Source organism: Streptomyces sp. NPDC052299 (genome assembly GCF_040679335.1).
Lineage (GTDB): Bacteria > Actinomycetota > Actinomycetes > Streptomycetales > Streptomycetaceae > Streptomyces.
This window is the reverse complement of the sequence record NZ_JBFAUP010000018.1, coordinates 1-113,369: the sequence shown is the minus strand read 5'-3', so window position 1 is coordinate 113,369 and position 113,369 is coordinate 1. Positions and strand designations below refer to the sequence as shown.

The 113,369-nt window shown below is 72.1% G+C and carries 105 protein-coding genes, 5 tRNA genes, 1 pseudogene and 1 riboswitch (1 of these 112 running past the window's edge); of the genes and pseudogenes, 30 read left to right on the top strand and 81 right to left on the bottom strand.

Annotation, left to right across the window (positions count from 1 at the left end):
* The 11 genes from AB0L33_RS27400 to AB0L33_RS27350 all read right to left on the bottom strand — a co-directional run.
* On the bottom strand, positions 1–649 hold the start of the coding sequence (locus AB0L33_RS27400) for a proline--tRNA ligase (protein WP_365685670.1). 1,055 nt of this gene lie to the left of the window's left edge; the window shows 649 of its 1,704 coding nt (coding positions 1–649); it begins with the start codon at positions 647–649; its stop codon lies beyond the left edge, outside the window.
* 73 nt (positions 650–722) lie between these two features.
* Entirely contained in the window at positions 723–1,289 is a 567-nt protein-coding gene (locus tag AB0L33_RS27395; RefSeq protein WP_365685668.1) for a GNAT family N-acetyltransferase, read from the bottom strand.
* A gap of 40 nt (positions 1,290–1,329) precedes the next feature.
* Positions 1,330–2,175: a GNAT family N-acetyltransferase gene (locus AB0L33_RS27390; RefSeq protein ID WP_365685666.1), complete on the bottom strand. Its 846-nt coding sequence runs from the start codon at positions 2,173–2,175 to the stop codon at positions 1,330–1,332.
* Positions 2,176–2,339: 164 nt separating this feature from the next.
* Entirely contained in the window at positions 2,340–3,494 is a 1,155-nt protein-coding gene (gene ispG / locus AB0L33_RS27385) for a flavodoxin-dependent (E)-4-hydroxy-3-methylbut-2-enyl-diphosphate synthase (RefSeq protein ID WP_365685664.1), read from the bottom strand.
* Positions 3,495–3,680: 186 nt separating this feature from the next.
* On the bottom strand, positions 3,681–4,991 hold the full coding sequence (locus AB0L33_RS27380) for a site-2 protease family protein (protein WP_365685663.1): 1,311 nt from the start codon (positions 4,989–4,991) through the stop codon (positions 3,681–3,683).
* Positions 4,988–6,250 (bottom strand): 1-deoxy-D-xylulose-5-phosphate reductoisomerase, encoded by a 1,263-nt coding sequence (dxr, locus tag AB0L33_RS27375; RefSeq protein ID WP_365685662.1) that lies wholly within the window; start codon positions 6,248–6,250, stop codon positions 4,988–4,990. The genes AB0L33_RS27380 and dxr overlap by 4 nt, the downstream gene beginning before the upstream one ends.
* Before the next feature lie 75 nt (positions 6,251–6,325).
* The gene (aroA, locus tag AB0L33_RS27370) at positions 6,326–7,561 is read right to left on the bottom strand and encodes a 3-phosphoshikimate 1-carboxyvinyltransferase (RefSeq protein WP_365685661.1); all 1,236 of its coding nucleotides are present in this window, start codon (positions 7,559–7,561) and stop codon (positions 6,326–6,328) included.
* A gap of 85 nt (positions 7,562–7,646) precedes the next feature.
* Positions 7,647–9,593, bottom strand: a complete 1,947-nt coding sequence (locus AB0L33_RS27365) for an acyl-CoA dehydrogenase family protein (protein ID WP_365685659.1) — start codon at positions 9,591–9,593, stop codon at positions 7,647–7,649.
* 203 nt (positions 9,594–9,796) lie between these two features.
* Positions 9,797–11,242, bottom strand: a complete 1,446-nt coding sequence (locus tag AB0L33_RS27360; RefSeq protein WP_365685657.1) for an aldehyde dehydrogenase family protein — start codon at positions 11,240–11,242, stop codon at positions 9,797–9,799.
* 106 nt (positions 11,243–11,348) lie between these two features.
* The gene (locus tag AB0L33_RS27355; RefSeq protein WP_365685655.1) at positions 11,349–12,920 is read right to left on the bottom strand and encodes a PucR family transcriptional regulator; all 1,572 of its coding nucleotides are present in this window, start codon (positions 12,918–12,920) and stop codon (positions 11,349–11,351) included.
* Between the two features lie 138 nt (positions 12,921–13,058).
* Positions 13,059–15,503: an ATP/GTP-binding protein gene (locus AB0L33_RS27350; protein WP_365685653.1), complete on the bottom strand. Its 2,445-nt coding sequence runs from the start codon at positions 15,501–15,503 to the stop codon at positions 13,059–13,061.
* A 248-nt stretch (positions 15,504–15,751) separates the two neighbouring features.
* On the opposite strand from AB0L33_RS27350, the gene gabT reads away from it, so the two are divergent.
* Both gabT and AB0L33_RS27340 read left to right on the top strand, forming a co-directional pair.
* Positions 15,752–17,092 (top strand): 4-aminobutyrate--2-oxoglutarate transaminase, encoded by a 1,341-nt coding sequence (gabT, locus tag AB0L33_RS27345; RefSeq protein ID WP_365685651.1) that lies wholly within the window; start codon positions 15,752–15,754, stop codon positions 17,090–17,092.
* 102 nt (positions 17,093–17,194) lie between these two features.
* Positions 17,195–18,013, top strand: coding sequence for a phosphatase PAP2 family protein (locus AB0L33_RS27340; RefSeq protein WP_365685648.1), 819 nt, complete (start codon positions 17,195–17,197; stop codon positions 18,011–18,013).
* On the opposite strand, the gene AB0L33_RS27335 is transcribed toward AB0L33_RS27340, so the two are convergent.
* Together AB0L33_RS27335 and AB0L33_RS27330 are read right to left on the bottom strand one after the other, a co-directional pair.
* Positions 17,967–19,790 (bottom strand): glycoside hydrolase family 18 protein, encoded by a 1,824-nt coding sequence (locus AB0L33_RS27335; RefSeq protein ID WP_365685646.1) that lies wholly within the window; start codon positions 19,788–19,790, stop codon positions 17,967–17,969. The genes AB0L33_RS27340 and AB0L33_RS27335 overlap by 47 nt on opposite strands.
* 100 nt (positions 19,791–19,890) lie before the next feature.
* Positions 19,891–20,349 carry a hypothetical protein gene (locus tag AB0L33_RS27330; protein WP_365685644.1) on the bottom strand — a complete coding sequence of 153 codons (459 nt, stop codon included), beginning with the start codon at positions 20,347–20,349 and terminating at the stop codon, positions 19,891–19,893.
* Positions 20,350–20,516: 167 nt separating this feature from the next.
* Between AB0L33_RS27330 and AB0L33_RS27325 the strand changes: the two genes are divergently transcribed.
* The gene (locus tag AB0L33_RS27325; RefSeq protein ID WP_365685713.1) at positions 20,517–21,080 is read left to right on the top strand and encodes an NADAR family protein; all 564 of its coding nucleotides are present in this window, start codon (positions 20,517–20,519) and stop codon (positions 21,078–21,080) included.
* Positions 21,081–21,141: 61 nt separating this feature from the next.
* Here AB0L33_RS27325 and AB0L33_RS27320 read toward each other — a convergent pair whose 3' ends face one another.
* Positions 21,142–21,972 (bottom strand): DUF4190 domain-containing protein, encoded by an 831-nt coding sequence (locus AB0L33_RS27320; RefSeq protein WP_365685712.1) that lies wholly within the window; start codon positions 21,970–21,972, stop codon positions 21,142–21,144.
* Positions 21,973–22,269: 297 nt separating this feature from the next.
* Between AB0L33_RS27320 and AB0L33_RS27315 the strand changes: the two genes are divergently transcribed.
* Both AB0L33_RS27315 and AB0L33_RS27310 read left to right on the top strand, forming a co-directional pair.
* Entirely contained in the window at positions 22,270–23,304 is a 1,035-nt protein-coding gene (locus AB0L33_RS27315; RefSeq protein ID WP_365685643.1) for an adenosine deaminase, read from the top strand.
* 24 nt (positions 23,305–23,328) lie between these two features.
* A complete protein-coding gene (locus AB0L33_RS27310) occupies positions 23,329–24,030 on the top strand; it encodes a glycerophosphodiester phosphodiesterase (protein WP_365685642.1) in 702 nt (233 codons plus the stop codon).
* Here AB0L33_RS27310 and AB0L33_RS27305 read toward each other — a convergent pair.
* Positions 24,015–24,587: a hypothetical protein gene (locus tag AB0L33_RS27305; RefSeq protein WP_365685640.1), complete on the bottom strand. Its 573-nt coding sequence runs from the start codon at positions 24,585–24,587 to the stop codon at positions 24,015–24,017. The genes AB0L33_RS27310 and AB0L33_RS27305 overlap by 16 nt on opposite strands.
* A gap of 113 nt (positions 24,588–24,700) precedes the next feature.
* Positions 24,701–26,140 (bottom strand): gamma-aminobutyraldehyde dehydrogenase, encoded by a 1,440-nt coding sequence (locus AB0L33_RS27300; protein WP_365685639.1) that lies wholly within the window; start codon positions 26,138–26,140, stop codon positions 24,701–24,703.
* A 256-nt stretch (positions 26,141–26,396) separates the two neighbouring features.
* Here AB0L33_RS27300 and AB0L33_RS27295 point away from each other — a divergent pair, with 256 nt between their 5' ends.
* From AB0L33_RS27295 to AB0L33_RS27275, 5 genes are all read left to right on the top strand, one after another.
* On the top strand, positions 26,397–27,134 hold the full coding sequence (locus AB0L33_RS27295; protein WP_365685637.1) for an ATP-binding cassette domain-containing protein: 738 nt from the start codon (positions 26,397–26,399) through the stop codon (positions 27,132–27,134).
* On the top strand, positions 27,116–28,297 hold the full coding sequence (locus tag AB0L33_RS27290) for a hypothetical protein (protein WP_365685635.1): 1,182 nt from the start codon (positions 27,116–27,118) through the stop codon (positions 28,295–28,297). Before AB0L33_RS27295 ends, AB0L33_RS27290 begins: the two co-directional genes overlap by 19 nt.
* A gap of 98 nt (positions 28,298–28,395) precedes the next feature.
* Positions 28,396–29,526 carry an LOG family protein gene (locus AB0L33_RS27285; protein ID WP_365685633.1) on the top strand — a complete coding sequence of 377 codons (1,131 nt, stop codon included), beginning with the start codon at positions 28,396–28,398 and terminating at the stop codon, positions 29,524–29,526.
* Positions 29,527–29,593: 67 nt separating this feature from the next.
* Positions 29,594–30,328 (top strand): MerR family transcriptional regulator, encoded by a 735-nt coding sequence (locus tag AB0L33_RS27280; RefSeq protein ID WP_365685632.1) that lies wholly within the window; start codon positions 29,594–29,596, stop codon positions 30,326–30,328.
* Positions 30,325–31,152 (top strand): hypothetical protein, encoded by an 828-nt coding sequence (locus AB0L33_RS27275; RefSeq protein ID WP_365685631.1) that lies wholly within the window; start codon positions 30,325–30,327, stop codon positions 31,150–31,152. Before AB0L33_RS27280 ends, AB0L33_RS27275 begins: the two co-directional genes overlap by 4 nt.
* Positions 31,153–31,154: 2 nt before the next feature.
* On the opposite strand, the gene AB0L33_RS27270 is transcribed toward AB0L33_RS27275, so the two are convergent.
* The 9 genes from AB0L33_RS27270 to rpsB form a co-directional block, all read right to left on the bottom strand.
* Positions 31,155–32,180 carry an ABC transporter ATP-binding protein gene (locus tag AB0L33_RS27270; RefSeq protein ID WP_365685629.1) on the bottom strand — a complete coding sequence of 342 codons (1,026 nt, stop codon included), beginning with the start codon at positions 32,178–32,180 and terminating at the stop codon, positions 31,155–31,157.
* 3 nt (positions 32,181–32,183) lie between these two features.
* Positions 32,184–33,788, bottom strand: coding sequence for an iron ABC transporter permease (locus AB0L33_RS27265; RefSeq protein ID WP_365685711.1), 1,605 nt, complete (start codon positions 33,786–33,788; stop codon positions 32,184–32,186).
* An 86-nt stretch (positions 33,789–33,874) separates the two neighbouring features.
* Positions 33,875–34,978: a thiamine ABC transporter substrate-binding protein gene (locus tag AB0L33_RS27260; RefSeq protein WP_365685627.1), complete on the bottom strand. Its 1,104-nt coding sequence runs from the start codon at positions 34,976–34,978 to the stop codon at positions 33,875–33,877.
* A gap of 84 nt (positions 34,979–35,062) precedes the next feature.
* Positions 35,063–35,179, bottom strand: a riboswitch (TPP riboswitch).
* A gap of 71 nt (positions 35,180–35,250) precedes the next feature.
* Positions 35,251–36,357, bottom strand: coding sequence for a 23S rRNA (adenine(2503)-C(2))-methyltransferase RlmN (rlmN, locus tag AB0L33_RS27255; protein WP_143625978.1), 1,107 nt, complete (start codon positions 36,355–36,357; stop codon positions 35,251–35,253).
* Between the two features lie 89 nt (positions 36,358–36,446).
* Positions 36,447–37,544, bottom strand: coding sequence for a phosphatidate cytidylyltransferase (locus AB0L33_RS27250; RefSeq protein WP_365685625.1), 1,098 nt, complete (start codon positions 37,542–37,544; stop codon positions 36,447–36,449).
* Entirely contained in the window at positions 37,544–38,101 is a 558-nt protein-coding gene (gene frr / locus AB0L33_RS27245; protein WP_018102371.1) for a ribosome recycling factor, read from the bottom strand. Before frr ends, AB0L33_RS27250 begins: the two co-directional genes overlap by 1 nt.
* 157 nt (positions 38,102–38,258) lie before the next feature.
* Entirely contained in the window at positions 38,259–39,035 is a 777-nt protein-coding gene (gene pyrH, locus AB0L33_RS27240) for a UMP kinase (protein WP_018102372.1), read from the bottom strand.
* Positions 39,036–39,191: 156 nt separating this feature from the next.
* Positions 39,192–40,028: a translation elongation factor Ts gene (tsf, locus tag AB0L33_RS27235; protein ID WP_143625982.1), complete on the bottom strand. Its 837-nt coding sequence runs from the start codon at positions 40,026–40,028 to the stop codon at positions 39,192–39,194.
* Positions 40,029–40,125: 97 nt separating this feature from the next.
* Positions 40,126–41,028: a 30S ribosomal protein S2 gene (gene rpsB / locus AB0L33_RS27230; protein WP_365685624.1), complete on the bottom strand. Its 903-nt coding sequence runs from the start codon at positions 41,026–41,028 to the stop codon at positions 40,126–40,128.
* Between the two features lie 418 nt (positions 41,029–41,446).
* On the opposite strand from rpsB, the pseudogene AB0L33_RS27225 reads away from it, so the two are divergent.
* Positions 41,447–41,893 (top strand): annotated as a pseudogene (locus tag AB0L33_RS27225) (M23 family metallopeptidase); the annotation flags it as partial.
* Positions 41,894–41,997: 104 nt separating this feature from the next.
* Here the strand turns inward: AB0L33_RS27225 and AB0L33_RS27220 are convergent.
* From AB0L33_RS27220 to AB0L33_RS27135, 18 genes are all read right to left on the bottom strand, one after another.
* Positions 41,998–42,570, bottom strand: a complete 573-nt coding sequence (locus AB0L33_RS27220; RefSeq protein WP_365685710.1) for a helix-turn-helix domain-containing protein — start codon at positions 42,568–42,570, stop codon at positions 41,998–42,000.
* Between the two features lie 102 nt (positions 42,571–42,672).
* The gene (whiG, locus tag AB0L33_RS27215) at positions 42,673–43,509 is read right to left on the bottom strand and encodes an RNA polymerase sigma factor WhiG (protein ID WP_365685622.1); all 837 of its coding nucleotides are present in this window, start codon (positions 43,507–43,509) and stop codon (positions 42,673–42,675) included.
* Positions 43,510–43,704: 195 nt separating this feature from the next.
* Positions 43,705–44,883 carry a DNA-processing protein DprA gene (dprA, locus tag AB0L33_RS27210; protein WP_365685620.1) on the bottom strand — a complete coding sequence of 393 codons (1,179 nt, stop codon included), beginning with the start codon at positions 44,881–44,883 and terminating at the stop codon, positions 43,705–43,707.
* 68 nt (positions 44,884–44,951) lie between these two features.
* Positions 44,952–46,577 carry a YifB family Mg chelatase-like AAA ATPase gene (locus AB0L33_RS27205; RefSeq protein ID WP_365685619.1) on the bottom strand — a complete coding sequence of 542 codons (1,626 nt, stop codon included), beginning with the start codon at positions 46,575–46,577 and terminating at the stop codon, positions 44,952–44,954.
* Position 46,578: 1 nt separating this feature from the next.
* Positions 46,579–46,938: a YraN family protein gene (locus AB0L33_RS27200; protein ID WP_365685618.1), complete on the bottom strand. Its 360-nt coding sequence runs from the start codon at positions 46,936–46,938 to the stop codon at positions 46,579–46,581.
* Positions 46,939–47,022: 84 nt separating this feature from the next.
* Entirely contained in the window at positions 47,023–47,331 is a 309-nt protein-coding gene (locus AB0L33_RS27195; protein WP_043444228.1) for a DUF2469 domain-containing protein, read from the bottom strand.
* Positions 47,332–47,394: 63 nt separating this feature from the next.
* Entirely contained in the window at positions 47,395–47,883 is a 489-nt protein-coding gene (locus AB0L33_RS27190; protein ID WP_365685616.1) for an NUDIX hydrolase, read from the bottom strand.
* On the bottom strand, positions 47,873–48,622 hold the full coding sequence (lepB, locus tag AB0L33_RS27185) for a signal peptidase I (RefSeq protein ID WP_365685614.1): 750 nt from the start codon (positions 48,620–48,622) through the stop codon (positions 47,873–47,875). The genes AB0L33_RS27190 and lepB (AB0L33_RS27185) overlap by 11 nt, the downstream gene beginning before the upstream one ends.
* Before the next feature lie 49 nt (positions 48,623–48,671).
* Positions 48,672–49,583, bottom strand: coding sequence for a signal peptidase I (gene lepB, locus AB0L33_RS27180; RefSeq protein WP_365685612.1), 912 nt, complete (start codon positions 49,581–49,583; stop codon positions 48,672–48,674).
* Positions 49,580–50,506, bottom strand: a complete 927-nt coding sequence (gene lepB, locus AB0L33_RS27175; RefSeq protein ID WP_365685709.1) for a signal peptidase I — start codon at positions 50,504–50,506, stop codon at positions 49,580–49,582. Before lepB (AB0L33_RS27175) ends, lepB (AB0L33_RS27180) begins: the two co-directional genes overlap by 4 nt.
* Complete coding sequence (lepB, locus tag AB0L33_RS27170) at positions 50,388–51,449, bottom strand: signal peptidase I (protein WP_365685610.1); 1,062 nt, start codon at positions 51,447–51,449, stop codon at positions 50,388–50,390. Before lepB (AB0L33_RS27170) ends, lepB (AB0L33_RS27175) begins: the two co-directional genes overlap by 119 nt.
* Entirely contained in the window at positions 51,442–52,212 is a 771-nt protein-coding gene (gene lepB, locus AB0L33_RS27165) for a signal peptidase I (RefSeq protein WP_365685609.1), read from the bottom strand. The genes lepB (AB0L33_RS27170) and lepB (AB0L33_RS27165) overlap by 8 nt, the downstream gene beginning before the upstream one ends.
* 45 nt (positions 52,213–52,257) lie before the next feature.
* Positions 52,258–52,608, bottom strand: coding sequence for a 50S ribosomal protein L19 (gene rplS / locus AB0L33_RS27160; protein ID WP_073963715.1), 351 nt, complete (start codon positions 52,606–52,608; stop codon positions 52,258–52,260).
* 128 nt (positions 52,609–52,736) lie between these two features.
* Positions 52,737–53,558, bottom strand: coding sequence for a tRNA (guanosine(37)-N1)-methyltransferase TrmD (gene trmD, locus AB0L33_RS27155; RefSeq protein ID WP_365685607.1), 822 nt, complete (start codon positions 53,556–53,558; stop codon positions 52,737–52,739).
* Positions 53,558–54,130 (bottom strand): ribosome maturation factor RimM, encoded by a 573-nt coding sequence (gene rimM, locus AB0L33_RS27150; protein ID WP_365685605.1) that lies wholly within the window; start codon positions 54,128–54,130, stop codon positions 53,558–53,560. Before rimM ends, trmD begins: the two co-directional genes overlap by 1 nt.
* Before the next feature lie 80 nt (positions 54,131–54,210).
* On the bottom strand, positions 54,211–54,450 hold the full coding sequence (locus AB0L33_RS27145; protein ID WP_005311361.1) for an RNA-binding protein: 240 nt from the start codon (positions 54,448–54,450) through the stop codon (positions 54,211–54,213).
* A 2-nt stretch (positions 54,451–54,452) separates the two neighbouring features.
* Entirely contained in the window at positions 54,453–54,887 is a 435-nt protein-coding gene (gene rpsP, locus AB0L33_RS27140; protein WP_365685604.1) for a 30S ribosomal protein S16, read from the bottom strand.
* 157 nt (positions 54,888–55,044) lie between these two features.
* Positions 55,045–55,638 carry a hypothetical protein gene (locus AB0L33_RS27135; RefSeq protein WP_018521397.1) on the bottom strand — a complete coding sequence of 198 codons (594 nt, stop codon included), beginning with the start codon at positions 55,636–55,638 and terminating at the stop codon, positions 55,045–55,047.
* 517 nt (positions 55,639–56,155) lie between these two features.
* On the opposite strand from AB0L33_RS27135, the gene AB0L33_RS27130 reads away from it, so the two are divergent.
* A complete protein-coding gene (locus tag AB0L33_RS27130; protein WP_365685602.1) occupies positions 56,156–57,001 on the top strand; it encodes an SAM-dependent methyltransferase in 846 nt (281 codons plus the stop codon).
* 62 nt (positions 57,002–57,063) lie between these two features.
* Here AB0L33_RS27130 and ffh read toward each other — a convergent pair whose 3' ends face one another.
* The 5 genes from ffh to AB0L33_RS27105 form a co-directional block, all read right to left on the bottom strand.
* On the bottom strand, positions 57,064–58,614 hold the full coding sequence (ffh, locus tag AB0L33_RS27125; protein WP_365685600.1) for a signal recognition particle protein: 1,551 nt from the start codon (positions 58,612–58,614) through the stop codon (positions 57,064–57,066).
* Between the two features lie 98 nt (positions 58,615–58,712).
* A complete protein-coding gene (locus tag AB0L33_RS27120; protein WP_365685599.1) occupies positions 58,713–61,166 on the bottom strand; it encodes a [protein-PII] uridylyltransferase in 2,454 nt (817 codons plus the stop codon).
* Positions 61,167–61,218: 52 nt separating this feature from the next.
* A complete protein-coding gene (locus AB0L33_RS27115; RefSeq protein ID WP_018102395.1) occupies positions 61,219–61,557 on the bottom strand; it encodes a P-II family nitrogen regulator in 339 nt (112 codons plus the stop codon).
* On the bottom strand, positions 61,554–62,903 hold the full coding sequence (locus AB0L33_RS27110; protein WP_365685597.1) for an ammonium transporter: 1,350 nt from the start codon (positions 62,901–62,903) through the stop codon (positions 61,554–61,556). The genes AB0L33_RS27115 and AB0L33_RS27110 overlap by 4 nt, the downstream gene beginning before the upstream one ends.
* A gap of 376 nt (positions 62,904–63,279) precedes the next feature.
* Positions 63,280–64,752, bottom strand: a complete 1,473-nt coding sequence (locus AB0L33_RS27105) for a hypothetical protein (RefSeq protein WP_365685595.1) — start codon at positions 64,750–64,752, stop codon at positions 63,280–63,282.
* 361 nt (positions 64,753–65,113) lie between these two features.
* On the opposite strand from AB0L33_RS27105, the gene AB0L33_RS27100 reads away from it, so the two are divergent.
* On the top strand, positions 65,114–65,773 hold the full coding sequence (locus AB0L33_RS27100; RefSeq protein ID WP_365685593.1) for a bifunctional DNA primase/polymerase: 660 nt from the start codon (positions 65,114–65,116) through the stop codon (positions 65,771–65,773).
* Positions 65,774–65,845: 72 nt separating this feature from the next.
* Here the strand turns inward: AB0L33_RS27100 and ftsY are convergent, their stop codons facing one another.
* Entirely contained in the window at positions 65,846–67,045 is a 1,200-nt protein-coding gene (gene ftsY, locus AB0L33_RS27095; protein ID WP_365685592.1) for a signal recognition particle-docking protein FtsY, read from the bottom strand.
* A gap of 124 nt (positions 67,046–67,169) precedes the next feature.
* Here ftsY and AB0L33_RS27090 point away from each other — a divergent pair, with 124 nt between their 5' ends.
* Positions 67,170–68,549 (top strand): cytosine permease, encoded by a 1,380-nt coding sequence (locus AB0L33_RS27090; RefSeq protein WP_365685591.1) that lies wholly within the window; start codon positions 67,170–67,172, stop codon positions 68,547–68,549.
* Here AB0L33_RS27090 and AB0L33_RS27085 read toward each other — a convergent pair.
* From AB0L33_RS27085 to AB0L33_RS27070, 4 genes are all read right to left on the bottom strand, one after another.
* Positions 68,546–69,970, bottom strand: coding sequence for a sugar porter family MFS transporter (locus tag AB0L33_RS27085; RefSeq protein WP_365685590.1), 1,425 nt, complete (start codon positions 69,968–69,970; stop codon positions 68,546–68,548). The genes AB0L33_RS27090 and AB0L33_RS27085 overlap by 4 nt on opposite strands.
* Positions 69,971–70,070: 100 nt before the next feature.
* The gene (locus AB0L33_RS27080) at positions 70,071–73,805 is read right to left on the bottom strand and encodes an AAA family ATPase (RefSeq protein WP_365685588.1); all 3,735 of its coding nucleotides are present in this window, start codon (positions 73,803–73,805) and stop codon (positions 70,071–70,073) included.
* A 226-nt stretch (positions 73,806–74,031) separates the two neighbouring features.
* Positions 74,032–74,241 (bottom strand): hypothetical protein, encoded by a 210-nt coding sequence (locus tag AB0L33_RS27075; protein WP_018102403.1) that lies wholly within the window; start codon positions 74,239–74,241, stop codon positions 74,032–74,034.
* Positions 74,242–74,676: 435 nt separating this feature from the next.
* Positions 74,677–74,958, bottom strand: a complete 282-nt coding sequence (locus AB0L33_RS27070) for an acylphosphatase (protein WP_051093064.1) — start codon at positions 74,956–74,958, stop codon at positions 74,677–74,679.
* 142 nt (positions 74,959–75,100) lie between these two features.
* Between AB0L33_RS27070 and AB0L33_RS27065 the strand changes: the two genes are divergently transcribed.
* Complete coding sequence (locus tag AB0L33_RS27065) at positions 75,101–76,114, top strand: CAP domain-containing protein (RefSeq protein ID WP_365685586.1); 1,014 nt, start codon at positions 75,101–75,103, stop codon at positions 76,112–76,114.
* 98 nt (positions 76,115–76,212) lie between these two features.
* On the top strand, positions 76,213–76,617 hold the full coding sequence (locus AB0L33_RS27060) for a helix-turn-helix domain-containing protein (RefSeq protein ID WP_365685584.1): 405 nt from the start codon (positions 76,213–76,215) through the stop codon (positions 76,615–76,617).
* Here AB0L33_RS27060 and mutM read toward each other — a convergent pair.
* From mutM to AB0L33_RS27015, 9 genes are all read right to left on the bottom strand, one after another.
* Positions 76,614–77,474, bottom strand: a complete 861-nt coding sequence (gene mutM, locus AB0L33_RS27055) for a bifunctional DNA-formamidopyrimidine glycosylase/DNA-(apurinic or apyrimidinic site) lyase (protein WP_365685583.1) — start codon at positions 77,472–77,474, stop codon at positions 76,614–76,616. The two genes, AB0L33_RS27060 and mutM, sit on opposite strands and share 4 nt — an antisense overlap.
* 81 nt (positions 77,475–77,555) lie before the next feature.
* The gene (gene rnc, locus AB0L33_RS27050; RefSeq protein WP_026171428.1) at positions 77,556–78,380 is read right to left on the bottom strand and encodes a ribonuclease III; all 825 of its coding nucleotides are present in this window, start codon (positions 78,378–78,380) and stop codon (positions 77,556–77,558) included.
* Positions 78,381–78,399: 19 nt separating this feature from the next.
* A complete protein-coding gene (gene rpmF / locus AB0L33_RS27045) occupies positions 78,400–78,573 on the bottom strand; it encodes a 50S ribosomal protein L32 (RefSeq protein ID WP_003965982.1) in 174 nt (57 codons plus the stop codon).
* Between the two features lie 2 nt (positions 78,574–78,575).
* Positions 78,576–79,184 (bottom strand): DUF177 domain-containing protein, encoded by a 609-nt coding sequence (locus AB0L33_RS27040; protein ID WP_365685708.1) that lies wholly within the window; start codon positions 79,182–79,184, stop codon positions 78,576–78,578.
* Between the two features lie 202 nt (positions 79,185–79,386).
* Entirely contained in the window at positions 79,387–80,436 is a 1,050-nt protein-coding gene (locus AB0L33_RS27035; RefSeq protein ID WP_365685581.1) for a cell division initiation protein, read from the bottom strand.
* A 110-nt stretch (positions 80,437–80,546) separates the two neighbouring features.
* Positions 80,547–81,026: a pantetheine-phosphate adenylyltransferase gene (gene coaD / locus AB0L33_RS27030; protein WP_328904471.1), complete on the bottom strand. Its 480-nt coding sequence runs from the start codon at positions 81,024–81,026 to the stop codon at positions 80,547–80,549.
* 26 nt (positions 81,027–81,052) lie between these two features.
* A complete protein-coding gene (gene rsmD / locus AB0L33_RS27025) occupies positions 81,053–81,637 on the bottom strand; it encodes a 16S rRNA (guanine(966)-N(2))-methyltransferase RsmD (RefSeq protein ID WP_365685579.1) in 585 nt (194 codons plus the stop codon).
* Positions 81,638–81,740: 103 nt separating this feature from the next.
* Positions 81,741–83,951: an ATP-dependent DNA helicase RecG gene (gene recG, locus AB0L33_RS27020; protein ID WP_365685578.1), complete on the bottom strand. Its 2,211-nt coding sequence runs from the start codon at positions 83,949–83,951 to the stop codon at positions 81,741–81,743.
* Between the two features lie 63 nt (positions 83,952–84,014).
* On the bottom strand, positions 84,015–85,652 hold the full coding sequence (locus AB0L33_RS27015; RefSeq protein WP_365685576.1) for a DAK2 domain-containing protein: 1,638 nt from the start codon (positions 85,650–85,652) through the stop codon (positions 84,015–84,017).
* Positions 85,653–85,932: 280 nt separating this feature from the next.
* Between AB0L33_RS27015 and rpmB the strand changes: the two genes are divergently transcribed.
* Positions 85,933–86,118, top strand: coding sequence for a 50S ribosomal protein L28 (rpmB, locus tag AB0L33_RS27010; protein ID WP_026171429.1), 186 nt, complete (start codon positions 85,933–85,935; stop codon positions 86,116–86,118).
* Positions 86,119–86,200: 82 nt separating this feature from the next.
* Here rpmB and thiD read toward each other — a convergent pair whose 3' ends face one another.
* Positions 86,201–87,010, bottom strand: a complete 810-nt coding sequence (gene thiD, locus AB0L33_RS27005; RefSeq protein ID WP_365685574.1) for a bifunctional hydroxymethylpyrimidine kinase/phosphomethylpyrimidine kinase — start codon at positions 87,008–87,010, stop codon at positions 86,201–86,203.
* Positions 87,011–87,020: 10 nt separating this feature from the next.
* Positions 87,021–87,992, bottom strand: a complete 972-nt coding sequence (locus tag AB0L33_RS27000) for a thiamine-phosphate kinase (protein ID WP_365685572.1) — start codon at positions 87,990–87,992, stop codon at positions 87,021–87,023.
* Positions 87,993–88,232: 240 nt separating this feature from the next.
* On the opposite strand from AB0L33_RS27000, the gene AB0L33_RS26995 reads away from it, so the two are divergent.
* Both AB0L33_RS26995 and AB0L33_RS26990 read left to right on the top strand, forming a co-directional pair.
* Positions 88,233–88,466 carry an Lrp/AsnC ligand binding domain-containing protein gene (locus AB0L33_RS26995; RefSeq protein ID WP_361029000.1) on the top strand — a complete coding sequence of 78 codons (234 nt, stop codon included), beginning with the start codon at positions 88,233–88,235 and terminating at the stop codon, positions 88,464–88,466.
* An 80-nt stretch (positions 88,467–88,546) separates the two neighbouring features.
* Positions 88,547–88,972 carry a DUF3515 domain-containing protein gene (locus AB0L33_RS26990; RefSeq protein WP_365685707.1) on the top strand — a complete coding sequence of 142 codons (426 nt, stop codon included), beginning with the start codon at positions 88,547–88,549 and terminating at the stop codon, positions 88,970–88,972.
* 225 nt (positions 88,973–89,197) lie between these two features.
* On the opposite strand, the gene AB0L33_RS26985 is transcribed toward AB0L33_RS26990, so the two are convergent.
* From AB0L33_RS26985 to AB0L33_RS26975, 3 genes are all read right to left on the bottom strand, one after another.
* A complete protein-coding gene (locus AB0L33_RS26985) occupies positions 89,198–90,355 on the bottom strand; it encodes a D-alanine--D-alanine ligase family protein (protein WP_365685571.1) in 1,158 nt (385 codons plus the stop codon).
* Between the two features lie 79 nt (positions 90,356–90,434).
* Complete coding sequence (locus AB0L33_RS26980) at positions 90,435–91,445, bottom strand: NAD(P)H-dependent glycerol-3-phosphate dehydrogenase (RefSeq protein ID WP_365685569.1); 1,011 nt, start codon at positions 91,443–91,445, stop codon at positions 90,435–90,437.
* Complete coding sequence (locus AB0L33_RS26975; protein WP_365685567.1) at positions 91,442–92,194, bottom strand: lysophospholipid acyltransferase family protein; 753 nt, start codon at positions 92,192–92,194, stop codon at positions 91,442–91,444. The genes AB0L33_RS26980 and AB0L33_RS26975 overlap by 4 nt, the downstream gene beginning before the upstream one ends.
* Before the next feature lie 162 nt (positions 92,195–92,356).
* Between AB0L33_RS26975 and cofC the strand changes: the two genes are divergently transcribed.
* Both cofC and AB0L33_RS26965 read left to right on the top strand, forming a co-directional pair.
* Complete coding sequence (gene cofC / locus AB0L33_RS26970) at positions 92,357–93,040, top strand: 2-phospho-L-lactate guanylyltransferase (RefSeq protein WP_365685566.1); 684 nt, start codon at positions 92,357–92,359, stop codon at positions 93,038–93,040.
* A gap of 9 nt (positions 93,041–93,049) precedes the next feature.
* Positions 93,050–93,253: a hypothetical protein gene (locus AB0L33_RS26965; RefSeq protein ID WP_018102423.1), complete on the top strand. Its 204-nt coding sequence runs from the start codon at positions 93,050–93,052 to the stop codon at positions 93,251–93,253.
* Between the two features lie 105 nt (positions 93,254–93,358).
* On the opposite strand, the gene AB0L33_RS26960 is transcribed toward AB0L33_RS26965, so the two are convergent.
* The 4 genes from AB0L33_RS26960 to leuC form a co-directional block, all read right to left on the bottom strand.
* Positions 93,359–94,024: an HU family DNA-binding protein gene (locus AB0L33_RS26960; protein WP_365685564.1), complete on the bottom strand. Its 666-nt coding sequence runs from the start codon at positions 94,022–94,024 to the stop codon at positions 93,359–93,361.
* 142 nt (positions 94,025–94,166) lie between these two features.
* Positions 94,167–94,394, bottom strand: a complete 228-nt coding sequence (locus AB0L33_RS26955) for a hypothetical protein (RefSeq protein ID WP_018102425.1) — start codon at positions 94,392–94,394, stop codon at positions 94,167–94,169.
* Positions 94,395–94,498: 104 nt separating this feature from the next.
* Positions 94,499–95,092, bottom strand: a complete 594-nt coding sequence (leuD, locus tag AB0L33_RS26950; protein WP_365685706.1) for a 3-isopropylmalate dehydratase small subunit — start codon at positions 95,090–95,092, stop codon at positions 94,499–94,501.
* Between the two features lie 2 nt (positions 95,093–95,094).
* A complete protein-coding gene (leuC, locus tag AB0L33_RS26945) occupies positions 95,095–96,522 on the bottom strand; it encodes a 3-isopropylmalate dehydratase large subunit (RefSeq protein WP_365685562.1) in 1,428 nt (475 codons plus the stop codon).
* Between the two features lie 174 nt (positions 96,523–96,696).
* Between leuC and ndgR the strand changes: the two genes are divergently transcribed.
* Positions 96,697–97,413: an IclR family transcriptional regulator NdgR gene (gene ndgR / locus AB0L33_RS26940; protein WP_365685560.1), complete on the top strand. Its 717-nt coding sequence runs from the start codon at positions 96,697–96,699 to the stop codon at positions 97,411–97,413.
* A 176-nt stretch (positions 97,414–97,589) separates the two neighbouring features.
* Here the strand turns inward: ndgR and AB0L33_RS26935 are convergent.
* The 9 genes from AB0L33_RS26935 to AB0L33_RS26895 all read right to left on the bottom strand — a co-directional run bounded on the left by AB0L33_RS26935 (position 97,590) and on the right by AB0L33_RS26895 (position 101,494).
* Positions 97,590–97,662, bottom strand: a tRNA-Glu gene (locus AB0L33_RS26935).
* 27 nt (positions 97,663–97,689) lie between these two features.
* Positions 97,690–97,761: transfer RNA gene (locus tag AB0L33_RS26930), tRNA-Gln, on the bottom strand.
* Positions 97,762–97,773: 12 nt separating this feature from the next.
* A tRNA-Glu gene (locus AB0L33_RS26925) sits at positions 97,774–97,846 on the bottom strand.
* Between the two features lie 60 nt (positions 97,847–97,906).
* Positions 97,907–97,979 (bottom strand) — tRNA-Glu (locus AB0L33_RS26920).
* 27 nt (positions 97,980–98,006) lie between these two features.
* A tRNA-Gln gene (locus AB0L33_RS26915) sits at positions 98,007–98,078 on the bottom strand.
* 85 nt (positions 98,079–98,163) lie between these two features.
* The gene (locus AB0L33_RS26910; RefSeq protein ID WP_365685559.1) at positions 98,164–98,883 is read right to left on the bottom strand and encodes an HAD family hydrolase; all 720 of its coding nucleotides are present in this window, start codon (positions 98,881–98,883) and stop codon (positions 98,164–98,166) included.
* A gap of 91 nt (positions 98,884–98,974) precedes the next feature.
* Positions 98,975–100,447, bottom strand: a complete 1,473-nt coding sequence (gltX, locus tag AB0L33_RS26905) for a glutamate--tRNA ligase (RefSeq protein ID WP_365685557.1) — start codon at positions 100,445–100,447, stop codon at positions 98,975–98,977.
* The gene (locus AB0L33_RS26900) at positions 100,440–101,216 is read right to left on the bottom strand and encodes a fumarylacetoacetate hydrolase family protein (protein ID WP_365685554.1); all 777 of its coding nucleotides are present in this window, start codon (positions 101,214–101,216) and stop codon (positions 100,440–100,442) included. Before AB0L33_RS26900 ends, gltX begins: the two co-directional genes overlap by 8 nt.
* A gap of 89 nt (positions 101,217–101,305) precedes the next feature.
* Positions 101,306–101,494: a hypothetical protein gene (locus tag AB0L33_RS26895; RefSeq protein WP_365685552.1), complete on the bottom strand. Its 189-nt coding sequence runs from the start codon at positions 101,492–101,494 to the stop codon at positions 101,306–101,308.
* Between the two features lie 584 nt (positions 101,495–102,078).
* Between AB0L33_RS26895 and AB0L33_RS26890 the strand changes: the two genes are divergently transcribed.
* The 8 genes from AB0L33_RS26890 to AB0L33_RS26855 all read left to right on the top strand — a co-directional run bounded on the left by AB0L33_RS26890 (position 102,079) and on the right by AB0L33_RS26855 (position 112,861).
* A complete protein-coding gene (locus AB0L33_RS26890) occupies positions 102,079–105,846 on the top strand; it encodes a nitrate- and nitrite sensing domain-containing protein (protein WP_365685550.1) in 3,768 nt (1,255 codons plus the stop codon).
* Between the two features lie 9 nt (positions 105,847–105,855).
* Positions 105,856–106,269 carry a roadblock/LC7 domain-containing protein gene (locus tag AB0L33_RS26885; protein ID WP_365685549.1) on the top strand — a complete coding sequence of 138 codons (414 nt, stop codon included), beginning with the start codon at positions 105,856–105,858 and terminating at the stop codon, positions 106,267–106,269.
* Between the two features lie 127 nt (positions 106,270–106,396).
* On the top strand, positions 106,397–106,804 hold the full coding sequence (locus AB0L33_RS26880; RefSeq protein WP_018521347.1) for a DUF742 domain-containing protein: 408 nt from the start codon (positions 106,397–106,399) through the stop codon (positions 106,802–106,804).
* Positions 106,785–107,369: an ATP/GTP-binding protein gene (locus AB0L33_RS26875; RefSeq protein ID WP_028444348.1), complete on the top strand. Its 585-nt coding sequence runs from the start codon at positions 106,785–106,787 to the stop codon at positions 107,367–107,369. The genes AB0L33_RS26880 and AB0L33_RS26875 overlap by 20 nt, the downstream gene beginning before the upstream one ends.
* Positions 107,370–107,878: 509 nt before the next feature.
* Positions 107,879–111,094, top strand: coding sequence for a nitrate- and nitrite sensing domain-containing protein (locus AB0L33_RS26870; RefSeq protein WP_365685546.1), 3,216 nt, complete (start codon positions 107,879–107,881; stop codon positions 111,092–111,094).
* A 10-nt stretch (positions 111,095–111,104) separates the two neighbouring features.
* Positions 111,105–111,518 carry a roadblock/LC7 domain-containing protein gene (locus AB0L33_RS26865; RefSeq protein WP_018102439.1) on the top strand — a complete coding sequence of 138 codons (414 nt, stop codon included), beginning with the start codon at positions 111,105–111,107 and terminating at the stop codon, positions 111,516–111,518.
* A gap of 97 nt (positions 111,519–111,615) precedes the next feature.
* Positions 111,616–112,299, top strand: a complete 684-nt coding sequence (locus AB0L33_RS26860; protein WP_365685545.1) for a DUF742 domain-containing protein — start codon at positions 111,616–111,618, stop codon at positions 112,297–112,299.
* Positions 112,280–112,861 (top strand): ATP/GTP-binding protein, encoded by a 582-nt coding sequence (locus tag AB0L33_RS26855; protein WP_014048542.1) that lies wholly within the window; start codon positions 112,280–112,282, stop codon positions 112,859–112,861. Before AB0L33_RS26860 ends, AB0L33_RS26855 begins: the two co-directional genes overlap by 20 nt.
* Positions 112,862–113,053: 192 nt before the next feature.
* Here AB0L33_RS26855 and AB0L33_RS26850 read toward each other — a convergent pair whose 3' ends face one another.
* Positions 113,054–113,257 (bottom strand): acyl-CoA carboxylase subunit epsilon, encoded by a 204-nt coding sequence (locus tag AB0L33_RS26850; protein WP_365685543.1) that lies wholly within the window; start codon positions 113,255–113,257, stop codon positions 113,054–113,056.
* Between the last annotated feature and the right edge of the window lie 112 nt (positions 113,258–113,369).

The window sequence follows — 113,369 nt, the reverse complement described above, 5'->3', positions numbered from 1 at the left end:
GGGCCAGGAACTCCTCGGAAGCGGAGCCGCCCATGGCGCCGGAGACGGCGGAGACGATGCGGTGGTCCAGGCCGAGCCGCTCGAAGATGCGGATGTACGCGGCGCGGTGCAGCTGGTACGCCTCGGCCAGGCCCTCGTCGCTGGTGTCGAAGGAGTACGAGTCCTTCATCTGGAACTCGCGGCCGCGCAGCACACCGGCGCGGGGGCGGGCCTCGTCGCGGTACTTCGTCTGGATCTGGTACAGGATGACCGGAAGGTCCTTGTAGGACGAGCACATGTCCTTGACGACCTGGGTGAAGATCTCCTCGTGCGTGGGGCCGAGGAGGTAGTCGGAGCCCTTGCGGTCCTGGAGCCGGAACAGCAGGTCGCCGTACTCGTCGTACCGGCCGCTCGCCTCGTAGGGCTCCTTGGGCAGCAGCGCGGGGAGCAGGACCTCCTGGCCGCCGATGGCGTCCATCTCCTCGCGCACGACGCGGGTGATGTTCTCCAGGACCTTCTTGCCGAGCGGCAGCCAGGACCAGATTCCGGCAGCGGTGCGTCGTACGTAGCCGGCTCGGACGAGGAGCTTGTGGTTGAGCGTCTCGGCGTCCGCCGGGTCGTCGCGCAGTGTCTTGATCATCAATCGGGACATGCGCTGGACCTGGGCCATGGTGAACTCCTGCTCGGAAGGGTGATGGGCCCGAGGTTAGCGGGGCGGCCCGTGCGGGCGGAAATCCATTCCCTCACGTACGGCGCAGTGGCAGGGGCGCTCCCATCACCGCGTACGGCTTGGGGGCGCTGGGGAAGAGCACCTGGCGGGCGAGGTCCTGGTAGCCGAGGGAGCGGTAGAGGCCGCGGGCCGGGCTCTCGGTGTCGATCGCGGAGAGGATCGAGCGGGGCTGGGCGACGGCGTCGGTGACGGTGGTGATCAGGGTGCGGCCGATGCCCCGGTTCTGGAAGTCCGGGTGGACGTGGAGCTCGGTGATCACGAAGGCGTCGTCCAGCCAGTGGGCGCTGCCGGTGGCGCGGAGGTAGGGCTCGACCACGGTGGACCACCAGTGGCCGCGGTCGTTGGGCATGCCGTAGACGAAGCCGACGAGCCGGCCCTCGGGCGTCAGGGCGCCGAGCGCGCGGGCGTGCGGGTGGTCGAGGTGGCGGAGGACGATGTGCCGGCGGACCTCGACCTCCGCGGTGCTGAGGCCGAAGGCGACGGCCTGGACGGCCAGCGCCTCGTCGACGCGGGCCGCGAGGTCGATCGGCCCGACCCGGACGCCGGTGGTGCGGGGGCCGCCCCCGGAATCTGCTGCCATGGGCCGACCCTACTGTCCGGGCGGCCGGGGCGTGGCCCGGTCAGAAGAGCACGCTCATGAAGGCGCCGGTCTCCCGGAAGCCGATGCGGCGGTACGCCTTGCGCGCGGGGGTGTTGTAGTCGTTCACGTACAGGCTGACGACCGGGGCGACATCGGCCAGCGCGTACCGCAGCACGGCGGCCATGCCGGTCTCGGAGAGGCCGCGGCCGCGGTACTCGGGGGCGACCCACACGCCCTGGATCTGGCACGCCTGCGGGGTGGTGGCGCCGATCTCCGCCTTGAAGACGACCTTGCCGTCGTCGATCCGGGCGAAGGAGCGGCCGGCGCCGATGAGTTCGGCGACGCGGGCCTGGTAGAGGAGTCCGCCGTCGCCGGCCAGCGGGGAGACGCCGACCTCCTCGGTGAACATGTCCACGCAGGCGGGCATCAGGATGTCCATCTCGTCCTTGCGGACGCGGCGGACGAGCGGGTCGGGCTCCACCTCGGCGGACGGGCTCTCGGTGACCATGAGGGGCTGGTTGGCCCGGACCTCGCGGGCGGGGCCCCAGCCCGGTTCGAGGAGGCGCCACAGCTCGGCGGTGGGCTCGGCGGGGCCGACGATCGAGGAGCAGCGGCGGCCGGCCCGGCGGGCGCGGTCGGCGAAGGCGCGGACGGCTTCGGGGCCGGCGCAGATGGGGACGAGGTTGGCGCCGGAGTAGCACAGGGAGCGGAGCCGGCCGTCGGCGTACCAGCCCCACATCTCGCCGCCGAGGCGCCAGGGATCGAGTCCGGCGATCTGCACGCGGGACGTCACGAAGGCGTTGGCCACGGGCTCGCTCTCCAGGACGGCGAGCGCGGCGCCGAGGTCGCTGGGTTCGAGGACCCGGGTAGTGGTGTGCGTCAACACGAGGGGGCCTCACCATGCGGTCTGCTGATTTCCGCACTGTAACCGAAGAGCCTGAGTGACGCCGCCCGTGCCCGGGAACAGCTGTGCGGCACCCGCCGGGGGCCCGCACGCGGCAGCGCCCCGCCGAGGGGTTCCTCGCGGGGCGCTGCCGGGGCCGGGGCGGGTCAGCTGACGGAGACCTCGGGCTCGCCGGAGGCGATGCCGTCCTTCTCCATCTGCTCGGCGATCTTCATGGCTTCCTCGATGAGGGTCTCCACGATCTTCGACTCGGGCACGGTCTTGATGACCTCGCCCTTGACGAAGATCTGGCCCTTGCCGTTGCCGGAGGCGACGCCGAGGTCGGCCTCGCGGGCCTCGCCGGGGCCGTTGACCACGCAGCCCATGACGGCGACGCGCAGCGGGACCTCCATGCCCTCCAGACCGGCGCTGACCTGGTCGGCGAGCTTGTAGACGTCGACCTGGGCGCGGCCGCACGAGGGGCAGGAGACGATCTCCAGACGGCGCTGGCGCAGGTTCAGCGACTCCAGGATCTGGATGCCGACCTTGACCTCCTCGGCGGGGGGCGCGGACAGCGAGACGCGGATGGTGTCGCCGATGCCCTCGCTGAGCAGGGCGCCGAAGGCGACGGCCGACTTGATGGTGCCCTGGAAGGCGGGGCCCGCCTCGGTGACGCCGAGGTGCAGCGGGTAGTCGCACTGGGCGGCGAGCTGGCGGTAGGCGTTGACCATCACGACCGGGTCGTTGTGCTTGACCGAGATCTTGATGTCGCGGAAGTCGTGCTCCTCGAAGAGGGACGCCTCCCAGAGCGCGGATTCGACCAGCGCCTCGGGGGTGGCCTTGCCGTACTTCTGGAGCAGCCGGGCGTCCAGCGAGCCGGCGTTGACGCCGATCCGGATCGGCGTGCCGGCGTCCTTCGCGGCGCGCGCGATCTCCTTGACCTTGTCGTCGAACTGCTTGATGTTGCCCGGGTTCACGCGCACCGCCGCGCAGCCGGCGTCGATCGCGGCGAAGACGTACTTCGGCTGGAAGTGGATGTCCGCGATCACCGGGATCTGCGACTTGGACGCGATGGTCTTCAGGGCGTCCGCGTCGTCCTGGGTCGGGCAGGCCACGCGTACGATCTGGCAGCCGGAGGCGGTGAGTTCGGCGATCTGCTGAAGCGTCGCGCCGATGTCGGACGTACGGGTCGTCGTCATCGACTGCACCGAGACGGGGGCGTCCCCGCCGACCGCAACCGATCCGACCTGGATCTTCCGGCTGACCCGCCGTTCGGCGAGCTTGGTCGGAACGGCGGGCATTCCGAGAGAAATCGCAGTCATGCGCTGAGCATCCCCAAGGTGTGGATCGAGGTCCCGGTATCGGCGGGCTCCGGCCTTCGAGGTTACGTCACCGGGGGCGGCCGGGAGCACACCGCGTCCGGCCCCGTACGGAATGTCGGCCGGCCGGACGCACCCCGCACACCACCGGTCACTCGTGGTGCACCGGGCGCGCCCGGCCGGTCCCGGTCAGGTGAGCTTCACCGGGTTGACCACGTCGGCGACGAGGACGAGCAGGGTGAAGCAGATGAAGACCCCGGCGACCACGTAGGCCACGGGCATCAGCTTGGCGACGTCGAACGGGCCGGGGTCGGGGCGCTTGAAGATCCGGGCCGCGTTCCGGCGCAGCGCCTCCCACAGGGCTCCCGCGATGTGGCCGCCGTCGAGCGGCAGCAGCGGGAGCATGTTGAAGAGGAACAGCGAGAGGTTGAAGCCGGCCAGCAGGAACAGCATCATCGCGATCTGGTTCTCCGCCGGGACGTCCAGCGTCATCACCTCGCCGCCGATGCGCGCCGCGCCGACGACGCCGACCGGGGAGTCCGCCGCTCGCTCGCCGTCACCGAAGGCGGCGTCCCACAGGGCGGGGATCTTCGACGGCAGGGCGACGATCGAGTCGACTCCGTTCTCGATCATGTCGCCCATCCGCACGACCGAGTCGCCGAAGGAGAGCGGGAGGATCTTCGTCTGGGCGGCGAAGCCGAGGTAGCCGGCCGTGACGAATTCGCCGGCGATCGCCTCGCCGTGGGAGTCCTTCTTGGCGACGGCGTTCTTCAGCAGGACCGCGTGCAGGGTCTTCTCCTGCCCGTCGCGCTCCACCGTGATGGTGGCGGGGCCGATGGTGTCGCGGATGCGGTCGGAGAGGGCGTCCCAGGAGTCGATGCGGTCGCCGTCGAAGGCGACGATCACATCGCCCTTCTTCAGCCCGGCGGCCTGGGCCGGGGAGACCGCGTCGGACTTCTTGCAGGTCGTGCGCTCGGTGCTCTGCGGGATGACGCACTTCTGGACGCCCGCGACCTCGGTGGTGTTGGTCTGGAAACCGAAGGTCATGGAGACGCCGAGGAAGATCGCGACGGCCAGCACCAGGTTCATGAAGGGGCCGGCGAACATCACGATGACGCGCTTCCACGGCTTGCGCGTGTAGAAGAGGCGGTCCTCGTCGCCCGGCTGGAGCTCCTCGAACGAGGCGGATCTGGCGTCCTCGATCATTCCGCGCCAGGGCGAGGTGGAGCGGGCCTCCAGCTTCCCGTCGGGGCCGGGCGGGAACATGCCGATCATCCTGATGTAGCCGCCGGCCGGGATGGCCTTGATGCCGTACTCCGTGTCGCCCTTTTTGCGGGACCAGATGGTGGGGCCGAAGCCGACCATGTACTGCGGGACGCGGATGCCGAAGAGCTTGGCGGTGGAGAGGTGGCCCAGCTCGTGCCAGGCGATGGAGAAGAGCAGACCGAACGCGAAGACGGCGATGCCGAGAATCGTCAGCAGGATCGTCGTCATGCTCATGCGCGTGCCTCCGCAATGGCCTTGGCCGAGAGTTCCCGGGCCCGGGTCCGCGCCCAGGTCTCCGCTTCGAGTACGTCCGCGACGGTGAGAGAAGTTCCCGATTCCGGTGTGCCGTGTTCGCCCACCACCGTGGTGACCGTGTCCATGATGCCGTTGAAGGGCAGCTTCCCGGACAGGAACGCGTCGACGCACTCCTCGTTGGCCGCGTTGAACACGGCGGGCGCGGTGCCGCCCAGCGCGCCGACGTGCCGGGCGAGACCGACGGACGGGAAGGCCTCGGTGTCCAGCGGGAAGAACTCCCAGGTGGACGCCTTCGTCCAGTCGAAGGCGGGCGCCGCGTCGGGGACGCGCAGGGGCCAGCCGAGGCCGATGGCGATGGGGCCGCACATGTCGGGCGGGGTGGCCTGGGCGAGCGTGGAGCCGTCGGTGAACTCGACCATGGAGTGCACGTACGACTGGGGGTGGACGACGACCTCGATGCGGTCGAAGGGGATGTCGTAGAGCAGGTGCGCCTCGATGACTTCGAGGCCCTTGTTGACCAGGGTGGCCGAGTTCACGGTGATGACCGGTCCCATGGCCCAGGTCGGGTGCGCGAGGGCCTGCTCCGGGGTGACCTCGGCCAGCTCGCTCCGGGTGCGACCGCGGAAGGGGCCGCCGGACGCGGTGACGACGAGACGGCGCACGTCGGCGCGGGTGCCGCCGGCGAGCGCCTGGAAGAGCGCGGCGTGCTCCGAGTCGACGGGGATGATCTGCCCCGGGGCGGCCAGCGCCTTGACCAGGGGGCCGCCGACGATCAGGGACTCCTTGTTGGCGAGCGCCAGGGTGCGGCCCGCCTTGAGGGCGGCCAGGGTCGGGGCGAGGCCGATGGAGCCGGTGATCCCGTTGAGCACGGTGTGGCAGTCGCTCGCGGCCAGCTCCGTCGCCGCGTCGGGCCCGGCGAGGATCTCGGGGACCGGCTCGCCCGCCCCGTACTCCTGGCGCAGCGCCTCGCGCAGAGCGGGTACGGCCTCGGAGGAGGCGACGCCGACGGTGCGCACCTTCAGCAGGCGGGCCTGCTCGGCGAGGAGCGCGACCCGGCCGCCGGCCGCGGACAGCGCGGTGACGCGGAAGAGGTCGGGGTTGCGCAGCACCAGGTCGATGGCCTGGGTGCCGATGGACCCGGTGGAGCCGAGGATGACGAGATCCCGGCGTCCGTCCACGGCGTCGAAGACGAGGTGCGGGTCGGCGAGAGGGGCAGGGCTGTCGGTCATGGGCCCCATTGTCGCCGCTCCCGCTGTGCGCGGGGACAGGGTGTCCCGGGTTGACCCGTCCGTGTCCCCGTCCCCGCCCCCTTCTCAGCCGGTGGCGGCGGCGAACGCCTCGTGGAAGCCGGGGAACGTCTTGCGCACGCAGCCCGGGTCGTCGTACGTGATGCCGGGGGTGCGCAGGGCGGCGACGGCGAACGACATGACGATGCGGTGGTCGCCGTGGGTCTCGATCTCGACGGGCCGGGGCGTGCCCGGCAGGATCTCGATCCAGTCGGGGCCCGTGGTGACCGTGATGCCCATGCGCCGCAGGTTGTCCGCGCACGCCTCCAGCCGGTCGCACTCCTTCACGCGGGTGTTGCCGACGTCCTCGATGCGGACGGGCCCCGAGGCGAACGGGGCGATCGCGGCGAGCGTGGGCATGGTGTCGGAGATGTCGCGCATGTTGACGGTGAGGCCGCTCAGGGTGCCGGTCGAGCGGACCGTGGTGGAGTCGTCGGTCATGTGCACATCGGCGCCCATGCGGCGCAGGACCTCGGTGAACCGCAGGTCCCCCTGGAGGGCGCCCCGGCCGAGCCCGGGGACGGTGATCTCGCGGCCGGTGAGGGCGGCGGCGGCGAAGAAGTAGCTTGCGGTGGAGGCGTCGGGTTCGACGGCGTAGGCGGTGGCGCGGTAGCCGCCGGGCTCCACGGTGAAGACGGTGCCGTCGGGGCCGCTGCGGGTGACCCGGGCGCCGAAGGAGCGCATCATCGCGAGGGTGATCTCGATGTAGGGCGCCGAGACGAGGTCGGTGACGGTGATCCGCAGCCCGGTCTCCGTGAGCGGGCCGAGCATCAGCAGGGCGGTGAGGTACTGGCTGGACTGCCCGGCGTCCAGGGTGAGTTCGCCGCCCTTGATGCCGGCGGCCTCGATGCGCAGCGGGTGGTGGCCCTCGGCCTCCTCGTGACGCAGGTCGACGCCGAGGGTGCGCAGGGCCTCGGTGAGCGGGGCGAGGGGGCGGCGGCGCATCTGCGCGGAGGCGTCGAAGCGGTAGCTGCCCCGGGCACCGGCCGCGGCGAGGGTCGGCAGGAAGCGTGCGGTGGTGGCCCCGTCACGGCAGTAGACGTCGGCCTCGGCGGCGGCGGGCCCGGCAGGGCGCCCGGTGATGTGCCAGGCGTCCGCCTCCTGCTCGACCCCGTAGCCGAGCGCGGTCAGACCGGCCGCGAAGCCCTCGGTGTCGTCGGAGCTCAGCGGGCGTACGAGCGTGCTGCGGCCGTTCGCGGCGGCGGCCAGGAACAGGGCGCGCGCGGTGACGGACTTGGAACCGGGGACATGGATGACGGTCACGGGCGTCCATCCTGCCGTGAACCCGGGCATGCGGGCGGGGCGCGTCCAGCGACTGGACGCGCCCCGCCCGCACCGGCCCGGCGGCTCAGCGGATCGGGCGGTGGACGTTCTCCTCGGTGGAGGGGCCGGGGGTGGCGTCGGCGATCCAGGGGCCCTCGCCGCTCGGGTCGACCACGCCTTCCTCCAGCCAGCCGTAGGTGCCGGACAGGACGCCCTCGACGACGCGCCGGTCGAGGTCGTCGGTGTTGGACCAGAGCCGGGTGAACAGCTCCTCGACGCGGATGCGGGCCTGGCGGCAGAAGGCGTCGGCGAGCTGGTACGCCTCGCGGCCGTGCTCGTCCGTGGCGCGCAGGTGCTCGGCGCGGACGCAGGCGGCGCTCATCGCGAAGAGTTCGGCGCCGATGTCCACGATCCGGCCGAGGAAGCCCTGTTTGGTCTCCATGCGGCCCTGCCAGCGGGACATCGCGTAGAACGTGGAGCGGGCCAGCTTGCGCGAGGCGCGTTCGACGTACCGCAGATGCGTGGCCAGGTCCGGGTGGCCGGCCGGGTGGAACTCGGCGTAGGTCGTGGGCAGCTGCCCGGGGCCCGCGACGAGCTTGGGCAGCCACTTGGCGTAGAAGCCGGCCGCGTTGGCGCCGGCCTTCGCCTTGGCGGAGAGGGGCTTGTCGGGGTCGATGATGTCGCCGGCGACCTTGAGGTGGGCGTCGACGGCCTCGCGGGCGATCAGCAGGTGCATGATCTCCGTGGAGCCCTCGAAGATCCGGTTGATCCTCATGTCGCGGAGCATCTGCTCGGCGGGGACGGCCCGTTCGCCCCGGGCGGCGAGGGACGCGGCGGTCTCGAAGCCGCGTCCGCCGCGGATCTGGACCAGTTCGTCGGCGATCAGGCAGCCCATCTCGGAGCCGTACAGCTTGGCGAGCGCCGCCTCGATGCGGATGTCGTTGCGGTCCTCGTCGGCCATCTGCGAGGCGAGGTCGACCACGGCCTCCAGGGCGAAGGTGGTCGCCGCGATGAAGGCGATCTTGGAGCCGACGGCCTCGTGCCGGGCGACCGGCCTGCCCCACTGCTCGCGGACGGCGGACCACTCGCGGGCGATCTTCAGGCACCACTTGCCGGAGCCGACGCACATCGCGGGCAGCGAGAGCCGGCCGGTGTTGAGCGTGGTGAGCGCGATCCTGAGCCCGGCGCCCTCGGGTCCGATGCGGTTGGCGGCGGGCACGCGCACCTGGTGGAAGCGGGTGACGCCGTTCTCGATGCCGCGCAGGCCCATGAAGGAGTTGCGGTGCTCCACGGTGATGCCGGGGGCGTCCGCCTCGACCACGAAGGCGGTGATGCCGCCCTTGCCCTCCGGGGACTTCGGTACCCGCGCCATGACGACGAGCAGGTCCGCGACGACTCCGTTGGTGGTCCACAGCTTCACCCCGTCGAGGACGTAGTCGTCCCCGTCCCGGACGGCGGTGGTGGCGAGCCGCGCGGGGTCGGAGCCCACGTCCGGCTCGGTGAGGAGGAACGCCGAGATGTCGGTACGGGCCAGCCGGGGCAGGAAGGCGTCCTTCTGCTCCTGGGTTCCGAACGTCTTCAGCGGCTGCGGCACGCCGATCGACTGGTGGGCGGAGAGCAGGGCGCCGATCGCGGGGCTCGCGGAGCCGGCCAGGGCGAGGGCACGGTTGTAATAGACCTGGGTCAGGCCGAGGCCGCCGTACTTGACGTCGATCTTCATGCCGAGCGCGCCGAGCTCCTTGAGACCGCGCACGACCTCGTCGGGGATCTTCGCCTCGCGTTCGATGAGGGCGCCGTCGACCCGGGTCTCGCAGAACTCGCGGAGCCGGGCGAGGAATTCCTCGCCGCGCCGGACGTCCTCGCCGGCGGGCTGCGGGTGCGGGTGGATCAGGTCCAGGCGGAAGCGGCCGAGGAAGAGTTCCTTGGCGAAGCTGGGTTTGCGCCAGTCCTGTTCCCGGGCGTCCTCGGCGACCCGGCGCGCTTCGCGTTCGGTGACCTTGGGCGTGGGCTGTTGTGCGGATGGAGCGGACATGAGGGCTCACCTCGCCGCGTCGTGGGGTGGGCGGACCCGGCAGGCGCACGGGCGGCGGGGTGCGTCCCGCCCGTGCTCACCTGTCCGGTTCTACTCGTCCGTATGTACCCGATTGCGGCCACCTCGACCAGCCTCGGGGCGCCGATCGGGTCGGTCGCCACTCAACTGCCCGCCACCGCGTGCGGCATGTGTCCGCGTGGGCGTCAGAGCGCGAGGCCCGTGAGGACGAGGACGCGTTCGTAGGTGTAGTCGTCCATCGCGTAGCGGACGCCCTCGCGGCCCACGCCGGACTGCTTGGCTCCGCCGTACGGCATCTGGTCGGCGCGGTACGAGGGGACGTCGCCGATGATCACGCCGCCGACCTCCAGCGCGCGGTGGGCGCGGAAGGCGGCCTGGATGTCATGGGTGAACACGCCCGCCTGGAGGCCGTACTGCGAGGCGTTGACGGCGGCGAACGCCTCGGTCTCGCCGTTCACCTTCTGCACGGACAGGACCGGGCCGAAGACCTCCTCGGTGGCGAGGGTGACGCCGTCGGGCAGTCCGGCGAGGACGGTCGGGGCGTACGTGGACCCGTCGCGCTTGCCGCCCGCGAGGAGCTGGGCGCCCGCCGCGACGGCCTCGTCGACCCAGGACTCGACGCGCCGCGCGGCGGCCTCGTCCACCAGCGGGCCGACGTCCGTGGTGGGGTCGGACGGGTCGCCGGTGACCTGGGCCCGCACGGCGGCGACGATCCTGGGCAGCAGCCGGTCGTACACGGCGGCGTCGGCGATGACGCGCTGGACCGAGATGCAGGACTGGCCGCCCTGGTAGTTGGAGAAGGTCGCGATGCGGGTCGCGGCCCAGTCCAGGTCCTCGTCGGAGGCGTAGTCGCCGAGGACGACGGCGGCGCCGTTGCCGCCGAGCTCCAGCGTGCAGTGCTTACGGGGCACCGAGTCCATGATCGCGTAGCCGACGGGGGCGGACCCGGTGAAGGAGATCACGGGCAGCCGCTCGTCCTGGACCAGGGCGGGCATCCGGTCGTTGGGGACCGTGAGGACGGACCAGGAGCCGGCCGGGAGGTCCGTCTCGGCCAGCAACTCGCCGAGGACCAGCGAGGAGACGGGCGTCGCCGGTGCGGGCTTGAGGATGATCGGGACGCCGACGGCGATGGCCGGGGCGACCTTGTGGGCGCTCAGGTTCAGCGGGAAGTTGAAGGGCGCGATGCCGAGGACCGTGCCGCGCGGGAAGCGCCGGGTGAGGCCGAGGCGGCCGGTGCCGCCCGCGTCGGTGTCCAGGCGCTGGGCCTCGCCGCTGTTGAACCTGCGGGCCTCCTCGGAGGCGAAGCGGAAGACGGACACGGCCCGCCCGACCTCGCCGCGCGCCCACTTGATGGGCTTGCCGTTCTCGGCGGAGATCAGCTGGGCGATCTCCTCGGTGCGCTCGGCGAGGCGGCGCGCCACGTGGTCGAGCGCGGCGGCGCGGACGTGGGCCGGGGTCGCGGCGAACTCCTCGCGCACGGCGTGTGCGGCGGCGACGGCCTCCTCGACCTGGGCCTCGGTCGGGACGGAGACCGTCCCGACGAGACGCCCGTCCCAGGGGTTGGTGACGTCGAAGCTTTCCTCGCCGGTGGCCTGGCGGCCGGCCAGCCAGAAGGCGTGGGTGGAGGTCATGGAGTCCGGCCCTTCGATGGCGTGGGGTGTGTCGGCCCCCACGGTAGGGCCGCCGGGGGCGCCTGGCGTTTGTCCTGCGTGGAGCAGAGCGGGTCCGGGATGCGCCCTATTGGCCAGGTGGTGGTGTGGTCACCTTGAGGGCGAGCCACAGCTCCATCCGGACGTCCGGGTCGTCCAGCGAGCGCCCGAGGATCTCCTCCACCCGCCGCATCCGGTACCGCAGGGTGTGCCGGTGGACGCCCAGGTCGGCGGCGGCGGCGTCCCACTGGCCGTGGTGCGAGAGCCAGGCGCGCACCGAAGCGACCAGATCGCCCCTGCCCTTGGCGTCGTGCTCGTACAACGCGCGGAGCATCCCGTCCGCGAAGGCCCGCACGGCGTCGTCGGCGAGCAGCGGCAGCACGGACCCGGTGGCCAGCTCCGCGTGCTCGACCAGCGCCCGGCCCCGGCGGCGGGCCACCGAGAGGGCCTGCTCGGCCTGCTTGTACGCGGCGGACACGGCGACCGGGCCGGCCGGGGCGGACATGCCCACCACGACGTCGCTGTCCTGGGCGGCGGCCGGCTCGCGCGGGGTCAGCTCGTCCTGCGCCGCGGCGTACGCCTGGCAGGCGGCCACCGCGGCCCCGCCGTCGGCGGCCAGCACCAGGAGCCGTTCGCCCTCGGGGACCATGAGCAGGGTCTCGCCTGACCGGTCGGCCGCGGTGTCGAGGGCGTCGGCCAGGAGCGCCGTGGCCGAGGGGTCCTGGCCCTCGGCGATGAGCAGCCGGAAGGGGGCGTCGAGCAGCCCGCCGTAAAGGTCCCCGGCGACCGCGCGGGCGTGGTCGGGCTGGCCCGCGAGCAGCATCCGCAGCACCGCCGCGCCGAGGCGCTGCTCGGCGCCCTGGAGGGCGCGGGAGCGGGCGGTGGTGAGGGTGAGCAGGGCGACCGCCGAGTGCACGGCGTACCGCTCGGCGGTGCCCAGGGCGGCTCCGGTGCCGACGGCGAGGGCGCCGCGGACCCGGCGGCCGGTGCCCAGGGACTGGAGCTCGACGCGGTCGTCGGTGTCGCCGACGACCATGCTGGCCGGGGCGGGGCGGGCGCGCAGCCGCTCCACCTCGGGGGTGAGCCGGGCGGCGCGGCGGGCCGCCCAGTCGGGGGCCGCGGCCACGACGGCCCCGGCGGTGTCGTAGAGGGCGGCCCAGCCGTTGACGTGGGCGGCGAGGCGGGTGAGGAGGGCGGCGGGTCCGTCCCCGGCGAGCGCCGCACTTGTCAGCTCCCGCTGCGCCTCGAAGCCGGCCGTGACCGCGCGGTACTGGTCGGCCGCGATGTGCGAGGAGACGGCCTTGGCGATGGCGATGAAGGGGGTGCGGCGGGGCACTTCGAGCAGCGGCAGCCCGGCCTCCTCGGCGGCGCCGATCAGGGGCCGGGGCACCTCGTCGTAATTGACGCCGACGGCGAAGCCGAGACCGGCCACTCCGGCGTCGGCGAGCCGTCGCACGTAACGCCCCATCGCCTCCGGGTTCTCCGCGTCCAGGTTGGTCGCGGTGACCAGCAGCAGTTCGCCGCCCTCCATGTAGGGGACGGGGTCCGTCAGCTCGCTGGCGTGCGCCCAGCGCACCGGTGTGTCGAGGCGGTCCGCCCCCGCGCGCACGGTGAGTTTGAGCGCCGAGTGCTGGACGAGCGAGGCGAGCGTGGGCGGCATGGGGGTGAGGGCCTTTGGCAGGGGGTGATTTTCGCCGTCCCGTATGAACGGCTCACTTCGATTCTGCCAGGGTGGCAGAGTCCCTGTCACCGCAGCCACTCGTGTCCCGCACCCCTGCCGGCCGCTCCTCCCCCGTGGTCAGCCGCCCAGTCGCACGAGCAGCGGGGGCATGTGCTCGCCGTCCACGCTGGTGAGCGAGAGCACGGCGTGGCCGTGCGGCAGCTCGTAGGCGAGCGCGGAGGCGGACCACCGCTCCCGTTCGACCTGGCGCACGGTCACCGCGTCCGTGGTGACGGCCTTGCCGGTGGCCATCTTGCGCAGGGAGTGCAGGGCGCGGGTGAGCGGCTGGTCGGCGAAGACGCCGTGCTGGGCGACCTCGCGGACCTCCACCCACTCCTTCCCCCACGCCTCCGCGAAACGCTTGCCGTCCCAGGTGGTGAGGCCGGGGAAGACCATGGTGCAGCCGAACGCCCCGAGCAGCGCCGTGTGCAGCCCCTCCGGCACGTCGTCCAGGGTGCGCAGGGCCAGGACCGCCCCCGCGTTGACGGACCGGAGGCGTCGGATGCCCCGGACCGTCTCGGGGGTGACGGTGTGGGTGGCGTCGTCCAGGACGAGGCAGACGAACAGCGAGCGGTCGGTGCGGGCGGCTGTGACGGCGTTGAACTGGGCGAGCAGCAGGCGGGCCAGGATGCGGGACGCCTCGGCGTGGGCCCGCTCCGGCAGGTCGACGCGGACCCGCAGCGGGTGCCGCCCCAGCGAGCGCAGCGAGAACGGCCGGGCGTCCTCGCCGGTGGCGAAGAACCCCGCGAAGGCGGGCCGGTCGAGGGTGGCGATCCGGTCGGCCAGGACGGCGGCCGGGTCGGCGCCGCCGCCCGCCTGGCGGGCCCTGGCCTCCAGCTCGCGCAGCATCGCCCGGTGGCCCCCGGCCTCCAGGGCGTCGCGCAGGGCGCCGAGGGCGGCGGCGGAGCCTTCGAGGAGTTCCCGGAGTTCGGGCACGGAGGGGAAGCGGCCGTGGACCGTGCGGAACGGGCCGAGCAGCTGCCCGAGGGCGGTCGCGGCGCGCCTGGTCTCCAGGGCGGCGACGTCCCCGGCCAGCCCCTCGGCGAGGGCCGCGGCGGCCTCGTCCGGGTCGGTGGTGCCGCCGTACAGGTCGAAGTCGTGCAGGGAGGCGGGGTCGCCGATGCGGATGACGACGTCGTAGGCGTCGTCCGGGCCGAGCCCGCCGCCCGCCGCGCCGACGGCGAGCACCGCGGCCTGGCCGGTGAGCGCCCGCAGCGCGAGGGCTTCCACGACGGGCCCGACGACCCGCTCGGTCTTGCCGGAGCCCGGCGGGCCGACGAGCAGCAGGGAGGTGCCGAGCGACGCGGGGTCCAGCGCCGTGCCGGAGCCCCGGCGCGGGTAGGGGTTGCGCGGGTCGTCGGCGCACTCCCCGATGCGGACCTGGCCGGTGAGCGGGTCGTGGATAGCGGTGCGCCGGGGCACGTCCCGGAAGCCGGAGGGGTGCAGGAAGGCGTCGGCGCCCTTGCGCAGCACGGTCTCGGTGAAGGAGGCCAGCCGGTCGGGACGGCCGCGCGCCCCGGTCCAGGCGTGGCCCACCCGTACGCAGTCCACGTCGTTCATCCGGCCCGCGTACACGGCGGCGGTGAGCGCGTCGGCGGCGTCGGCGGAACCGGCGGCACGCAGTTCGGGCCACTGGGCGCGCGGGGGGCCGTCGGCCGGAGCGGGGGCGGCGGACGTGCTCTGGGCGCCCGGCGGGCGGCCGGGCGTGCGTCCGGCCCGGAAGTCGCGGAGGGCTTCTCCCCAGTGCGCGGCCCGGGCGATCGGCCACACGACGATGGCGGTGGTCAGCGCGTAGCAGGTGTAGGCGGCCACGGTGGCCTTGAACTGGTCGCCGCTGAGCAGCCACCCCTGCGCCGATCCCATGAGCACGAGCAGCAGCGGCACCTTCGGGGTCCAGGCCAGCCACAGCAGCACCACCGCGGCGGCCACCGACAGCGTCAGCCTGACGCGTTCGTACCGCTCCCCGGCGAAGTACCGCAGGACATGGGCCCAGCCGCCGATCCGGGCGGCGTAGAAGCCCAGGACGAGGACCAGGACCTCGTAGTACAGGGTGGTCGAGTCGACCACCAGACCGGGCGCGTCGTCCCGCAGACCGCCCATGACCCACCACTTGGGTCCGGTGATGATCTCGATCGGCTTGAACACATAGGGGACGGCGCGGGCCGAGAGCAGCAGCCACAGCAGCAGCCAGAGGATCAGCGTCGCGGCCGGGCCCACCAGTGAGGGCCGCGCCTCGCGCTCCGCGGGCCGGGGCACGAATCCGTACCGCCAGACGCCGGGTCCGGCCTCGGGACGCGGGGCGTTGAACCAGTCGGCGGTGGGCGAGGCGGTGCCCGGGGCCGGGATGTGCGCGAGGGGCGGCGGCGTGGCGGGGGGCCGGGCGGGCGGCGGGACCGTGGGCGGGTAGGCGGGCGGGGCGGCGGGCGGCGGACCCGCCGGACGCGGTACGGAGCCCGCGGCCCGGGCGTCGGGCGGCGGCGCGCCCCGCGTGTCCCACGCGCCGTGCGTACCGTCGTTGTCCATGAACCGTTGCCCCCTTGACCAGCCAGGTCCGTCACTGCACCGGTCAATCTAGTGCGCGCACACGGTGAGTTCAGCAACGCGCCCGGATGGTGACCGCCGCGGTCGCGCCGCGCGCCCGCACACCGCCTTCTGTCCTTCGCGGACAACGACACGTACGCGACCACTACCGATCGGAGCATGCCCCGCCCCGGGCCCCGCGCCTAGCCTGCACAACGAAGAAGCGTCCGAAACACCCCCAGGAGCCCCGCATGACCGAAATCCCGCAGGAGCGCCGACTCGTCACCGCCATCCCCGGTCCGAAGTCGGTCGAGCTGCAAGACCGCCGGCTCGCGGCGGTCGCCGCGGGCGTCGGCTCCACGCTGCCGGTGTTCACCGCGCGGGCGGGCGGCGGGATCATCGAGGACGTGGACGGCAACCGGCTGATCGACTTCGGTTCCGGCATCGCCGTGACCTCGGTCGGCGCCTCCGCCGAGGCCGTCGTGCGCCGGGCCTCCGCGCAGCTCGCGGACTTCACCCACACGTGCTTCATGGTCACGCCGTACGAGGGCTACGTGGAGGTCTGCGAGCGGCTCGCGGAGCTGACCCCGGGCGACCACCCGAAGAAGTCCGCGCTGTTCAACTCGGGTGCCGAGGCCGTCGAGAACGCGGTGAAGATCGCTCGCGCGTACACCAGGCGCACCGCGGTCGTCGTCTTCGACCACGGCTACCACGGCCGGACGAACCTCACGATGGCGCTGACCGCCAAGAACATGCCGTACAAGCACGGCTTCGGCCCGTTCGCGCCGGAGGTGTACCGGGTGCCGGTGGCGTACGGCTACCGCTGGCCGACCGGCGCCGAGAACGCGGGCGCGGAGGCCTCCGCCCAGGCCATCGACCAGATCAGCAAGCAGATCGGCGCGGAGAACGTCGCCGCGATCATCATCGAGCCGGTGCTCGGCGAGGGCGGCTTCATCGAGCCGGCCAAGGGCTTCCTGCCGGAGATCGCCCGGTTCGCGAAGGACAACGGCATCGTCTTCGTGGCCGACGAGATCCAGTCGGGCTTCTGCCGGACCGGGCAGTGGTTCGCCTGTGAGGACGAGGGCATCGTCCCGGACCTGATCACCACGGCCAAGGGCATCGCGGGCGGCCTTCCGCTGTCGGCCGTGACCGGCCGCGCCGAGATCATGGACGCGGCGCACGCGGGCGGCCTCGGTGGTACGTACGGCGGCAACCCGGTCGCCTGCGCGGGCGCGCTCGGGGCGATCGAGACGATGCGCGAGCTGGACCTGAACAAGAAGGCGAAGCGCATCGAGGAGGTCATGAAGGGCCGCCTGGAGGGGATGCGCGCGCAGCTGCCGAACGGCGGGCTGATCGGTGACATCCGGGGCCGCGGCGCGATGATCGCGATCGAGCTGGTGAAGCCGGGCACGAAGGACCCGCACCCGGAGGCGGCCACCCGGCTCGCGAAGGCGTGCCACGCCGAGGGCGTCCTCGTCCTGACCTGCGGCACCTACGGCAACGTGCTGCGCTTCCTGCCTCCGCTGGTGATCGGCGAGGACCTGCTGAACGAGGGCCTGGACGTCCTGGAGGGCGCCTTCGCCGGGCTCTGAACCGGGGTTCCGTGTGCGCCTGTGAAGAAAAGGTGGGGGGCCGATGGCGGGATACCGTTCCCGCTATCGGTCCCCCCTTCGCCTGACGTACGGTTTTCGCAGATGAGAGAAACACCCCGCCCGCAGGGGACTGCGGGTGAATCCGGGTCGGAGCTCCCCCAGCACCGTCCCGGGCGTGCCTTCGCGCACACCACTGGGGCATCACGCTCCGGAACTCCTCACCGATCGGATGGCCGCCCGCCCCACACCCCCCGGGGCGCGCGGCAAACCGGTCCACTCGCCCGCTCCGGAACAACCCCCCCAGTTCCGGGGCGGGCGGCTTTTCTCGTTTCCCTGGTGTCGGGCCTGTCGGCCCTCTTCGCGCTGACCACCTGGCAGGTCGCCGCCGACGGTCCGCTGCGCGGCCTCGACGAGCGCGCCGGGCGGGCCGTCGTCGGACTCGGCCCCCGGTGGCTCACCGAATTCCTCGCCGATCTCGGCAACATGCAGGTCGCCCTTCCCGTGCTGGCCTGTGCGGCCGGCTGGTCGCTGCTGCGCGGGCGGCGGTGGGAGGCACTGGGCGCGGCGCTCACGATGGCGGCGGCGCCGCTGCTCGTCGTACCGCTGAAGGACTGGATCGCCCGGCCCGGGCCGCTGACCGAGGCCACCGGCTACTACCCGTCGGGGCACGCGGCGACGGCGGCGGTCGCGTACGGGGCTTCGGCGCTGCTGCTCGCCGGGCGGGGGCGTCACGCGTGGATGATGCCCGTCGCCGCCGTTCTGCTGACGGTGGCGACGGGCATCGGTCTGGTGCTCCGCGGCTATCACTGGCCGCTGGATGTGCTGGGCAGCTGGTTCCTGTGCGGGCTGCTGCTCCTGCTGGTGTACGGGGTGATCAGCCGAAGTAGGCGTCGAAGTTCTTCGAGAACTCCCAGTTGTTGAAGCGGTCCCAGTTGATGGACCAGGTCATCAGGCCGCGCAGGCCCGACCAGGTGCCGTGGGTGGCGTAGGAGCCGCAGTCGGTCTTCTTGGTGAGGCAGTTGAGCGCCTTGGTGACCTCGGCGGGCGAGGTGTGTCCGTTGCCCGCCTGGGTGGAGGCCGGGAGGCCGATCGCGACCTGGTCGGGGCGCAGTCCGGGGAAGACCTTCGTCTGGTCACCGGCGACGGGGAAGCCGGCCAGCAGCATGTCGGTCATCGCGATGTGGAAGTCGGCGCCGCCCATCGAGTGGTACTGGTTGTCCAGACCCATGATGGAGCCCGAGTTGTAGTCCTGGACGTGCAGCAGGGTCAGGTCGTCGCGCAACGCGTGGATCACCGGCAGGTAGGCACCGGCGCGCGGGTCCTGGCCGCCCCAGGGGCCGGAGCCGTAGTACTGGTACCCGAGCTGGACGAAGAAGGTCTCCGGGGCCATGGTGAGGACGAACTTGTCGCCGTACTTGGCCTTGAGGGTCTTCACCGCCGAGATCAGGTTGACGATCACCGGGGTGGTCGGGTTCCGGAAGTCGGTGTCCCCGGTGTTCAGCGAGAGCGAGTGCCCCTCGAAGTCGATGTCCAGGCCGTCGAGACCGTACTCGTCGATGATCTTGCTCACCGAGGAGACGAACATGTCGCGGGCGGCGGTGGTGGCGAGTTGCACCTGGCCGTTCTGGCCGCCGATGGAGATCAGGACCTTCTTGCCGGCGGCCTGCTTGGCCTTGATGGCCGCCTTGAACTCGGCCTCCGACTCGACGTTCGGGCACTCGGTGACCGGGCAGAGCTTGAAGCGGATGTCACCCGAGGTGACGGAGGTCGGCTCACCGAAGGCCAGGTCGATGACGTCCCAGGAGTCCGGCACGTCCGCCATGCGCGTGTAGCCGGAGCCGTTGGCGAAGCTGGAGTGCAGATAGCCGACGAGCGCGTGGGCCGGCAGCTGGGTACCGGTACCGCCGTCGCCGCCCTTGCCTGTGGTGGCCGACACCGCGGCCGACTTGGCGGACTCGCCCGCCTCGTTGACGGCGCTGACCTGGAAGCTGTACGCGGTGGAGGCGCTGAGGCCGGTCACGGTGGCCGAGGTCCCGGTGACGCTCTGGACCTTGGTGCCGCCCTGGTAGACGTGGTAGCCGGTGGCCCCTGAGGAGCCGGCCCAGGACAGGGCGACCGAGGAGGAGGTGACCGTACCGGTCTTGAGGGCCGTGGGGGCGGAGGGGAGCACGACCGGGTCGCCACCGGGGCCGATCAGGCTGATGTCGTCGGCGTAGTAGGCCGGAGTGCCGTACCAGCCGTGGGTGTAGATGCTGACCGAGGTGGTGGACGGCCCGGTCGTGAAGGTCGTCGTCAGCTTCTGCCAGCCGGGGGCGGACTGCGTCCAGGTGGAGACGTCGGTCGTGCCGGTGCCCGCGGCGCCGAGGTAGACGTAACTGCCCTGCACCCAGGCGCTCAGCGTGTACGTGGAGCCGGGCTTGACCTTCACGGACTGGGAGCACCGCGCGTTGTCGCTGCCGGCCGGGGCGGCCTTCAGCGCCGAAGTCCCGCCGTGTACGGGGCTGCTGACGGCCGTTCCGCTGCCGCCGGAGCAGTTCCAGCCGGAGAGCCCGGCCTCGAAGGTGCCGTTGCTCGCCACCTCGGCGTCGGCCGCGGCGGCGGTGGGAGCCGAGGCGGCGAGACCGCCTGCGGCGAGGAGGGCGGCCGAGAAGGCGGCCACCAGTCCGGTCATGCGGGCGGGGGGTCTTGTGCGTTCCACAACGGCCTCCGTACAGGGGGGAATTGATGCGGCGCGGGGAATTGGTGCGGCGCGCACAACATGGTCCAGACCAATCGGGTTGTCAAGACCTCTGGCAGCGTCAGCCCTCCTCACCGTTCGCCGGGCCGGCCGCCGCCTCGTGCATCGCGAGCTCCAGGAGCGTGGCGTCGGTGAGGGTGCCCGAGCCGTCGGGCGGGACGAGCCAGCGCACCTTTCCGGCCGCGCGGCCCGGGTGCGGAACGACGATCCAGGTGCCGCGCCCGGCTCCCCGGATGCCCGTGCCGACCCAGCGGGCGACGGTGCCCGGCGGGACGAAGAACCCCATCCGGGACTCGCCGAAGTCCGCGAGGACCGGCCCCGGCCGGTCGATGAGCCGGGTGAGCACGTCGAGCGTGGGATAGCCCAGCCGCCCCGGCAGGATCAGCACGTCCCAGCGCCGGCCGGCGGGCAGGAGCGCGATCCCCCGCGGATCGCGCTCCCAGTCCCACCGGCAGGCGACCGGGTCGGGTGCCGCCGACGCCAGCCACTCGACCGCTGCCCTGACCTCCGAGCCCTTCATGGCCCGCCTCCGTAGTCCGTGTCGCGCCGGCCGGACGGCGGGCGCGTTCACGGGAGAGAGCGGGCCCGGCCCGGTTCATGACGCGGGTTCGGCTACTCATTGGTAGTGATCCGGATCACGTGGGCCCGTTGTCAGTGGCGGGTGGCAGACTCCGGAGCATGGAACACATGGGGGACGTGCGCGGCGTCGAAGAACTGATCGAGCTGACCGGTCGCGGCGAGCGGGTGAAGTACCTGCACTTCTGGGGGCACCGGCCGCGCCCGGACGGCACCATCGGCGCGAGCTGCCTCAGCCAGTGGTGGCCCTCGCCGTTCACTGTCGACGGCGTGACCTACGCGTCGGCGGAGCACTGGATGATGGCCGGCAAGGCCCGGCTGTTCGGTGACGCCGAGGCGGCGGAGCGGGCGCTGGCGGCGAAGAGCCCCGCCGAGGCGAAGAAGACCGGCCGGCTGGTCCGGGGCTTCGACGACGCCGTCTGGGAACGTGAGCGGTACGGCCTGGTGGTGGCGGGCAGCGTGCACAAGTTCGGCCAGGACGCGGCGCTGGGCGCGTTCCTGCTCGGCACCGGAGACCGGGTGCTGGTGGAGGCGAGCCCTCTGGACCGGATCTGGGGCATCGGGCTCGCCGCGGACGACCCGCGCGCCCAGGACCCGGCACAGTGGCGCGGGCTCAATCTGCTGGGGTTCGCGCTGATGGCGGCCCGGGAGGAGCTGCGGGCCCGGTCCCTGTGAGACGGCTCGCGGGGCGGCGGAGGCGTCCTCCGCCGCCCCGCGAGCCGTGGTCCGGGTCCGCTCAGGCCCGTACGGAGAAGTGGCCCAGCGGCGGTTGCTCGCGCGCCTCGGCCACGAGGGAGACGGGCGCGGGCTCGTAGTCGGACCCGCTGTCCTCGTCATCGAACTTGTCGTTGGTCACGAGCCAGATGAAGAAGCCGAGGAAGGCGGCGCTGACGACGATCCCGACGGAGCCGAGGATGATCCCGGCCAGCGCCACTCCCCCGTTGTCGGCCTCGCCCCGCTGGGCGCGGCCGCGGCCGATGATGCCGAAGATCAGCGCGAGGACGCCCAGGATGATACCCACGCCGTACATGCAGAAGCCGGCCGTCGCGATGATGCCGAGCACCAGGGCGGCGATGCCCATCCCGTTGGCGGGCGCCGGGCCTCCCCAGGGGTTTCCGTAACCGGGGTAGCCCGGGTAGCCGTACTGCGGCGCCTGCCCCGCGGGATAGCCGAACTGCGAGGGCTGTGCGCCCGGACAGCCGTAGCCGGGGGTCTGCGGGCCGGGGTAGCCGTACTGCGGCTGGGCGCCCGGGAAGCCGTCCTGGGCCGGTGGTCCGGCCTGGCCGGGGCCGTTCGGCCCGACGGGGGGCGGGGACACGGCTCCGTGGGCTCCGGGCGTTCCGGGGGCGGCCCATCCGGCGGGCCCGGTCTGTGGTGTGCCGGCGCCGGGGGTCGGGACCGGTCCCGTGCCGGGGCCCGGCATGGAGGTGACCGTCCGCTGGTCGTGCACGGCGGGCGGTCGCGGGCCACCCGATATGCCGTCGGCGGGTATTCCGTCCCCGGGTCCGGCGCCGGCCGGGGCGTCGGGGCCGGGGCTCCCGGCGCCGGGCTTCTTGCCCAGGGGCACACGGCCGCCCGAAGGCACCGGGCGGTCCGAGGGCTCGGTGTCGCCCGGGGACGCCGGGCCGTCCGAGGGCTCGGGGCCGCCCGGAGGCGCCTGGTTGCCGCGGGGCGTGCGCCGCTCCGGCGGTGCCCAGGGATCGATCGGCGCGGCCCCGTCCGCGGGCTGACCTGTGTTGTCCGACATGGGCCTCCCCCATCGTGATGCGGTCATGCTACGGGCCCGTCCTACGATGACTCCCGTCCCCCGCCCCGGTCGCCCCACGACCGGGGCCCGTCACACTCCACGCCCACGGAGGCCCCGATGACCGACCTGCACCCCTTCATCGCGGGGCTGCCCAAGGCCGAGCTCCATGTCCACCACGTCGGTTCGGCCTCCCCCCGCATCGTCGCGGAGCTGGCCGCGCACCACCCCGACTCCAAGGTCCCCACCGCCCCCGAGGCGCTGGCCGACTACTTCACGTTCACCGACTTCGCCCACTTCATCGACGTCTACCTGTCGGTCGTGGACCTGATCCGCACCCCGGAGGACGTCCGGCTGCTGACGTACGAGGTCGCCCGGGACATGGCCCGGCAGAACATCCGGTACGCGGAGCTGACGGTCACCCCGTTCTCCTCGACCCGGCGCGGCATTCCCGAGCAGGGGTTCATGGAGGCGATCGAGGACGCCCGCAAGGCGGCGGAGCGGGAGCTCGGCGTCGTGCTGCGCTGGTGCTTCGACATCCCCGGTGAGGCCGGTCTGGAGGCCGCCGAGGAGACCACCCGGCTCGCGGTGGACCTGCGGCCCGAGGGGCTCGTGTCGTTCGGCCTCGGCGGCCCGGAGATCGGCGTGGACCGCCCGCAGTTCAAGCCGTACTTCGACCGGGCGATCGCCGAGGGCCTGCACTCGGTGCCGCACGCCGGGGAGACCACGGGCCCGCAGACCGTCTGGGACGCGCTGACCGAGCTGCGCGCCGAGCGCATCGGCCACGGCACCAGCTCGGTCGCCGACCCCAAGCTCCTCGACCACCTCGCCGAGCGGCGCATCGCCCTGGAGGTCTGCCCCACGTCCAACATCGCGACCCGGGCGGTGAAGGACATCGAGCAGCACCCGGTCCGCGAGATGGTCCAGGCCGGGGTGCTGGTCACGATCAACAGCGACGACCCGCCCATGTTCGGTACCGACCTCAACAACGAGTACGCGGTGGCCGCCCGCATCCTCGGCCTGGACGAACACGGCCTGGCCGCGCTCGCGAAGAACGCCGTCGAGGCGTCCTTCCTGGACCCGGCCGGCAAGCGGGCGCTGTCCGCCGAGATCGACACGTACACCGCCAACTGGGCGGCCCGCGCCGGACGGTGACGCACCGGCGGTGACAATGGCCGCATGCCCATCGCCACGCCTGTCACCGCCGTCGCGCACCGCGGCGATCCGTACCGCGCCCGCGAGAACACCCTCTCCTCGATCCGCTCCGCGCTCGAACGCGGGGCGGACGCGGTGGAGATCGACGTCCGGGTCACCCGGGACGGGGTGCCGGTCCTGCTGCACGACGCCACGCTGGACCGGCTGTGGGGCCACGACCTGCGGCTGGACCGGCTCGGCCACCAGGAGCTGACCGAACTGACGGCGGGCGGGGTGCCGACGCTGCGCGAGGCGCTGCTCGCCGTCGGCGCGCACCGCGTGATGATCGATCTCCCGGGCGCCACACCGGAGTCGGTGAAGCGCACGGTGGGCGTGGTGCGGGAGTGCGGGGCCGGCGAGCGCGTGTACTACTGCGCGGGGCCCGAGGCGATGCTGCGGGTGCGGGCGGCCGACCCGTCGGCGGAGATCGCGATGACGTGGACGACGCTCGCTCCGCCGCGCCCCGCGCTGCTCGACGCGGTCCGGCCGCGCTGGCTGAACTACCGGTTCGGGCTGGTCAGCCGGGAGCTGACGGACCGGAACCACCGCGACGGGCTGCTGGTCTCGGCCTGGACCGCCGACACCGGCCGGACGATGCGCCGGCTGCTCGGCCACGGCGTGGACTCCGTCACCACCAACCGGATCGACGTGCTGCGCAAGCTGATCGACCGCTACGGGGACCGGTGAGCCTTCCCCGTAGCGGACGGAGAACCCGGTCGGACGGTCACCGGCTCCCGCTCCAGGGCCTCCAGCGCCTCCAGGCGCTTGATCTGTCGGTGCACGATCAGCAGCGGGATCACCCCGAAGACGCCGAACGACATGTCGATGACGGACCACCAGAAGGGGATGTCGCGGATCGGGCCGCAGATCAGCGCGAGCGGGATGATCCCGGCGCAGGCGATCATGCCGAACTCGATGACCCAGATGTTGCGGACCGGGTCGCGGAAGGGCCCGTAGAAGGCGACCGCGATGACCAGATGGGCGAAGGCCAGCCAGTCGGTGCCGTACAGCACGAACGGATAGCGGGCGTCCGCCTCGTCGAGGCCGGTGCGGACGCGGGTGATCCACTCCAGCAGGCCGGGGAAGTGCTCGGGGACGGGAGAGGCCGAGGACTTCAGCAGATCCTCGGTCCACCGCAGTTCGTGGACGAGCGGGAAGGCGGTCAGCCCGCTCAGGACCAGACAGACGATGAAGACGACCAACCACACGCGTATGCGCCGCCGCAGGGCGTTTCGCTCGCTCATGTCCGCAGCGTACGCCCGCGTTTACCTGCTCTTTACGCCGCTCCGTCACAGGGCCGGAAGGCCCGCGGCCCCGTGCGAACCGGCTGGTCCGCACGGGGCCGCGGAGGGGTCGCTCAGCCCTCGATGGACGTCATCACGTGCTTGATGCGCGTGTAGTCCTCGAAGCCGTAGGCCGAGAGGTCCTTGCCGTAACCGGACTTCTTGAAGCCGCCGTGCGGCATCTCGGCGACCAGCGGGATGTGGGTGTTGATCCAGACGCAGCCGAAGTCCAGGTTCTTGGACATCCGCATGGCGCGCGCGTGGTCCTTGGTCCACACCGAGGAGGCCAGGGCGTACTCGACGCCGTTCGCCCACTCCACGGCCTGCGCCTCGTCGCGGAACGACTGGACGGTGATGACCGGGCCGAAGACCTCGTGCTGGATGATCTCGTCGTCCTGCTTCAGCCCGGAGACGACGGTCGGGGCGTAGAAGTAGCCCTTGTCACCGACCCGGTGACCGCCCGCCTCGACCCGGGCATGGGCGGGAAGGCGCTCGATGAAGCCGCTGACCTGGGCCAGCTGGTTGGCGTTGTTGAGCGGGCCGTAGAGCACGTCCTCGTCGTCCGGCAGGCCGGTCTTCGTGTCGGCGGCGGCCTTGGCGAGCGCGGTGACGAACTCGTCGTGGATGGACTCGTGGACCAGCACGCGCGTGGCGGCCGTGCAGTCCTGTCCGGCGTTGAAGTAGCCCGCGACCGAGATGTCCTCGACGGCCTTGGCGATGTCGGTGTCCTCGAAGACGACGACGGGCGCCTTGCCGCCGAGTTCCAGGTGGACCCGCTTGACGTCCTTGGCGGCCGACTCGGCGACCTGCATGCCGGCCCGCACCGAGCCGGTGATGGAGGCCATCGCCGGGGTCCGGTGCTCGACCATCGCGCGGCCGGTGTCGCGGTCGCCGCAGATGACGTTGAAGACGCCCTTGGGCAGGATCTGCCCGATGATCTCGGCGATCAGCACGGTCGAGGCGGGCGTCGTGTCGGACGGCTTGATGACGACGGTGTTGCCCGCGGCGAGCGCCGGGGCGAACTTCCAGACGGCCATCATCATCGGGTAGTTCCACGGCGCGACCTGCGCGCAGACGCCGACCGGCTCGCGCCGCACGATCGAGGTCAGCCCCTCCATGTACTCACCGGCCGAGCGCCCCTCCAGGAGCCGGGCGGCGCCCGCGAAGAAGCGGATCTGGTCCACCATCGGCGGGATCTCTTCGGTGCGGGTCAGCCCGATCGGCTTGCCGGTGTTCTCGGACTCGGCGGCGATGAGGTCCTCGGCCCGCTCCTCGAACGCGTCCGCGATCCTGAGCAGGGCGCGCTGGCGTTCGGCCGGCGTGGCGTCCCGCCAGGCGGGAAACGCGGCCGCGGCGGCGGCCATCGCGGCGTCGACGTCGGCGGGGCCGGAGAGCGGCGAGGTCGCGTAGACCTCCTCGGTCACCGGGTTGACCACGTCGATCGTCCGCCCGTCGGCGGCGTCCCGGAACTCCCCGTTGATGTAGTTGCGCAGACGGCGTACCTCGGCGGTCACGGCCACCCCTCCTCGTGTATGTCCAATGGGTGAGACGACCAGCGTAGTCGGGCGCCGTTGTGCTGTGCCGGGCAAGGCGTCTTCCACCTCCCGGAGCGGCTGGGATGCGGCCGATCGAGTGGCAAGAGACGGGCCCGGGCCGCGTGCTGTCCGCTCACCGCGATCCGAATCCTTACGGTGCCGAGTGACCGATCGGCCCCCTCTTCGTTCCCCCGTACGGGGGACGGGATATCTGATCTGAACCGAGGTGTACGCCATGGTGGCCCCGCCGGACAACGATGTGATCTGGGCGCGTTCCCTGCAGCACTCCCACAACGGCTCACCCGCGCTCGGCGGGGTCTCCCTGGGCATCCGCGACGGCGAGATCCTCGCGGTGACCGGTCCGCGCGGCAGCGGCAAGACGACACTGCTGCACTGCCTCTCCGGCCAGCTGGTGCCCGAGCAGGGCGAGGTCTGGTTCAACAGCGTGCCCGTGCACACGATGGGGCCGAGGCTGCGCGAGCGGCTGCGCCGCGACAAGTTCGGCTGGATCGCGCCCGAGCCGCAGCTCGTCCCGGAGCTGAACACCTGGGAGAACACCGCCCTGCCGCTCCTGCTGCGGGGCGCCTCGCACCGGGAGGCCCGGAAGGCCGCCATGGAGTGGCTGGAGCGCCTGGACATCGGCCCGTGCGCCAAGAAGCGCCCGCACACCCTCCAGCAGAGCCAGCGGCAGCGAATCGCCGTGGCCCGCGCGCTGGCCGCCGGGCCCTCGGTGATCTTCGCCGACGAGCCGACCGCGACGCTGCACCGCACGGACCGCACGCACGTCCTGCGGACCCTGACCAGCGCCGCCCGCTCGCACGGGATCACGGTGGTGCTCGCCACGCACGACGCCGAGATCGCCGCACTCGCCGACCGTGTCGTGCCCCTGCTCGACGGGCGCCGCGTCTCCACGGTCGGGCTGCCCGCCGAAGCCGATCCGGAGGGGCGCGCGGCGTGCTCGCTCTCCGTCTAGCCCGCGGTTCCCATCCGCTGGTCCTGATGCGGCGGCTGCTGGTCGCGGCCGCCTCCGCCGGGGTCGGCTTCCTTCTTCTGTGCACCCTCGGCTACACCGCCGCGCACCCGCACTCGGCGGGTGCGGTGCTGCGGCTGCTGTGGTGCTTCGTCCCGCTGGCGGCGACCGTGCAGTTCGCCGTCGCGGTGGCCCGTACGGACCCGAGCACCCGGCCGCGCGGCGGGCTGTCCGCCGTGGGCCTCGGCCCGGTGAAGCTCAGTGTGCTCGCCGCGGTCTCCACCGCCGTCTCGTGCACCCTCGGCTCCGCGGTGGCGCTGCTGTTCTTCCTCCATCTGCGCGGCGACCTGTCCGGGCTGCCGTTCGACGGTGCCGCCGCCGACCTGCTCGGCGCGGACGCGTCGCTGCCCGTCGCCGCCGTGCTGCTCCTGCTGGCCCTGGTGCCGGTGGCGGCCGCGACGGCCAGTGCGCTGGCGCTGCGCGGGCGGCCCGTGGGGGCGGCCCGCGAGACGGACGACGGGGGCGAACCGGTGCCCGCCGAGGAGGTCTCCGCCCCCGCCGCACCGCCGGGCGGGCTGCCCTGGGGGGTGGCCCTGACCGCCGCCGGTCTCGCCGTCGAGGCGTACGCGAGCCGGGGCACGGCCGGCAGCCCCTTCCCGCTCCCGGGCAAGCTGGACTCCACCCCGGCCGCGGTGCTCGTCGGCTGGACGCTCACGGCGATCGGCCTGGCCACGGCGGGCCCGGGGCTGACGTACCTGTGCGGCAAGCTGCTCCAGACGGTCCGGCCCGGGGCCGTACGCCTGCTGGCGGGCCGGGTCCTCATGGACGAGGCGCGCCGGATCGGCCGCCCGCTCGGCATCGTCTGCGCGGTCGTGTCGGCGGTCATCGCCGCCTTCGCGCTGTACGGGTCCGGGCCCCGGCCGTTCGGCCCGCTCACGGCCCTGGGCGCGGTGCTCGTCGTCGGCTGCACCACGGCGACGCTGCTGACCTCGGCGTTGGAAGCCCGCCAGGCGCGGGCCGAGACGGCCAGGGCGCTGTTGCGGCTCGGGGCCCCGGCCTCGGCGCTGCGCGCGGCGACGGCGTTGCGCGCGGTGGCGCTGCTGGTCCTCTTCGCCCCGCTCACCTGGGCGATCGCCGAACTGGCCGCGCTGCCGCTGACCCCCTGAGCGCGGCTCGACGCGACCAACGGACCGGCCGGGCCCCTCGCCCGGCCGGTTCCTCGCGTTTCCGGGCACCCGTCCGTATCGGATGAGCGTTTCGTAGCATGAGCCGCGTGGAGAGGCCGGACGAGCACCAGAGCGCCCATGGCGACGAGATCGAGTCACTGGCCGAGTTCGACGCTGCGGTGGCCGCCGGTTCGCTGGCCGGGCGCCGCGTGCAGTCGGTGGACCTGACGGAGCGGAGCGCGGAGCTGCTGGCCACGGACACCGCCGGGGCCGTGTTCCTCGGCTGCCCGATGGAGCCCGGCCCCGAGGAGAAGGTCAGGGCCGGCGGGGCCTTCGTCTTCCCGCCGGTCCCGGGCCTGCCCTTCAACCCGTACCGGGGCCTGCTCTACTCCCCCGACGCGCTCTACGAAGGTCTCGCGCGGGAGGGTTACGCGGCCACGCCGGACGCCCTCGCCCACGACTGGTTCCGGCGGACCCGGTCGGACGGGGACGCGTTCGCCTCGATGCTCCGGGCGCTCCACGACGACGCGATCTCGGACGCGCTGGAGGAGGTGCTCGCCGGGGCCCGGGTGGCCGGAGTGATGGGCGGCCACGCGACGCCCCGGGGCAGCGCGGGATACGCGGCGGCGGCCCGGCTCGGCAGGACCCTGGCCCGCCGCGGCCTCACCGTGGCGACCGGGGGCGGCCCGGGCGCGATGGAGGCGGCCAACCTGGGGGCGTACGCGGCGCCGCACGACGACGCGATGCTGGACGAGGCGTGCGCGGTGCTGGGCGCGGTGCCGTCCTTCACCCCGTCGGTCACCGACTGGGCGCGGGCCGCCTTCGCGGTACGGGAGCGCTGGCCCGGCGGCGGCGCGTCCGTGTCGATCCCGACCTGGTTCTACGGCCACGAGCCGCCGAATCCGTTCGCCGGGCACATCGCGAAGTACTTCACCAACGCGCTGCGCGAGGACGGGCTGCTGGCCCGGTCGAACGCGGGCGTGATCTTCCTGCCCGGCGCGGCCGGGACGGTCCAGGAGATCTTCGACAGCGTGACCCCGAACTACTACGAGTCACGCGGCGAACCCGTCCCGATGGTGCTGGTGGGCCACGACCACTGGACCCGCGAGCTTCCCGCCTGGCCCCTGCTGCGGACGCTGGCGTCCGGCCGGAGGATGGAGGCCCGCATCGCCCTGGTCGACACGGTGGAGGAGGCCCCGGAGGCGCTGGCGCGGCTGTCGGGGGCGTAACCGCGGCGTCCCGTGCGCGGCCCCTGCCGTTTGACCTTGACGCAGCGGCAGGGTTTCTACTGGCGGCATGCGAATCGGAGAGGTCGCCGCGCTCGTGGGGCTCACCACCCGGGCGATCCGGCACTACCACCACGTCGGGCTGCTCCCGGAACCGGAGCGGCGCCCCAACGGCTACCGGGCGTACGGCATCCGCGATGCCGTGCTCCTCGCCCGGGTGCGCCGCCTCACCGAACTCGGCCTCGGCCTCGACGAGGTGCGTGACGTCCTCGCCGATGACGCCGGGCGGGAGCTGGCCGAGGTGCTGGAGGAGCTGGACGCGGACCTGGCCCGCCAGGAGGAAGCCATCCGGGAGCGCCGTCGCCGCCTCGCCGCCCTGCTCGCCGAGCCGCCCGGCGCCACCGGTCCCGTCTCGCCCGCCCTCGCCGCGCTGCTGGCACAGGCCCCGGAGACCGATTCGCCGAGCGCGGCCAAGGACCGCGATTACCTCACGCTGATGGACGCGCCCGGCACCGGTGCCCAGGAGATCTTCGCGTTGTTCGAAACGCTGGTCACGGATCCCGCGGTCATCGGACTGTACGAGCGCCTGGACGAGCTCGCCGAGGCCCCGGCCGACGATCCGCGGATCGCCCCGCTGGCAGCCGATCTGATGGCGGCCGTCCCCGAGGAGCTGTTCGCCGCGATCCCCGCGGGCGGGGTGGTGGTGACCGGGCTCAAGGAGGCGATGCTCGCCGAGTACGCCCCCGCGCAGGCGGAGGTCGTGGGCCGGCTCATGGAGGCGTTCATGGCGAGGGGCCGGGGATGAGCGGCGTGCGGACGGCACGGGTCGCCGCAGCCGCCGTGCTGCCCGGGGAACTGGCCCTGGGGATCTGCCTGCTCGCCGGGGTCCGGCCGCCCGGGTGGGCCATGGCGGGCGTCGAGGCGCTGGTGCTCGCCGTGCTGCTCCTGGAGGCCCGGGTGCTGCGCTCGCTGTACGTCGAGGCGCGCGCGGGCGGCGCGGACCCCCGGGCGGCGCGGCGGGCCGCCGTGGAACGGGCGGTGCCGGTGGCGGTCCGCCGACTGGTCCGCCACGAGCTGCGCGCCCTCGCCTCCCTGGGGCGGTGGGTCCTGCGCCGCGCCCACGGTGTGCGCCCCGGGGATCTCGCCGTCGCGTACACCGGGCCGCAGACCGCGATGATGTACGGGCTGCTCTTCGTGACGGCCGTCGAGACGGTGGGCCTGGCCCTCCTCATCCCGTGGCCGGTGGTCCACCGGGTGTTCCTGGTGCTCGACCTGTACGGCGTCCTGCTCGTCCTGGCACTGCACGCCGCCTGCGTCACCCGGCCACACGTCGTGCGTCCCGACGGCTCTCTGCGCATCCGTTACGGAGCCCTGTTCGACCTCGTCGTGCCGCGGGACGCGGTCGCCTCGGCCCTGGTCGACCGGCGCTACCCGGAAGGCCGCCTGATCACCCTCTCCGACGACGGGGTCCTCGACCTGATCGTGGGCAGCCAGACGTCGGTGACCCTGAGGCTGAACCGGTCGCTCGCCTTCACCCGCCCGCTCGGCGCGACGCAATGGGCCCACACCATCCGCTTCCACGCCGACGACCCGCGCGCGCTGGTCCGGGCGGTCCGCCCGGCGGCCTGACCTCAGAACAGCGCCGGCAGCACCACGCACTCCGACGCGTCGAAGGTGACGCCCACGCGCTCGCCCTCCTCCGGTGTTCCGCGCAGCGAGCACTCCGCCTCCAGCACCGGACCGCGCTCGGGGCGCAGGGTCACGGCGACGTGGCTGCCCCGGAAGGTGCGTGCGTCCACGACGCAGCGCAGCCCCTTCTCCGGCCCGCCGATCCGGACCCCGGCCGCCCGCACCAGCAGATCGCACGCTCCCTGCGGTGAGCCCGCGGGCACCGGCACCTCGCCCCAGTCGGTGTCCGCCGCTTCCCCCTCGACGGTCGCCTCGACCACGTTGTCGAAGCCCAGGAACCGGGCCACGAAGGCGGAGGCGGGGCGCTGCCACACCTGCAACGGGGTGCCCACCTGGGCGACGCGGCCCTCGCGCATCACGACGACCCGGTCGGCCAGCGCGAACGCCTCGCCCTGGTCGTGGGTGACGGCGAGCACGGTGGTGCCGAGGCGGCCGAAGAGGGCGCGCAGCTCCACGACGAGCCGTTCGCGCAGGCTGCGGTCGAGCTGGCCGAGCGGCTCGTCGAGCATCAGCAGCCTGGGGCTGGGGGCGAGGGCCCGGGCCAGGGCGACGCGCTGCTGCTCGCCGCCGGAGAGCGCGGCGACGGCGCGGCGTTCGGCGCCGGGGAGGCCCACGAGGTCGAGGAGTTCGGCGACCCGGCGGTCCTGCTCGCCCCGGCCCACGCCGTGCATCCGCAGGCCGAAGGCGACGTTGGCGCCGACGTCCCGGTGCGGGAAGAGCTGGTGGTCCTGGAACATCAGGCCGAGGCCGCGCCGGTGGACCGGGATGCCGTCCTGGTCGGTCCCGTCGAGGAGGACCCGGCCGCCGTCCGGCTCCTGGAGGCCCGCGACCAGGCGCAGCAGGGTGGACTTGCCGCTGCCGCTCGGCCCGAGGACGCAGACGGTCTCGTGGTCGGCGACCTCCAGGTCGACCCCGTCGAGCGCGGCCCGGTCACCGAAGCGGACGGTGGCCGATTCGAGCGTCAGCATCTTTCAGAACTCCCCGGATCGGTCGGTGCGGATGCGTTCGAGCAGCAGCAGCGACACCGCGCACACGAGCATCAGTACGGTGCTGAGGGCCATGGCCTGCCCGTAGTTGAGGTCCCCGGACCGGCCGAGGAGCCGGGCCACGGCCACCGGCAGCGTCGGGTTGTCGGGCCGCGCGATGAACACGGTCGCGCCGAACTCCCCCAGCGACACGGCGAAGGCGAACCCGGCGGCGACCAGCAGCGCCCGCCGTACGAGGGGGAAGTCCACCTCGCGCCAGGCCCGCAGCGGCGAGGCCCCGAGCACCGCCGCCGCCTCGCGCAGCCGCGCGTCCACCGCTCGCAGCACCGGCAGCATGGTGCGTACGACGAAGGGCACGCCGACCAGCGCCTGGGCGAGCGGCACCAGGATCCAGGACGTACGGAGGTCCAGCGGCGGCTCGTCCAGGGTGATGAGGAAGCCGAAGCCCACGGTGACGGCGGAGACCCCGAGCGGCAGCATCAGCAGGGCGTCGAAGCCCCGGACGAGCCGGCCCGCCCGCCGGGTGAGCGCGGCGGCGGCGAGCCCTCCGACGACCAGGGCGATCACGGTCGCGACGAGGGCGTAGCGCAGCGAGTTCCCGATGGCCTCGACCGGCGCGACCAGGAACGTACCGCTGTTGGCGTCCGCCGAGGTCAACGCGCGGTAGTAGGCGAAACCGGAACCGCCCAGCGAGCGTTCCACGAGCACCGCGAGCGGCAGCAGGACCAGCAGCAGCACGCTCAGCAGGACCCCGGCGAGCAGCGTCCACTGCCCGGCCCCCCGCGGCCTGCGCGCGGTCATCGCCGGGTCGACCAGCTTCAGCGCGCGCTCCCTGCGGCGTACGGTCCAGGCGTGCACGGCGAGGATCGCGCCGACGGCGGCGAACTGCACGAGCGTCAGCACGGCGGCCGTGGGCAGGGCGAGCAGCTGCGCGGTCTGCCGGTAGATCTCCACCTCCAGCGTGGAGAAGCCGGGCCCGCCGAGGATCTGTACGACCCCGAAGGAGGTGAAGGTGAAGAGGAAGACCATCAGGGCGGCGGCGGCCACGGCCGGGGCGAGCGCGGGCAGCGTGACGCGCCGCCACGCGGTGAACCGGCTCGCGCCAAGGACCCGGGCGGCCTCCTCCTGGCGCGGGTCGAGCTGCGCCCAGAGCCCTCCGACGGTGCGGACGACGACCGCGTAGTTGAAGAAGACGTGCGCCAGCAGGATCGCCCACACCGTGGTGTCGAGCCGTACGCCCCACAACTCGTCCAGCAGCCCGCCGCGTCCGAGCAGCGCGAGGAAGGCGGTGCCCACGACCACGGTCGGCAGCACGAACGGCACCGTGACGACGGCCCGCAGGACCTGCTTGCCGGGGAAGTCGAACCGTGCGAAGACATAAGCGCCCGGCAGCGCGATCAGCAGGGTCAGCGCGGTCGAGGCGAGAGCCTGCCACAGCGTGAACCACAGGACGTCGCGGATCTCCGGCCGGGCCAGCACCTCGCCGAACCGGCCGAACTGCCAGACGCCGTCCGCCTTGAGCCCCCGGCCCACGATCGCGGCGACGGGATAGGCGAAGAACAGGGCGAAGAACGCGACCGGCACGGCCATCAGACCGAGCCGCACCGCGGCCCCGCGCCGGGCCCGGGCGCGTGCGGATCTCCCGCGCGCGCCCGGTCCGCGTACGGGAGTCTTCGCTACTTCACTACGAGCGAGGACCACGACTGGACCCACTGCTCACGGTTCTTGGCGATGGCGTCCGGGGCGACGGTCGCCGGCTTCTCGGCGGTGGCACCGAACTCCGTGAAGAGCTCGGGCACCTTCGCGTCCTTCGCGACCGGGCTGACGAACATGGTGAGCGGCATGTCCTCCTGGAACTTCTTCCCGATCAGGAAGTCCAGCAGGGCCTTGCCGCCCGCCTCGTTCTTCGCTCCGTCCAGCAGTCCGGCGAACTCGATCTGGCGGAAGCAGGTGCCGGTGGCGACCCCGGTCGGCGCGGTCTTCGGCCGCGGGTCCGCGTACAGCACCTCGACGGGCGGGCTGGAGGCGTAGCTGACGACGAGCGGGCGGTCGGCCTTGGCCTTCTTGCCGCCGGCCGAGCCGGAGAACTCCTCGTTGTACGCCTGCTCCCAGCCGTCCACGACCTTGACGCCGTTGTCCTTCAGCTTCTTCCAGTAGTCCTGGTAGCCGTCCTCGCCGAAGGTGGCGACGGTACCGAGGAGGAAGCCGAGGCCGGGCGAGGAGGTCGCGGCGTTCTCGGTGACGAGCAGGTCCTTGTACGCGGGCTTCGCCAGGTCGGCGAAGGTCTTCGGCGGCGCCAGCTTCTTGTCGGCGAAGTACTTCTTGTCGTAGTTGACGCAGATGTCGCCGGTGTCGACCGGGGTGACCCGGTGCTTGTCCGCGTCCAGCTGGAGGTCGGCCGGGACCCGGTCCAGGCCCTTGGCCTCGTACGGGGTGAACAGGCCGTTGTCCAGGGCCCGCGAGAGCAGGGTGTTGTCGACGCCGAAGAACACGTCGCCGCGCGGGGAGCCCTTGGTCAGGATCTCCTGGTTCAGGGCGGCGCCCGCGTCGCCGCTCTTGAGGACCTTGACGGTGTAGCCGGTCTCCCGGGTGAACTCCTTCAGCACGTCCTTGGAGGCGTTGAAGGAGTCGTGGCTGACGAGGGTGACGGTCCTGGAACCGGAGCCCTTGGTGGAACCGGAACCGGAAGCCGGGTCGTCGGAACTTCCGCAGCCGGCCAGCGCGGTGACGCCGAGCGCGGCGGCGACGGCCGCCGCCGCGGCCTTCTTGGTGGTGCTCATGTGTGATTCCTCCTGGAGTGACCAGGAAGAGACGCGGCCCCGCCCGCACACCGGCCGGAGCCGGAAGCGGGCAGGGCGCAACAGCTTGAGTATGGTCCGAACTTCCTACCCGGAATGACCCGGGCGAGGTTCAGAGGGTCTGCGGCCAACCTGTCCTTGGTGCCGCACTCTCAGCGCTGTGGCGCTCCCCTGTCGGAATATGCAGTTGATTTCGGCCCCAGGCTACACGGCCGTTTTCGGCCGGGGCCCCGGGCGTCCGGGGCCCCTTCCCCTCAGCGCTCGGAGGCCGCCAGCTGCCCGCAGGCGCCGTCGATCTCCTGGCCCCGGGTGTCGCGGACGGTGACCGGCACGCCGTGGCTCGCGATGGCCTCCACGAACGCCCGCTCGTCCTCGGGCCGTGAGGCGGTCCACTTGGAGCCGGGCGTCGGGTTCAGCGGGATGAGGTTGACGTGGACCCGCTTGCCCTTGAGGAGACGGCCCAGCAGGTCGCCGCGCCACGCCTGGTCGTTGATGTCGCGGATCAGGGCGTACTCGATGGAGACGCGGCGGCCCGACTTCTCCGCGTACTCCCACGCGGCGTCCAGCACCTCGCGCACCTTCCACCGGGTGTTCACCGGCACGAGGGTGTCGCGCAGCTCGTCGTCCGGGGCGTGCAGCGAGACGGCGAGGCGGCACTTGAACCCCTCGTCGGCGAACCGCAGCATCGCGGGCACCAGGCCGACGGTGGAGACGGTGATCCCGCGCTGCGAGAGGCCGAGCCCGTCCGGCTCCGGGTCGGTCAGCCGGCGGATCGCTCCGACGACGCGGTTGTAGTTGGCCAGCGGCTCGCCCATGCCCATGAACACGATGTTGGAGAGCCGGGCGGGGCCGCCGGGGACCTCGCCGTCGCGCAGGGCCCGCATGCCGTCCACGATCTGGTGGACGATCTCCGCGGTGGAGAGGTTGCGGTCGAGACCGGCCTGTCCGGTCGCGCAGAACGGGCAGTTCATCCCGCAGCCGGCCTGCGAGGAGATGCACATCGTGACCCGCTCCGGGTAGCGCATCAGGACGGACTCGACGAGCGTCCCGTCGTGCAGCTTCCAGAGGGTCTTGCGGGTGGTGTCGTCGTCGCAGCTGATGTGCCGCACGACGGACATCAGGTCGGGGAACATCGCCTCGGCGAGCTTGTCCCGCGATCCGGCCGGGATGTTCGTCCACTCGGCCGGGTCGTGCGCGTACCGCGCGAAGTAGTGCTGCGAGAGCTGCTGGGCGCGGAACGGCTTCTCGCCGATCGCGGCGACGGCCTCCCTGCGCTCGGCGGGCGTGAGGTCGGCGAGGTGCCGCGGCGGCTTCTTGGCTCCGCGGGGCGCGACGAAAGTGAGTTCTCCGGGCTTAGGCATGGTTCTTCCAGTGTCGCAGACGGAACGGCGAAGGCCCGCCGCCCTGTGGACGACGGGCCTTCGCACGGAAAACCGCAGGCCGGAGCCGGTCAGCCGGAGCCGACGAACAGCACGAGCAGCAGCCAGACCACCGGGGCGGTCGGCAGCAGGGAGTCCAGCCGGTCCATGATTCCGCCGTGGCCGGGCAGCAGCGTGCCCATGTCCTTGATGCCGAGGTCCCGCTTGATCATGGACTCGCCCAGGTCCCCCAGGGTGGCGCTGGCCGCGACCGCGAGGCCCAGCAGCAGCCCCTGCCACCAGGAACCGTCGTCGACCAGGAACTGCATGCACAGCGCACCGGCCACCATGGCGAAGGCGACCGCCCCGAACAGGCCCTCACGGGTCTTGCCGGGGCTGATGCGCGGAGCCAGCTTGTGCTTGCCGAACCGCCAGCCGACCGCGTACGCCCCCGTGTCGCTGACCACGGTCAGCAGCAGGAAGGTCAGCACCCGCTGCGGCCCGTCGTCGGCGGTCAGGAGCAGGGCGACGAAGGTGGCCAGGAAAGGCACGTAGAACGCGGCGAAGATGCCCGCGGTGACGTCCCTGAGATAGTCCTCGGGCGGCTGCGCCATCCGCCACACGAGCACCGCCAGAGCGGTCAGGGCCATGGCGATCCAGGCACCCTCGGCCCCACGCGCGTACCCGGCGACGACCATGGCGGCGCCCCCGACGGCGAGCGGTACGAGGGGCGCCTTGATGCCCTTGCGCTCCTCCAGCCGGGAGGTGAGCTCCCAGAGGCCGACCACGACGGCGAGCACGATGACGCCGACGAAGACCTCCTTGACGACGAAGAGCGAGACGACGACCAGCGCTCCGAGCCCCAGGCCGACCCCTATGGCGGCGCCCAGGTCCCGGCCCGCGCGCTTCTTCTGCGGCGGCGGGGGCGGGGGCGGCGGGGCGGTCGGCATGGGCTCCTGCGGCTTCTCGTCGCGGAACAGGGGGCCGCCGCTCAGGCGTCCGGCCCCCTGGTCCCGGTGATCACGGTCTTCAGCGTCTCTACCTGCGTCGGGAACGTCCGGCACGATGGGCATGGGCCGAGTCTGCTGGGCGTCGTGCACATCGTAGGCAGGACCCGCCGCAGCACCCTGCATCTCCGGCGCGACCCGGTGGCCGGCGCCCTGCGGAGCGCCCCAGGAAGAGTCGTTCATCAGACTTCGAGCAGCTCGGCTTCCTTGTGCTTCAGCAGCTCGTCCACCTGCGCGACGTACTTCGCGGTGGTGTCGTCGAGCTCCTTCTCGGCGCGGCGCACCTCGTCCTCGCCGGACTCCTTGTCCTTGACCAGCTTGTCGAGGGCTTCCTTGGCCTTGCGGCGGACGGCCCGGATCGAGATCTTGGAGTCCTCGGCCTTGGTCTTCGCGACCTTGATGTAGTCGCGGCGACGCTCCTCGGTCAGCTCGGGGAAGTTGACCCGGATGATGTTGCCGTCGTTGCTCGGGTTGACGCCGAGGTCCGAGTCGCGGATGGCCTGCTCGATGTTGCGCAGCGCGGTCTTGTCGAACGGCGTCACGACGGCCATACGGGGCTCGGGCACCGAGAAAGAGGCCAGCTGGTTGATCGGGGTCGGCGCACCGTAGTAGTCGGCGACGATCTTGTTGAACATCGCCGGGTGCGCACGGCCGGTGCGGATCGCGGCGAAGTCCTCTTTCGCGACGACGACGGCCTTCTCCATCTTCTCCTCGGCCTCGAGGAGGGTTTCTTCGATCACCACGTGCTCCTGCGTGTCTTGAACGGGCCCGGCGGGCCCGGCGGGTCCTGCGTCGCGTTCTCACCTGCACGGTGTCCGACCGGCAGGCCGTTGTCCATCTTCCGGGGCGGTCCCGCGCCCCTGTTCCACCGGGCCTCACCGGTGGACGCGCCGGTGGTCAGGCGCGGGTGTCCTGGTCGCTCACGAGCGTGCCGATCTTCTCACCCTTGACGGCGCGGGCGATATTGCCCGCGGCGGTGAGCTCGAAGACGAGGATCGGGAGCTCGTTGTCACGGCAGAGCGTGATGGCGGTGGCGTCGGCGACCTTGAGGTCGCGGGCGAGCACCTCGCTGTACTCCAGCGCGTCGAACTTCACCGCGGCGGGGTTGGTCTTCGGGTCGGAGTCGTAGACCCCGTCCACGCCGTTCTTCCCCATGAGCAGCGCCTCGGCGTCGATCTCCAGGGCCCGCTGGGCGGCGGTGGTGTCGGTGGAGAAGTACGGCATGCCCATGCCCGCGCCGAAGATCACGACGCGGCCCTTCTCCAGGTGCCGCACGGCGCGCAGCGGGATGTACGGCTCCGCGACCTGGCCCATGGTGATGGCGGTCTGGACGCGCGAGTCGATGCCCTCCTTCTCCAGGAAGTCCTGGAGGGCGAGGCAGTTCATCACGGTGCCGAGCATGCCCATGTAGTCGGAGCGCGCCCGGTCCATGCCCCGCTGCTGGAGCTCGGCGCCGCGGAAGAAGTTGCCGCCGCCGATCACGACCGCGATCTCCGCGCCGTCCCGGACGACCGCGGCGATCTCCCGGGCGATGGCGTGCACGACATCGGGGTCGACACCGAGGCCCCCGCCGCCGGCGAACGCCTCTCCGGACAGCTTCAGCATGAAGCGTCCGCGCACCTTGCCGTCCTCGCGCTTGTCGTCGTCTTTGGCGGCGTCCGCGCCCTTGTTCATGGGGATTCTCCTCGTGCACATACGAAGAAGGCCATTGCCGGTGGGTCTGGTGTCCCTTGCGGCAATGGCCTCCTCGTCAGATCTGCGGTCGTACGGCGGTGTGCGGCCGTCGACTGCACCAGACCCTACCGGGTCCGCCGTTTTTCGCGGACGGACTCAGATGCCGACCTTGATGCGCGTGAAGCGCTTCAGGGTGACACCGGCCTCGTCCAGAACCTTCTGGACCGACTTCTTGTTGTCCAGCGCGTACGGCTGGCCGAGGAGGGTGGCCTCCTTGAAGAAGCCGTTGACGCGACCCTCGACGATCTTCGGGAGCGCGGCCTCGGGCTTGCCCTCGGCGCGGGTGGTCTCCTCGGCGACGCGGCGCTCGGCCTCGACGACCTCGGCCGGGACGTCCTCGCGGGAGAGGTACTTCGGCGCGAAGGCGGCGATGTGCTGGGCGAGGCCCTTGGCCAGGTCGGCGTCGGCCTTGTCCAGCTCGACCATGACACCGATCTGCGGGGGCAGGTCGGGCATGGTGCGGTGCATGTAGACCGAGACGAAGGCACCCTGGAACTGCGCGAAGCGGTCCAGGACGATCTTCTCGCCGAGGTTGGCGTTGGCCTCGTCCACGTACGCCTGGACGGTCTTGCCGGGCTCGATCTCGGAGGCGAGCAGCGCCTCGATGTCGGCCGGGGAGGTCGCGGCGACGTGCGCGGCGAGGGCGTTGGCGACGGCCTGGAACTTGTCGCCCTTGGCGACGAAGTCGGTCTCGCACTTCAGCTCGACCAGAACGCCGGAGGTCTTGTCCTCGGAGACGAGGGAGACGACCGCGCCGTTCTCGGCGGAACGGCCCTCGCGCTTGGCGACGCCCTTCTGGCCCTTGATGCGCAGCGCCTCGACGGCGCCGTCGACGTTGCCGTCGGCCTCGTCGAGCGCCTTCTTGCAGTCCATCATGCCGGCGCCGGTGAGCTCACGGAGCTTCTTGACGTCAGCGGCGGTGTAGTTCGCCATGAGTCTGTGTTCTCTCTCGAAGTCTGAAAGATCTACGGGTGGACGGCGGGGGCGGTGCCAGTGCACCGGCCCCCGCCGTCTTCAGCCGTGACGGGTGTCAGGCCTGCTCGGCGTCCGCGGCCGGGGTCTCGGCCTGCTCGGCGGCGATGGCGGCCGGCTTCGCGTCGGCGTCGGCGTCCTTCTCGGTCTCGGCGGAGGACTGAACCTCGGCGTCGGCCTTCTTGTCGCCCTCGAGCAGGTCACGCTCCCACTCGGCGAGGGGCTCGCCGGCGGCCTTCTCGCCCGGCTTCGAGTCGCCGGTGGCGGCGCCGGAGCGGGCGATGAGGCCCTCGGCGACGGCGTCGGCGATCACGCGGGTGAGCAGGGTGACGGAGCGGATCGCGTCGTCGTTGCCCGGAATCTTGTAGTCGACCTCGTCGGGGTCGCAGTTGGTGTCGAGGATCGCGACGACCGGGATGTGGAGCTTGCGCGCCTCACCGACGGCGATGTGCTCCTTCTTGGTGTCGACGACCCAGACGGCGCTCGGCACCTTCTGCATCTCGCGGATACCACCGAGGGTCTTCTCCAGCTTGGCCTTCTCGCGGGAGAGGACCAGGAGCTCCTTCTTGGTGAGGCCGGAGGCGGCCACGTCCTCGAAGTCGATGAGCTCCAGCTCCTTCAGGCGCTGGAGGCGCTTGTAGACGGTGGAGAAGTTGGTGAGCATGCCACCGAGCCAGCGCTGGTTGACGTACGGCATGCCGACGCGCGTCGCCTGCTCGGCGATGGCCTCCTGGGCCTGCTTCTTCGTACCCACGAACATGATGGAGCCGCCGTGCGCGACGGTCTCCTTGACGAACTCGTAGGCGCGGTCGATGTACGACAGCGACTGGAGCAGGTCGATGATGTAGATGCCGTTGCGCTCGGTGAAGATGAAGCGCTTCATCTTCGGGTTCCAGCGACGGGTCTGGTGACCGAAGTGGACGCCGCTTTCCAGCAGCTCCCGCATCGTGACGACGGCCATGGCCGTACTCCTTGGTTTTCTCGGTTGTCGCGGCAGCAGGATTGCTGTCGCGCCTGACGCCCCGGCGCGCCGTGCCGCAAGGGACCGAGGGGCGCGGCCACCTCCGCTGAACGGGTGGTGGCGGGGCGTGCGAAGTCGACCCGGTGACCCGGGTCGCCTGAAGAAGTGTACGGGACCGTCCGGGTCCCGGGTGACGGCGCTGTCCACAACCGGCCGGTAGTCCACAGATCCGGCTCATGATCCCTACGCGGGCGGGGCCCGGGGGGACGGTGGTGCCATGCGAATCACATGCGAACGGGTGCGGTGGTGGGTGCCCTGGGCCGTCGTGCTCGCCGCGCTGACGGCGTGGGGCGGGTGGCCGGGCACCGCGGTGGCGGCCGGGAGCTTCCCCCTGGCCCAAGAGGACGGCCCCGGCGGCGGGGAACGGGTCTGGCCACTGGCGGGGCGGCCTTCGGTGGTACGGGGATGGGAGCCGCCCGCCGGTCCCTACGGGCCGGGCCACCGGGGCGTGGACCTGGCCGCCGCGCCGGGCACCGAGGTGCGGGCCGCCGCCGCGGGCCGGGTCTCGTTCGCGGGAACGGTCGCCGGGCGCGGGGTGGTCTCCGTCGAGCTCGCGGGGACGGGCGACCCACCGCTGCGGACGACGTACGAGCCGGTGCGCCCGCTGGTCGCGGAGGGCGACGAGGTCACGGCGGGCCAGGCGGTGGCCGTACTGGAGGCGGGGCCGTTCCACTGCGCGGCGGGCTGCCTGCACTGGGGGCTGCGCCGGGGAGAGGCGTATCTGGACCCGCTGTCGCTGCTGCCGCCGGCCCTGCTGCGGCGCGGCCCTTCGCGGTTGCTGCCGGTGTACGGCGTGCCGCTGCCGGAGCCGCCGGAGACCGGGACGCCGATCGGGCGCGGGGCGTCCGCCCCCGCCCTGCTGGTGGTGCTCGCCGCGCCGTGGTGGTGGTCGCGGCCGTCGCGGCGGGGTCAGTCGCGCGCGGCGGCGCCCCGGACGCCGTCGAGGATCATGGCGACGGCGGTGTCGGCGATGACCCCGGGCTCCTCCGCCACGGTCAGCTCGATGCGCCGGACGGCGGCGTCCACGGAGCCCTGGAGCAGCATGGCCGCGAGGCGGGGCTCCGCGTGGCCGAGGTCACCGAGCGCCTCCACGATCATGGCGACGAGCCCGCCGTGCGCGGCCCGGATCTTCTCGCGCGCGCCCGCGTCCAGTTCGCTGGCGGAGATCGCGACCACGGCCCGGTGGCGCCGGTCCCCGACCAGGTCGAGCTGGCGCCGGACGTACGCCTCGATCTTCCCCTCGGGCGTCCCCGCCCGCTCCATCGCGCTCTCCACCTCGGCCGCCCAGACGGGGAAGTCGACGGCGCAGAGCTCCTCGACTACGGCGGCGCGGGAGCGGAAGTATTCGTAGACGGAGGACCGGGCGAGGCCCGTGCGTTCCGCGAGGGCGGGGAAGGTCAGCGCTTCCGTGCCCCCCTCGGACAGCAGGGAGCGCGCTGCGTCCAGGAGGGCGCCGCGCTGCATGGTCCGGTGCTCGGCCACGGAGGCCGCTCGAATCCTGGGCACGCCTCCACTCTACGGCGACCGCCGCCGAGAGGTACCCGTGCGGGCCGAGGTGACCGTGCGGGTGCCCGGCCGACCGGCTCAGCGCCCGGCGTCCGCCAGCTTCGCGCGGAGCTGGAGCACCGACTTGGTGTGGATCTGACTGACCCGGCTCTCGGTGACCCCGAGGACGTTGCCGATCTCCGCGAGGGTCAGGCCCTCGTAGTAGTAGAGCGTGACGACCGTCTTCTCGCGGTCCGGGAGGGTGTTGATCGCCCGGGCGAGCAGCCGTCTCAGCTCGCGGTCCTCCGCCACCTCCACCGGGTCGTCGGCGGCGGTGTCCTCCAGCGTGTCCATCAGGCTCAGCCGGTCACCGCCCTCGCCGCCCACGTGCAGCAGCTCCTCCAGCGCGACCACGTTGGCCAGGGACAACTGACTGAAGACGGCGTGCAGTTCGTCCAGCGTGACGCCCATCTCCGCCGCGACCTCCGCCTCGGACGGGGTGCGGCGCAGCTGCGCCTCCAGCGTCGCGTAGGCGCGTTCGACGGCGCGCGCCTTCTGCCGCACCGAGCGGGGAATCCAGTCCAGCGCCCGGAGTTCATCGATCATCGCGCCCCGGATGCGGGTGATCGCGTAGGTCTCGAACTTGATGGCGCGTTCGACGTCGAACTTCTCGATCGCGTCGATCAGCCCGAACACCCCGGACGAGACGAAGTCCGCCTGCTCGACGTTGGACGGCAGGCCCACGCTCACCCGCCCGGCGACGTACTTGACCAGGGGTGAGTAGTGCAGGATCAGCTGCTCCCGCAGCCGTTCGTCACCGGTCGTCTTGTACGAGCGCCACAACTCGTCGAGCGAGGACGGGGCGGGAGGGCGCACAGTGCCACGCGCAGCCGGTGGTACTGCCGCGCGGTCAGACCCGGAGGTGTGAGGGGGCATGTGGTGCCTTGAGCCGTTCTGCCGTGAAGTACTGGGACTTGTCTCTGGGGCGGAATCCTTGTGAGCGTAGCGTGACTGGGTTGTCGCGGTGCGCGCAGGATAGAGGATGCCGACCGGGCGCTCACCGGCCCCGGAGTCACCCTGGAAGCGTCCGCCGAGGTCATCGGCATCACCTTTTCACCCGAATGCCCCAGGTCAAGAACCGCCTCGCCGCGCGTCGTCCCGGCAAGTCGCCCTCCTCGTCAATCTCCAGCCCTCGCCCGCACGTTCGACGTATCCCAGTGAGTGCAGTTCGTACAGCTTGCCGAGGGCCTCGTCGGCGCTGGTCCCGGCGCCCCGCGCCACCTCCCGGGCATCGACGGCGGCGCGCGCCGGAAGCGCCTCCAGCACCCGCCCGGCAACGGCGTCCAGCAGGTCCCGGGGCAGCACCGGACCGCTCCTGGTGGGAGCCAGGTCCCCCATGTCGCCCACCAGCTCGGCCACTTCGGCGGCGTCCGTCACCAGTACGGCCTCCCCGCGCAGGAGTTCGTGGACACCGGCCGACAGGCCGCTGGTCGCCGGCCCCGGAACCCCCATCGTGAAGCGCCCCAGCCGCCGCGCGACCCGAGCCGTCGCCAGCGAACCGCTGCGGTACTCCGCCTCCACGACCACCGTCCCCCGGGTCAGCGCGGCGATCACCCTGTTCCGCAGGACGAACCGGCTGCGCGTGGGGTGCTCGGACGGTGGCAGCTCACCGATGACGAGCCCCTGCCCGGCGACCCGGGCGATCAGCTCGGCGTGGCCCGGCGGATAGGCCACGTCCACCCCGCAGGCCAGCACCGCGACCGTCGCCCCGCCCGCCGCCAGCGCGCCCCGGTGTGCCGCGCCGTCCACCCCGAAGGCGGCGCCCGAGACCACCACCCAGCCGCGCTCCGCGAGCCCCGCGCCCAGCGTCGTCGCCATGTGGGCCCCGTACGGGGTGCAGGCGCGGGCGCCGACCACGGCGACCGAGCGCAGCGCCCAGAGCCGCAGATCGGGCCCGCCCCGCACCCACAACCCGGTCGGCCGCGCGTCGCCCAGGTCGTCCAGCTGGGTCGGCCACTCGCGGTCGCCGGGGCAGACGAATCGCCCGCCGACCGCGGCGACGGCGGCCAGGTCCCGCTCCGGGTCGGCCCGGGCGGCCCGGAGCCGGTAACCCGCGAGCCGCCGTACCGTCATGCCGGGCAGCCGCTCCGCCTCCCCGGCCGGGTCCGTGATCCGCCGCCACAGCCCGGCCGCGCCGCACTCCCGCAGCCACCGCCCGCCCCGCTCGTCGCCGGGCTCCAGCACCCGGGTCAGCGCCGCCCGGGCCAGCCGCTCCGCCGCGCCCGCGCCCCCGGCTGCCACGGGGCCCACCCGCGCGCCCGCGTCTCCTCCCGCACCCGGGCCCGCGCCGTACCCCGGCCCGCCTGCCTCGCGCCCCGTCACGGCGCACCCACCCCCAGCGGCACCCCGCGCGAGATGCCGCTACGCAGCTCCAGGGCCGCCGTCACGTCCGAGGCGTCGGGGCGGGCGGCGCCACGCAGGTCCGCGACCGTCCACGCCACGCGCAGCACCCGGTCCAGGCCCCGGGCCGTGAGCAGTCCGCGCTCCATGTCCCGCTCGGCCACCATCAGCGCGCCCGGGGCCGCGGCCAGCCGGGTCCGCAGCTCATGGCCGGGCACCTCGCTGTTGGTCGTCCAGGGCGTGCCGGCCAGCCGCTCGGCGGCGCGCTCCCTGGCCTCCCGCACCCGCGCGGCGACGGTCGCCGTGGACTCGCCCCGGCCGCCCCGCCCCATCAGGTCCTCCCGGGTGACCGGTGCGACGGTCACCCTGAGGTCCACCCGGTCGAGCAGGGGTCCGGAGAGCCTGGCCTGGTACCGCCGCACCGCCGACGGCGGGCACTCGCAGCCCCCACCGCTCAGGGTGTGCCGCCCGCAGGGGCACGGATTGGCGGCGAGCACCATCAGGAACCGGGCCGGCAGCCGGACCACCCCCGCACTGCGGGCCACCACGACGTGCCCGGACTCCAGCGGCTGGCGCAGCGCGTCCAGTGTCTTCACGGAAAATTCCGGCGCCTCGTCCAGGAAGAGGATTCCGCGATGGGCGAGCGAGACGGCCCCCGGCCTGGGCAGTCCATTGCCCCCGCCGACCAGCGACTGCATGGTCGCCGAATGGTGCGGGGCGCAGTACGGCGGCCGGGCGATCAGGGGCTCACCCGGCGGCAGGATGCCGGCCACCGAGTGGACGGCGGTCACTTCGAGGGATTCCTGCCGGGTGAGCGGCGGCAGGATCGCGGGCATGCGCTCGGCCAGCATGGTCTTGCCGGCACCCGGTGGACCGGTCAGCAGCAGATGGTGGCCACCGGCCGCGGCGACCTCCAGGGCCTTGCGCGGCTGCTCCTGACCCGCCACGTCCGCCAGGTCCGGCCGGCCGCCCTCCCCGCCCGCCGGGCCCCTCGCGAGGCCGGTGCCCAGCCCGGCACCGGGCACCATCAGCCCGGCGAGCATCGGGTCGGGGCGGCCCTCGTCCTCGGACCGCTGTTCGTCCGGCACCGGTTCGTCGCACAGCACCGCGATCAGCTGCCGCAGGCTGCGCACCCCGAGGACGGAGACGCCGGGGACGAGGGCCGCCTCGCCCGCGGTCTGTTCCGGGACGACCACCTGTCGGTACCCGGCGTCGGCCGCCGCCAGGACCGCGGGGAGCACACCCCGTACCGGGCGCACCCGGCCGTCGAGACCCAGCTCCCCGATCATCACCACGTCGGCGATCGACTCGGGGTCGATCCGCTCCGCCGCGCCCAGCACCGCACAGGCGACGGCCAGGTCGAAGCCCGAGCCGCCCTTGGGCACCGAGGCCGGGGAGAGCCCCACGGTGAGCTTCTTCTGCGGCCACTGGGCCCCGGAGTTGACCACCGCCGCCCTGACCCGGTCCCGGCTCTCCACCAGGCTCTTGTCCGGCAGCCCCACCAGCGTGAACGCCGCCACACCGGCCTCCAGGTCCGCCTGGACCTCCACCACCACGCCCTCGACGCCGACCAGGGCGACCGAGCAGGCACGTGCGAACCCCATCTCAGGCCACCCCCCGCGCGTGCTCGGCCAGGGGCGCTCCGCGCTCGGGCAGCACCACCCCGACCAGGTCGATGCGCACCCCGCCCGGCGGCGGGCCGCCGTTCCGCTCCAGCCAGAGCGCGGCCAGCCGCCGCAGCCGCTCGGCCTTCGCCGGGGTGACCGCGGCCATCGGATGCTCGTACGCGCCCGATCTGCGGGTCTTCACCTCGCAGATGACGAGCGCGTCCCCGTCCATCGCGACGATGTCGATCTCACCGGCGCGACAGCGCCAGTTCCGTTCCAGAAGGGACATGCCGGCGTCGGTCAGCAGCCGCGCCGCCAGATCCTCGCCGTACCGCCCGAGAGCCCCCCGTGCGTTCATGTCGGCACCACCTCCGGCACCGACTCTGACGCGTCCGCCCTACTTCAGTGGATCTTGGTGGACAGGCGGGCGATTGTGGATAACTCAGCCACCCGGAAGTTCGAGATCGCTCTTGTTGAGCTCCTCGATGTTGACGTCCTTGAACGTGAGCACGCGCACCTGCTTCACGAACCGGGCGGGCCGGTACATGTCCCACACCCAGGCGTCCGCCATGGACACCTCGAAGAACACCTCGCCCTGGACCGAGTGCACCTGCATCTCGTAGTCGTTGGTGAGGTAGAAGCGCCGTTCGGTCTCGATCACGAATTTGAACAGACCGACGACATCGCGGTACTCCCGGTAGAGCTTCAGCTCCATCTCGGTCTCGTACTTCTCGAGGTCCTCGGCGCTCATTGGCATGTTCCCCTTCAGCCGTGCGTTTCCCCATTGTGCGCCGGGCTCCGGCGCCCCGTCCGCTCAGCCGCTTCCGGGGGCCAGGTCCACCGGCGTACGCGGAGGGCCCTCGTCGAGCAGCCTCCGGAGCAGGTCGGCGAGCCCGGTGGGGTACACCGTCTCACGCGCCGCCGACAGTTCGGCGGAGGTCCACCACCTCAGCCCCGTGACACTTCGGCGTTCCAGCCACGTGTGGCCGCTGGTGTCCGTTTCGGTCCGTTCCGTACGGGCCAGGAAGTACCACTCGTCCTGGTCCCACCGCCGGCCGTCGAAGGTGAAGGAGCACGAGCGCCGCCAGATCACCGGGCCCAGTTCGGCGTCGGTGATCCCCGTCTCCTCGGCCAGCTCGCGCAGCGCCGCCCGCTCGTGGGTCTCGTCGCCCTCCAGGCCGCCGCCCGGGGTGAACCACCAGGTGCGGGACGGGTCCTCCGGTTCGAAGCCGTGCATCAGCAGAATCCGGTCGTCCGGATCGAGGAGCACCAGGCGGGCGACCCTGCGTACCTCAGCGGACACCGGCGGCCGCCTCGGGCTTCGCACTCCGCTTCGGCCGCGCGGCACGGGCCGCGAGCGGGCCGTACGCCGCTCCGCCGAGGATGAGCACGATGCCCACCGCCATGGCGGTCAGCTGGAGCCCCAGCGGCCCGGGCGACGAGACGCCGCCCGGCAGCGCGGCGAACGCCTCGGGCCGGTCGATCATGGAGCCCAGCGGCCAGGCGACGGCGTCGATCCTGGACTCCACGGCGGACCGGGGCACCGAGCCGTGCACGGCGTCCTCCAGGTGGACCCGGGAGTCCAGCGAGACCGTGCGGTCGTCGCCCAGCAGGAAGAGCCGGCCCGGGGGGACCTCGGCGGTGAAGTCCTGGGCCGAGCTCCGGCCGGGCGACCGCAGATACGGTTCGTCCATGGGTATGCCGTTGACCGTGAGGCGGCCGTCCTTGCCGCAGCAGGCGATCTTGTCGCCGCCGACCCCGACGACCCGCTTCACCATGGGGGTGTTGCCCCACTCCGGGTCGTTGAACACCACGACGTCACCGCGCCGGACCTCGTCGCCGTCCACGCGCTGGGCGAGGACCTTGTCGCCCGCGTCGACCGTCGGTGACATCGACCCGGTGGGCACCGTGTACGGCTGGTAGACGAAGGCGCCCCAGACGAAGCCGCCGAGGAAGAGCAGGCAGCCGAGCGCCACCGCCGCCCCGGACAGCCTGCTGCCGAGCCGGCCGCGGCCGTCGTCCGTACGACCTGTTGCACCCATACCGGCGTCCCCCATCGGAGATCGACAATCGCTGATCCGCGTGGGCACCCTACCCGGCAGTACGTCCGGCGGTCAGCCTCCGCCTGCGCCGGAGCACGAACGGAACCGCGCCCGCGAGCCCCAGGACGCCCGGTGCGGCACCGGCCGCGGCGCTGATCCCGGGCTGGTCGAAGGTGTCCGGGACGGACAGCACGGACCAGCGGTTCACCGGCCACGCGACGACCACGGCCCGGCCCACGACCTGGCTCACCGGCACGAAGCCCTTGTTCGCGTCGCTGGTGTGGTAGCGCGAGTCCGCCGAGTCCTGGCGGTGGTCGCCCATCACCCAGATCTTGCCGTCCGGCACCTTGAACGGCCCGAAGGGCATGTCGTCGCAGGCGCTGTTGCCGGGGAAGATGTACGGCTCGGTGAGCGCCTTGCCGTTGACCTCGACCGGGCCGCCCTTCTTGCACTCCACGGTGTCACCGGCGACCGCGATCGTCCGCTTGATCAGGTCCTTCTCCTCGGCGGACGGCATCAGCCCGACGAAGCTCAGGAACTTCTGGGCGGCATTGGGCTTCGGGGTCGGCTCATCGTCCAGCCAGCCGTCCGGATCGTGGAAGACGACGACCTCGCCGCGCTCCGGCTCCGAACCGAACCACGGCGTCAGCTTGTCCACCAGGACCCGGTCGCCCCGCTGCAACGTGTTCTGCATCGAGTCCGACGGAATCGAGAACGCCTGCACCAGAAACGTCTTGATGAACAGGGCCAGGACGAGCGCGATGCCGATGAGGAGCGGCAGTTCCTTCCAGAACGGCCGGTTGCTCTTCTTCTTGCCGGTCTGCGGCTCCGTGTCCTCGCCGGCCTCCGGCGCGGCCGCGGAAGGCTCTGCGGCCGCGGGCTCGGCGGCGGGCGGCTCGGCGGCGGAAGGCTCCGTGGACCGCGCCTGTTCGGACTGTGCCCCGTCTGCCAGGTCGCTCACGCGTCGTTCCTCACTGTGCCGGCGGTCGTGGTCCGGCGCCGCCTGCGCCAGAGCCCCAGGGGCACCGCCCCCGCGAGGCCGATCACCCCGGGGGCCGCCGCGGCGGCGGCGTTGATGCCGGGCTGGTCGAAGGTCTTCGGGATCGGGAGGGTCGCCCAGCGGCTGACCGGCCACGCGATCACGATGGCCCGGCCGACCACCTCGTCGTTGGAGACGGTGCCGTTGCCCGGCAGGTTCTGGTGGTATCGCGAGTCCAGGGAGTTCTGCCGGTGGTCGCCCATGACCCAGATGCGGCCCTTGGGCACCTTGATCGGCCCGAACGGCTCGTCGTCGCAGGCGCTGTTGCCCTCGAAGATGAAGGACTTGTCGTCCAGCGCCTTTCCGTTGACCTGGACCGGGCCGCCCTTCTTGCACTCCACGGTGTCACCGCCGATCGCGATGACCCGCTTGATCAGGTCCTTCTCCTCGGCCGAGGGCATGAGGCCGATGAAGCTGAGGAACTTCTGCACCGCGTTCGGCTCGGGGGCCTGGCTGTCCTCCAGCCAGCCGCCCGGGTCGTGGAAGACGACGACCTCGCCGCGCTCCGGCTCCGAACCGAACCACGGCGTCAGCTTGTCCACCAGGACCCGGTCGCCCCGCTGCAACGTGTTCTGCATCGAGTCCGACGGAATCGAGAACGCCTGCACCAGAAACGTCTTGATCAGCAGCGCCAGAACGAGGGCGACGCCGATGAGGAGCGGCAGCTCCTTCCAGAACGGGCGGGGATTCTTCTTCCGGGCCGTGCTGCCCCCGGACGCGCCGCCGTCACTGTCCGCCCCGCTCACCGTCGTCCCGTCCTCCGCCGCACCGGCGGGCTCGGAATGTGCCGGACGTCCCGGCCGGTCCTCGGGTTCGTCGTGTCCGGATCGTGCGCCGACCGCCAAATCCCCCACATCCACTCCTTACTCCGTGCCACCGCCCGCGCCCTAGCCGGCGCAGGCCCACCACTCCCATAACGAGCGGGAGTTCCGCAGGGGTCGGGAGCCGGATCGATCCGCCTGGATCACTGGACACACTATTCGACGGCCCCGAGGCCGCCCCCGTACCGGCGCGCGCGTCCGGGACCGAGGCGAACGCCGCGCGCTCCTCCAGGCCGGCCCAGTGTCCGAAGGGCCAGACGATCCATTTGGCCCGCCCCACGACCGCGTCCTCGGAGATCGTGCCGTCCGCCGTCTCGTCCATGTGGAAGCGCGAATCGGCGGAATTGGAGCGGTGGTCCCCCATGACGAAGAGCCGGCCCGCCGGAACCTTTACCTCGAATTTGATGGTGGAGGGTGAATCCCCTGGATAGACGTACGGTTCCTCGACCGCCACGCCGTTGACGAGGAGCCTCCCGTCCGACGCGCAGCACTTCACGGTGTCGCCGCCGACCGCCACGACCCGCTTGATCAGATCCTGCTCGTCGTCCGACGGCAGCAGCCCGACGAAGGTGAGCACCTGCTTCACCTGCTTGACGACGACGGGTGACTCGCCCGACGTCTCCTGGGTCGGCGGCGGCCAGTCCGAGGGGTTGTGGAACACGACGACGTCGCCGCGCTGCGGCTTGGCACCGAACCAGGGCGTCAGCTTGTCCACGAGCACCCGGTCACCGATCCGGATGGTCTGCTCCATCGACCCGGACGGGATCACGAACGCCTGCACCAGGAAGGTCTTCAGGACGAGCGCGATCAGCAACGCCACCGTGATCAGCAGCGGGATCTCCCGTATCGCCGATCGGCGGCGCTTCCGCTTCACCTTGCGGGCCAGCTTGCGCCGCTCGGCCCGGGTGGGCAGGGAGCGCGCCCCTTCCTGCGCCGCCGGGGCACCGCGGCGCCCGTGGCTACCCATGCGACGGACCGGGCGCCGGTACGGCGTCGAAGGCGGCGGTCCCCGGCAGCGAGCCCACCCGGCCCAGCGGCCAGCCGAACCAGTCGACCCGCCCGATCACCCGGTCCACCGGCACCACGCCGCCGCCGGGCTCCCCCAGGTGGTCCCGGGAGTCCCGGGAACGGGAGCGGTGGTCGCCCATCATCCACAGGGTGCCCTCCGGCACCACGATGTCGAACGGCACCTTCGAGGCCGCGTCCCCCGGGAAGAGGTAGTCCTCGTCCAGCGGCCGGCCGTTCACCTCGATCCGGCCCCGCGCGTCGCAGCAGACCACCCGGTCGCCCCCCACGCCCACCACCCGCTTCACGAAGTCGGTCTCGGCCGGCTCGGTGAGCCCGAGGGACGCCGCGGCTCCGTGCAGCAGCGCGGTGACGGGGTTCTGCTCCGCCCCCTCGCGCACGAACGAGCCGGTGCCGTCGAACACGACCACGTCACCTCGGCGGGGCTCTCCGCCGAAGCGGTACGCCAGTTTGTTGACGAGCACCCGGTCGCCCACCCGGAGCGTCCGCTCCATCGAACCGCTGGGGATCAGGAAGGGCTGCACCACGAAGGTGCTGAAGAGGAGCACGAACACCGCGCAGACCGCGCCGAGCGCGAGCACGCCGCGCCAGGACCTCAGCCCGGCGATCCGGTCGCGGACACGCGAAGAGCGCGACCCCTCCCCCGGACCCGGATCGGGTGCGGAGGAGAGATCGCGCTCCTGGAGTTCTGCTTGCGTGTCCATCGGGGCCCGAGCTTAACCGGACACCCTGTGGACGAGGCAGTCAGCTCAGCGGTCGCGCTTCTCCTTGATCTTCGCGGCCTTGCCGCGCAGCTCACGGAGGAAGTACAGCTTGGCGCGACGGACGTCACCGCGGGTGACGAGCTCGATCTTCTCGAAGATCGGGCTGTGCACCGGGAAGGTGCGCTCGACGCCGACGCTGAAGGAGACCTTGCGGACCGTGAAGGTCTCGCTGACGCCCGCGCCCTGGCGGCGGATGACGATGCCCTTGAACTGCTGGACACGGGAGCGGTTGCCCTCGATCACGCGGACGTGAACGTTGACCGTGTCACCCGGGCGGAAGGCCGGGATGTCGGTACGCAGCGACGCGGCATTGACGTCGTCGAGCAGGGAAGCCATGTTGTCTGCTTTCTTCGCCGATGCCACAGGTCATCGACGGGAGAGTGATGAATGCTAGGGGCCGGTCGCGTCGGACGGGCGTCGTGTCCCCCTGTGGCAGGGGCGCACGCCGGACGGACAGCAGCGGCCTATTCTTCCACGGCCTCGGGCCTGCGCCAAAATCGGCCACCCGGCTCCGGGGACCAGCCGAGGATGGACAGCATCTCCCGGTCCTTCTTGTCGAAGCCGGACGCCTCGCACCGCTCGATCAGGTCGGGCCGGTTGGCGGCCGTACGGCGCAGCGCCTCGTCCCTCCGCCAGCGCGCGATCCTCCCGTGGTGGCCGCTGAGCAGCACATCGGGGATGGACCGGCCACGCCACTCGGGCGGCTTGGTGTAGACGGGACCCTCCAGCAGATTGGCCATCGCGCCGGGGGCGAAGGAGTCGTCCTGGTGGGAGGCCGCGTTGCCGAGGACGCCGGGCAGCAGGCGGGCCACCGCCTCGGTGATCACCAGCACTGCGGCTTCCCCGCCCGCCAGCACGTAGTCGCCGATGGACACCTCGACCACCCGCATCCGGGTGGCGTACTCCTCGGTGACCCGCCGGTCGATGCCCTCGTAGCGGGCCGGGGTGAAGACCAGCCAGGGGCACTCGGAGAGCTCGACGGCGAGTTCCTGCGTGAACGGCCGGCCGCTCGGCGTGGGCACCACGAGGACCGGGGCGTGCGCACCGGCCTCGTAACCGTCCGCCAGGGCCTCGTCCAGGGCCTCGCCCCAGGGCTCGGTCTTCATGACCATGCCGGGGCCGCCACCGTACGGGGTGTCGTCCACGGTGTTGTGCCGGTCGTACGTCCAGTCGCGGAGGTCGTGCACATGGACGTCGAGGCGTCCGGACGCACGGGCCTTGCCGACCAGGGAGACGTTCAGCGGTTCCAGGTACTCGGGGAAGATCGTGACGACGTCGAGCCGCATCAGGCGTCCTCGGCCTTCGGCGCGGGCTCCGCTTCCTCGCGCGCGGAGGCCACGACCGCCTCGCTCGCGTCGATCAGGCCGGGCGGCGGGGTGATCACCGCGCGCTGCTCCTCCAGGTCGATCTCGGTGACGATCTCCTCCACGAAGGGGATCATCACCTCGCTGCCGTCCGGCCGCTCCACGATGAAGAGGTCCTGCGAGGGCAGGTGCGTGATCTCGGTGATCCGCCCGATCCCGGTGCCGTCGGCGAGGACCACGTCCAGGTCCATCAGCTGGTGGTCGTAGAACTCCTCGGGGTCCTCCGGGAGCTCCGCCGGGTCGACGTCGGCGATCAGCAGGGTGTTGCGCAGCGCCTCGGCGGCCGTACGGTCCTTCACGCCCTCGAAGCGCAGCAGCAGCCTGCCGCTGTGCACCCGGCCGGTCTCGATCGTCAGCGGGCCCGCCGTGGCGGGGTCGGTGGCCAGGACGGCGCCGGGCGCGAGCCGCAGCTCCGGCTCGTCCGTGCGCACCTCGACGGTGACCTCGCCCTTGATGCCGTGGGCGCGACCGATCCGCGCGACTACCAACTGCACCTTATGTCTCTCCTGTCGTACGACGACGGGCCGGGGTGGGCGCTTGGCCCTCCCCGGCCCGTGCCGGTGTTCAACTTCTGTCAGCGAACCTGGTCCACGTCGACGAGGTCGACGCGGATGCCACGGCCGCCGATGGCGCCCACGACGGTACGCAGCGCGCGTGCGGTGCGGCCGTTGCGGCCGATCACCTTGCCGAGGTCGTCGGGGTGGACCCGGACCTCGAGCACACGGCCACGGCGCAGGTTGCGCGAGGCGACCTGCACATCATCGGGGTTGTCGACGATGCCTTTCACGAGGTGCTCGAGAGCCTCCTCGAGCATGCTCAGGCCTCGGTCGACTCGGCGGAGGCGGCAGCAGCCTCGTCCGCCTTCTTGTCGGCCTTCTTCGCCTTCGGCGTGATGGCCTCGCCCTTCGACTCCTCACCGTCGCCGGTGAGGGCCTCGAACAGGGCGCGCTTGTCGGCCTTGGGCTCCGGCTGCAGCAGCGGCGCGGGGGCCGGGAGGCCCTTGTGCGCCTGCCAGTCGCCGGTGAGCTTCAGGATCGCGAGGACCGGCTCGGTCGGCTGGGCGCCGACGGACAGCCAGTACTGCGCACGCTCCGAGTTGACCTCGATGCGAGACGGGTTCTGCACCGGGTGGTACAGACCGATCTCCTCGATGGCCCGGCCGTCACGGCGGGTACGGGAGTCGGCGACGACGATGCGGTAGTGAGGCGAACGGATCTTGCCCAGACGCTTCAGCTTGATCTTGACTGCCACGGAAGTGGTGTCTCCTGGTCTATGACGTGGTTGGGCACAACGAAGATGCCACGTGGGGTTGCGGTACTCGGGTGCCCGATGGACGCGTCAGCCGGAGGAGAGAGGGGTCCTGTGCGACTGTCGAGTACAGCTAGCCATTGTGCCACACCCCGTCGGCTCACCCCACCGCGACCGCGGTCTCCGGGATTCTGAACGGCTTTCCGCAGCCGCCGCAGACGATCGGCGCCTGGGCGAGGACCGAGGGGACCACGCGCACGTTGCGGCCGCAGTCGCAGACGGCCTTGACCCGGACGCCCCCTCCGGAGGAGCCGTGCCGGGCGGCCGGGCCGCGGAAGGAGCGCTTCGTGTCGGCGGCGGTGGCCACCGTGTGCGCCTTGAGCGCGCGCTGGAGCCGTTCGGTTGTCGGCCGGTAGCGGCGCTTCGCCTCGGGGTTGAGCGTGACCAGCGAGAAGCCGCTGCTGGGATGGGGCTCCTCGGCATGGTCGAGGCCCAGCTCCTCGGCGATCGCCAGGAATCGTCGGTTGTGATAACGGCCGGCGCGTGAGGTGTCGCGGACACCTCTGGCGGCGGCGATGCCGTGGACTGCCTCGTGGAGCAGTCGCTCGAAGGAGAGCTCGGCGCCACAGGCGGACGAGGACTCTCCGATCAGGGACTCGGGTGCGGCGAGATCGGGCAGCTCGGGGTGGTACCGCTGAATGTCGGCCCACGCCTGCGCCAGCTCTGCGGCAAGTACAGGTGGTGTCGTGCTCACGTCGTGACCAACGAGCGCGGGGCCCTCGGTGTTCCGATTCCGGGCCATCCCAAATATTTTGCACGTACCAGTCGGTTGACCTTCATGCGTCGCGACGAGGGCGGGTGCGCTGATCTGCGGAGAAGCCTCACAGCTCGCACCAAGCCGGTACGTAGCGGCGCGTACGCCTGCGCGCGTAGCCGCGGTACGCGCCCCCTCCGGGGGCGGACGGCAGGGGCGAGGCTACCCGGACCGCCGTGACGTGCTCGACGTGCCCCCACCGGCGTGTCGGGTCAGACTGGGACCGGCAGAGGACGGGACGGACCCCCCGGGGCGTCCCCGCCGTCCGGGTGCGCCGGTGCCGTCGTGCGCCGGACGGCAGTGCGGACAACCACGCCCCGCAGACCTCTGGACGCGGCGGCGGATGCGCAGTTCTCTGGCATACGGGGGAAGCGCGCGTCACCTGGACGGAACGGCCGTCCACTCGGGCACGACCGATCGGCAGAACCGGCAACCTCGGCGGATTGGGGCGCATTCCATGACACCAACGCTCGTTCGGCACCACCCGCACACGGAGTCGTCCGCCCCCGCGGACGGCGCCTCCCGCGCCCGCGACTGGGCGGAGATCCAGGAACGGATGCTGGCACCGCTGTACGAAGCGGTGTACACGCGGCTGGAGGTGGGGCCCGCCACGCGGATGCTCTCGCTCGGCTGCGGCTCCGGCCTGGCGCTGCTGATGGCCGTGGGCCGGGGCGCCGCGGTCACCGGTGTGGACACCGATCCGGACCGCCTCGCCCTCGCCCGGACCCGGCTGCTGCCCGCGCCGGAGGACCACGCCGCGCCGGCCGCCGCGCCGCTGCTCACGGACGGCGTCGCCGAGGCGGCGGAGGGCGGGCCGCACAACCTGATCACCGCGTTCACCCCGATCGGCTGCGAGGCGGGCGACGGCGAGGAGCTGGTGCGGGCGCTGGAGACCGCCGTGCCGTCGGCGGACCGGCGCGCCACGGTGGTCCTGACCGGCTGGGGCCCGCCGGAGCGGTGCGCCACGGAGTCGGTGCTCCGGGTGGCCGGGCGGCTCGCCGACGACGGGCGGGGACGGGGCGGCGGCTGGCGGGGGCCGCGCCGCGACGATCTGGAGGACGTGGCCTTCCGGGCCGGGCTGCGGCCGGACGGCTCGGGCCGGGTGGCCTGCCCGTTCGGTTACGCGGACATGGACAGCGCGGTACGCGGCCTGCTGTCGACCCGGCTGTTCGAGGCGGCGGTCCGGGCGACGGACCGGTGGCAGGTGGAGAAGGAGCTCGCCGAGGCCCTGCACCCGCACCGGCGGCCGGACGGCACGGTGTGGATGTCCAACGTGTTCCGGTATCTGGTCTGCACGACGTGAACGCATGCCGGAGGGGCGCCCACCGACCACGGTGAGCGCCCCTCCGGCATGACTTCGGGCCGTCAGCCCATGAACTTCTTGAACTCGTCCGGCAGCTCGAAGTTCTGACCGCCCTGGCCGGCGGGCAGCCCCGGCACGTTGCCGTTCTGCGCGGCCTCGCGGCGGGCGGCCGCGGCCTGCTCCTCGGCCTTGCGCTTCATCGGGTTGCCGCTCTTGCGCTTGCCCTTGGCCTGCTTGACCTGCTTCTTCTGCCGGCCCGGGCCGCCGCCCATGCCCGGCATCCCGGGCATCCCCGGCATGCCGCCGCCCTGCGCCATCTTCGACATCATCTTGCGGGCCTCGAAGAACCGCTCGACCAGGCCCTTGACGGCGGAGACCTCGGACCCGGAACCCTTGGCGATACGGGCCCGGCGCGAGCCGTTGATGATCGTCGGGTCGGCCCGCTCCTTGGGGGTCATCGACTTGATGATCGCGGCCATGCGGTCGATGTCGCGCTCGTCGATGTTGTTGATCTGGTCCTTGATCTGCCCCATCCCGGGCAGCATGCCGAGCAGCTTGGAGATGGAGCCCATCTTCCTGACCTGCTCCATCTGGGCCAGGAAGTCGTCGAACGTGAAGTCCTTGCCCTTGCTGGACGCCAGCTTGGAGGCCATCTTGGCGGCCTCTTCCTGGCTGAAGGTCTTCTCCGCCTGCTCGATCAGGGTGAGCAGGTCACCCATGTCGAGAATCCGGGACGCCATGCGGTCCGGGTGGAACGCGTCGAAGTCGTCCAGCTTCTCGCCGTTCGACGCGAACATGATCTGCTTGCCCGTGACGTGGGCGATCGACAGGGCGGCACCACCGCGGGCGTCACCGTCGAGCTTGGAGAGCACCACGCCGTCGAAGCCGACGCCGTCGCGGAACGCCTCCGCGGTGTTGACCGCGTCCTGGCCGATCATCGCGTCGACCACGAACAGGATCTCGTCCGGGCTGACGGCGTCGCGGATGTCCGCGGCCTGCTGCATCAGCTCCTGGTCGATGCCGAGGCGGCCGGCGGTGTCCACGATCACGATGTCGTGGACCTTGGTCTTCGCGTACTCGATGGAGTCCTTGGCGACCTGCACCGGGTCGCCGACGCCGTTGCCCGGCTCGGGGGCGTACACCGCGACACCGGCGCGGTCGGCGACGACGCTCAGCTGGTTGACGGCGTTGGGGCGCTGGAGGTCGCAGGCAACGAGCAGCGGGGAGTGGCCCTGGCCCTTGAGCCAGAGGCCGAGCTTTCCGGCGAGGGTCGTCTTACCGGCGCCCTGGAGACCGGCGAGCATGATCACTGTGGGCGGGTTCTTGGCGAACCGCAGCCGCCGGGTCTCGCCGCCGAGGATGGAGATGAGCTCCTCGTTGACGATCTTGACGACCTGCTGGGCGGGGTTGAGGGCCTGGGAGACCTCTGCGCCGCGCGCCCGCTCCTTGACGTTCGCGATGAAGGACCGGACGACGGGCAGCGCCACGTCGGCTTCGAGCAGGGCGATACGGATCTCGCGAGCCGTGGCGTCGATGTCCGCCTCGGACAAGCGGCCCTTGCCCCGGAGGTTCTTGAAAGTCGCGGCAAGGCGGTCGGAGAGAGTATCGAACACGGCGCTCGTCGGTCCTCAGGGTCGGGGGCGGGTCGGGTCAGTAGGTTCCCAGGGTATCCGGACGCCGGGGAACGCCAAGACCTCGCCCGGTCCCGGACTCAGCCGAGCGCCTTCTCGACCTCCTGGGCCAGCTCCGCCGCCCGCTGCGCCGACAGCGGTGCCCCATCGGTGTCCGTGACGTAGAAGGCGTCCACCGCGTTCGCCCCCAGTGTGGACACATGCGCGCTCCGCACCCGTACCGCGCTCCGTTCCAGCGCGTGCCCGATGCGGTGCAGCAGCCCGGGGGCGTCCTGGGCGCGGACCTCGATCACCGTGGCGAGCCGGGAGCCCGCCGGGGCCACCGTCACCCGGGGCGGCGGCGCCTTCACACCGCGCCGCCGGGGGTAGGCGGCCTCCCGCTCGGCGAGGCGGGCGGGGATGTCCAGGGTGCCGTCCAGGGCCCGTACGAGGTCGGCGCGGAGCCGGTCCGCCCGGGGCAGCGAGCCGTATTCGGCGGCCACGCGCCAGCTGAGCAGCAGCAGGTCCGCGGAGTCCCCCAGCTCCGTGGGCAGCTCCACGGCGCGCAGGTCGGCGGCGCGGACGGTGAGGCGGTGCAGGGCGAGGACGCCCGCGGCGGCGGGCAGCACGCCGGGCCGGTCGCGCAGCGCGATGAGGAGTTCGACGCCGACCGGTTCCGGGCCGTCCTCCTCCTGCGGGGTCTCGGGCCGGGTGTGCAGGGCGAGGACGGGGGTGCCGGTGCGCAGCGCCTCGATCGCGAGGCGCTCCTGCTCGGCGCTCGGGGCGGCGGGCTCGGGCTCCTCGGGGGCCTCCCCGGCCAGGACCTGGGCGACCCGTTTGACGAGTTCGGCGACGAGGGAGGCGCGCCAGGCGGACCAGGCGGCGGGCCCGGTGGCCAGCGCGTCGGCCTCGGTGAGGGCGTGCAGCAGCTCCAGGGTCGCGGCGCTGCCAACGGCGTCGGCGACGGCGCGGACGGTGGCCGGGTCGTCCAGGTCGCGCCGGGTGGCGGTCTCGATGAGCAGCAGGTGATGGCGCACCAGGGTGGCGATGACGCCCACGTCGTGCTGGTCGAAGCCGATGCGGGCGGCCATGTCGCGGGCGATGACCTCCCCGGCGACGGAGTGGTCGCCGGGCCAGCCCTTGCCGATGTCGTGCAGCAGGGCGGCGACGAGGAGGAGGTCGGGGCGGCCGACGCGGCGGGTGAGCGAGGCGGCGCGGACGGCCGCCTCGACCAGGTGGCGGTCGACGGTCCAGGTGTGGACGGGGTTGCGCTGGGGGCGGCAGTGGACGCGTTCCCAGTCGGGCAGGAGGCGGGTGATCAGTCCTTCGGCCTCCAGGGCCTCCCAGACGGGGATCGTGGCCTCGCCCGCGCCGAGCAGGGTGACCAGCTCCTCGCGGGCCTCGGCGGGCCAGGGCACGGGGAGCGGCTGGGCGGTGGTGGCGAGGTGGCGTACGACGTGGCGGGAGAGCGGCAGTCCGGACTGGGCGGCCGCGGCGGCGGCGCGCAGGACGAGCACCGGGTCGCGTTCGGGCCGGGCGGTGCGGGCGAGTACGGCCTCGCCGTCGGCCTCCACGACGCCGTCGGCGAGCGGGCTGCGGTCCGGGGCGGGGGTCCGGCCGCCGCCGAGCAGGGCACGCAGCCGGGGCCGGGCGGAGCGGGCGCGCAGGATCCGGTTGACCTCGCGCCAGGTGACGTCGGTGGCGTACGAGACGGTGCGGGCGGCCTCGTAGACCTGGCGGAGCAGGGCGTCGGCGTCGAGGAGGCCGAGCGCCTGGGCGACCTGGTCCTGTTCCTGGAGGGCGAGGCGGTCGGTGGCGCGGCCGGTGGTGAGGTGGAGGGCGTCGCGGGCGTCGAGGAGGACGCGGCGGGCCTCGGCGAGACCTTCGCGCGGGGCGTCGGCGACCCAGGAGGCGGCGACGGCGCGCAGGGCGGTGACGTCGCGCAGGCCGCCCCGGGCCTCCTTGAGGTCGGGTTCGAGGAGGAACCGCAGTTCGCCGTGGCGTTCGGCGCGTTCGCGGCAGAGCTCGTGGAGGCCGGGGAGGCGTTTGGGTGCCTGGTTGCGCCAGTCGGCGAGGATCGCGGTGCGCAGGGTCGCGACGAGGCCGAGGTCACCGGCGACGGGGCGGGCGTCGAGCAGCCCGAGCTGGACCTTGAGGTCCTCGCCGGCGGTCCTGCGGGCCTCGGCGGGGGTGCGGACGGAATGGTCGAGAGCGAGGCCCAGGTCCCAGACGGGGTACCAGATCCGGTCCGCGAGGGCGGCGACGGCCGCGGGGTCGGCGCTGCCGTCGTGCAGCAGGAGGAGGTCGAGGTCGCTGCGCGGGGAGAGCTCCGACCGGCCGTAGCCGCCGACGGCGACGAGGGCGGCGCCCCGGACCCCGGCGTGCTGGGCGGCGCCGGTGAACAGGGCGGTGAGCCAGTCGTCGGTGAGGGCGGCGAGGGCCGCACGGCGCGGCGGCCCGGGCCGCTCCTTCTCCTGGAGAAGGCGCAGCCGGGCCGCCGCGTAGCCGCTGGGGCGCGAGTCCTCGGATTCGGTGGTCGCTTCGATGCTCGTCACCCAGCTGCCCTTTCCGTGTGCGGAACCGTGCGAAACAGTCGGCGGGGGCCGGTCAGAGGGCGTCCGGGCCGCGTTCGCCCGTACGGACCCTGACGGCCGTCTCGACGGGAACGGTCCAGACCTTGCCGTCACCGATCTTGCCGGTGCGGGCGGCCTTGACGACGACGTCGAGGAGCTGTTCGGCGTCCTCGTCCTCGACCAGGACCTCGATGCGGATCTTGGGGACGAGGTCGACGGTGTACTCGGCGCCCCGGTAGACCTCGGTGTGGCCGCGCTGACGGCCGTAGCCGCTGGCCTCGGTGACGGTGAGGCCCTGGACGCCGAAGGCCTGGAGGGCTTCCTTGATCTCGTCCAGACGGTGGGGCTTCACGACTGCGGTGATGAGCTTCATGCGTCGACCTTCTTGTTCGTCGGGGCGGCCGGGCCGGGGGCGGGGGCGGCGGTACGGGAGGCCGCGCCGCCGCCGACGCCGCTGAAGTCGTACGCGGTCTCGGCGTGTTCGACCTGGTCGATGCCGGAGATCTCGGCGTCCTCGTCCACCCGCATCCCGAGGATCTTGTCGACCACGAAGGCGAGGAGCGCGGAGACGACGAGAGAGTACGCGAGGACCGCGAAGACGCCGACGGCCTGCTTGCCGAGCTGGTCGAGCCCGCCGCCGTAGAAGAGGCCCTTGGCGTCGGACTGGACGCCGCCGGTGGCGAAGAAGCCGATGAGCAGGGAGCCGATGACACCGCCGACGAGGTGGACGCCGACGACGTCGAGGGAGTCGTCGTAGCCGAACTTGTACTTGAGGCCGACGGCCATGGCGCACAGCACACCGGCGATGGCGCCGACCGCGATGGCACCGAGGGGGCTGACCGCGCCGCCGGCCGGGGTGATGGCGACGAGTCCGGCGACCGCGCCGGAGGCCGCGCCCAGGGTGGTGAAGGCGCCGTGGCGGATCTTCTCGTAGGCGAGCCAGGCGAGCATCGCGGCGCCGGTGGCGACCTGGGTGTTGACGAACATGACCGCGCCCACGCCGTCGTCGTTGCCGAGCCAGGACCCGGCGTTGAAGCCGAACCAGCCGAACCAGAGGAGACCGGCGCCGAGCATGACGAGCGGCAGGCTGTGCGGCCGCATCGGGTCCTTCTTGAAGCCGATGCGCTTGCCGATCACCAGGATCACGCCGAGGGCCGCGGCACCCGCGTTGATGTGGACGGCCGTACCGCCGGCGAAGTCGATGACGCCGAGCTCGAACAGCCAGCCGCCCGCGCCCCACACCCAGTGCGCGACCGGGAAGTAGACGACGGTGACCCACAGCACGATGAACAGGGCCCAGGAGGTGAACTTGACCCGGTCGGCCAGGGCACCGCTTATCAACGCGGGAGTGAGGACGGCGAACATCAGCTGGAACACGGCGAAGACGTAGACCGGGATGGTGTAGCCGTCCCAGAGTTCCGTGACGCCGATCCCGCTGAGGCCGACGAAGTCCTGGCTCCAGCCGATGACCGACCCCGCGTCGGTCCCGAAGGCGAGGCTGAAGCCGTACAGCACCCACAGGACCGTGACGATCCCGAGGCTGATGAAGCTCATCATCAGCATGTTGAGGGTGCTCTTGACGCGGACCATGCCTCCGTAGAAGAAGGCGAGGGCCGGGGTCATGAGCATCACCAGGGCCGAGCAGATGAGCATGAAGCCGGTGTTGGCGGCAGACAGCGTCGGGGTGTCTGCGGCAAGCGTCGTGATGCCTGGGGGCATCGGCGTCTCCTCGTCGTCGGTGCGGCCGCGTGCGGGCGGTGGGGGCACAACCACTGCGGGACCACTGGAAAGGGTGCGGGCCGGTTATGAGCCACGAGGTTCGCCCAGCGCCGTTTCGGCCGGTGCGCCGCGATGTTTCGCGGCAGTGACGAAGGGAAGCGACGTGTTACGTCCCCATGAACCGCGCGTGCCGTACCCACGCTCGCGCCCACTCTGCGGCCCGGGCCGCATACGGTGCGGTTGCGACGCTCCGACAGGGGAACGACCACACGAACCGGCCACGGCGATCACCCGTTGACCTGGCAATGGGGGGAGCCGAAGTCGGTCTGTGCTGGGTGGTCGTCGTGGCCGGGGTCTGGGGGCCCGAGGGCCGTCGCTAGACGGTTTCCACGGTCTCGGGCAGCTGTTCGATGAGGAGTTCGGTGAGTTCGGCGACCTCGGGCACGTCCCCGAAGTCCCTGGCGGCGGTGTCGACGGTCTTGCGGAGCCGGGTGTTGACCCGCTCGGAGCGCACCTTCTTGGCCACGCGCAGCGCCTGTCCGGCCGGCACGGTGGACGCCTCGGGCTCGCCCTTGAGGAGGTGCACCGTGGCGAGGCCGATCAGATTGAGCGCGTAGGAGCGCTGGTGCTCGTCCTCCTCGCCGAAGAGCTGGACCGCCCGCTGCATGACGGGCTCGGCGAGCGAGGCGTACGTGGGACTGCGGCCGGCCACATAGGCGAGGTCCCGGTACGAGTGCGAGTTCTCCCCGTTGAGCTCGGCCTCGGAGAAGAAGCGGATCCAGTCGGGCTCGGGCTCGCCGTCCACGCCGGCGTCCAGGAACGTGTCCTCGGCCATCCGGACCGCCCGCTTGCACTTGCTGGGCTGGCCCATGTTCGCGTAGGCGCGGGCCTCCATCGCGTACAGCATGGCCTGCGTGCGCGGGGTCGCGCAGTCGCGGCTGCCGTACTGGGCGAGGTGGATCAGCTCCAGGGCGTCGTCGGGGCGGCCGAGGTGGATCATCTGCCGGCTCATGCTGGACAGGACGTACGAGCCGAGCGGCTTGTCGCCGGCCTCCTTGGCGGCGTGCAGGGCGAGCACGAAGTACTTCTGGGCGGTGGGCTGGAGACCGACGTCGTAGCTCATCCAGCCCGCCAGCTCGGCCAGTTCGGCGGCGCAGCGGAAGAGGCGCTTGGCGGTGGCGGCGGGCTGGGGCTCCTGGAGCAGGTCGGTGACCTCGTGGAGCTGGCCGACGACGGCCTTGCGGCGCAGCCCGCCGCCGCACTGCGCGTCCCACTGCCGGAACATCATCGTGGTCGACTCCAGCAGGTCCAGCTCGGGGCCGGAGAGCCTGGACGGACGACGGGCGGCGGACGGTTCCGGTTCGGCGGCGGGGGCGGCCGCGACCGGCACCAGCCAGCGCTGCATGGGCTCGATGAGCGCGGGGCCGGCGGCGAGGGCGAGGGAGCTGCCGAGGAAGCCCCGGCGGGCGAGCATCAGGTCGCTCCGCGAGAACTCGCTGAGCAGGGCGACGGTCTGCGGGCCCGCCCACGGGAGGTCCACACCGGCCACGGAGGGTGCCTGGTGCGGGGTGCGCAGCCCCAGGTCCTCGACGGCGACGACGCTGCCGAAGCGCTCCGAGAACAGCTCGGACAGGATGCGCGGGATCGGCTCGCGCGGCTGCTCGCCGTCGAGCCAGCGCCGCACCCGGGAGGTGTCGGTGCTGATGTGGTGGGCGCCCATCTGGCGCGCCCGGCGGTTCACCTGCCGGGCCAGCTCGCCCTTCGACCAGCCGCTGCGCACGAACCACGACCCCAGTTGCCCGTTCGGCCGCTTTCCCGCATGCGTCTCGCCTGCGCCGCTGCCACTCACGGATACGCCCCCATCCCGCCGAATACCTGTCGCGCGAAGCATCACCAGGATGCCTCGAACTCATGTTGCCCGTACGGGCGTTGGGCCCGATCGAACAGAAAGCCGGGTTGCCTGCGGCATACCCACGGGCGCACATACTTCCATGGTTCGTGTACCGACGGTAATCCTGTGATCACCGCACCCGCGAGGCTCTTTGCGTAATCGCCACCATTCGCCACCCCTTTGATTGAACGCCACCCCGATGGGCCGCGATTCACTTGACAGGACGATTCGCACGGGCGCGATGGAGCGCCCGGGGGCGCGCGGGCGGTTGCACGCTCCTCTTCGTAACCACCGGCGAACCGGACCCGTTGGAGGGGGCATGGGCTTCACGATCGGAATCCGCGAGATGCGCACCGGCGCACGGCGGCGCGCCCGTGCCGCCGTCGGCGGTACGGAGGTGGCCGAGTACACCGGGCTGTGGGGCTGGGCCGTGGTGCCCGGGGCGCGCGCGGCGGGCGGCGCCTGCTCCTGCGGGGACCCCGGCTGCGCCGCCCCGGGCGCGCATCCGCTGGAGTTCGCCCGTGAGGTCCCCGCCGGGGCGACGCTCGACGCGGCGGCGCGGGCCTGGGCCGAGGTGCCCGGCGCCTCGATGATGCTCCCCGTGGGCCGGAGCTTCGACGTGCTCGACGTGGCGGAGGGGGCCGGGCGCCGCGCCCTGGTGCGGATGGAGCGGATGGGCCTGCCGCTGGGCCCGGTCTCGGTGACCCCGCAGGGCCGGGCGCAGTTCTTCGTGGCGCCGGGGGCCGCCGCCGGGCTGCCCCGGCTGCTGTACCGGATGGGCTGGGACGACGCGGGGCTCGACCTGCGGGCGCTCGGCCCGGGCAGCCACATCACCGCGCCGCCCTCGGACCGGGGCGGGCTCGGTCCGGTCCGATGGCTGCGGGCGCCGGGGCCCGACAGTGCGACACCGCCGGAGGCCCGGCTGCTGCTGGGCACGCTGGCCTACCTCTGCCACCGGTGGGCGGCGCCCTGCGGCTGAGCCGCGTACCGGCCGGACAGCGAGAAGCCCGGCCGCGCGGGACGGCCGGGCTTCGGAGCGGTGCGGTGGGGCTCAGTCCCCGATCAGCGCGTCCACGAACGCCTCCGGCTCGAACGGGGCCAGGTCGTCCGGGCCCTCGCCGAGTCCGACGAGCTTGACCGGGACGCCCAGCTCGCGCTGGACGGCGATGACGATGCCGCCCTTGGCGGTGCCGTCCAGCTTGGTGAGGACGATGCCGGTGATGTCGACCACCTCGGCGAAGACCCGCGCCTGCACCAGGCCGTTCTGCCCGGTGGTGGCGTCCAGGACGAGCAGCACCTCGTCCAGCGGGCCGTGCTTCTCCACAACGCGCTTGACCTTGCCCAGCTCGTCCATGAGGCCGGTCTTGGTGTGCAGCCGGCCGGCGGTGTCGATGAGCACCACGTCGGCGCCCTCGGCAATGCCCTCCTTGACCGCGTCGAAGGCGATGGAGGCCGGGTCGCCGCCCTCCGGACCGCGCACGGTGCGGGCCCCGACGCGCTCGCCCCAGGTCTGGAGCTGGTCGGCGGCGGCGGCGCGGAAGGTGTCGGCCGCGCCGAGCACCACGCTGCGGCCGTCGGCGACGAGCACCCGGGCCAGCTTGCCGGTGGTGGTGGTCTTGCCGGTGCCGTTGACGCCGACGACCATCACGACGCCGGGGGTCTCCAGGCCGCCCTCCGTCTTCACGGCGCGGTCGAAGTCGGTGCCGAGCAGGGTGAGCAGCTCCTCGCGGAGCAGGGCGCGCAGCTCCTCGGGGGTGCGCGTGCCGAGCACCCGGACGCGCTCGCGCAGGCGCTCGACCAGCTCCTGGGTGGGCGCGACGCCGACATCGGCGGTGAGGAGGGTGTCCTCGATCTCCTCCCAGGTGTCCTCGTCCAGATTGTCCCGGGACAGCAGGGCGAGGAGCCCCTTGCCGAGGGTGTTCTGCGAGCGGGCGAGGCGGGCGCGCAGCCGGACGAGCCGGCCGGCGGTGGGCTCGGGGACCTCGATCGCGGGGGCGGCGGGCGCCTCCGGAGCCACGGTCTCCGGCTCCGCCTCGGCGGGCGGGGCGGCGACGTCCTCGATGGTGCGGCGCGATTCCTCGCGCGGCTCTTCGGCCTCCTCGCCGACACGGGGCTCGGCGGGAGGTGTGATGGTCGGCGTGCTCGACGGTGCCGGGGGCAGCTGCTTCTTCTTGCGACTGCTGACCACGAGCCCGCTGATCACGCCGACCGCGACCAGGGCGATGACTACAGCAAGGATGACGAATTCCATAACCCTCCCAGTATCGGTCACCCGGGCCGGCAATCGAGGGAGGGACGGGTTCGGCGCAGGATCGCGGGCCCCTGCGGCCTTACGGTCACTACGTCCGGTATGCCGGAAAGGTACGATCCTGGCCGTGGAGACCCGTGGCCTGGACCCCGTGCCCGACGAGGAGCGCACCGGCCGGGTCCGCGCCCTCTTCCCCACCTGGGCCACGGCCAACATGACCGTCCTGCTCGTCACCGTGGGCGCCGGGCTCGTCGTGCTGGACGGGCTGAGCCTCTGGCAGGTGCTGGTGGTGGCCGTGGTGGCGCCCCTGATCTCGTTCGGCCTGGTCGGCTTCGTCTCGCTGGCCGGGAAGCGGGGCGGCGCCCCCGGCATGGCGCTGTCGCGTGCGGTCTTCGGCGTACGGGGCAATCTGGCGCCGGGCGCGCTGATCTGGGTGGCCCGGTGGGGCTGGGAGACGATGAACGCGGTCACCGGCGCGTACGCCCTGCTGACCGTGGGCGACGTGCTGTTCGGGGTCCGGACCACGTCCACGCTGATCGTGGGAACGCTGCTCGCCTTCGTGGCGGGCAGCTTTCTGCTGTCGGGGCTCGGGCTGCGGGCGCTGCGGGTGTGCTGCACCTGGGCGGCGTATCTCTTCGGCGCCTTCAGCGTCCTGGTGCTGGTGCGGCTGGCCGTGACGGTGCCGTGGCACGCGGTGCTGGACCGGCCGCCCGGGGCGGTGTCGGCGGTGATCGCGGGCATCGGCACACTGACGGCCGGGGGGATCAGCTGGGCGCCGTCCGGCCCGGACTTCGCCCGCTATCTGCCGCGCGCCTCGCCGGGCCGGACGATGGTCGCGGCGACGGTGGCCGGGGCGGTGGTGGTGCTGGTGCCGCTGGTGGTGCTGGGAGCGGTGATGGCGGTGCGGACGCCGGAGCTGGCGCTGACCCGCGATCCGGTCTCCTTCATCGGCGTCATGCTGCCGACCTGGCTCTCCGTCCCGTATCTGGTCGTCGCGGTCACGGGCATGGTGCTGATCAACGCGCTGTCGATGTACTCGGCCGGGTTCACCGCGCAGACCCTCGGCTTCACCGTGCCGCGCGCCTGGGCCGTCGGGGTGAACGCGGCGATCAGCCTGTTCCTGGGCGCGCTCCTGATGATGGTGGCGAGCAGCTTCATCGACGCCTTCGTGTCGTTCCTGCGACTGCTCGCGGTGACGTTCTCGGCGTGGATCGGGGTCTTCGCCACGGACATGCTGCGCGGCCGCGCCTACGACCCGGTGGCGCTCATGGACACCGGCCGGGGCAGTGCGTACTGGTACACGGGCGGCGTCGCCTGGTCCGCCGTCGCCGCGTGGGGCGCGGGGCTGGCGGTGGGGCTGCTGTTCACCGGCGTGGAGTGGTTCACCGGCCCGCTCGCCGCGTCCTGGCCCGGCCGCAGCGGCCTCGGCTGGGCGGTCACGGCGCTCGTCTCGGGCGGCCTGTACGCGGTGCTGCCGCGCACAGGCCGCCCAGAGGAAACGGTTTAGCCCATCTCTTCGAGCGCCTTGCCCTTGGTCTCCTTCACGAACTTGAGGACGAAGGGGATCGAGAGCGTCGCGAAGCAGGCGTAGATGATGTACGTGCCCGAGAGGTTCCAGTCCGCGAGGCTCGGGAAGCTGGCGGTGATCGCCCAGTTGGCGATCCACTGCGCGGACGCGGCGACGCCGAGCGCGGCGGCGCGGATGCGGTTGGGGAACATCTCGCCGAGGAAGACCCAGACCACGACACCCCACGACAGGGCGAAGAAGAGCACGAAGACGTGGGCGGCGACGAGGGCGACCGCGCCCTGGGCGGTCGGGAGCTTGCCGTCGACCAGGTCGGCGGAGAAGGCCCACGCCTCGAAGGCGAGGGCGACGGCCATGCCGCAGGAGCCGACGAGGGCGAGCGGGCGGCGGCCGACGCGGTCCACCAGGATCATCGCGATGACGGTACCGATGATGTTGATGATCGACGTGGTGAACGACCAGAAGAAGGAGTCGGTCGGGTCGATGCCGACGGACTGCCACAGGGTCGCCGAGTAGTAGAACGCCACGTTGATGCCGACGAGCTGCTGGAACACCGAGAGGCCGATGCCGACCCAGACGATCGGCAGGAAGCCGAAGCGGCTGCCGAGCAGGTCCCTGAAGGTGGACTTGTGCTCGCGGCGCATCGCCGTCTCGATCTCCTCGACGCGCGCGTCGAGGTCGACGTTCTTGCCCTCGACCTCTTCGAGGATCTTCCGGGCACGGTCCCGCTTGCCGATGGAGAGCAGGAAGCGCGGCGACTCGGGGATCGCGAAGGAGAGCAGCCCGTAGAGGACGGCGGGCACGACCATCACACCGAGCATCCACTGCCAGGCTTCGAGACCGCCGATCTTGCCGCGCTGGTCGCCGTCGGCGATCTGCAGGATGCCGTAGTTGACGAGCTGGGAGATGGCGATGCCGATGACGATCGCGGCCTGCTGGAAGGAGCCGAGGCGGCCCCGGTAGGCGGGCGGCGAGACCTCGGCGATGTAGGCGGGGCCGATCACCGAGGCCATGCCGATCGCGAAGCCGCCGATGATGCGCCACATCGCCAGGTCCCAGAGGGCGAAGGGGAGCGCGGAGCCCACGGCGCTGATGGTGAAGAGGACGGCGGCGATCTGCATGCAGCGGATGCGCCCGATGCGGTCGGCGATCCGGCCGGCCGTGGCGGCGCCGATCGCACAGCCGATGAGCGCGATGGCGATGACCTGGGCGAGCGTGCCGGAGCCGATGTCGTAACGGTGTCGGATCGCCTCGACGGCGCCGTTGATCACGGAGCTGTCGTAGCCGAAGAGGAAGCCGCCCATCGCGGCCGCGGCGGTGATGAAGATGACGTGGCCGAGGTGGTCCGGGTGCGCCGAACGGGCCCCGGACTCCGGTCCGGCTCCTGGCGATGTACTGGTCACGTAAGGCCTCCCTGGCGCGGGGCCGCGGCATCGGACATGGGTGAACTGATCTCAAGTGGCGCACAACATCGGCCCCGCCACCACTCGGCTACCCCCGCGCTCAGCGAAGACGCTGGCTGATCACCTTCGAGACGCCGTCGCCCTGCATCGAGACGCCGTACAGCGCGTCGGCGACCTCCATCGTCCGCTTCTGGTGCGTGATGACGATGAGCTGTGAGCTCTCCTGGAGCTCCTCCATGATCCGGATCAGCCGCTGCAGGTTGGTGTCGTCCAGCGCCGCCTCGACCTCGTCCATCACATAGAACGGGCTGGGCCTCGCCTTGAAGATCGAGACCAGCAACGCCACCGCCGTCAGGGACCGTTCGCCGCCCGACAGCAGGGAGAGCCGCTTGACCTTCTTGCCCGGCGGACGGGCCTCGACATCGACGCCGGTGGTCAGCATGTTGTCGGGATCGGTCAGGATCAGCCGCCCCTCACCGCCCGGGAAGAGGCGCGAGAAGACGCCCTCGAATTCGCGCGCGGTGTCCCGGTACGCCTCGGTGAACACCTGCTCGACCCGCTCGTCGACCTCCTTGACGACCTGGAGGAGGTCGGCCCGGGTCTTCTTCAGGTCCTCCAGCTGCTCGGAGAGGAACTTGTGCCGCTCCTCCAGCGCGGAGAACTCCTCGAGGGCGAGCGGATTCACCTTCCCGAGTTGCTGATACGCCCGTTCGGCCGACCGGAGCCGCTTCTCCTGCTCGGCCCTGACGAACGGCCTCGGCCGGTTACGCGGATGCTCCGGGTCCGTCGGCAGCTCCTCGCCCTCGGCGGGCGGCGACGGCGGCACCGGCTGGTCGGGCCCGTACTCCGCCACCAGACCGGCCGGCTCGACGCCCAGCTCCTCCAGCGCCTTGGTCTCCAGCTGCTCCACCCGCAGCCGCTTCTCGGCACCCAGCACCTCGCCCCGGTGCACCGAGTCCGTCAGCTTGTCCAGCTCCCCCTTGAGGTCCCGGCCGCGCAGCCGCTCCGCGGACAGCTCCCGCTCCCGCTCCCCCTTGGACGCCTCCGCCGCCGCCCGCTCCCGCTCCGCCCGTACGACGGACACCTCCACGTGTGCCAGGAGCTGCCGGGCCCCCGACGCCACGGCCGCCGCCACCTCCGCCTCGTGGCGCAGCCGGGCCCGCCGCCGCTCGGCCCGGGCGCGCGCCTCGCGCTCGGCGCGCGCGGCCCGGTCCAGCGAGTCGGCGCGCCCGGCGAGCGCCTTGACGCGTTCCTCGTGCGTACGGACCTGGAGGCGGGCCTCCATCTCGGTCTGGCGGGCGTTGGCACCGTCGGCCGCGAGCCGGTCGCGCACACCGGTGTCCGGTTCGTCGTCGGCACCGTCCCCGGCCGCCTCCTCCGCGACGAGCAGCCGCTCGGCCAGCTCCTCCGCCTCCTCGGTGGCCCGCTCCAGCGCCTCCTGGGCCCGGGCGGCGGAGGCGTCCATGCGCTCGGCCTCACCGGCGGCGCCCCGCGCCTGTCCGGCGAGCCGCCCGAGCTGCTGGGCAACGCCCGCCCGCTCCCGCTCGGCGGCGCGGCGCCGCTCCCCCAGCTCCTCGACCAGCGCCGCCGCGTCGGTCCGCCGCCCGGCCGCCAGCCGCTGGGCCTCGGCCAGTTCGGTGCACCGCACGGCGAGCCCCGCGAGTTCCGCGGCGGCCTCGTCCACGGACGCCTGCACTTCGAGGAGGCTGGGTGCCCCGGCGGAGCCGCCGTGCGCGAAGTGGGCGGAGAGCAGGTCGCCCTCGCCGGTCACCGCGGTCAGCTCCGGGTGCGCGGCGACCAGGTCCTCGGCGTCCTCCAGGGTCGCGACGACCACCATGTCCCGGACCAGCCTGCGGACGGCGGCCACCAGTTCGACGGGGCCGCTGACGAGGTCGGCGACGTGGGCGGCGGGGCCACCGGTGGGAGCGAGGGCCCGCACGGTGTGCACGGGGTCCGGTGCCCGGGTCGCCGCAACGGCCTCCGCCGCGCCCCCGCCCTCGGTGCCCGGGCCGGGCAGCGCGACGTGCGGGGCGGCTTCGTGGTGCGGCGGGTGTGCCGAGGTGCCCTGGCCGGGCACGTGCCCGGTCGCGTCGCCCTCCCCGGCTGCGGCCCGCGACGGCCCGCCCAGGAGCAGGGCGGCGCGCCCCGCGTCCTGCTTGCGCAGCAGCCGGATCGCCTCGGCCGCCGTGGCCGGGTCGGTGACCGCGACCGCGTCCGCCGCCGCGCCCAGCGCCGCCGCCACCGCGACCTCGTGGCCCGGGGCCACCGTCAGCAGTTCGGCGGCGGGCCCGAGCAGGCCGGTGAGCCGGTCGCGGGCGCCGAGCAGTGCCCCGGTGCCGTCCTTGCGGCGCAGCCCGAGGGCGAGCGCGTCGTGGCGGGCCGCGACGGCGGCGCGCTGCCGTTCGGCGGCGGTGACCTCCTCGCGGGCCCGGGAGTGCGCCGCCTCGGCCTCCTTCAGCGCGCGGCGGGCGGCCTCGTGCTGCTCGCCGAGCTCGGTGTCCCCGGCGTCCAGGCCGTCGACCTCGGCCTTCAGCTCCTCGTACTCGTCCTGCGCGGCGACGGCCCGCGCCCGGGCCTCGTCGCGCGAGGCGGAGAGCCGGTCGATCTCCGCCTGGGCCGAACCGGCGCGGCTGCGGGCGGCGTTGACCTGACCGTGCAGCCGGGCGAGCCCTTCGCGGCGGTCGGCGAGGGCGCGGGCGGCGTCCTTGAGACGGCGCTCCTCGGCCGCCAACTCGCGCTCCAGCTCCTGGCGGTGGGACGCGGTGTCGTCCAGCGCGTGTTCAGCCGCTTCGAGGGCGGCGGTCAGCTCGGCCTCCTGCTCACGGATGCGGGCGGCCTCGCGCTCCATGTCCTCGGGGTCGCGGCCCCTGCGCTCCTCCTCGGGCGGGGCGCCGGCGCTCTTCACCCGGGCGTCGGCGAGCGAGATCGTGCCGCGTACCCGTTCGGCGAGCTGCGACAGGTCGTACCAGGTCTGCTGGGCGCGCTGGAGGCGGGGCGTCAGCCGCCGCACCTGGTCCTCCAGTTCGGCTTCCCGGGCGAGGGCGGTCTTGAGCTCCGCCTCGGCGGCCTCCCGGCGCTGCTTGAGCGCGGCCTCGTCGGCGATCTCGCTGCGCAGGGCGGTGCGCAGCGTCACGAGGTCGTCGGCGAGGAGGCGCAGCCGGGCGTCGCGCAGGTCGGCCTGGATGACGGCGGCGCGGCGGGCCACGGCCGCCTGCCGGCCGAGGGGTTTCAGCTGCCTGCGCAGCTCGTCGGTGAGGTCCTGGACCCTGGCGAGGTTGGCGCCCATCGCGTCCAGCTTCCGCAGCGCCTTCTCCTTGCGCTTGCGGTGCTTGAGGACGCCGGCCGCCTCCTCGATGAAGGCGCGGCGGCCCATCGGGTCGGCGTGCAGGACGGAGTCCAGCTGGCCCTGGCCGACGATGACGTGCATCTCGCGGCCGATGCCGGAGTCGGAGAGGAGTTCCTGGATGTCCAGGAGGCGGCAGGTGTCGCCGTTGATCTGGTATTCGCTGCCGCCGTTGCGGAACATGATCCGCGTAATGGTGACTTCGGCGTATTCGATGGGCAGGGCGCCGTCGGAATTGTCGATGGTCAGCGAGACCTCGGCCCGGCCCAGCGGCGGCCGGCCAGTGGTCCCGGCGAAGATCACGTCCTCCATCTTGCCGCCGCGCAGGGATTTCGCGCCCTGTTCGCCCATGACCCAGGAGAGCGCGTCCACCACATTGGATTTGCCCGACCCGTTGGGCCCGACGACGCAGGTGATGCCGGGTTCGAACCGCAGCGTCGTGGCGGAGGCGAACGACTTGAAACCGCGCAGGGTCAGGGCCTTGAGGTGCACGCCGCCGGACTCTACCTTTCGCTCTCGGTTTCGCCGCTGAAGGTGCAGGGCACATCAGACGGTAAGGGAAGGGGTGTACGTCCGGGGCGGGACCTGCGCGAGGCGGGAAAAGAAAGAAGGGACGCCGAAGCGTCCCCTGTGATTCTGCGGGTCAGGCGGTGCCGCACGCGTGCCCGCGCCCGACGGAGCTTGCGGGCATGGCGCGTGGGTCAGGTCGCCGTGCGGGTCAGGTGAGCGCCGGCTCCGCCTGGGGTACGTCGATGTCGATGCTGTCGAGCAGCGACTGGTGCTGGGCGGCGGCGTTCAGCGCGTCGTTCTCCTCCTGAATCCGTACGAGCTCGGATTCGAGGTCCTGGACGCGCTGCTGGAGCCGTCGCATCTCGGCGAGGAGTCGCGGGTCGGAACCGCCGACGTAACCGAGAAGCGCCTTTGCCATGATGGATGGTCCTCCACAATGAGTGACCGACCGATGCGGTGTGGGTCGTGAGGGATCGCACCCGCGGTGTTCGGCAGTGCTCACTGTCACTGCTGTCCTGCTGCCTACCAGCTCTGCCGAACAGCTGAGGTGCGCGGGGATTTCAGAGTCTCACCAAAAAGTTTGACGGTCAACACGATCACACCCCACAGAGGCGGGCGTCCCGGGGCGCGCGGCGAGACGATCATGCGGCGCGGCTCTCCGACGGGGCCCTCAGGGGTACGGAGATCATCCTTAGGGCGGCAGCCTGGCACGCCAACCGAATCTTGGCAACCATCAGGACATTCCGCAGGTCATTTCAGGTGCGCGCGCGACGGGGGCGCATTCCGTCACCGCCCGCCGCGCATCGAACACAGGCCGAACACGGGTCTGTTTCGGGAGCCTTTCCGAGCGGTGTCAGCGGATCGCGAATCCCTCGTATCCGCCCCGCGGCGTGTCCCATATCTCAGTGACGCCGTCAACGCGGCCGGGTGTGTCGTCGGAGCGGAGCCAGTCGAGAAGACGGTGGCAATTCTCACGCGGGCCCTCCGCCACGACCTGCACCCGGCCGTCGTCCAGATTGAGCGCGAAACCGGTGAGGCCGCCGATCTCCAAAGCGTTTGCCCTGGTGAACCAGCGGAAGCCTACTTGCTGTACTCGGCCGCGTACCCAAGCGGTGAGCCGTGCATCTTCGTTCATGCCCGAACGCTATCGGGCCAATTGCTTTCGGAGCACGTCCCGGCGAATCGCCATGGCGTACAGTCCCCTCGCAAAAGCTTCACTCGTTCGGGTGAGCACGGGCGTCGAAAACGGCGTCCAGGTCGTCAGAAGGGCACAGCAGATGGGACGCCATCGACGCAGCGCCGCAGCCCCCGCCGCCGAGGAGCAGGCGGATGGGGTCTCGGCCCGGCACCGCGGGGCGGGCCGCAGGAAGCGGTCCGCGATCCCCGTGCGCACCGGACTCATAGGCGTCTCGGCGGCCGTGGCCGTCGGCGCCGTCGCCGTGGCGTCGGGTCTGCTGCCCGGCGGGGACAACTACACCGTGAGCGGCGGTCCGACCGCCGACCAGGTCCGCTCCCAGGCCGCTCCGGACCTGCTCACCCAGGGAGGGATCACCGCATCGCCCTCCGACCGCTCCTCCGCTTCGGCGCCGGCGAGCCGGGGCACCGACCGCCCCGCCGCGCCCAAGAAGTCGCATTCCGCCACGTCGAAGCCCTCTGATCCGGCTTCGCCCAGCGCCTCGCACTCGCCTTCCGCTTCGGCCTCCGCCTCATCCTCGAAGCCGGTCGCGCCCGCCAAGTCCGCCTCGCCGTCGAAGACCGCGTCCGGCAAGCAGACGCCGACCGCTCCGGCCCGGAAGAAGGAGACGGCCGCGCCGTCCTCCTCGTCCTCGAAGGCCCCGGCGGAGGCCCCCGCCACCAAGGCCGCGAAGTCCTCCGCACCGGCCCCGTCGAAGAGCAGCGCTCCGACGAGCACCGCCGCCTCGGCCCAGGCCGCGATCCTGGCCCTCGTCAACGAGGAGCGCGGCAAGGTCGGATGCAGCCCGGTCACCGCGAGCGCCTCGCTCACCTCGCTCGCCCAGGACTTCAGCGACGACATGGCGGCGCGCGGCTTCTTCGACCACACCGACCCCGACGGCAAGAGCCCCTGGGACCGGGCGGACGCGGCCGGTGTCTCGGGCCTCGGCGGCGAGAACATCGCCCGCGGACAGGCCGACGCGCAGGCCGTGATGGACGCCTGGATGAACAGCGACGGCCACCGGGCAAACATTCTCAACTGCGATTACAAGACGCTCGGCGTCGGCGTCCACTACGGGGCCGGCGGCCCCTGGTGGACCCAGGACTTCGGCTTCTGAGCCGCGCCACCGCCGCGACAACCACCTCGTACGCCCCACTCGCCTCCCCCGAATCACACTGACTGAGGGAAAGCGCTGTGCGGGCGTACGCTGGTTTCATGGACCAGAGCACCGCACCGGAGACGTCGCCGACGGACGATCTGCCCTTCGACGTGTTCTCGAAGCAGTGCCCCTCGCGCGGCCTGCTCGAACACGCCACCGGCCGTTGGGGGGCGCTCACGCTCGGCGCCCTCCACGAGGAGAGCCTGCGTTTCAACGCGCTGCGCCGCAGGGTCGACGGGGTGAGCGAGAAGATGCTGTCCCAGACGCTGCACGCGCTGGAGCGGGACGGCTTGGTGCACCGCGAGGCCCAGCTCACCAACCCGCCCCGGGTGGACTACGAGCTCACCCCGCTGGGCCACGAGGTCGCGGAGCGGCTGCTCGCCCTGATCCACTTCGTGGAGGGCCGGATGCCCGAGGTCCTGACGGCCCGGGCCCGCTATGACGAGGCGCGCGAAGGCTAGGGCCTGACGCGGGGCGGGCGCTGGCAGCGGGGGCAGTAGTAGCTGGACCGGTTCATCCAGGGGCGCCGTGCCATCGGCGTACCGCAGCGGTGACAGGGCTCGTCCTCGCGGCCGTAGGCGTCGAGCGAGCGGTCGAAGTAGCCGGACTCGCCGTTCACGTTCACATAGAGGCTGTCGAAGCTGGTGCCGCCCTGCGCCAGGGCCGCGTTCATCACGTCGCGGACGTGGCCGAGGAGTTCGGCGGACTTGGGGCGGGTGAGCGTCGCGGTCGGCCGGTCGTAGTGCAGCCGGGCGCGCCACAGCGCCTCGTCCGCGTAGATGTTGCCGACCCCGCTGATCAGCGACTGGTCGAGCAGCGCGCGCTTGACCGTCGTACGGCGCAGCCGCAGCGCCGTGTGGAAGGCTGCGTCGTCGAAGGCCGGGTCGAGGGGGTCGCGGGCGATGTGCGCGATGATGTCGGGCAGCCCGTCCGGGGTGTTCTCGTGGAGCGAGAGCCCGCCGAAGGTGCGTTGGTCCACGAAGCGCAGCTCGGTGCCGACCGCGTCGGCGAACCTGATCCTGACCCGCAGGTGCTTCTCGTCCGGCGTCCCCTCGGGCTGGACGAGCAGCTGACCGCTCATGCCGAGGTGGCCGAGGAGCGAGCCGGCGGCCTCGTCCAGCGGCACCCACAGATACTTGCCCCGGCGCATCGCCGTCCCGAACCGCGCCCCGGTGAGCCGGGCCGCGAAGTCCACGCCGCCCGCGAGGTGGCGGCGGACCGCGCGCGGGTGCAGGACCTCGACCTCACCGGCCGTCCGCCCGGCGACCCAGCGCTCCAGACCTCGGCGGACGACTTCGACCTCGGGCAGTTCGGGCACGGGAAGGCTCCTGGGACGAAAGGCGTACGGGGAAAGGAGGAACCCCCCGGCGCGCGGCGGCGCCGGGGGGTTCTCCGCGGGTCAGGCCGGAGCGACGTCCGTGGACGGCGCGGGGTCGGCAGGGGTGTCGGCGGCCCCTCCGTCGGCGGCGGCCTTCGCCGCGGCCTCCCGCGCCTCCGCGGCGGCGGTGATCTCGCGCCAGGCGGACTCGGCCGCCTGCTGCTCCGCTTCCTTCTTGCTACGGCCGGTGCCGGTGCCGTACGAGACACCACCGACGCGGGCGGCAGCAGTGAAGGTCTTCTCGTGGTCCGGGCCGGTCTCCGTGACGAGGTACTCGGGGACTCCGAGGCTCTCGCTCGCGGTGAGTTCCTGGAGGCTGGTCTTCCAGTCCAGGCCGGCGCCGAGGTTCGAGGACCTGTCGATCAGCGGGTCGAAGAGCCGGTGGACCAGCTCGGACGCCGCGTCGAGGCCCTGATCGAGATAGACCGCGCCGATCACCGCTTCCAGGGTGTCGGCGAGGATGGATGCCTTGTCCCGGCCTCCCGTGCCCTCTTCACCGCGGCCGAGCCGGATGAAGGAGCCGAGTTCGAGGCCGCGGCCCACCTCAGCAAGCGCACGCGAGTTGACCACCGCGGCCCGCAGCTTGGCCAGCTGGCCTTCGGGCAGATCGGGGTGGGTGCGGTACAGCGTGTCCGTGACCACCAGGCCGAGCACGGAGTCCCCGAGGAACTCCAGCCGCTCGTTGGTGGGCAGACCGCCGTTCTCGTACGCGTACGAACGGTGGGTCAGCGCACGCACCAGAAGGGCGGACTCGAGTTGGTACCCGAGCCGCCCTTCCAGAAGCGTGTGGGACGAGGCTGTGTTGACGTTGTCTGCCTGCTTCTTGGCGTGGGACAACTCAGACATCGGGCCTCTCACCAGCCGCTCAGACCTCGAGGACCTGGCGCTTGTTGTACGTGCCGCAGCTGGGGCACGCGATGTGCTGCAGCTTCGGCTCCTGGCAGCGCTCGCACGAAACCAGGGTGGGGACCGCAGCCTTCCACTGCGACCGGCGGTGGCGCGTGTTGCTGCGCGACATCTTCCGCTTCGGAACAGCCACGGCTACTTCTCCTGCTTCTTGTCGACGCCGGGTGCGGCGCCGCCCATGTTGTCCTTCTCGCCGTCCTGAATGGTCTCGGCGAGTCCTTGCAGTGCCGCCCAACGAGCGTCGACGGCATCGTGGTGGTGGCCGGGATTCTCGTCCAGCCTGACTCCGCACTCGGAGCACAGACCGGCACAGGATTCCTTGCACACCGGCTGCATCGGCAGTGCGAGCACCACCGCATCACGCAGCACCGGCTCGAGGTCGAACAGGCCGTCCTCGAGAAAAAGCCTGTCCTCGTCGTCCTCGGCGTCGTCGGCCGGATCCGCGGGCTTGCCGTGGTTCCGGTCATCGGCGTCAGGGTACGAGAACATCTCCTGGAAGTCCGCCTCGACCTCGCGGTTCAGCGGCTCCAGACACCTTACGCACTCCCCCTCGACCGTCGCACGGGCGGTCCCGGTCACGAGCACGCCCTCCATGACGGACTCGAGACGGAGATCCAGCTCCACCGGCGCGCCTTCCGGCACTCCGATGACGTCGGCGATGCCGAGGTCCGCGGGGGCGTCCGCCGTGCGGGTCAGCCGCTTCATGGCACCCGGACGCCGGCCCAGCTCGTGCGTGTCGAACACGAGGGGGTTTCGGTGGTCGAGCTGGCCGTTCAGGGCTTCTCCTGCTTTCGGATCGAACGCGTCACGCGTGGTGGGAGGGGCCGGCCCGTCCGGAGTCGAAGCGGGCAGCCGGGATCGCGGACATACGCGCGACCGAAGAGCCAGGATACTGGACACACCGCCCAGCTCCCAATCCGGGCCCGGGCCGGCCCGGGCCGGCGGCTCAGCGTTCCTGTTCGTAACGGCGCAGCTGGTCCAGGTCGATCATGCTGGTGTCGAAGAGGCTGGTCTCGTCCAGGGCGGCGTCGCCATGCTGCGGGACGGGCTGCTGGGGCTGCTGGGGCTGCTGCCAGGCGTCGTACCCCTGCTGCTGGTACGCCGCGTACGGGTCCGGCTGCTGCTGGTAGCCGTAGGCGTCCTGCCGCGCCCCGTACGCGTCCTGCTGCTGGTCCTGGTAGCCGTAGCCCTGGGCGTACTGCGGTTCCGGCTGGGTGTACTGCGGCTCCGCCTGGTGCGGGATGGGGAGCGGCTGCGGGGCCGCGACCTCCGCCAGTCCGGCCCAGTGGTCCTCGTCGCTGGTGTGTCCCTGGTCGCCGGCCGCGTCCTGGGCGGCGATGTGCGCGCCGAGCTCGTCGGTGGCGACCCGGCCGTGCAGCTTCTGCCGTCCCCGGCCGACGGCCTCCAGGGTCTTGGCGAGCACCGCCTCGAAGGCGCCCAGCTTGGTGTCCACGTACGCGTCGGCGCGCTGCCGCAGCGTCTCCGGGTCGGCGCTGCGCTCGGGGGCCTCGGCGAAGTCCGGGTCCTCGTAGCCCTGCGCGTCGAAGCCCTGGCCGCGGCCGAGGAGCTTCTCGCGGCCCCGGTCGACCGAGCCGATGGTCTTGGTGAGGACGACCTCGAAGTTGGCGAGCTTGCTGTCGACGTACTCGTCTGCGTCGGCGCGGACCTCGTCGGCCTCCTTGCGGGCCTCGGCGAGGATGCGGTCCGCCTCGGCCTGGGAACGCCGGGCGATCTCGGTCTCGGAGATCAGGGAGGTGCGCTCGGCGTGGGCCTTCTCGATGATGCGGGCGGCCTCCTGGCGGGCCTGCTCGACCAGCTGCTCGTGACCGCCGATGACCTCGGCGGCCTGGGCGAGCGAGCCCGGCAGGGCCTCGCGCACCTCTTCGAGCATCGCGAGCAGTTCGGCGCGGTTGACCACGCAGGACGCCGACATGGGCATGGACCGGGCGTTCCCGACCGTCGCGACGATCTCGTCCAGCTTCTTCTGCACGTCCACCGTGTGCTCGCCACTCTCTACTGCCGGTTGGAGACGGACGGGACGACTGTACGGCCAGTCGGCGCCCGCCCGACACCTGCGGTGCGTGACGCTGACGCGCTGTCAGTGGCTCAGCGCTGTGCGAGGCGTTCGGTCAGGGCCCGCTGGACGACCGGCGGCAGCAGGTGGGAGACGTCGCCGCCCCAGGCCGCGACCTCCTTGACCAGGGAGGACGACAGGAAGCTGTAGGTGGGGTTGGTCGGCACGAAGAGCGTCTCGACGCCGGAGAGGCCGTTGTTCATCTGGGCCATCTGGAGTTCGTAGTCGAAGTCGCTGACGGCCCGCAGGCCCTTCACGATCGCCGGGATGTCGCGCTGCTTGCAGAAGTCCACGAGCAGGCCGTGGAAGGACTCGACCTGGACGTTTCCGAACTCGGCGGTGACCTCGCGGATGAGCTCGATCCGCTCCTCGACCGTGAACAGGCCCTTCTTGGACTGGTTGATCATCACCGCGACGTGCACGACGTCGTACAGCTTCGAGGCTCGGCCGATGATGTCGAGATGTCCGTTGGTGATGGGGTCGAACGACCCCGGGCATACGGCGCGGCGCAACTTGGTTCCCTCGCTCTCCGGTCCGGTCATCGTGCGTCTTCGCACGTGGCGGCGGCGCGACCGTACCAAAGCGTTCCCTCGCCGTAGCGACGGGCCCGCAATGGCTCGAAACCCTTGGGCCAGCTGAATTCTCCGCCTCTGGTGCTGCGTTCCACGGTGACGAGTGCGTCGCTCGTGAGCCACCCCTGCGTACGGAGTGTGAGGAGGATCTCGCCAAGATCGTCGTCGGTGACGGCGTACGGCGGGTCCAGGAAGACCACGTCGTACGGCTCCGAGGGCGCCGGGCCCGTCACGATCTGTTCGGCTTTGCCGCCGCGGACTTCGGCGCCCGGCAGGCCGAGGGTGCGGGCGTTGTCCTTGACGACGCGCAGGGCCTTGGCGTCGGCCTCCACGAGCAGGGCGTGGGCGGCGCCCCGGGAGAGCGCTTCGAGGCCGACGGCGCCGGAGCCGGCGTAGAGGTCGGCGACCCGGGTCCCGTCGAGGGTGCCCAGGAGTGCCTGCCAGGTGGAGAACAGGCCCTCGCGCGCGCGGTCGGATGTGGGCCGGGTGCCGGTGCCGGGCGGGACGGCCAGGCGGCGTCCGCCGGCCACGCCTGCGATCACGCGGGTCATGGGTGACTGGTCCTCGGGTCGGGGCGGCGCGCGGGGTGCCGTGGGCGCCGTACCTCCCACGATATGGCGTCGGGGAGGGCCGGGCTTCCCGGGGCGGGCGGGCTCACCCCTTGTCCAGGTACTCCTCGCGCTCCTTGTCGAGCAGGGCGTCCAGGGCGGTGCGCAGCTCGGGCAGCCGTTCCAGGTCGGGGTCGGCGGCGACGACCGCGACGGCCTCCTGGCGCGCGGCGGCGATGACCTCCTCGTCGTCGATGACGTTCAGGACGCGCAGCGAGGAGCGCACTCCGGACTGGGCCTGGCCGAGCACATCGCCCTCACGGCGCTGTTCGAGGTCGATGCGGGAGAGCTCGAAGCCGTCCAGGGTCGCGGCGACGGCGGAGAGCCGGGCGCGGGCCGGGCTCGCCTCGTGGGCCTCGGTGACCAGCAGGCAGAGCCCGGGGGCGGAGCCTCGGCCGACCCGGCCGCGCAGCTGGTGCAGCTGGGAGACGCCGAAGCGGTCGGCGTCCATGATGACCATCGCGGTGGCGTTGGGGACGTTGACGCCGACCTCGATGACGGTGGTGGCGACCAGGACGTCGACCTCGCCGGCGGCGAAGCGGCGCATCACGTCGTCCTTGTCGTCGGGCTGCATCCTGCCGTGCAGCACCTCGACGCGCAGTCCGTGCAGGGGGCCCTTGGCAAGCTGCTCGGCGATCTCCAGGACGGCGAGCGGCGGGCGCTTGTCGCCTTCCTCCTCCGCGGCCGCCTTCTTCCCCTTCTTCTTGGCGGCGTCGTCCTCGTCGTCGCCGATGCGGGGGCAGACGACGTACGCCTGGTGGCCGTTGTCCACCTCCTCGCGGACCCGTTCCCAGGCGCGGCTGAGGAAGTGCGGCTTGTCCTTGGCGGGGACGACGTGGCTGGCGATGGGCGAGCGGCCGGCCGGGAGCTGGTCGAGGACGGAGGTCTCCAGGTCCCCGAAGACGGTCATGGCGACGGTACGGGGAATGGGCGTCGCGGTCATGACGAGGAGGTGGGGCGGTTGCTTGCCCTTGGAGCGGAGGGCGTCGCGCTGCTCGACCCCGAAGCGGTGCTGTTCGTCGACGACGACCAGGCCCAGGTCGTGGAACTTGACCTTGTCCTCGATCAGGGCGTGCGTCCCGATGACGATGCCCGCCTCCCCGGTGACCAGGTCGAGCAGCGCCTGCCGGCGGGCGGCGGTGCCCATGGACCCGGTGAGCAGGACGACCTTGGTGCCCTGGTCGGAACCCCCCAGCATGCCGCCCTCGGCCAGGTCCCCCATCATCTCCGTGATCGACCGGTGGTGCTGCTGCGCCAGGACCTCGGTGGGGGCGAGCATCGCGGCCTGGCCGCCCGCGTCGACCACGGCGAGCATGGCGCGCAGGGCCACCATGGTCTTCCCGGAACCGACCTCGCCCTGGAGGAGGCGGTGCATCGGGTGCTCGGTGGCGAGGTCGTCGAAGATCTCCTGGGAGACCTTCTGCTGGCCGTCGGTGAGCGTGAACGGCAGCTTCGCGTCGAACGCGTCGAGCAGGCCGCCGGGGACGGGCCTGCGGGCGACGGCCGGAAGCTGGGTGTCGGCGTACCTGCGGCGGGCCAGAGCGACCTGGAGGACGAACGCCTCGTCCCACTTCAGCCGGTCCCGGGCCGCCGCCACGTCGGCCTTGGTGGCCGGGCGGTGGATCTTGAGCAGGGCCTCGGGCAGCGAGGTGAAACCGCGGCCCTCGCGCAGGGCTTCCGGGAGCGGGTCGACGGCCTCCCGGGCGCTGGGCAGCACCGCGTCGACCGCCTTGGCGATCCGCCAGGAGTCGAGCTGCTTGCAGGCGGGATAGATCGGCAGCAGCTTGCCCGCGAAGGCGTCCACGGCCTCGGTCGCCTCGTCGTCCCCGGAGGCGGCGTCGAGCAGCTGGTACGTGGGGTGGGCGAGCTGCATCTTGCGGTTGAAGACGGAGACCTTGCCGGCGAACATCGCGCGGCGGCCGGGCAGCAGGTCCTTGTGCGGCTTGTGGACGCCGTGGCCGAAGAAGACGAGCTGGAGGCGGCCGTGGCCGTCGGTGAGGGTCACTTCGAGGCGCTTGCCGCGTCCGCCGTTGAAGGTGAGGACGCGGGCGTCGGCGACCTGGGCGACGACCGTGACGTGCTCGTCCAGCGGGAGGTCGGTCAGCGCCGTGAGCCGGCCGCGCTCCTCGTACCGGCGCGGGTAGTGATGGAGGAGATCACCGACGGTGTGCAGGTCGAGGTGCTCGGCCATCACCTTCGCGGTGGGTCCGCCGAGCAGTTTCTTGAGGGGTTCTTCGAACGCAGACACGCGGTCCATTGCACACCACGGCAGTGACAGTTGTCCGTCGGGCGCCGCCCGGGCCCGTCGCCGCGCCGGGTGCTATTCGACGCCGATCAGCAGCGGCGCGCCCTGGTGGCCGCCCCGGTACGTGGTGGTGTCCACGGCCAGGTGGCCGTCGCGGACGTGCTGTTCCAGGGCTTCGGCGAGCGAGGGCGGGGTGTCCTCGCCCAGGACCAGGGTGACCAGTTCGCCGCCGGCCGCGAGCATCCGGTCGAGCACCTTGCGGGCGGTGCCGGGGACGTCCTGGCCGATGACCGCCACGTCGCCGTCGATGAGCCCGAGGACGTCCCCGGCCTGGCAGATGCCCGCCGTGGTCCAGGACTGCCGCTCGGCGACGGCCAGTTCGGCGTAGCGGGTGGCACCGGCCGCCGAGGTCATCGCGACCACGTCCTCGTCGAAGCTGCGGTCCGGCTCGTGGACGGCGAGGGCCGCGATGCCCTGGACGGCGGCCCGGGTCGGGATGACGGCGACCCGGACCCCCTGGGCCCTGGCCTGTTCGGCGGCGGCGGCCGCGGTGTGGCGCAGGTCCGCGTCGTTCGGCAGGAGCACCACCTCGCGCGCGTGGGCGCGGCGGACCGCGTCGGCCAGTTCGCCGCTGGCGGGCGGTTCGCCGGGCCGGGCGAGCACGGTCGTCGCGCCGGCCTCCCGGCAGAGGGCGGCGAGACCGTCGCCCGGGACGACCACGACGACCGCGCGCCGGGCGGGCTCGGGGCGGGCGTGGGCGCGGTCGGCGGCGAAGTGGGTGATGCGGATGCGGTACGGGCGGCCGGCCTCGACGCCCGCCTCGACCGCGGCGCCGGCGTCGTCCACGTGGACGTGCACGTTCCACAGCCCGTCGCCGCCGACCACCACCAGGGAGTCGCCGAGGGCGTCCAGCCGGGCGCGCAGTCGTTCGACGGCCTCGTCGCCCGCTTCCAGGAGGTAGATCACCTCGAAGGCGGGGCCTCCCCCGTCCCCGTCGTCGCCCGCCGGGCACTCCGTGTCGTCGCCGCCCGCCGGGACGAACGGGACGGGGGCCTCGTACGGCCGCTCCGGGCCGCGTCCCGAGACGGCTTCGACCAGGGCGCCGAGCAGCGTGACCAGGCCGCGGCCCCCGGCGTCGACCACCCCGGCCCGGGCGAGGGCGGGGAGCTGTCCGGGCGTCGCGTCCAGCGCGGCACGGGCGCCCTCGTAGGCGGCCCGGGCCACCTCGGCCGTGTCCGCGCCGGGGGCGGCCTGTCCGGCGGCGGCCGCGGCCCGGTCCGCGACGGTGAGGACGGTGCCCTCGACGGGGTGGGCGACGGCCTCGCGGGCCCAGGCGGCGGCCCTGGCGAGGGCGAGGCGCATCCGGTCGCCGCCGGTGCCCTCCGCGAGGACCCCGGCCATGCCGCGCAGGAGCTGGGCGAGGATCGTGCCGGAGTTGCCGCGGGCGCCGATGAGGGCGCCGTGCGCCATGGCCCGTACCGCGTCGGCGGCGGAGGGCACCGAGGTGCCGGTCTCGTGGGCGGCGAAGACCGCTTCGACGGCGGCCGCCGCGGATTCCACGGTCAGGTAGAGGTTGGTGCCGGTGTCCCCGTCGGCGACGGGATAGACGTTGATCGCGTCGATCGCCTCCCGCTCCCGGCCGAGCGCTTCGAGGGCCAGGGAGCACCAGCTCCGCACCGCGACGGCATCCGGTTCGTCGGCGGTCTGCGGCACCTCGGGTCCTCCTCGGACGGGACTCGGAACGGGGACTCGTGACGGGGGCGGGGCGGCTGGCTGCACCGCAGGTTAGCCCCGGTCGGGGGGTGCGGGCGGTCCGGGGGCGGGGAGGGCGGGGGCGGAAGACATGGTAGTTTCGTATCTCCGGAGCAGGCGTTGTATGCTGCTTCGGTTGCCCGACGAGAGTCGGGACATTCCCCCGGTACCGCCACTTCAGTCCTTGAATCCGGCGTACCGGAATTCACTGTAAGTGCATCTGAAGTCTTTGGAGTGACCCGTGGCTGCCAACTGCGACGTTTGCGGCAAGGGGCCGAGCTTCGGCAACAACATTTCGCACTCGCACCGCCGTACGTCCCGTCGCTGGAACCCCAACATCCAGCGCGTGCGTGCCGTGGTCGGTCGGACGCCGAAGCGGCTCAACGTCTGCACCTCGTGCATCAAGGCCGGCAAGGTCGCGCGCTGACGTTCCCGTCGTAGCGCAGCCCTACCGGTTGCCCGAAAAGCCGGTCCACCTCGGTGGACCGGCTTTTTGCTGTGCCCGTACGTCAGTCCGCGTCGCGCAGCCGCCAGCCGTGGCGGACCGGGCCGATGCCCGTGCCGAGCGGGAAGCCCGCCTCGATCGCCCCGGTGACGTACGCCTTCGCGGCCCGGACCGCCTCCGGCACCCCGGCCCCCCGTGCCAGGTGGCTCGCGATGGCGGACGCCAGGGTGCAGCCGGTGCCGTGGGTGTGCCGGTTGTCGTGGCGGGGGGCGCGCAGCCAGTGCTCCTCGTCGCCGTCGGTGAGCAGGTCGACGGGCTCGCCGGGCAGGTGGCCGCCCTTGACCACGACCCAGCGGGGTCCGAAGGCGAGCAGCGCGCCGGCGGCCCGGCGCATTCCGGTCTCGTCGGTGACGGCGATGCCCGTGAGCTGCGCCACCTCGTCCAGGTTGGGCGTCGCCACGGTCGCGACGGGGAGCAGCTTCGTACGGACGGATTCCAGGGCGTCGGCGGCGAGGAGCGGGTCGCCGTGCTTGGAGACGCCGACGGGGTCCACGACGACGGGCGCCGCGGTGTCCGCGAGGAGTTCCGCGACGGTCTCCACGAGCGGGGCGGACGCCAGCATCCCGGTCTTGACGGCGTCGACGCCGATGTCGTCCACGACGCTGCGGTACTGGGCGCGGACCGCCTCGGGGGGCAGCTCCCAGGCGCCCTGGACGCCGAGGGAGTTCTGCGCGGTGACGGCGGTGAGCACGCTCATCCCGTGCGTGCCCAGCGCGAGCATCGTCTTGAGGTCGGCCTGGATGCCCGCACCGCCGCCGGAGTCTGATCCGGCGACGGTGAGCACGCGGGGCGGTACGGAGGTGGGTATCGGCATACGCCGCAATCTACTGCGAGTCCTCGATGTCGCCGAAGTGGTCCCAGCCGTTCTTGCTGGTCCAGGGCGCCCCGTCGACCGTCACCTGGGGCAGCGCCGAGGGGTTGAGGACCTCGCCGATCACCTTCCAGCGGGCCGGGAGCTTCACGTCGGACGGGAAGGTCGCGACGATGGCGTGGTCCTCGCCGCCGGTCAGCACCCACTGCATGGGGTCGACGCCGACGGCCTGCCCGATGTCCGACATCTGGGACGGGACGTCGATGAGCCCGGACCGCAGGTCGATGCGGACCTTGCTGGCCTCGGCGATGTGCCCGAGGTCGGCGACGAGCCCGTCGCTGACGTCGGTCATGGCGGTGGCGCCGAGCCCGGCGGCCGCGGGGCCCGCGTGGTACGGCGGTTCGGGGCGGCGGTGGGCCTCCACGAAGGCGCGCGGCGAGCGGAAGCCCCGGGAGAGCACGGCGTATCCGGCGGCGGACCAGCCGAGCCAGCCGGTGACGGCGACGACGTCCCCGGGCTGGGCGCCGGCCCGGGTGACGGGTTCGTGGTTGCGGAGGTCGCCGAGCGCGGTGATCGAGACGGTGATGAGGTCGCCGCGCACGACGTCCCCGCCGACCACGGCCGCCCCCGCGACCTGGCACTCGTCGCGCAGTCCGTCCATCAGCTCGGCGGCCCAGGTGACCGGGAGTTCGGCGGGGACGACGAGGCCGAGCAGGAGCGCGGTGGGCACGGCGCCCATGGCGGCGATGTCGGCGAGGTTCTGCGCGGCGGCCTTGCGGCCCACGTCGTACGCCGTCGACCAGTCGCGCCGGAAGTGCCGTCCCTCCAGCAGGATGTCCGTGCTGGCCACGACCCTGCGGTCGGGGGCGGTCACGACCGCGGCGTCGTCGCCCGGGCCGAGCCGGACCGCCGGAGTGGTGGTGAGCCGGGACGTGAGCTCCTTGATGAGCCCGAACTCCCCCAACTCGCCCACGGTTGCCTTCACCGAGTGTCACCTCTCATCTGTCGGGCCGGACGCTCCGGCCTGTCCCCCGTGCGCGCCGCCCCACTCGCGGTCGCGTGCCGTCTCTGCTGTCGGTACTGTCAAGAGTTACGTCAATTTGCGCGTTCCGTACGCCACGCTGAGGACGTCATCCGGCCCGCGGGTCTCCCCGCTCCGCGCGGCGACGCGATAACGTGGCGTCCCTTTCCCCCACATGATCCTCGTGGCCGCCCTGGAGGTTCCGTGGTACAGGCGTACATCCTCATTCAGACCGAGGTGGGCAAGGCGTCGACCGTCGCCGAGACCATCTCCAAGCTCCCGGGAGTCATCCAGGCAGAAGACGTCACCGGTCCCTACGACGTGATCGTGCGCGCCCAGGCCGACACGGTGGACGAGCTCGGGCGCATGGTGGTGGCGCGGGTCCAGCAAGTGGACGGCATCACCCGAACCCTGACCTGCCCGGTCGTTCACCTGTAGCCCCCGTCTACGCTGGGCCGGTGACGTCCTCCAGCCGCCGGCTTCTCCGCCCCGTGTTCCTCGGTCCGTCCGCCACCCTGATGCTGCTGGTGGCGGGCTGTTCCGGGGGCGAGGCGACGGCGTCGGTCACGGTGCCCTCGCCGTCCCCGGAAGCCGCAGCCTACTGCCGCGCGCTGGACGGGGAACTGCCGGACACCGTCGGCGGTCTGGAGCGGAGCGACCCCGAACCCGCCTCGGAGCTGACCGCCGGGTGGGGGGACGGGGCGATCGTACTGCGCTGCGGTGTGGAGCGCCCCGCGAAGATGGACGACGACCAGTCGAAGGGCATCACCGCGAGCGGGGTCAACTGGATGCTGGAGCAGCGCGACGGCGACGGCCCCCGGCTGACGACGACCCTGCGCAAGACGTACGTCGAGGTGTCGCTCTCGGAGGCGTACGCACACGACACGACGCCGCTCGCGGCGTTCGCCCCGGCGGTGAAGAAGACGATCCCGAACCGGTTCTAGGGCCTGTCGTCAAACTGGCGTCGTCCGCCCGGAGGGCGGGCCGGGCGGCGTCAGGTGCGTGCTCTCGGTGTGCCGGCCCCAGACCCCTGTACTGGATGTACTGGGGTCTGGGGCCGGTGCGGCGAGAGTGCGTGCATGGCGTCGCCCAGCAGACGGCAGTTTGACGACAGGCCCTAGGGTGTGCGCCCCGCTCGGAGCGCACACCCTTCGCCGTGTTCCGCCGGGTCAGCGCAGGCCGGTCGGCCGGTTCAGTGCGGCCTGGATGAGGCGGTCCACCAACTGCTGGTAGCTGACGCCGCTCTCCTGCCACATGCGCGGGTACATGGAGATCGGGGTGAAGCCCGGCAGGGTGTTGATCTCGTTGATGGCGAAGCCGCCGTCCTCGGTGAGGAAGAAGTCGGCGCGCACCAGGCCCTCGCAGGAGCAGGCGTCGAATGCTTCGACGGCGAGCCGCTGGACCTCGGCGGTCTGCTCCTCGGTGAGCGGCGCGGGCACGATTCCGGAGGCGGCGTCGATGTACTTGGCCTCGAAGTCGTAGAAGTCGTGCGCGGTGACCGGCGGGATCTCGGCCGGCACGCTGGCGCGCGGCCCGTCCTCGAACTCCAGGACGCCGCACTCGATCTCGCGGCCCCTCAGCAGCGACTCGACCAGGAACTTCGGGTCGTGGCGGCGGGCCTCCTCGATGGCCGCGTCGAGGCCGGAGGCGTCCTCGACCTTGGTGATGCCGATGGACGAGCCGGCCCGGGCGGGCTTGATGAAGAGCGGCCAGCCGTGTTCGGCGGCGAAGCCGGTGATGCGCTCGCGGGCGGCGGCCGGGTCCTTCTCCCACTCGCGGGGGCGGACCACCAGGTACGGGCCGACCGGGAGTCCGAAGGAGGTGAAGACCCGCTTCATGTACTCCTTGTCCTGGCCGACGGCCGAGGCGAGGACTCCGGCGCCCACGTACGGCACTCCGGACAGCTCCAGGAGTCCCTGGAGGGTGCCGTCCTCGCCGTACGGGCCGTGCAGGACGGGGAAGACGACGTCGACCTCGCCGAGCGCCTTGGGCACCGCGCCGGGCTCGGTGTAGACCACTTCGCGGCTGCCGGGGTCGACGGAGAGCACGACCCCGCCCTCCTCGGACTCGGCCAGCTGCGCCACGTCCGGCATGGTCCGGTTGGCGATGGCCATGCGTTCCGGTTCGTCGGCGGTGAGCGCCCAGCGGCCGTCCGTCGTGATGCCGATCGGCAGGACGTCGTACTTGGTCCGGTCGATGGCGTTCAGGACGGCGCCGGCCGTGACCACCGAAATGCCGTGTTCGGAGCTGCGGCCGCCGAACACGACGGCCACGCGCGGCTTGCGGAGCTGCTGCTCCGGGCTCTGGGGGAGGTTCTCGCTGCTCATATCGCGATGAGCGTACCTGCTGGTACCGGCCGCGTCAGCGCGGCACGGGCCGCCCGGGGCGGGTGGGCCCCGGGTGGCGTCAGTGCCGTTCGGCCTTGGCGCTGCGCGACATGAGCTCCTTGACCGCGACCTTCGGCGGCTTGCCCTCGTGGACGATGCCGACGATGGTCTCGGTCAGCGGCATCTCCACGCCGTGCCTGCGCGCCAGGTCGAGCACCGATTCGCAGGACTTGACGCCCTCGGCGGTCTGCTTGGTGGCGGCGATGGTCTCCTGGAGCGTCATGCCCCGGCCGAGGTTGGTGCCGAAGGTGTGGTTGCGCGAGAGCGGCGAGGAGCAGGTCGCCACCAGGTCGCCGAGCCCGGCGAGTCCGGAGAACGTCAGCGGGTCGGCGCCCATGGCCGCGCCCAGCCGGATCGTCTCGGCGAGGCCCCGGGTGATGAGCGAGCCCTTGGCGTTGTCGCCGAGCCCCATGCCGTCCGCGATGCCGACGGCGAGGCCGATGACGTTCTTGACGGCGCCGCCGAGTTCGCAGCCGACCACGTCGGTGCTGGTGTACGGGCGGAAGTACGGGGTGTGGCAGGCGGCCTGGAGGCGCTGAGCGACCGACTCGTCCCGGCAGGCGACGACGGCCGCGGCGGGGCGTCGTTCGGCGATCTCCTTGGCGAGGTTGGGCCCGGTGATGACGGCGATGCGGTCCGGGGACACGTGGGTGACGTCCTCGATGACCTCGCTCATCCGCTTGGCGGTGCCGAGTTCGACGCCCTTCATCAGGGAGACCAGCACCGTCTGCGGTTCCAGGTGCGGCGCCCAGTCGGCGAGATTGGCGCGCAGCGTCTGGGAGGGCACGACGAGCACCGCGTAGTCGGCGCCGCGCAGCGCCTCGGCCGCGTCCGTGGTGGCCCGGACCGAGGCGGGCAGTTCGATGCCCGGCAGGTACTCGGGGTTGGTACGGGTGGTGTTGACGGCCTCCGCGACCTCGGCCCGGCGGCCCCAGAGCGTCACTTCGCAGCCCGCGTCCGCGAGGACGACGGCGAAGGCGGTACCCCAGGAGCCGGTTCCGAAGACGGCGGCCTTCGGGGGGTGCGTCACGTGAGTCCCTCTCCTTGGGCCTTGCGCCGCTGTTCGGCCCGGGCCTTGCGGTGATCGTAGGGCTCGGCGGGCGCCTGCTCCCCGCGGATCTCCTCCAGTTGCGCGGTGACCGCCCGCATGATCACCTCGGTGGCCTCGCGCAGCACCTCGGGCGTCGGCTCCTGGTCGTAGAACCGGGAGAGGTCGACGGGCGGCCCGGCCTTGACCCGGAGGGTCTTGCGGGGCAGGAGACGGACCTTCTTCTCGGTGGCGTAGGGCGGCATCACCTCGTTGGCGCCCCACTGCGCGACCGGGATGACGGGGGCCCGGGTCATCAACGCGACGCGGGCGGCGCCGGTCTTGCCGGCCATCGGCCACATGTCGGGGTCCCGGGTGAGGGTGCCCTCGGGGTAGAAGCAGACGCACTCGCCGCGCTCGATGGCGCCGACGGCGGCCCGGAAGGCGTCCATCGCGTTGGTGGTCTCGCGGTAGACGGGGATCTGGCCGGTGCCGCGCAGCATCGTGCCGATGAAGGCGCCCTTGAAGAGTCCCGCCTTGGCCAGAAAACGCGGCACCCGGCCGGTGTTGTACTGGAAGTGCCCGTACGAGAGCGGGTCCAGGTACGAGTTGTGGTTGACCGCTGTGATGAATCCGCCGTCGGCCGGAATGTGTTCCGTTCCCCGCCAGTCGCGCTTGAACAGAACCACCAGCGGCGGTTTCGCGATGACCGCCGCCAGGCGGTACCAGAAGCCGATTCTGCGGCGGGACACTCGGACACCTTTCCTCTGTGAACAAGACCGTGGAGCTGTCTGCTGCCTGACTACCGAGGGTCAAGTCTCGCCCCAGGCCCCTGCTCTGTCGAGAACACCGTACGCCTCGCCCCGGGGAGCGACCCTCCGGGTCGGCGCACCGGCAGGCGAGAATAGGCGGCGATGCGTATCGAGGGAGGGACCGCCACGAACACCGACCCGGCCGGGCGCTGGTCCCTGGTCGTCCCGTTGAAGCCCCTGGCGCTGGCCAAGAGCAGGCTGGCGCCCGCCTCCGGCGCGCTGTTGCGCCCCCGGCTCGCCCTCGCCTTCGCCCGTGACACGGTGGCCGCCGCGCTGTCCTGCCCGGATGTGGCGGATGTGGTGGTCGTCACGGACGACACGGTGGCGGGGGCGGCGCTGGCCGCGCTCGGCGCCCTGGTCGTGCCCGATGCCCCGGGGGCGGGTCTCAACGCGGCCCTCGCGCACGGTGAGCGGGCGGTCCGGGCGGGCAGGCCGGGGGCGCGGCTGGCCGCGCTCAACGCGGATCTGCCCGCACTGCGCCCGACGGAATTGTCCCGGGTCCTCGAATTCTCGGCCGCTTTTCCCCGCGCATTTGTTCCCGATGCGGCGGGAATCGGGACGACATTTCTGTCGGCTGCTCCGGAAGTGGAATTGCGGCCCGCATTCGGCGGCCCGTCCCGGGTGCGCCATCTGGCGTCGGGCGCGGTGGAAATCACGCTGCCGGGGATCGATTCGGTGCGCCGGGACGTGGACACCGGCGAGGATCTGCGGGTGGCGCTGGAGCTGGGCGTCGGCCCGTTCACGGCGGGCCGCTGGGCCGCCGGGGCGTTCGCACCGGACCGATAGTCTGCACCCATGCAGGCGACCTCGTACACGTACGACCCCGAGACGCGGAGCGGCAGTGTGCTGCTCGATGACGGCACCCCGGTGGACTTCGACGCGGCGGCCTTCGACGCGGGCGGTCTGCGGCTGCTGCGGCCGGGCCAGCGGGTGCGGATCGAGGGTGAGGGCGAGGGGGCCGGGCTGCGGATCAGCCTGGTGACGCTGCAGACGTTCTGAGCCCTGCGGGCCCTTCCCCGGCAGCGGCTCCCCCGGACAGCCCGCGGGCCGGGCTCCCCGGGGGGAGCCCGGCCCGGCGCGTGTGGGGGCCTGTGCGGCCCGGTCTCACTTCTTGCGCGCGGTGGCCTTCTTGGCCGTGGTCTTGCGCGCGGTGGTCTTCTTCGCGGGCGCCTTCTTCGCCGTGGTCTTCTTGGCGGGCGCGGTCTTGGCGGCGGTGGTCTTCTTCGCCGCCGTGGACTTCGCCGCCGGGGTGGCCTTCTTCGCGGCGGCCGTCGTCGTCTTCTTCGCCGGCGACGCCTTCTTCGCGGTGGTCTTCTTGGCCGCGGCGGTGGTCTTCTTCGCCGGGGTGGCCTTCGTGGCGGTGGCCTTCTTCGCCACGGCCTTCTTCGCGGTGGCCTTCTTCGCGGCGGCCTTGGCCGTCGTACGGGCGGAAGAACCGCCGGAGAGGCTGCCCTTGGGGGCCTTCTTCACGGCCACGTCGTTCTTGGGGAGCTTCTTGGAGCCGCTGACCAGGTCCTTGAAGCCCTGACCCGCGCGGAAGCGGGGCACCGAGGTCTTCTTGACCCGCACGCGCTCACCCGTCTGCGGGTTGCGGGCGTAGCGGGCGGGGCGGTCCACCTTCTCGAACGAGCCGAAGCCGGTGACCGAGACCCGGTCGCCCGCGACAACCGCACGGACGATCGCGTCGAGCACCGCGTCGACGGCGTCCGCGGCCTGCTGCCGGCCGCCGACCTTGTCGGCAATCGCTTCTACGAGCTGCGCCTTGTTCACGTCTTCCCCTTCGGAGACATTGCCGGAACGAATCTGTCCGGCTTTTTCGCACGTTAGGCAGATATATACCGCAAATCAAACACGAAACGGGCTAATCACCCTAGTGCCGCAACGAAGTCGACCGCTGCGCAGTTCTGCGGAGTCAGTCACCTTCGGGGAATCGGCCCTCGTCGAGGTCCTTCATCAACCGGTCCAGACGCCTTGCCGCGCCCGGGAGATCGTGCTTCGCCGTGGCCGTGACGACCAACAGCTTCCGGTTCAACGCCATCCTTACGCCGTCCGGGACTTGCAGTGCGCGCACCCGGGAGTGCGCTTCCTTCAATTGGTCGGCGACTTGGCCGTAAATCTTGAGTTGGCTGTCGCGTTCCATGCACCGATTGTGCCATCTGGGGCGAGTTGTCGCCCGACGGGGTCCCAACAAACGACTGCGCCCCCTACCAGATGGCAGGGGGCGCAGTCCTGAAAACGCGCTGATCAGGCCGGAATTGTGCGGGGCTTGTGGGCCGGCCGGGCCGCCTCGTAAGCCGCGATGCCGGCTTCGTTCTGAAGGGTGAGGCTGATGTCGTCCAGGCCGTTCAGCAGCCGCCAGCGGGCGTTCTCGTCCAGCTCGAAGTCGGCGGTGACGCCCTCGGCGCGGACCTGCCGGGCCTCCAGGTCGACCGTCACCTCGGCCGTCGGGTCCGCCTCCGTCAGCTCCCAGAGGGCGTCGACGGTCTTCTGGTCCAGGACCACGGTCAGCAGACCGTTCTTCAGCGAGTTGCCGCGGAAGATGTCGGCGAACCGGGACGAGATGACGGCCTTGAAGCCGTAGTTCTGCAGGGCCCAGACCGCGTGCTCGCGGGAGGAGCCGGTGCCGAAGTCGGGGCCGGCCACCAGGACCGACGCGCCCTGGCGCTCGGGGCGGTTGAGGACGAAGTTCCCGTCCTTGCGCCAAGCCTCGAAGAGGCCGTCCTCGAAGCCGTCCCGGGTGACCTTCTTGAGCCAGTGGGCGGGGATGATCTGGTCGGTGTCGACGTTGCTGCGGCGCAGCGGAACGGCCCGGCCGGTGTGCGTGGTGAAGGCTTCCATGGTCATCGGACTCCGGCGGGCGTACGGGTGTCGGACAGGTCGGCGGGCGAGGCCAGGTGGCCCAGCACCGCGGTGGCGGCGGCCACCTGTGGGGAGACCAGGTGCGTACGGCCGCCCTTGCCCTGCCGCCCCTCGAAGTTGCGGTTCGAGGTGGAGGCGGCGCGCTCGCCGGGGGCCAGCCGGTCGGGGTTCATGCCGAGGCACATCGAGCAGCCCGCGTGCCGCCATTCGGCTCCGGCGGCGGTGAAGACCTTGTCCAGGCCCTCGTCGACCGCTTGGAGGGCGACCCGGACGGAGCCCGGGACCACCAGCATCCGTACGCCGTCGGCGACTTTGCGGCCGTCCAGGACCGCGGCGGCGTTGCGCAGGTCCTCGATGCGGCCGTTGGTGCAGGAGCCTACGAAGACGGTGTCGACGCCGATCTCGCGCAGCGGCTGGCCCGCGGTCAACCCCATGTACTCCAGGGCCTTTTCGGCGGCGTGGCGCTCCGACGCGTCCTCGTACGAAGCCGGGTCGGGGACGTTGGCCGACAGGGGCGCGCCCTGGCCGGGGTTGGTGCCCCAGGTGACGAACGGCGCCAGCTCGGCGGCCTCGATGACCACCTCGGCGTCGAAGACCGCGTCGTCGTCGGTGCGCAGCGTCTTCCAGTACGCGACGGCGGCGTCCCAGTCCTCGCCCCGGGGGGCGTGGTCGCGGCCCTTCAGGTAGTCGAAGGTGGTCTGGTCGGGGGCGATCATGCCCGCCCGCGCACCGGCCTCGATCGACATGTTGCAGATGGTCATCCGGGCCTCCATCGAGAGCTTCTCGATGGCGGAGCCGCGGTATTCGAGGATGTAGCCCTGGCCGCCGCCAGTACCGATCCGGGCGATGATTGCCAGGATCAGGTCCTTGGCGGTGACGCCGTCGGGCAGTTCGCCGTCGACGGTGATCGCCATCGTCTTCGGGCGGGCCATCGGCAGCGTCTGGGTGGCCAGCACGTGCTCGACCTGGCTGGTGCCGATGCCGAACGCGAGGGCACCGAAGGCGCCGTGCGTGGACGTGTGGGAGTCGCCGCAGACCACGGTGGTGCCGGGCTGGGTCAGGCCCAGCTGCGGGCCGACCACGTGCACGACGCCCTGCTCGACGTCGCCCAGCGGGTGCAGCCGCACACCGAACTCCGCGCAGTTCTTCCGCAGCGTCTCCAGCTGGGCGCGGGAGACCGGGTCGGCGATCGGCCTGTCGATGTCGAGGGTCGGGGTGTTGTGGTCCTCGGTGGCGATGGTGAGATCGAGCCGCCGCACCGGGCGTCCGGCCTGCCGCAGGCCGTCGAACGCCTGGGGGCTGGTCACCTCGTGCAGCAGGTGCAGATCGATGAAGAGGAGGTCGGGTTCGCCCTCGGCGCGCAGGACGACATGGTCGTCCCAAACCTTCTCCGCGAGTGTCCTACCCATCGCTTTCCCTCCGGCCGACGCCATCGCCGGCCCAACTAGAGATTCGGTGCACCTCCGCCCGGCCCCCTGTACGGGGCGGTGGCTGCGGTCCGTTGTGGGGCCGCCGGTACAGGTTGGCAACTTCGGGGGAGAATTGAACTTGCGTTTCACAGAGTGAGACGCGAGTATCGTCGTATGGACAACTCTAGCGGCGTCGGCGTTCTCGACAAGGCGGCTCTGGTACTGAGCGCCCTCGAATCCGGGCCGGCCACCCTCGCCGGGCTGGTCGCGGCGACCGGGCTCGCACGACCCACGGCCCACCGGCTGGCCGTGGCACTGGAACACCACCGGATGGTGGCGAGGGACATGCAGGGCCGTTTCATCCTCGGCCCCCGGCTTTCCGAGCTGGCGGCGGCGGCCGGCGAGGACCGCCTCCTGGCCACGGCCGGGCCGGTGCTCACGCATCTGCGCGACATCACCGGCGAGAGCGTCCAGCTCTACCGGCGCCAGGGCGACATGCGCATCTGCGTCGCGGCGGCGGAGCGGCTGTCCGGACTGCGCGACACCGTGCCGGTCGGCTCCACGCTGACCATGAAGGCGGGCTCCTCCGCGCAGATCCTGATGGCCTGGGAGGAGCCGGAGCGGCTGCACCGCGGCCTCCAGGGCGCCCGCTTCACCGCGACGGCGCTCTCCGGCGTACGGCGGCGCGGCTGGGCCCAGTCGATCGGTGAGCGCGAGCCGGGCGTGGCCTCGGTCTCCGCCCCGGTGCGCGGCCCGTCGAACCGCGTGGTCGCCGCCGTCTCGGTCTCCGGACCGATCGAGCGGCTGACCCGCCACCCGGGCCGGATGCACGCCCAGGCGGTCATCGACTCGGCGGCCCGGCTGAGCGAGGCGCTGCGCCGCAGCGGCTGAGCCCCGGCCACGCCTCCTTCCCTCCCCAGGCCGCCCCAGCGTCGTGGCGGCCCCCTTCTCCAGAGCCCGTTCGGCCCTTGGCCTCCGTCGCGAGTACGGAGCGGAGCGGCCCTCGGGCCGCATACGAGCGAAAGGCCCTTCACCGGAGTGAAGGGCCTTTCGTTTCTTGCCTGTTGTACCCCCGACCGGATTCGAACCGGCGCTACTGCCGTGAGAGGGCAGCGTGCTAGGCCGCTACACAACGGGGGCTTGTCCTACAACTTGCTCTGTACTGCGCTGGGCTACCAGGACTCGAACCTAGAATGACGGTACCAGAAACCGTAGTGTTGCCAATTACACCATAGCCCATGGTGTTGCAAGTACCCCCGACCGGATTCGAACCGGCGCTACTGCCGTGAGAGGGCAGCGTGCTAGGCCGCTACACAACGGGGGCCCTAGCGATCCTGCATCGAGACCGTGGGTGCGACCCAGATGATCTCGCGGGAAGGATCTGTACCCCCGACCGGATTCGAACCGGCGCTACTGCCGTGAGAGGGCAGCGTGCTAGGCCGCTACACAACGGGGGCTTGTCTTACAACTTGCTCTGTACTGCGCTGGGCTACCAGGACTCGAACCTAGAATGACGGTACCAGAAACCGTAGTGTTGCCAATTACACCATAGCCCACTGAAACGCAACCCCTGAGGGTCTTGTTTCTGTCTGCGCTTCCCGGCCGGATCTTTCGGCCCGCTCGGGCGGCGCAGAAAGAACATTACCCGAAGGTGTCCGACGCTCCAAAACGGGTATTGCCCGCGAGCAGCCCCGGCAGTCCGCCGAGCCCGGTGATCCGGACCAGCTCGGGCCGCCCTCCCCTGCCGCGCCGGTCCAGCCAGACGCCCGCGAGACCGGCGGCGGTGGCCCCGGCGGCGTCGATGTCGGGTTCGTCCCCGACGTACAGCACCTCGTGCGCGTCGAGCCCCAGCGCCTCGCAGGAGGCCAGGAACGCCCCCGGGTCCGGCTTGGAGACGCCCAGCTCGGCCGCGCACAGCAGGGACTCGAACCGGTCGCGCACCCCGAGCACGGTCAGCTTCCGGTGCTGCGGCTCCTGGGCCGAGTTGGACAGCACGGCGTGCCGGTACGTCCCCGCAAGGGCGTCGAGGGCCGGGACGGCGTCCGGGAAGAGCGCCCAGGCGGACTCGTAGTGCGCGACATGGCGGGCGAACCAGGCATCGGCCTCGTCGTCGTCCAGCGCCCGCCCCAGGAACTCCCTGGCCCGGTCCCGTCGCTGCCCCTGCCAGTCGGTCTCCCCGGCGGAGAACCGCGCCCAGTGCCGCCGCGTGACCCGCTGCCACGCCTCGACGGCCTCCTCGGCCGACGCGTAGCCCGGAGGCAGTCCCTCCGCCGCGAGGTGCCGGGCCATCCCGGTGGCCGAGGCCGCCGTGTGATCGAACAACGTGTCGTCGATGTCCCAGAGGACGGCTCTGATGGGCATGGCCCGACTCTACGCGCGGCCCCGTACGACGGGACGGGCCCGGCGGCCGCGCTGTGCGGCTGCCGGGCCCGTCCCGTGCGTCGGTGCGGCGTTACGCGGCCAGCTTGGCCAGGGCCGCGTCGATGCGGGCGATCGTCTTCTCGCGGCCCAGGATCTCCAGGGACTCGAAGAGCGGGAGGCCGATCGTCCGGCCGGTGACCGCCACCCGGACCGGGGCCTGGGCCTTGCCGAGCTTCAGGCCGTGCTGCTCGCCGGCGGCGAGGACGGCGGCCTTGAGGGCGTCCGCGTTCCAGTCGGCGGCGATGAGCTCGGCGCGGGCGGTGACGAGGAGGGCGTCGGAGCCCTCCTTCATCGCCTTGGCCCAGGACGCCTCGTCGTGCACCGGCTCGTCGAGGAACAGGAAGTCCACGTTGGCGGTGATCTCGGAGAGCACCGTCACCCGGGTCTGGGCGTGCGGGGCGATCTCGGCGAAGACCGCCGCGTCGAAGGACTCCGGGGCCCAGGGTGCGAACGGCGCCCGGAGCCACGGGCCGCACGCCTCGGTGAAGGTCTTCACGTCGAGGCGGCGGATGTGCTCCGCGTTGATGTGCTCGCACTTCTTGAGGTCGAAGCGGGCCGGGTTGGCGTTGACGTCCTTGATGTCGAAGGCGGCGACCATCTCGTCGATGTCGAAGATGTCGCGGTCCTCGGCGATCGACCAGCCCAGCAGCGAGAGGTAGTTGAGCAGCCCCTCGCGGACGAAGCCGCGCTCGCGGTAGAGGTTGAGCGAGGCCTGCGGGTCGCGCTTGGAGAGCTTCTTGTTGCCCTCGCCCATCACGTACGGCAGGTGCCCGAAGGCGGGGGTGTCCTTGGCGATGCCCAGCTCGATGAGCGCCCGGTAGAGGGCGATCTGGCGCGGGGTGGAGGAGAGCAGGTCCTCGCCGCGCAGGACGTGGGTGATCTCCATCAGCGCGTCGTCCACCGGGTTGACCAGCGTGTAGAGCGGGGCGCCGTTGGCGCGGACGATGCCGTAGTCCGGGACGTTCTCCGGCTGGACGGTGATGTCGCCGCGGACCAGGTCCGTGAAGGTGATGGCCTCGTCGGGCATCCGGAAGCGGACGATCGACGTGCGCCCCTCGGCCTCGTACGCGGCCTTCTGCTCGGCGGTCAGCTCGCGGCAGTGGCCGTCGTAGCCGGACGGGCGGCCGGCGGCGCGGGCGGCGTCGCGGCGGGTGTCCAGCTCCTCCGTGGTGCAGTAGCAGTGGTACGCGTAACCACCGGCGAGCAGCTTCTCCGCGACGTCCTTGTAGATGTCCATCCGCTGCGACTGGCGGTACGGGGCGTGCGGGCCGCCCACCTCGGGGCCCTCGTCCCAGTCCAGGCCGAGCCAGCGCATCGCGTCGAGGAGCTGCTCGTACGACTCCTCGGAGTCGCGCGCCGCGTCGGTGTCCTCGATGCGGAAGACCAGGGTGCCCTGGTGGTGCCGGGCGAAGGCCCAGTTGAAGAGGGCCGTCCGGACCAGGCCGACGTGCGGGTTGCCGGTCGGGGAGGGACAGAAACGTACACGTACTGCTGCGTTAGCCACGCTTGATCACCTTGTTGGTGAGAGTGCCGATGCCTTCGATGGTGACGGCGACCTCGTCGCCGACATGGAGGGGTCCGACCCCTGCGGGGGTGCCGGTGAGGATCACATCGCCCGGAAGCAGCGTCATGGCTTCCGTGATGTGGACGACCAGGTCCTCGATGGACCGGATCATGTCGCTCGTCCGGCCGAGCTGGCGTTGCTCGCCGTTGACCGTGGCCTGGATGGCGAGGTCGCCGGGGTCGAGGTCGGTCTCCACCCAGGGGCCGAGGGGGCAGGAGGTGTCGAAGCCCTTGGCCCGGGCCCACTGCTTCTCCCGCTCCTGGGCGTCGCGGGCGGTGACGTCGTTGGCGCAGGTGTAGCCGAAGATGACGTCCTTGACCCGCTCGCGCGGCACTTCGCGGCACATCCGGCCGATGACCACGGCCAGCTCGGCCTCGTGGTGGACCTCGTCGGAGAAGGAGGGGTACTCGATGGCGTCGCCGGAGCCGATCACCGAGGTGGTGGGCTTGAAGAAGGCGACGGGGACGTCGGGGACCTCGTTGCCGAGTTCGGCGGCGTGCTCCGCGTAGTTGCGGCCGATGGCCACGACCTTGTTGGGGAGCACGGGCGGCAGCAGCCGCACCTTGTTCAGCGGGACCTTGGTCCCGGAGAGCTCGAACTCGGAGTACGGGATGCCCTTGATGATGTCGAGGACGAGACCGTCGGGCCCGTCGCCCTCGACCGCGCCGAAGGCGACATTGCCGTCGATGGAGAACCTGGCGATGCGCACGGGTTGCTGTCGCCCCTCACTGCTTGCTGGGTGCCTGAATAAGACTGACGCTCCAGGCTAGCGCGGGTGAGGGGCGGGGCCGTGCGGGATTACTCCGTGGTGGCGGTGACGGCGGCGGGGGCCGTCATCAGGATCGTGCGGCGCGGGTTGGCGGTCTGCGTCGGCAGCTGGACCGGGTGCTCCGGGAGTTCCGCCGTCTGCAGCGCCTCGGCGTCCTTGAGGTGCGCCAGCGTGGTGCGGCGGGGGTTGGCGAGGTTGCGGAGCGGAGTCGTGTTCATCTGCCGTACGGCCCTGTCGTCGGGGCGCCGCCCGTACGAGAGGGGGCGCCGGTTGTCGGTTCTGCCATCCCAGTAAAGCGTCAGGCTAAACATTCAATTCCCTCCGGCGGCCCGGAAAAGACGGCGATCTTCATGTGAGTTTGCTCACGAACACTGGGACAATCACCCCAATCCAGGCACGTGGTCCGGACCTTCGAAACAGACATGTCACCCCTGAACCACCCATTCCGCTCCTGATCATGGCGACTGGGACACGCCTCGCCCCGTTCGGACTCACCCCCAATGGTCCGGAATGTCCGCGAACCGCCTCCACCGCTTGTTACGCATCCATCACACGGTGTCACGCAGGTCACAGCCCGGCACCTGGCCCTTGTTGGAGATCCGGCACTGTGCTGAAATTCCACGCACCGCCGCGGGTTTCAAGCCGGCGCGCAGGGGGCGCAACGCAGCGCCGAGTGGCGGCGGGAAGGGGAAGAGCGCCGGTCACTCAACGACCACCATGGGGCGGGACAACGCCCCACCACGCCGACACCGTTTTCTCCGTTCACGACGGAGGAACGCCTGGTCCAGAGGTTGCGACGCTAGTGCAGGGACGTTTCAAGAGGGATGGCAGCGCTGCGGCGGAACAGGAGCCGCGCGGCGGGACCGACCGCGGTTCCTCGCCCCAGCACGCCCAGAACCCCGGATCGGCCGCGGCCGGTGACCAGGGCGACCGCGACCGGCGCCCCGGCTCCGCTCCGGCCGGCGGCGAGCCCGAGAAGGCCGCCGCGCCCAAGCCCCGGGGCCCCGTCAACACGGGCTCACGGGTAGCTCTCCGCAACTGGCGCATCAGCACCCGCCTGGTGTCCCTGCTCGCCCTCCCCGTGGTCGCCGCGACCACGCTGGGTGGTCTGCGCATCAACGACTCCCTGAACGACATCCAGCAGCTGGAGCACATGCAGCTGCTGACCGAGATGACGAAGCAGGCGACCTCGCTGGCGCAGGCGCTCCAGGAGGAGCGCGACCAGACGGCCGGTCCGCTGTCGAACGACGTGCCCGCGACCGACTTCAAGATCACCACGCCCCGGGAGAAGACCGACAAGGCCCAGCTGGCGTTCCTCGCGAGCACGAGCGAGATCGGCGACACCGCCGGTGACGACACGCTGGAGAGCATCCACACCAGCATCCAGCAGATCGCCACCCGGCTCAGCTCCATCCGCGACACCCGCAAGCACGCGTACGAGAAGGGCAGTCCGGCCCTCCAGACGGTCGACGCCTACAGCCAGCTGATCACCTCGCTGCTGAGCCTGTCCCAGGACATGGCCCAGGCGACCAGCAGCCCCGAGATGATCAAGCGGACCCGTGCGCTGGCGGCGTTCTCCTCCGCCAAGGAGTACGCCTCGATCCAGCGCGCGATCATCGCCGCCGCGCTGCCCACCAGCGACGAGATGAAGCCCGATCTCGACCGCAACGACCAGCAGTTCGGCCTGGCCGCCCGGAGCAAGGAGCAGGCGGCCCGTACGTCGTTCGAGGCGATCTACACCTCCACCGGCAACGACGCCGCCGAGCTGACCTCGACGCTGGACGAGGGCAACCCGGACATCAAGGCCGCGGACACGTACGCGCAGAAGCTGCTGGAGAACCCGCTCGCCATGGGCGGTTCCAAGGCCCGCCGCTCGTACATGAACTGGTACGACCAGGACACCGTCAAGCTCAACGCCATGAAGCGCATCGAGGAGACCCTCCTCAGCGACATGGAGGGCAAGGCGCGCGAGCTGCGCGAGGAGTCCCAGCGCGAGGCGATCATCTCCGGTGCGCTGATCCTGCTGGTGCTCGGTGTCTCGCTGGTCGGCGCCTTCGTCGTCGCCCGGTCCATGATCCGCTCGCTGCGCCGGCTGCAGGACACCGCGACCCGCGTCGCCCAGGACCGTCTGCCCGAGCTGGTCAAGCAGCTCTCCGAGTCCGACCCGCAGGACGTCGACACCTCGGTCGAGTCCGTCGGTGTGCACTCCCGCGACGAGATCGGCAAGGTGGCCGCGGCCTTCGACGACGTGCACCGCGAGGCGGTCCGTCTCGCCGCCGAGCAGGCCCTCCTGCGGGGCAACGTCAACGCGATGTTCACCAACCTCTCGCGCCGCTCGCAGGGCCTCATCCAGCGCCAGCTCTCGCTCATCTCCGAGCTGGAGTCGCGCGAGGCCGACCCGGACCAGCTCTCCTCGCTCTTCAAGCTCGACCACCTCGCGACCCGTATGCGCCGGAACGGCGAGAACCTTCTCGTCCTCGCCGGTGAGGAGCCGGGACGCCGGTGGACCCGCCCCGTGCCGCTGGTCGACGTGCTCCGCGCCGCCGCGTCCGAGGTGGAGCAGTACGAGCGCATCGAACTGGCCGCGGTGCCCGCCACCGAGGTCGCGGGCCGGGTCGTCAACGACCTCGTGCACCTGCTCGCCGAGCTGCTGGAGAACGCCACCTCGTTCTCCTCGCCCCAGACGAAGGTCCGGGTCACCGGTCACGCCCTGCCCGACGGCCGGGTGCTGGTCGAGATCCACGACACCGGCATCGGGCTCTCCCCGGAGGACCTGGCCGCGATCAACGAGCGGCTCGCCTCGCCGCCCACCGTGGACGTCTCGGTCTCCCGCCGCATGGGCCTGTTCGTGGTCGGCCGGCTCTCCCTGCGCCACGGCATCCGCATCCAGCTGCGCCCCTCGGACTCGGGCGGCACCACCGCGCTGGTCATGCTCCCGGTGGACGTCGCGCACGGCGGCCGGCAGCCGGCCCCGAAGCAGTCGCCCGGTCAGCAGTCCCCCGGCGGCCTGCTCTCCGGCGGCAACGACGCCCAGGCGGGCCGCCCCGCCGCGGGCCCCGGTCCGCAGCGCGGCCAGGTCGGCGCCGGCTCCGGCCCCCGCGCCGCGCTGCCCGCCCGCGACGGCAACCGCCCGCAGAACCCGCAGGGCGGACCCGGCGCGCAGGACTCGGCGTTCCAGAACCCGCAGGGCCGCCCGGCCCAGGACGGCCCCCGTCAGGGCGGCGGCCTGGCCGGTGCGTTCGGCGGTGCCCGGCTCGGCGCCCGGAGTCAGGGCGACGGCGGTGCGGACCCGAACCGGCCCAGCCTCTTCGACCAGCGGCGCCCCGAGCAGAACGGCCCCGCCGCTCCGCAGGCCCCGCAGCCCCAGCAGGCCCGGTTCGACCAGGCGGGCCAGGGCGGTCAGGGCGAGCGCAACGCCTTCGAGCCGCCGCGCGGTCCGGGGCAGGGCGAACGCCGGCTGCCGCCGGTCGGCGGTCCGCGCGCCGAGCTGCCCGGTGGCTCCCCGGCCCCGAGCCAGGCTCCGGACCAGAGCCAGGGCGGGCCCGGCGGCGGCTTCCCCGCCCCGCAGCGCCCGCAGACGACGAGCTGGGGCACCGACGAGCCGTCCGCGCCCCGGCGCGCCCCGCTCGACGCGCCGCGCGGTCACGAGGAGTCGGAGACCACGGGCCGCTTCCCGCAGCCGCGGGCACCGCACCTTCCGGCCGACGACCGCCAGGGGCCCGGCTCCACGGCGGAGTTCGCCCGGCCCGACTTCTCGGCGCCCGCACCGAACGCACCGCAGCGCGGTCTGCCGCAGGGCAACGGTCCCCAGCACGACGCACCGCAGGCCGGTCTGCCGCAGCGCGGCGTACCGCAGCCCAACGGCCCCCAGCACAACGGCGCGTACGGCAACGGCCCGCAGAGCCCGGACGTGACGAGCACCTCGCAGTTCGCCCGTCCGGACTTCGGTGCCCCGCAGCAGCCGGCGCCCCGGCAGCGGGACAACCAGGACTTCGGCGCGCCGCGTCCGCCCATGGGCGGCCAGGCGCCGGAGGCCCCGTACCGCCCGGCCCTGCCCGAGCAGCCGCAGCAGCCCGAGGCGCTGCCGCCCGCCGGGCCCGGCGACGGGCGCACCCCGCTGTACGACACGCTGGAGACCAACTGGTTCCGCGGTCCGCAGGCCGGTGCCCCCCAGCAGCCTCCGGCCGCCCCGGCCCAGGACTTCCCGCCGCAGCCGGCCCAGGAGCCCGTGGCTCCCGCGCCGCAGCGGACCCTCGGCGACAGCGGTGCGCAGAGCGCCTGGCGGGCGTCGCCGAACGATGAGATCGTCCGGCAGGCGGAGCGGGTAAAGAAGCCCGCGGCGGGTGGTATCACCACGTCCGGCCTGCCGCGCCGGGTCCCGCGTGCCAACCTGGTGCCGGGTACCGCCCAGCAGCAGAACAACCAGACCGGTCCGCAGGTCTCGCGCGCGCCCGATGATGTGCGCGGGCGTCTGACCAATCTCCGCCGGGGCATCCAGCAGGGGCGTCAGGCGGGCAGCGGTCAGACCGGCAGCTTCCCCCTCGGCCCCACTCACCAGCAGGAGCGTTAGTTGAGCCCGATGAGTCAGGCCGCACAGAATCTGAACTGGCTGATCACCAACTTCGTGGACAACACCCCAGGGGTGTCGCACACGGTGGTGGTCTCGGCGGACGGGCTGCTGCTGGCGATGTCCGAAGGTTTCCCGCGCGACCGCGCCGACCAGCTGGCGGCCGTCGCGTCCGGGCTGACCTCACTGACGTCCGGCGCCTCCCGGATCTTCGAGGGCGGCGCCGTCAGCCAGACCGTGGTGGAGATGGAGCGGGGCTTCCTGTTCCTGATGTCCATCTCGGACGGCTCCTCGCTGGCCGTACTGGCCCACCCCGACGCCGACATCGGTCTGGTCGGCTACGAAATGGCCCTGCTGGTGGACCGGGCGGGCACCGTCCTGACCCCGGACCTCCGCGCGGAGCTCCAGGGCAGCCTGCTCCACTAGGCGGCCGTGAACCAGTGACACAGACGATCAACCCGAAAACCGACCCTCGACCGTCCGGCCGCTTACAGCCCCCCACCGGCCCCTTCAGACGGCAAGCCGACACCCTGCTGTCACGCCCGGAGGATTCATGACCCCGCCACCCGCCTCACCCGATCCGTACGGCGCGTCGAGCCACGCGTCGTACGAAGGTGAGGGCGACCAGCCGCTGGTCCGTCCGTACGCCATGACCGGTGGACGCACCCGGCCGCGCTATCAGCTAGCGATAGAAGCACTGGTCAGCACCACGGCCGATCCCGCGCATCTGGGAACGCTGCTTCCCGAGCATCAGCGGATCTGCCATCTGTGCCGCGAGGTCAAGTCGGTGGCCGAGGTCTCGGCCCTGCTGTCGATGCCCCTCGGTGTGGCGCGGATTCTCGTCGCGGACCTGGCGGAAGCCGGCATGGTGGCCATCCACCAGCCGGGCAATGGAGAGGCCGGCGGCGCGCCGGATGTGACACTGCTCGAAAGGGTGCTCAGTGGACTTCGCAAGCTCTAACGGCGGCGCGGCGACCCGGGCCACCACCTCGGCGAAGATCGTCGTGGCCGGTGGGTTCGGCGTGGGCAAGACCACGTTCGTCGGTGCCGTCTCGGAGATCAATCCGCTGCGCACCGAAGCCGTGATGACGTCCGCCTCGGCGGGCATCGACGACCTCACGCACACCGGCGGGAAGACCACCACGACGGTGGCGATGGACTTCGGCCGCATCACGCTCGACCAGGACCTGATCCTGTACCTCTTCGGTACGCCCGGCCAGGACCGCTTCTGGTTCATGTGGGACGACCTGGTACGCGGCGCGATCGGCGCCGTCGTCCTCGTGGACACCCGCCGCCTCGCCGACTGCTTCCCCGCCGTCGACTACTTCGAGAACAGCGGCCTGCCCTTCGTCATCGCCCTCAACGGCTTCGACGGCCACCAGCCGTACACCCCCGACGAAGTGCGCGAGGCCCTGCAGATCGGCCCCGACACGCCGATCATCACCACGGACGCGCGGCACCGCGCGGACGCGAAGAGCGGCCTGATCACGCTCGTCGAGCACGCGCTGATGGCCAGGCTCAAGTAGGCACAAGTCGGAAGTGGCATACGGCAGTTACCGTAGTCACACGGGGGCGGGCTGTGTCCTTTGACACGATCCGCCCCCGTATTCATAACGTTTCGAAAGAGAATTGCCCCGCGATCGACACCGGATGCGCACGAGCGGTGTCGCTGCGCTCACATGAGCCCCGCCTTTTGGCGGGGCTCGCTCTTTATGCCCGATTTATCTGAGGCGTGAGCCACTCGGAATCGCCCATTCCGACTGTTTGGAACGCGGCCGTCAGCCGTGCTGCAATTCGACCAACTCCCGAGTAAGACCGTCCTGCAAATGGTGGGCGGATGAAGGAGCGGGGCTGGGTGCGTGCAGCTGCAAGGCGGAGGATTGAGCCAACGCGGAGCGTTGGTGATTGACGACAACGCCGCAGATGCGCGTGCCCAGCCCCGCGACGCCGCCCACCATTTGCAGGACGGTCTGAGTACGGCCCTGAACAAAACACGGCACAGCGTAGGTGCCGACGCCGAGAGGTTGTTGGTCGAGTGAGGCGTAACAACGAGGGCTCCACGGCGCAGGCGGAGCGGGGCAACTTCACCCCGCCGTCACGTGCCGCGGCGCCGTCCGCCGACGTGTCCGAAGGGGCACCGGCCGGTGGAAGCACCAGCCGGCTGTCGCCGCGCAACTGGCGGGTGCCCACCCGGCTGAACGCGATCCTCCTGATCCCGGTGCTGGTCGGCCTGGTCATGGGCGGCTTCCAGGTGAAGGGGTCCGTCGACACCTGGCAGGAGGCCCAGGACGCGGAGAAGACCGCGCTGATCGTGCGGGCCGCCGCCGAATACGGGCAGGCGCTGCTCAACGAACGCGACCTCACCGCCCAGCCGCTGCTGTCGAACAAGCGGGACGACGACGTCGTCACGCAGACCCGGGCCACCACCGACGCGGCCGCGGAGAAGTTCAACGAGGCCGTCAAGGACCTGCCGGCCAAGGAGGGTCTCCAGCGTCGCCTCAAGCTGTTCAAGGTCGAGGAGCCGAAACTCCCGCAGCTGCGCAAGGCGGCCTACACCGCGGCCATGGACCCGGTGAAGACCGAGGAGGGCTACGTCCAGGTCCAGCACTCCCTGATGGAGTTCTCCAACGAACTGGGCCTCGGCACCGGCAACATCACCAGCTACGGCCGCACCGTCTACGCGATCGAGCTGGCCAAGGCTGCAGAATCGCTTCAGCGCTCCATCGGCATGCACCTCCTGGTCCGTCCCAGCAAGGAGGACGGCAAGTTCAACGACCAGGTCAAGGCGTTCGGTTCGTACAACTACCTGGAGCAGATCGCCCTCGGCGAGTTCACCTCCGGCGGTACGGAGGCCGACGCGGCCCGGCTGCGCAAGGTCATGGAGGCCAAGGCGGCGGCCGGTGCCGCCGAGCTGAAGGAGGCCAAGGAGAAGGCCGCCGCGGCCGGCGTGCCGTTCGTGGCGCCGCCCTCCATCGACGGCTCGGTCTTCGACGGCATGGCCAAGGAGATCGGCCTCGGCAAGGACCCGGCCCAGCTGAAGGCCAAGGGGATCACCCCCGACACCTGGATGGCCGCCGCCACCGCCAAGTTCGACGGCTACACCACGGTCGAGAACGAGCTGGTCGAGAAGGCCGTGAACGAGGCCGCGGAGATCTCCTCCGACGCCCGGACCGACGCCATCGTCAACGCCTCGATCGTCGTCGTCGCCCTGCTGGCCGCGTTCCTCCTGGCCGGTCTCATGGCCCGCCAGATGAGCCGCTCGATGCGCCGGCTGCGCACCGCCGCCTTCGGGATCGCCGAGCAGCGGCTGCCCTCGCTGGTCGACCAGCTCTCGCGCACCGACCCGGGCCGCGTGGACACCCGCGTGGAGCCCATCCCGATCACCTCGCAGGACGAGATCGGCGAGGTCGCCCGCGCCTTCGACCAGGTGCACCGGGAGGCGGTCCGGCTCGCGGCCGAGCAGGCCATGCTCCGGGGCAACGTCAACGCGATCTTCACCAACCTCTCGCGCCGCAACCAGTCGCTCATCGAGGGCCAGCTGACCCTGATCACCGACCTGGAGAACAACGAGGCCGACCCGGACCAGCTGGAGAGCCTGTTCCGGCTGGACCACCTGGCGACCCGCATGCGGCGCAACGGCGAGAACCTCCTCGTCCTCGCCGGCGAGGAGCCCGGCCGTCGCTGGAACCAGCCGGTGCCGCTGGTGGACGTGTTGCGCGCCGCCTCCTCCGAGGTGGAGTCGTACGAGCGCATCGAGCTCTCCGGAGTCCCGGAGACCGAGATCCACGGCCAGTCCGTCACCGACCTCGTGCACCTGCTGGCCGAGCTGCTGGAGAACGCGACGACGTTCTCCTCGCCGCAGACCAAGGTCCGCGTCACCGCGACCCGGCTGCCCGACGGCCGCGTGATGATCGAGATCCACGACAAGGGCATCGGCCTCACCGCCGAGGACTTCGCCGACATCAACCACAAGCTGGCCAACCCGCCGACGGTGGACGCCGCGGTCTCGCAGCGCATGGGCCTGTTCGTGGTCGGCCGGCTCGCCGACCGGCACGGCATCCGCGTCCAGCTGCGTCCCTCGGGCGAGCAGGCCGGGACGACCTCGCTGGTCATGCTGCCGGACGCGATCACCCACGGTGGTGGGGGCGACGCGCCGGAGCAGGACGACTTCACCGTCTCCTCGATCATCCCGCAGCAGCAGGCGTTCGACGCGCTGCCGCACCAGCCGCAGCTGCGCACGGCCGCCGAACTCGGCTTCGACGACTCGCGTTACGACGAGGGCTCCGCGGACTCCGCCCAGCTCGACCCGGTGGGCCGCTCGCTGATGCGCGAGGAGCGCCGCGCGGCGCTGGAGGCCCAGGCCGCCGGCGCCGAGCGCCAGGCGTTCCCGGAGCAGCCCGGGCAGCCGGCCCAGCAGGCGCAGCCCGAGCAGGGCTACGCCGAGGGCGCGTACGGCCAGGACGGCTACGCCGGGAACGGTCAGGACGGCTACGCCGGGCAGCAGTACGAGGGCGGCTACGACCCGTACGCCGGGGCCGCCGGCTACCCCGCCCAGCCCGCCTACGACTCCGCCCAGGGCGGCTATCCGGAGGCGGCCTACGCGGCCCCCGAGGCGCCCGTGCAGGGCTACGACGAGCAGTACGCTGCCCAGCCCCAGCAGGAAGAGTGGGCAGATCAGGGCACGTACCAGGGCGGGTTCGAGCCGGTCGCGCAGGCCGAACCGGAATCTGCGGTGAGCGCTCCCGCCGAGCCTCAGGAGCGCGTAGGCTTCGAGCGTTCGGGCCCCGTCCCGAACACCGGCCACGAGCTGACCGAAGCCGGTCTGCCGCGCCGGGGCGGCCAGCAGCACTGGCAGCCCACCGGCCGCGGGAACGGCCGGCCGGGTGGAGCGCAGGAGCGTCCGCAGCAGCACGAACTGCCGCAGCGGCCGGTCCAGGCGCAGCAGGCCGCCGAAGGAAACGCCGGAAACGACGGCTCCGACGACTGGCGCTCGGCCAACGACGAGCGCTGGGAGCGGGCCGAGAAGCTCCGGGAGCCGAAGGCGGGCGGGATCACTCCGTCCGGTCTTCCCCGGCGCGTGCCCAAGGCCAATCTGGTCGAGGGCACCGCCGAGCAGACCCAGCAGGGCGGCCCCCAGGTCTCCCGCGCGCCGGAAGACGTGCGTGGCAGGCTGAGCAACCTGCGTCGCGGTGTCCTCCGGGGACGCAACGCGGGTACGGACACAAGTACTACCTACAACCAGGAGCGTTAGTGTGAGCCCGATGAGCCAGGCGGCGCAGAATCTGAACTGGTTGATCACCAACTTCGTGGACAACACCCCCGGGGTGTCGCACACGGTGGTGGTCTCCGCCGACGGACTCCTGCTGGCGATGTCCGAGGGATTCCCGCGCGACCGCGCGGACCAGCTGGCGGCGGTCGCCTCCGGTCTGACCTCGCTGACCGCCGGTGCCTCGCGGATCTTCGAGGGCGGCGCGGTGAATCAGACGGTTGTGGAGATGGAGCGAGGATTCCTCTTCATCATGTCCGTTTCCGACGGGTCCTCCTTGGCCGTTCTCGCACACCCGGATGCCGACATCGGCCTCATCGGGTACGAAATGGCCCTTCTGGTCGACCGCGCGGGCAGCGTTCTGACGCCGGACCTCCGTGCCGAGCTCCAGGGAAGTCTTCTTAACTAGTCTTATCCAGTAACCAGACAGTGCGTTTCGCGTCACCGCGCCATAGGGTGCGGTGGCGCGGTCCACTGGATCGGGACCGGCAGGCGGAGGAGGAATCGTGGGTACACCCCCAGGCGGGCACCAGTACGACGGTGACCGGCACGTTCCGGGTGAGCACGGGGACGAACGTTTCAACTACCCCTCCGCGCCCGGCAGACAGGGCGCTCAGCAGCCTCAGCAGCCCTACCAGCCGTACGGCCAGGGCCAGTACGGCCAGGACCAGTACGGCCAGGACCAGTACGGCCAGGCAGGGCCCGGCCTGCCGCAGCAGGAGCCTCCGCAGCCCGGGCAGCAGCCGCACCATCCCCGGCGTCCGCACCGCCTCGACGGGCCGCAGCAGCAGCCCCGCATCCAGCCGGTGCAGCCGCGGCGCGCTCCCGAGCCGGCGGCTCCGGCCGCGCACAATCCGCTGGTCCGTCCGTACGCCATGACAGGTGGCCGGACCCGACCGCGCTACCAACTCGCCATTGAGGCGTTGGTCAGTACCACGGCTGATCCGTCCCGGCTGCAAGGGCAGTTGCCCGAGCACCAGCGGATCTGCCGGCTGTGCTTCGAGATCAAGTCGGTGGCCGAGATTTCGGCCCTCCTCTCGATCCCCCTCGGCGTTGCCCGGATCCTCGTTGCCGACCTGGCCGAGGCCGGACTCGTCGCTATCCACCAGCCCGGCGGCGACGAGTCCGCCGGCGGCCAGCCAGATGTGACACTGCTCGAAAGGGTGCTCAGTGGACTTCGCAAGCTCTAGCGGCGGAGCGGCCCGCTCCACTACCTCGGCGAAGATCGTGGTGGCAGGGGGCTTCGGCGTGGGTAAGACCACGTTTGTCGGTGCCGTCTCGGAGATCAATCCGCTGCGCACCGAAGCCGTGATGACGTCCGCCTCGGCGGGCATCGACGACCTGACGCACACGGGGGACAAGACCACCACGACGGTGGCGATGGACTTCGGCCGCATCACGCTCGACCAGGACCTGATCCTGTACCTCTTCGGTACGCCCGGCCAGGACCGCTTCTGGTTCATGTGGGACGACCTGGTACGCGGCGCGATCGGCGCCGTCGTCCTCGTGGACACCCGCCGACTCGCCGACTGCTTCCCCGCCGTCGACTACTTCGAGAACAGCGGCCTGCCCTTCGTCATCGCCCTCAACGGCTTCGACGGCCACCAGCCGTACACCCCCGACGAAGTGCGCGAGGCGCTCCAGATCGGCCCCGACACGCCGATTCTGACGACGGACGCGCGGCACCGGGCGGATGCGAAGAGTGCGCTGATCACGCTCGTCGAGCACGCGCTGATGGCGCGCCTGCGGTAGGTGCCTCCCGTACGCCGAGGGCCCCGCACTCCTGGGAGTGCGGGGCCCTCGGCGTGTGCCGCTCGGCCTGGCGGCCTTGCTTGTCCTCAATCGCCGGACGGGCTTGATTTCGCCTGCGCGGCCTTGGAGTGCGCGTGCGGGCGCGAAGAGGCCCGCACAGGCTCGTGTCGGCCTGTGCGGGCCTCTTGCGTGTCAGCCCTGCCAGCTGTGCGGGGCCCTGAAGCCCGGGGTGCGCTCCAGGCGGCGCCAGCCGGCCGTGTTGCGGACGCGGACCGGGGTGGTGGTGGGCTGGGCGGCGGCGCGGGCGAGGAGAACCGCGGTGATCGCGGCCAGTTCCTCGGGGTCCGCGAGGCCCTTCTCGACGCGCAGCACGGATTCGGCGGTGGCAGTGGTCATGAGTGGGGTCTCCGTCTTCTACTGCGGGGGGTTGCCGTGCTTGCGGGCCGGCAGGTCGGCGTGCTTGGTGCGGAGCATCGCGAGCGAGGCGATCAGGACCTCGCGCGTCTCG

Excerpts from the sequence above, each read along its gene's own strand:
- recG (WP_365685578.1), bottom strand. The coding sequence starts at position 83,951 with ATGGACCGCGTGTCTGCGTTCGAAGAACCCCTCAAGAAACTGCTCGGC.
- AB0L33_RS27275 (WP_365685631.1), top strand. The coding sequence starts at position 30,325 with ATGAGCGGCGTGCGGACGGCACGGGTCGCCGCAGCCGCCGTGCTGCCC.
- leuD (WP_365685706.1), bottom strand. The coding sequence starts at position 95,092 with ATGGAAGCCTTCACCACGCACACCGGCCGGGCCGTTCCGCTGCGCCGC.
- rnc (WP_026171428.1), bottom strand. The coding sequence starts at position 78,380 with ATGTCTGAGTTGTCCCACGCCAAGAAGCAGGCAGACAACGTCAACACA.
- AB0L33_RS27070 (WP_051093064.1), bottom strand. The coding sequence starts at position 74,958 with ATGAACGAAGATGCACGGCTCACCGCTTGGGTACGCGGCCGAGTACAG.
- AB0L33_RS27195 (WP_043444228.1), bottom strand. The coding sequence starts at position 47,331 with ATGAGCGCCGAGGACCTCGAGAAGTACGAGACCGAGATGGAGCTGAAG.
- AB0L33_RS27295 (WP_365685637.1), top strand. The coding sequence starts at position 26,397 with ATGGTGGCCCCGCCGGACAACGATGTGATCTGGGCGCGTTCCCTGCAG.
- AB0L33_RS27260 (WP_365685627.1), bottom strand. The coding sequence starts at position 34,978 with ATGAGCACCACCAAGAAGGCCGCGGCGGCGGCCGTCGCCGCCGCGCTC.
- gabT (WP_365685651.1), top strand. The coding sequence starts at position 15,752 with ATGACCGAAATCCCGCAGGAGCGCCGACTCGTCACCGCCATCCCCGGT.
- AB0L33_RS27280 (WP_365685632.1), top strand. The coding sequence starts at position 29,594 with ATGCGAATCGGAGAGGTCGCCGCGCTCGTGGGGCTCACCACCCGGGCG.
- lepB (WP_365685614.1), bottom strand. The coding sequence starts at position 48,622 with ATGGGTGCAACAGGTCGTACGGACGACGGCCGCGGCCGGCTCGGCAGC.
- AB0L33_RS27075 (WP_018102403.1), bottom strand. The coding sequence starts at position 74,241 with ATGGCAAAGGCGCTTCTCGGTTACGTCGGCGGTTCCGACCCGCGACTC.
- rsmD (WP_365685579.1), bottom strand. The coding sequence starts at position 81,637 with ATGACCCGCGTGATCGCAGGCGTGGCCGGCGGACGCCGCCTGGCCGTC.
- AB0L33_RS27305 (WP_365685640.1), bottom strand. The coding sequence starts at position 24,587 with ATGAGCGAGCGAAACGCCCTGCGGCGGCGCATACGCGTGTGGTTGGTC.
- lepB (WP_365685610.1), bottom strand. The coding sequence starts at position 51,449 with ATGGGTAGCCACGGGCGCCGCGGTGCCCCGGCGGCGCAGGAAGGGGCG.
- AB0L33_RS26985 (WP_365685571.1), bottom strand. The coding sequence starts at position 90,355 with ATGAGCAGCGAGAACCTCCCCCAGAGCCCGGAGCAGCAGCTCCGCAAG.
- AB0L33_RS27340 (WP_365685648.1), top strand. The coding sequence starts at position 17,195 with ATGAGAGAAACACCCCGCCCGCAGGGGACTGCGGGTGAATCCGGGTCG.
- AB0L33_RS27270 (WP_365685629.1), bottom strand. The coding sequence starts at position 32,180 with ATGCTGACGCTCGAATCGGCCACCGTCCGCTTCGGTGACCGGGCCGCG.
- AB0L33_RS27330 (WP_365685644.1), bottom strand. The coding sequence starts at position 20,349 with ATGAAGGGCTCGGAGGTCAGGGCAGCGGTCGAGTGGCTGGCGTCGGCG.
- AB0L33_RS26910 (WP_365685559.1), bottom strand. The coding sequence starts at position 98,883 with ATGCCCATCAGAGCCGTCCTCTGGGACATCGACGACACGTTGTTCGAT.
- AB0L33_RS27130 (WP_365685602.1), top strand. The coding sequence starts at position 56,156 with ATGACACCAACGCTCGTTCGGCACCACCCGCACACGGAGTCGTCCGCC.
- AB0L33_RS27380 (WP_365685663.1), bottom strand. The coding sequence starts at position 4,991 with ATGAGCATGACGACGATCCTGCTGACGATTCTCGGCATCGCCGTCTTC.
- AB0L33_RS27350 (WP_365685653.1), bottom strand. The coding sequence starts at position 15,503 with ATGGACAACGACGGTACGCACGGCGCGTGGGACACGCGGGGCGCGCCG.
- ispG (WP_365685664.1), bottom strand. The coding sequence starts at position 3,494 with ATGACTGCGATTTCTCTCGGAATGCCCGCCGTTCCGACCAAGCTCGCC.
- AB0L33_RS26885 (WP_365685549.1), top strand. The coding sequence starts at position 105,856 with ATGAGTCAGGCCGCACAGAATCTGAACTGGCTGATCACCAACTTCGTG.
- lepB (WP_365685609.1), bottom strand. The coding sequence starts at position 52,212 with ATGGACACGCAAGCAGAACTCCAGGAGCGCGATCTCTCCTCCGCACCC.
- pyrH (WP_018102372.1), bottom strand. The coding sequence starts at position 39,035 with ATGAACAAGGGCGCGGACGCCGCCAAAGACGACGACAAGCGCGAGGAC.
- rplS (WP_073963715.1), bottom strand. The coding sequence starts at position 52,608 with ATGGCTTCCCTGCTCGACGACGTCAATGCCGCGTCGCTGCGTACCGAC.
- AB0L33_RS27060 (WP_365685584.1), top strand. The coding sequence starts at position 76,213 with ATGGACCAGAGCACCGCACCGGAGACGTCGCCGACGGACGATCTGCCC.
- AB0L33_RS26880 (WP_018521347.1), top strand. The coding sequence starts at position 106,397 with ATGACCCCGCCACCCGCCTCACCCGATCCGTACGGCGCGTCGAGCCAC.
- AB0L33_RS27310 (WP_365685642.1), top strand. The coding sequence starts at position 23,329 with ATGCCCATCGCCACGCCTGTCACCGCCGTCGCGCACCGCGGCGATCCG.
- AB0L33_RS27065 (WP_365685586.1), top strand. The coding sequence starts at position 75,101 with ATGGGACGCCATCGACGCAGCGCCGCAGCCCCCGCCGCCGAGGAGCAG.
- AB0L33_RS27315 (WP_365685643.1), top strand. The coding sequence starts at position 22,270 with ATGACCGACCTGCACCCCTTCATCGCGGGGCTGCCCAAGGCCGAGCTC.
- AB0L33_RS27395 (WP_365685668.1), bottom strand. The coding sequence starts at position 1,289 with ATGGCAGCAGATTCCGGGGGCGGCCCCCGCACCACCGGCGTCCGGGTC.
- leuC (WP_365685562.1), bottom strand. The coding sequence starts at position 96,522 with ATGGGTAGGACACTCGCGGAGAAGGTTTGGGACGACCATGTCGTCCTG.
- AB0L33_RS27355 (WP_365685655.1), bottom strand. The coding sequence starts at position 12,920 with ATGCCGCCCACGCTCGCCTCGCTCGTCCAGCACTCGGCGCTCAAACTC.
- AB0L33_RS27100 (WP_365685593.1), top strand. The coding sequence starts at position 65,114 with ATGGGCTTCACGATCGGAATCCGCGAGATGCGCACCGGCGCACGGCGG.
- AB0L33_RS26895 (WP_365685552.1), bottom strand. The coding sequence starts at position 101,494 with ATGAACACGACTCCGCTCCGCAACCTCGCCAACCCCCGCCGCACCACG.
- AB0L33_RS27265 (WP_365685711.1), bottom strand. The coding sequence starts at position 33,788 with ATGGCCGTGCCGGTCGCGTTCTTCGCCCTGTTCTTCGCCTATCCCGTC.
- AB0L33_RS27145 (WP_005311361.1), bottom strand. The coding sequence starts at position 54,450 with ATGCTCGAGGAGGCTCTCGAGCACCTCGTGAAAGGCATCGTCGACAAC.
- tsf (WP_143625982.1), bottom strand. The coding sequence starts at position 40,028 with ATGGCGAACTACACCGCCGCTGACGTCAAGAAGCTCCGTGAGCTCACC.
- AB0L33_RS27110 (WP_365685597.1), bottom strand. The coding sequence starts at position 62,903 with ATGCCCCCAGGCATCACGACGCTTGCCGCAGACACCCCGACGCTGTCT.
- AB0L33_RS27285 (WP_365685633.1), top strand. The coding sequence starts at position 28,396 with ATGAGCCGCGTGGAGAGGCCGGACGAGCACCAGAGCGCCCATGGCGAC.
- AB0L33_RS26990 (WP_365685707.1), top strand. The coding sequence starts at position 88,547 with ATGCTGCTGGTGGCGGGCTGTTCCGGGGGCGAGGCGACGGCGTCGGTC.
- AB0L33_RS26955 (WP_018102425.1), bottom strand. The coding sequence starts at position 94,394 with ATGGAACGCGACAGCCAACTCAAGATTTACGGCCAAGTCGCCGACCAA.
- AB0L33_RS27250 (WP_365685625.1), bottom strand. The coding sequence starts at position 37,544 with ATGAACGACTCTTCCTGGGGCGCTCCGCAGGGCGCCGGCCACCGGGTC.
- trmD (WP_365685607.1), bottom strand. The coding sequence starts at position 53,558 with ATGCGGCTCGACGTCGTCACGATCTTCCCCGAGTACCTGGAACCGCTG.
- AB0L33_RS27365 (WP_365685659.1), bottom strand. The coding sequence starts at position 9,593 with ATGTCCGCTCCATCCGCACAACAGCCCACGCCCAAGGTCACCGAACGC.
- AB0L33_RS27205 (WP_365685619.1), bottom strand. The coding sequence starts at position 46,577 with ATGGGGTTCGCACGTGCCTGCTCGGTCGCCCTGGTCGGCGTCGAGGGC.
- AB0L33_RS27200 (WP_365685618.1), bottom strand. The coding sequence starts at position 46,938 with ATGAACGCACGGGGGGCTCTCGGGCGGTACGGCGAGGATCTGGCGGCG.
- ftsY (WP_365685592.1), bottom strand. The coding sequence starts at position 67,045 with ATGGAATTCGTCATCCTTGCTGTAGTCATCGCCCTGGTCGCGGTCGGC.
- AB0L33_RS26865 (WP_018102439.1), top strand. The coding sequence starts at position 111,105 with ATGAGCCAGGCGGCGCAGAATCTGAACTGGTTGATCACCAACTTCGTG.
- AB0L33_RS27115 (WP_018102395.1), bottom strand. The coding sequence starts at position 61,557 with ATGAAGCTCATCACCGCAGTCGTGAAGCCCCACCGTCTGGACGAGATC.
- rpsB (WP_365685624.1), bottom strand. The coding sequence starts at position 41,028 with ATGGCCGTCGTCACGATGCGGGAGCTGCTGGAAAGCGGCGTCCACTTC.
- AB0L33_RS27360 (WP_365685657.1), bottom strand. The coding sequence starts at position 11,242 with ATGACCTCCACCCACGCCTTCTGGCTGGCCGGCCGCCAGGCCACCGGC.
- thiD (WP_365685574.1), bottom strand. The coding sequence starts at position 87,010 with ATGCCGATACCCACCTCCGTACCGCCCCGCGTGCTCACCGTCGCCGGA.
- ndgR (WP_365685560.1), top strand. The coding sequence starts at position 96,697 with ATGGACAACTCTAGCGGCGTCGGCGTTCTCGACAAGGCGGCTCTGGTA.
- AB0L33_RS26965 (WP_018102423.1), top strand. The coding sequence starts at position 93,050 with ATGCAGGCGACCTCGTACACGTACGACCCCGAGACGCGGAGCGGCAGT.
- whiG (WP_365685622.1), bottom strand. The coding sequence starts at position 43,509 with ATGCCCCCTCACACCTCCGGGTCTGACCGCGCGGCAGTACCACCGGCT.
- AB0L33_RS26850 (WP_365685543.1), bottom strand. The coding sequence starts at position 113,257 with ATGACCACTGCCACCGCCGAATCCGTGCTGCGCGTCGAGAAGGGCCTC.
- AB0L33_RS27325 (WP_365685713.1), top strand. The coding sequence starts at position 20,517 with ATGGGGGACGTGCGCGGCGTCGAAGAACTGATCGAGCTGACCGGTCGC.
- rlmN (WP_143625978.1), bottom strand. The coding sequence starts at position 36,357 with ATGCCTAAGCCCGGAGAACTCACTTTCGTCGCGCCCCGCGGAGCCAAG.
- dxr (WP_365685662.1), bottom strand. The coding sequence starts at position 6,250 with ATGGGGCCCATGACCGACAGCCCTGCCCCTCTCGCCGACCCGCACCTC.
- cofC (WP_365685566.1), top strand. The coding sequence starts at position 92,357 with ATGCGTATCGAGGGAGGGACCGCCACGAACACCGACCCGGCCGGGCGC.